Genomic DNA, 111,986 nt, shown 5'->3' on the forward strand with positions numbered 1-111,986 from the left:
TGCTGGATGAACCCACCGAAGGCATCCAGCCGTCGATCATCAAGGATATCGGCCGCGCCATCCGCTACTTGCGAGACCAGGCCGGCATCGCCGTGCTGCTGGTCGAACAGTACCTCGACTTCTGCCGCGAGCTTGCGGACGAGGTCAACATCATGGACCGCGGCCAGATCGTCCATACCGGCCCGGCCGAAGATCTGGACCGGGCCGATGTACGCAAGTTCCTTACCGTCTAGAGTCGGTTCTGGATTTCGGCCGACGATCCAAAGTTCCTGGCCAGCCCAATATTTCTTGCATCCAATGATCCGCATCTCTGGCGCGCCAAAGACTGCATGCTAGTCTTCTGTTGGCTTTGTGAGTCGGCCGCTTCCGTATCAGTCTGGTTATCGCAGATCGAGGGCGCGGCGAAGGCCGGGCAAGTTCCACGCAAGCAAGGCTTCCTAGCTTCCCTCCTGCGATCTTTGTCGTTCAAACGCGTTTGGGCACACAGGCTAAGGGACAGCCATGCAACGTTTCGTCGAGGACTACCAGAAGCGGCGGCTTACCGAACGGGTCGACATCATCGCCGCCATCAACATCCTGCGATCACAAGGCTGCGACTATGACGACCTGATCGAGGAGATCACCAAGGTCTTTTATGTCGACCTCGATACTTTCAATGAAATCGTGATGGCGGCTTAGAGCCGCCGGCATTGATGCGCGCGCTCAGCTCGCGCGCCGCAATGGTGAGGCGGTGACGCGGTTGCGGCCGCTGCGCTTGGCGTCGTAGAGCGCCTTGTCGGCGGCGCTGAGCACCTTGTCGAAGCTGAGGCCCTCTTTGCTGCCAAACGCAAAACCGGCGCTGACCGTGCACCTCAGGGACCCGGTTTCGGTCTCTATCAGGCGTGTCGCGAAGGCGGTCCGGATGCGCTCTGCGGCGTCCTCGACCGTCTCCGGCAGGGTGCGCTTCAACACCAGTGCGAATTCCTCGCCGCCCATGCGCGCGGCGACGTCGGTCTGGCGAAGATTGCCGGCGAGTTCTCCGGCAAACACTTTCAGCACCTCGTCGCCCGCCGCGTGGCCAAACTCGTCGTTGATGGCTTTGAAATTGTCGAGATCGAAGACGACCACGGCGGTGAAGGCACCGACCGGAACATGGCCATGCATGTCGAACAGCGCGCGCCGGTTGAGCAGGCCGGTCAAGGGATCGGTGAGAGCGTTTCGGCGGTGATGTCTCGCCAGACGCCCCTGGTTGAGCGCAAGCGAAAGCGCACCGATACCCGTCATGCTGGCGATCACGACGATGAGGCTCAGTTCCTCGGCCCAGTTGCTTGGTGCATGGCCTAGAACCATCTTGCCGTCCCTTGCCAGCACCGCGGCGCACAGCATGAAGGAAACGGCGGTGGCCGAGTAGAGCGTGGTGATGCCGATCGTCAGGGCGGGGGCTTCGTCGCGGCCCCGCCAGTATTCGAATGCCGTCGCGAACAACAGCAGGGCGGCGAAAAGGTTCTCGAACATGAAGCCGAGACCATCGTAGCCCAGAGCCATGGGAGGCAGCGTCATCGCCAGCGAAACACAACCCAACAGTGCTCGCGGCAGTGGGGAGCCGCCCGTCCTGAACTGGTAGGCCGCACCCAGCATGGTCGAGAAGCCGAGCAGCAACAGGGCCAGAGTGGCGATGCCGAGCAAGCGCCCGGGCATGTCGATATAGGCGTCATAGACAAAAATATCGCCGACCACGAACACCAGGCTGATCGCCCATGTCAGCAGGAACCGTTCCGTGCGGGCGGTCAGCCACATGCCGAACAATGTCAGGCTCAGGCAAGCGGCGGAGAAACCCACAGCCAGCAGAAGTGAAGTGTAGTCGAGCGACATGCCCCTCTTTCCCTGCCGGCGGCGGCTCCAGCTGTGCGGCTTGGCGTCGCCGCATTCATGCAGCAAGGAAGTGTCGATAAGGTTACGATCGTGGCGAAGATGCCACGAATAGGCGCGTTGCTACGCGCAAAACGCATAGATGATGCGCTTACAGCATGTAGCCGAACAACGATGGATGCCTTTCAGCCGGCTATACGCTTCATCAGCGCCATCGCCCCGAACGGTGCGCGCGCCTTGCCCTCCGTGATGAAGTAGACGAACACATCGCGCGGCTGCACCGGCGCGTCGGTGGCGGGATCGGCGCGCCGCAAATCGGCCGGCTGCTTACCCTCCGCCCATGTTCTTGCCCGCGCCGCCCATTCGTCGAGACCCTCCGGCGTGTAGCAATCGGGGTTGTCGTCCGAGCCGGTCTGCAGCCGTGCGTAGACGAAGTCACCGGTGACATCGGCAATATCAGGATATTTGGCATGGTCGGCATAAACGATCGCCGCCTTGTATTTGCGGGCGAGCGCCGCGAATTCCGGCACGATGAAACTGTCGTTGCGCACTTCCAGCGCGTGGCGCAGCGCGACGCCATCCTGTTTTTCCGGGAGCAGTTTCAAAAAGGCTTCGAAATCGTCCGGATCGAATTTTTTGGTCGGCGCGAACTGCCACAGGATCGGGCCGAGCTTGTCGCCGAGCGCGGCAACGCCGGAACCGAGGAAGCGCATCATCGATTCGCCGGCTTCGCCCAGCACGCGGCGGTTGGTGACGAAGCGGTTGCCCTTCAGCGAATAGACAAAACCGTCCGGCGCCTCGCTCGCCCATTTGACGAAGGTCGGCTCCTTGAAGCTGGAATAGTAGGTGCCGTTGACCTCGATGCTCGGCACCTGCCGGCTGGCAAATTGCAGTTGCTTGGCCTTCGACAATTTGTCCGGATAGAAGGACGTATCCCAGGGCTCGAAGGTCCAGCCGCCCATGCCGGAGCGGATTGTTCCCGATTTGCTCATCGACTTCTCCTCCAATGTGTTTTGCCGCTATAGGCGTGGCAACCGGCAATTTCGTTCAAGTGGGCGTTGACCCGTCCGGGGCAAAGATTGTCGGCGTTCCCAAGGGGTAGAGGTCCTTGCGCAACCGCATGACGCGAAACTGATTTCCGTCCTCGACGATATCGTAGAGAGCCTTGACCGGCTGATAGCGTGCGCGGCGATAGTCGTGCAGCATTACGATCGTCTCGGCATGACAAAGCAGCGTCGCCATGAACGCGCATTCCATGCGGCGCCGGCCGTCGATGAAGATGAAATCGAATTTGCGCTCCAGGCTCAGCGGCCAGGTCGAATAGTTGAGCTCCGGATCGCGGTCGCCAAGCTTGGGACCCTGGAGATCCAGGCAGACCGGATGGAAACCGCTCCACTGCGGCAGCTGCGGCAGAAGTTGATCGAGGAAGGGCTGGCTGTCGTCGATCGAAAAGAGATTGTCGATGGCCAGTCGCTCCCTCAACTGGAGGATCGCCAGCGTCGTGTGGCCCATCCCCCATTCCAGATAGGCGCGCGTAACGGGCTTCACATGCTGCAGCAGGATGCGCTGGAATTCGGGCAGATAGTCGGCGCCGTAAGCTTGCGACGAGCGGACCACGCCACCCAGGGTCAGCTTGTTCTCCATGGAGCTGCCGGCCTGCATTCACATTGCCTTCGCCATGTCGACGAGCACCCAGCCTGGCCGATAGGGATTGGGCCGGCGACCCGTTTCGCGATAGCCGTAAGCGAGATAGAGCGCGATGTTCCGCTCCATTTTCGCATTGGTGTAGAGCCTTATCTCCGGAAGGCCCCATTGGCGCGTCTGCTCGTCGGCGTGTCTCAGCAATGCGATACCGAATCCCTTGCCCTGGAAGGCGGGTGACACCGCTACGGAGAAGATCATGGCGTGATCCGCATGCCGCTCCAGTGTGAGCACTCCGGCAAGTTCGCCGCCGCTCTCCAGCAGCCAGACCTCGCCGCGCGCGATGCGCGGGGCATAGTCTTCGGTCACCGGGATCGGCGGCGCGTCGAGTATGGCTTTGTAGGGTGCGTAGGCGGCTTCCGTCAGCGCGACGATCCCGGCAAGATCTTCTGGGCGGGCAAGCCTCATGACGGATCCATTCCAGCGGCGGCAGCGATCACCTTCTCCATGCCGGCGGCAATCGCCGCGACCGCGGCGCGGCTGGCATCGCCTAGGCCGTGGCGCTCAGCGATCCAGTGCGGATCATTGTAGGACAGCCAGGCATTGCCTTGTACATCCTCCCAGCCCAGCGCCTTGACGGGCAGATCGATGCCGGCAAGCTGACTTTCCTGCATCAGTGGGGTGCCGCCTCTGGGGTTGCCGAAGATCAGCAGTTCGGTCGGCCGCAACGCAGCGCCGACTTCGCGCGCGCCGGCGGCATGATCGATGCGCGCGAAGACGAGCAGGCCCGAGCGCTTGACCACCTCGGCAAGGCGGTCGATGGTTTCGGTCACGCCAAAGCGGCTCTGAATCGTGATGAGACCATCCCCAGCCATCACTCCGCCGCTTCGCGCTTGCCTCCGGGGCGCCGCTCCAGCAGTTCCTTGAGGAACTGGCCGGTATAGCTGCGCTTCTCGCGCACAATGGCTTCCGGCGTGCCCTGGGCAACCAGTTCGCCGCCGCCGTCACCACCTTCGGGGCCGAGGTCGAGCACCCAGTCGGCGGTCTTGATCACTTCGAGATTGTGCTCGATGACCACCACCGTGTTGCCCTGGTCGACCAGTTCATGCAGCACTTCCAACAGCTTGGCGACGTCGTGGAAATGCAGGCCGGTGGTCGGCTCGTCGAGGATGTAGAGCGTCTTGCCGGTCGCCTTGCGCGACAGTTCCTTGGCCAGCTTTATCCGCTGCGCCTCGCCGCCCGAAAGCGTCGTCGCCTGCTGGCCGATATGGATGTAACCGAGGCCGACCTGCTTCAACGTGTCGAGCTTGTCGCGCACGCCGGGCACGGCGGCGAAGAAATCGACGCCTTCCTCGACCGTCATGTCGAGCACGTCGGCGATCGACTTGCCCTTGAACAGAACGTCGAGCGTTTCGCGGTTATAGCGCTTGCCGTGGCAGACGTCGCAGGTGACGTAGACGTCGGGCAGGAAGTGCATCTCGATCTTGATGACGCCGTCGCCCTGGCAGGCCTCGCAGCGGCCGCCCTTGACGTTGAAGGAGAAGCGTCCCGGCTGATAGCCGCGCGCCTTGGCTTCCGGCAGGCCGGCGAACCAGTCGCGGATCGGCGTGAAGGCGCCGGTATAGGTGGCGGGGTTCGAACGCGGGGTCCGTCCAATGGGCGACTGGTCGATGTCGATGACCTTGTCGAGGAATTCCAGGCCCTCGATGCGGTCGTGCTCGGCCGGATGTTCGCGCGAACCCATGATGCGGCGCGAGGCCGCCTTGAACAGCGTCTCGATCAGGAAGGTCGACTTGCCGCCGCCCGACACACCGGTGACTGCGGTGAAGGTGCCGAGCGGGATTTCGGCGGTGACGTTCTTCAAATTGTTGCCGCGCGCGCCGACGATCTTCAGGCGCCGGTTCTTCTTCGCCTCACGCCGCACACCAGGCGTCGCCACTTCGAGCGCGCCCGACAAATATTTGCCTGTGATCGAATTGGGGTTGGCCATCACCTGCTGCGGCGTGCCCTGGGCAATGATCTCGCCGCCATGGATGCCGGCGGCTGGACCCATGTCGACGACATAGTCGGCATGCAGGATGGCGTCCTCGTCATGCTCGACGACGATCACCGTGTTGCCGATGTCGCGCAGGTGCTTCAGCGTGTCGAGCAGCCGCGTGTTGTCGCGCTGGTGCAGGCCGATCGACGGCTCGTCCAGCACGTAAAGCACGCCGGTCAGGCCCGAGCCGATCTGCGACGCCAGCCGGATGCGCTGACTCTCGCCGCCCGACAGCGTGCCGGAGTTGCGCGACAGCGTCAGATAGTCGAGCCCGACATCGTTGAGGAAGCGCAGGCGCTCGCGGATTTCCTTGAGCACCCTGACGGCGATCTCGTTCTGCTTGTCGTTGAGCTGAGCGGGCAGGTCGGTGAACCACTGGTCGGCCTTGCGGATCGACTGTTCGGTGACTTCGCCAATGTGCTTGCCGCCGATCTTCACCGCGAGAGCCTCCGGCTTCAGCCGGTAGCCCTTGCAGACGGGGCAGGGCGTCGCCGACATGAAGCGCTCGATCTCCTCGCGCATCCAGGCGGATTCGGTCTCTTTCCAGCGCCGCTCGAGATTGGGGATGACGCCTTCGAAGGTCTTGGTCGTCTTGTAGGAGCGCAGCCCGTCATCATACTGGAAGGTGACTTCGCGCTCGCCGGTGCCGCGCAGGATCGCGTCCTGGGCCTCGGTGCTCAAATCCTTGAACTTGTCGCCGAGCTTGAAGTTGTAGGCCTTGCCCAAGGCCTCGAGCGTCTGCACGTAATAGGGCGAGGTCGATTTCGCCCAAGGGCTGACGGCGCCGTCGCGCAGCGACACGTTCTCGTCTGGCACGACGAGATTGGGGTCGATGGCGCGCTGGCTGCCGAGACCGTCGCAGGTCGGGCAGGCGCCGAATGGGTTGTTGAACGAGAACAGCCGCGGCTCGATCTCCGGAATGGTGAAGCCGGACACCGGGCAGGCGAATTTTTCCGAGAACAGGATGCGTTCATGCGTCTCGTTCTTCGACTTGTTGACCGAATCCTCGCCGGTCTGGCTGGAATCGAGCGGCCTGTCGGCGAACTCGGCCACCGCCAGCCCCTCCGCGAGCTTCAGCGCCGTCTCGATGGAGTCGGCAAGACGCGTGGCCAGATCGCCGCGTACGACGATGCGGTCGACGACGACATCGATGTCGTGCTTGTATTTCTTGTCCAGCGCCGGAACATCCGCGATCTCATAGAAGACGCCGTCGACCTTGACGCGCTGAAACCCCTTCTTCTGGAGCTCCAGCAGTTCCTTGCGGTACTCGCCCTTGCGGCCGCGCACGATCGGCGCCAGCAGGAACAGGCGCGTGCCTTCCTCCAGCGCCAGCACGCGGTCGACCATCTGGCTGACCGTCTGGCTCTCGATCGGCAGGCCGGTGGCCGGCGAATAGGGCACGCCGACACGGGCGAACAACAGGCGCATATAGTCGTAGATCTCGGTGACGGTGCCGACCGTCGAGCGCGGGTTCTTCGAGGTGGTCTTCTGCTCGATGGAGATGGCAGGCGACAGGCCGTCGATCTGGTCGACGTCGGGCTTCTGCATCATTTCGAGGAATTGCCGGGCATAGGCCGACAGGCTCTCGACATAGCGGCGCTGGCCTTCGGCGTAGATGGTGTCGAAGGCGAGCGACGATTTGCCGGAACCCGACAGGCCGGTCATGACGATCAGGCTGTCACGCGGCAAATCGAGATCGACGTTCTTCAGATTGTGTTCGCGCGCCCCGCGAATGGAAAGGAATTTATGGTCGGCCATCGCCGGTCGCCGCCTCAGATCTGGAATTTGTGGGATTGGCGGGATTGTCCCGGCCATCCCCTATGTAGGTGTTTTTGCCGCCACGTCGAGAGACGCCACAATTCCCGACAGAAATCGTTTAACCGCCTTTCGCGCGAAGGGGCAAGCAGAAAGAACAAAGGCCGAACACGCTCCTGACAAAGCTGTGTAAAAACCTGACCTGTACGTAACCTCCCGGCGATCACGTTTTTCGGTAACCGGCTATTGATGGTTGACGCGGCCGGCTCATGGGAGCAGTCTCCAGAAGTCAGCGAAGCCGGCCGTCTTTCGATGGCCTCGCCGCCCAAAGGCGGCCTGCGAGACGCCGCAGGTTTTTGCGATTTGCGCTTCGCGACGACAATGTCGCAACGGACACAGGAGCGGAGCATGACGCCACCGGATAGTCCCCAAGGGCTCCACGCCTCGTTGGAGCCGCGGCAGGCATAAGTGCCAGGGTTTAGCGTTTGCGCCACCCGACAAACCGTGACTTGCCGTATCCCCCAACAATCAGAGACTGCTAGTCGGATCGTCGGCTGACGCCGCGTGGCATCCGAAATCAAACGCCGGCAGTACACTCCCGGCAAAATATGGATTTTAGATCCAGAAAAGCCCCGTCCGTTTGCCCTAGGGCACGGCGGGGCTGTTCTTTTGCGGCGAAGCCTGGCCGGCAATGGCGCTGGCTATCTCGGCGGCTTGATCCCGCCCGTAGCCATATCGACGGTGATGCTGCCGGAAATCCTGACATCGGTATCGCCGATCTTGAACGTGCCGTTGCCGTTGCTGGGGAATGCGTCGTCAGGTTCCGGCTGAGGAGCGGGCTTAGCGATGCGATAGTCACCGCTCACGCCGGGCAGGGCGCCTTTCTGTGCCTGCCCCGAACTGTCGTCGGCGAGTGCCAAACTGCTCATAAGGCTGGCGAAAGCGAGCGCTGCGGCGGCGATGACGCGATGCGACGTCCTGGGCGAATAAGTGTCGATCATCCCAAGACTATAGTGACGTGCCGCCGATGCGGCCAGACCGGCATCGTCAAATCTTCGACAACCGCCGAGAATCCGACCTGGTCCTGGCTTCACGCCGCCTTTTTGCGGGTGTCGAAGACGTGGTCGACGATGCCCCAGGCCTGGGCCTCGGGGGCGGTCATGAAATGGTCGCGGTCGAGCGTGCGTTCGACCTCCTCGTAGCTGCGGCCGCAATGCTGGGCATAGAGTTCGGCCATGCGCCGTTTGGTCTTGCCGATCCGTTCGGCATGGCGCTGGATGTCGGAGGCTTGGCCCTGGAAGCCGCCCAGCGGCTGATGCAGCAGGACGGTGGCGTTCGGCAGCGCGATGCGGCGCCCCGGCGTGCCCGCCATCAGCAGGAAGGAGCCCATCGAGGCGGCAAACCCCATGCACACGGTCGATACCGGGCAGCTGACATACTGCATCGTGTCGTAGATGGCGAAGCCGCTGGTCACCACGCCACCGGGTGAGTTGACGTAGAGCGAGATCTCCTTGTCGGGATTGTCCGACTCCAGCGACAGGAGCTGCGCACAGACCAGCGCCGAGACGTCATCATTGATCTCGCCATTGATGAAGATGATGCGCTCGCGCAGCAGCCGCGAGAAAATGTCAAAGGCGCGTTCGCCGCGGCTCGATTGCTCGATCACCATCGGCACCAGACTGGCAAGACCGCTCATTTTTCGTCTCCGATTTCCGTGTTCAGGCTGCGAGCAGCAGCGGTGTGTTCGCGGCGATGAGCTTTCCGGCCCCGCGCGATCCGAGCCAAAGCCGGCAGCCGCCGCCCGCCATGGCAACAGCAGGGATAGCCTTCCCGGCAAAACCGTCATGGACGATGCGCAGATGCGTGCCGCCGGAAACGGTGCGGACGAGTGTGAAGGTGACGACGCTGTCGAGCGGATCCTGGCGCGCGGCGTCGCTTGGCTGCTCCCGCCAGGAGTAGCGCAGCAGGCGCTCGGGCTCGGCGTCGAGGATTTCGCATTCGATCGCGGCGTCCGGCCCGGCAAAGGTAAAATTGCTGCCGGTCTGCGCCCTGATGTCGTTCGGCATCATCCAGGCGGCGAGCAGTTCCGGCACGGTCAGCGCCCGCCACACCTTTTCCGGCGGCTCGGCAAGGTCGTATTCGAACTCCAGCGCATCCGGGGCAACTTCATCTTGGGTCTTGGCGTTCATCGATCCCAAATCCTTCACTGGTCCATATCCTTCAAAACCGTCTTCAGCCTTTCGATGCGCTCCGGCCAGAAGGTCCGGTAGCGTTCGATCCAGGAGAGCAGGGGGGCGAGCCCCTGCGGATCGGCACGATAGTAGGCGTTGCGGCCAGCCCGCCGCTCGACCACGAGGCCGGCGCCACGCAGCACCGCCAGATGCTGGGATACCGCCGGCTGCGATACCGTCAGGCAGCTGCGCAATTCCGACACGCTCATCTCGGCCGCGGCGAGACGCTCGAAGACGGCGCGTCGCGTCGGGTCGGCCAGGGCGCGGAAAATCTCTGCTTCGATCATGGCAAAAGCATAAGTCGATACTTATCGATTTGGCAAGCGCTGTTTTGAGGCCCATATGAAGGGTTCGGGCATTGCTGCCATTCCTTGACAATCAGCAGCGGTGCATATAGGAACGAAAAGGGAACAAAAACCTTGTGGGAAAAGCCAGCCTTAGCAGGCGGCTGGCGTGCGCAGCCTGTAAGGTGCTGCGACAAAAATTTGTTTCGGATGAGCGCGGAGAAAAATCATGGCGGGTAGCGTCAATAAGGTCATTCTGGTCGGCAATCTCGGCGCGGACCCTGAAATCCGCCGCCTGAACTCGGGCGAGCCGGTCGTCAACATCCGTATCGCCACGTCGGAAAGCTGGCGCGACAAGAATTCCGGCGAGCGCAAGGAAAAGACCGAGTGGCACAATGTCGTCATCTTCAATGAGGGCATCGCCAAGGTGGCCGAGCAGTATCTGAAGAAGGGCATGAAGGTCTATGTCGAGGGCCAGCTGCAGACGCGCAAATGGCAGGACCAGACCGGCGCGGACAAGTATACGACGGAAGTCGTGCTGCAGAGATTCCGCGGCGAGCTGCAGATGCTCGACGCGCGCGCCCCGGGTGAAGGCGGCCAGGTCGGCGGCTATTCCGGAGGCGGCAGCAGCCGCGGTTCCGATTTCGGCCAGTCCAGCCCGAACGAGAGCTTCAACCGCGGCGGCGGCGCTCCCAGGGGCGGCGGTGGCGGCGGTTCGTCGCGCGAGCTGGACGACGAGATCCCGTTCTGATCGAAAAGCAATATCAAACGGCTGACGTCGCCAAGATGACTGACGTTGCGTGATCGATATGCCCCGAGGGTCCTGCATGGACTTTCGGGGTTTTGCGTTGTTGATTTGGGATCAGGGACTGAAAGGACAAAGCGGTGAAGGCACGGATAAAATGGGTCGAAGAGCGCACCTTCGTGGGCGAGTCCGGCAGCGGCCACAAACTGGTGCTGGGAACGGCAGCGGGCCCCGAAGGCAAGACGCCGGGCCCGAGCCCGATGGAACTGGTGCTGATCGGCACCGGCGGCTGTTCGGCCTACGATGTCGTGCATATCCTGGAAAAAGGTCGCGAGGCGGTCGAGGACTGCGTGGTCGAGCTCGATGCCGACCGGGCCGAAACCGACCCAAAGGTGTTTACCCGCATCCATATGCATTTCATCGTCAAGGGCAGGGCGTTGTCGACGGACAAGGTTCAACGCGCGATTAATCTGTCGATCGAAAAATACTGCTCGGCCTCCGCCATGATGGCCAAGACGGCCACGATCACGCATGATTTTGAAGTCATCGACACGACGGCCAAGTAGGGCAGTAGGGCAGTAGGGCAGTCGGGACTGCCGTTCACCCGGCCATCAGTGCCTTGATGCCGTCGGCCACGAATTGCACGGCCAGTGCGGCCAGGATGACGCCGAGCAGGCGGGTCAGGATGGAGCGCCCGGTCTGGCCGAGGATGCGGTCGATGCGTTCCGACAGCACGAACACCAGATAGGTGATGGCGAGGCAGACGAAGATGATGCCGACGAGCGCGGCCTGCGCGGCAAAGCCCTGAAACGAGCCGGAAAGCAGCACTGTCGCCGAAATCGCGCCGGGACCGGCGATCAGCGGGATCGCCAGCGGGAAGGCGGCGATGTTGTGGATCATGTCCTTGGTGATGGCGACGTCGCCGATCTTCTCCTTGCGGTCCTGCCGCCGCTCGAACACCATTTCGAAGGCGATGAAGAACAGCAGGAAACCGCCGGCGACGCGGAAGGCCGGCAGGGTGATGCCGAACACCGACAGGATCGAGGCGCCGGCCACCGCGAACAGCGCCATCACCAGGAAGCCGATGACCGAGGCGCGCACCGACACCTGCTGACGCTCCTCGCGGTTCATGCCGCGTGTCACGGCGAGGAACAGCGGCGCCAGGCCGGGCGGGTCGATGGTCACGAGAATGGTGACGAAGGCATTGAACAGGCTGTCGAAACTCGGCATCGCTGACCCTCCCGCCGGGCCGAGCCCGCCCCGCATTGGTAGAGCAAAGCCCGGTCGGTGGGAACTGTCTTGGGTGCGAAACTACGCCCTCGACAGGGTTAGCCGGCAGCACCGCAATAGGCCTCGAGGCGATAGCCGTCCGGGTCGATGACGAAGGCGGCGTAATAGTTCTCGCTGTAGTCGGCGCGCAGGCCAGGCGCGCCATTGTCGCCGCCGCCTTGCCGCAAGGCGGCGGCATGAAATGCATCGACGCTATCCCGTGTCGGGGCGGCAAAGCAGAAGTGCAGCCCGGATTTTTCGTCCGCCGGAACCGGCCGCGCCGCTTCGTTGACCCACAGCGCCACGCTCTGCGCGCCATAGCCGAGCGAACCCGGCGATTGGCTGAGGCAGGAATAGCCGAGCGGCGCCAGCGCCGCGTCGTAGAAGCGCCTCGAGGCGTTGGCGTCGCGGACGCCGACCGAAACATGATCGAACATGGTTTTCTCCGTTGTTACAGAGGGTTGTGATGTCATCTTGCAGATTGACGGCGCGCCAGGAACTCGACTTCGAGGTGCCAGGCCGCGCCGTCGTGCGAGCGCTCGCCGAGCCAGCGGAAGGAATCTTCGGTGATCCGCGAAAAGCTCCAGCGCACCGACGAACCGGTGCCGTCGGCGCCGACCTGCACGATCGTGTCGTGTTCCGCGCGGCCGAGCTGGCGGCTGAAATACTGGTTGCGCGGGTCGCTCCAGAAAATGTGCCAGGCGTCCGCGCCGGGATCATAGACGCGCAGCGTCGTGCCGTAGAACGTCCATTTGCCAAGAGACGGCGAGGGGCCGGCGTCGCGCGCGGGCAGGATCCAGACGTCCTGGATGGCGCGGCCTTCCAGCACCCAGCCGAAATGCACCTCGCCACGCCCGGTGAGCACGGTGCCGTCCTCGAGGCGGCGTGAGGCGTCGAACGTCCAGGCGCCGACGAAGCGGCCGTAAAGATTCAGTTTTTCGGCAAGCCCGTCGATCGGTCCGGGACTGTGCAGGGCTTCGGCAAAAGGGTCGAACATGGCTGCGGTCTCTTTCTGTCAGGAGACCGCGAGGAGTAGGCGCCGGCGGGGTTCTGGGCTTGGGAAAAATTGCTATATTTCGATCATGACAGCGACGACGCGCACTCTGGCATCCGGACCCGGCTGGCACGTGGCGGATGTGATCTGCACGGCCGGCACCGGCGACCGGCCGTTCGAGGAGGCGCATCGGGATTTCTGCATCGCGGCGGTGACCAGCGGCACCTTCCGCTACCGCACGCGGCAGGGCACGGCGATGCTGGCGCCGGGTGCGCTGCTGCTCGGCAATTCCGGCACATGCTATGAATGCGGCCACGAGCATGGCAGCGGCGACCGCTGTCTCTCGTTTCATTTCAAACCGGCCTACATGGAGCGGATCGTCGCCGGCGTGCCGGGCGCCCGAACACTCCCCTTCGAGACGCCGCGCCTGCCGCCCTTGGCGGCCCTGGCGTCGCTGCTGGCCGAAGCGGAAGCGGCGCGAGAAACAGCTGACACTGATGCCTTCGAGGAACTTTCCCTGCGCATTGCGGGCGCGGCCGTGACCGCAGCCTCCGGCACCGCGCCTGTCATGCACGCGCCGAGCCGGCGTGATCAGAAACGGGTGGCGGAAGCCGTGCAGCGGATCGAACTGGATGCCGACAGCCCCGTTTCGCTGTCGGCGCTGGCGGACGAGACGGCGACCAGCCCCTATCATTTCCTGCGTATCTTCCGGCAGGTCGCCGGCATGACGCCTTACCAGTTCCTGCTGAGGACGAGGCTGCACCGGGCAGCGGTGCGGCTGCGCCTGTCGGACGATGCGATCTCGGCGATCGCCTTCGACGCGGGCTTCAACGATCTGTCGACGTTCAACCGCCGGTTCCGGCGCGTCATGGGCGAGACGCCGGGCGATTATCGCGCCCGCCGGTCAAGCAGCATCGACATGGGCGCGCCTCGCCGGAGGCAGGCTCAGTCCGTCGTCGGGCCGCACCAGCCCGGCAGATAGTCCGCGTCCTTGCCCTTGGCTAGGCTGAGGGCCTCTTTCATCGCCTTGTCGAAGTTCTTCGCAATCGCATTGCGATCGATGCGCCGACGCAGAAAATCCGCCCAGATGAATTCGCTGAACGGCGTGGTGTCCTTGGCGAAGCCGCCTTGCCGGCGCAGTTCGCCGGCCATGCTCCTGTAAGGATCATCGATCAGCTCGCCGATTGTCTTCGGAATTGCCGAATAGTCGCGGCGCCGGCCGTTCTCGTCGAACGGATGCATCCAGCCTCTGTTGTCGAGCACGAAAAGAAAGGCGTCCTTGTCGAGCGCGGACAGGTCGCTGATCACGGTCACAAGCACGTCCTTGACGCCTTCCTCGAGCAAAGCGCGAGCGAGGTGATGATGATCGGTGACGTAGTTGCGATTTTTAGGCCCCAATACGACCGGCACCATGTGTTTACCGAGAAAAGCGCCGGTCTTCTTCTTGGCGTCCTGTTCCCGGATCATCTGGCGCTTCAACGCAACTTCCCGCATGCCGACCGTTATCTGCGTCGGCCTCAATTCCTCGACGGGAACCGGCGTGACAATGGGCACTCGGGGGTCAATCATGGCACTCCATCCTGTTCTTGCTGCAGCTGTTTCCCCGGACCCAGTGACTTGATCGCCGCGTCGACGCTGTGGAATATGCGCTGCGTGCCGACCATTTCAGCGATGCCGAACCGCTTCAGCGCCGCCTGGGCGCGCAGCGATTCCAGCCGCGCTATGGCAAAGACCGCGCCCGCCTTGCGGCAATGCAGGATGGTGTCGATCAGCGCCTGCGCGGCGGTGTAGTCGATTTCGACGATGTTGCTGGCCTCCAGCACGACCAGCTTCACGGTTTCGTCCCTGGCATCGATGAGACCGCAAAGGCCGCGCTTGAAGCGGTCGGCGTTGACGAAGGACAGCGGCGCCTGGAAAGCCGCGACCAGCACGCCTGGGATTTGTTCGCCGGAACTGGGTTTGCCTGGCGGCCACCAGACGGACGTGCCCGGCACCTGTTCGAGTTCGATCGGCTCCGTGCGTGTCGCACTCCAGATGCCATGCAGCAGCGACAGGCCGATGCCCACCGCCACGCCGGTTGCGATCGGCAGCACGACGATGGCGGCCATGGTGACCAGGATCAGCACGAATTCGACCGGAGCCTGCCGGTAGACGCTGGCGAACACCTTCCAGCGCAATATGTGCTGGCCAACGAACATCAGGACACCGGCAAGGGCGGCCTGCGGAACGTTGGCGAGCAGGCCGCCACCGAAGGCTCCGAGCGCCAGCACGATGGCCGCGGCAATGAGGCCGGACAATTGCGAGCGGCCGCCCGACTGGGAGATGATGGCCGTGCGCGGCGGGCTGGCATTGACCGCAAAGGCGCCGAACAGGCCCGACGCGATGCTGCCGGCGCCGACGCCGATGAAATCGCGGTTGACGTCAGGGGCGCCCCGCTGCGGTACGAAGGAACGCGAGGTCGCCGCCGTCTGCACCATGACGACGATGGCGATCAGCAGCGCCAATGGAACCAGCGCCTGCACATCGTCAAGGCTGGCAAGCGGCAGACCCGGCCGGGGCAGGCCATTGGGCAAGGCGCCGAGCAGATCGACGCCACGATCCTTGAGGCCGAAGACGATGACCGCAAGCGTGGCGAGCACCATGCCGATCAAGGCGCCGGGGATGCGGGCGCTGATGTGTTCGGCGCCGAGCACGATCGCGAACACGCCAAGGCCGAGCCCAAGGCTCCAGGGATTGGTGAGATGGAGACTGCCGGCGATCTCGCCGACACGACGCAAGGTTTCGCCGCTCTGGGCTGGCAGGCCGAGCAGTCCGGGCATTTGCGAGACGATGATGTGGACGGCGATGCCGGCCAAAAACCCTGTCGTGACCGGCACCGACAGGAGGTCGGCGATCCAGCCGAGGCGAAAGATGCCGCTGAGCGCCACGATCAGCCCGACCATCAGTGCCAGCATGGCTGCCAGTGCCAAATAGTGCGGCGAGCCGGATGTGGCGAGCAGCGCCAGGCTGCCGGCAAACAGCGGCGTGATGGTCGAATCCGCGCCGGCCGAGAGGTGACGATTGGCGCCGAACAGGGCGAATGCCACCGAACCGGCGACAAAAGCGAAAAACCCGATCTCGGGAGCAAAGCCGCCGAGCCGCGCCGTCGCCATCTGCTCGGGAATGGCGATCGCGGCCAATGTCAGGCCGGCGATCAGGTCACCATTGAGATCCCGGAATTGCCAGCCGCCAAGCGCCTGCAAAGGCAACCACCTGCGCCAACTCATGGCGCTCGTCGCTTTCGCTTGGGAAAGTTGGTCCATTGCCGGCTTTTGCCTTGTGGCGGCGAAAAGCGTTGTGGCCATATCGTCGCAATGTGCGGTATCCTTTTGAAATTACCACCAAAAATGACACTGGAAAAGTGCCGCGAACATTGGAGTTTCGGCCTTGCTTCCTATATATACGGTCAGTGATTCCTGATTAGATTGTGATCCGATTTGACCGACCAAAAGACACCGCGCGGCGCCGACGGCGGCCCCACCGGCATCGAGCCGATCTCCATCATCGAGGAGATGCAGAGCTCGTATCTCTCTTATGCCATGAGCGTTATCGTCAGCCGTGCGCTGCCCGATGTGCGCGATGGTCTCAAGCCCGTGCATCGCCGCATTCTCTATGCCGCGCATGAGAGCGGCTACCACTGGAACCGCAAATATGTGAAGTCGGCCCGCCCGGTCGCCGACGTGATGGGTAAATACCATCCGCATGGCGACGCCTCGATCTATGACGCCTTGGTGCGCATGGCGCAGGACTGGTCGCTGCGCGTGCCGCTGATCGACGGGCAAGGCAATTTCGGCTCGATCGACGGCGATCCGCCGGCGGCGATGCGCTACACCGAATCGCGGCTGACCAAGGTTGCGCATGAGCTTCTGGAGGACATCGACAAGGACACGGTCGATTTCCAGGATACTTATGATGCCTCGGACACCGAGCCGAAGGTTCTGCCGGCGCGCTTTCCCAATCTGCTGGTCAATGGTTCCGGCGGCATCGCCGTCGGCATGGCCACCAACATCCCGCCGCACAATCTGGGCGAAGTCTGCAACGGTGCCATCGCCGTCATCGACAATCCGGCGATCGACCTGCCGGCGCTGATGGAGATCATTCCAGGCCCCGATTTCCCGACCGGCGGCATCGTGCTTGGCCGCTCCGGCATCTACAGCGCCTATTCGACCGGCCGTGGCTCGATCGTCATGCGCGGCAAGGTCAACATCGAACAGCGCGGCAACGACCGTGAATCGATCATCATCACCGAGGTTCCCTACCAGGTGAACAAGGCCTCGATGATCGAGAAGATGGCCGAACTGGTGCGCGACAAGCGCATCGAGGGCATTTCCGACATCCGCGACGAAAGCGACCGGCAGGGCTATCGCGTCGTCATCGAGCTGAAGCGCGACGCCGTCGCCGACGTCATCCTCAACCAGCTCTACCGCTTCACGCCGCTGCAGACCTCCTTTGGCGCCAACATGGTGGCGCTGAATGGCGGCAAGCCGGAACTGCTGACGCTGACCGACATGCTGAAGGCGTTCGTGTCCTTCCGCGAAGAGGTCATCACCAGGCGGACGAAATTCCTGCTGCGCAAGGCGCGCGACCGCGCGCACGTGTTGGTGGGTCTGGCGATTGCCGTCGCCAATATCGACGAGGTCATCAAGCTGATCCGCACCGCGCCCGATCCGCAGACGGCGCGCGAGCAGTTGATGGAGCGGCGCTGGCCGGCAGGCGACGTCGAATCGCTGATCCTGTTGATCGACGATCCGCGCCATCGCATCAATGAGGACGGCACCTACAATCTTTCCGAGGAACAGGCGCGCGCCATCCTCGAACTGCGCCTGCAGCGCCTGACCGCGCTCGGCCGCGACGAGATCGCCGACGAGTTGAACACGATCGGCGACGAGATCAAGGACTACCTCGACATCCTGTCTTCCCGCGCGCGCGTCCAGCAGATCGTCAAGGATGAGCTTGCCGCCGTGCGCGACGAGTTCGGCACGCCACGCCGCACCGAGCTGACCGATGGTGGCGCGGACATGGAAGACGAGGACCTGATCCAGCGCGAGGACATGGTCGTGACGGTGAGCCATTCCGGCTACATCAAGCGCGTGCCGCTGTCGCTCTACCGGGCGCAGCGCCGTGGCGGCAAGGGCCGCTCCGGCATGTCGACCAAGGAAGAGGATTTCGTCACCCGGTTGTTCGTGGCCAACACGCACACGCCGGTGCTGTTCTTCTCCTCGCGCGGCATCGTCTACAAGGAAAAGGTCTGGCGGCTGCCGATCGGCAATCCGCAGTCACGCGGCAAGGCGCTGATCAACATGCTGCCGCTCGAGCAGGGCGAGCGCATCACCACGATCATGCCGCTGCCCGAGGACGAGACCAGCTGGGGCGAGCTCGACGTGATGTTCGCCACCACGCGCGGCACCGTGCGCCGCAACAAGCTGTCCGACTTCGTCCAGGTCAACCGCAACGGCAAGATCGCCATGAAGCTGGAGGAGGAAGGCGACGAGATTCTCGGCGTCGAGACCTGCACCGACAATGACGACGTGCTTTTGACCGCCAGCTCCGGCCAGTGCATCCGCTTCTCGGTCGGCGACGTGCGCGTCTTCCAGAGCCGCAATTCCGTCGGCGTGCGCGGCATCACCATGGCCGAGACCGACCGCATCATCTCCATGTCGGTGATCGAGAATGTCGATGCGCCGCCGGCCGAACGCGCCGCCTATCTCAAGCGGGCCGCGGCCGAACGGCGGGCTGCCGCCGGTATTGCCGCCGGCGAAGAGGAAGAAATCGCGCTGACCAACGAAGAGGTCGGCGAGGAGACGGAGCTTTCCGACGAGCGCTACGAGTTCCTCAAGGCGCATGAGCAGTATGTGCTGACGGTCACCGAATATGGCTACGGCAAGCGTTCGTCGTCCTATGATTTCCGCCTGACCGGGCGCGGCGGCAAGGGCATCCGAGCCACCGACGTGTCGAAGACGGCAGAGATCGGCCGGCTGGTGGCGACCTTCCCGGTCGGCAATGACGACCAGATCATGCTGGTTTCGGATGGCGGCACCGTCATCCGGGTGCCGGTCAACGGCATCCGTTTCGCCAGCCGCGCCACCAAGGGCGTGACCATCTTCAATACGGCTGAAGGTGAGAAGGTGGTTTCGGTCGAGCGGATTTCCGAGCCGCAATCGGACGAGGAAAGCGAAGAGACCATCGAGAGCGGCGCTGAGTCTTCTCCAGAGACTGATGCTGGCCCGGGCAGCGCTGAATAGGTCCAGACATAGCAACGCCGGCCCCTTGGCCGGCGCGGCAGCAAGTCTGGACTGAATTAGTAGTGACGATACGGCTTGCGGGGGCCGAAGCCTTCGAAGCGCTTGGTGTTTGCCTTGACGCGGATGCGTTGTGCCTCCTGATGCAGCCCGAATACGGTGGCGATCAGCATGGCGACTGTCATTGCGGTGGCGAGCATGTAGATCAGCATGTGCGTGTTCTCCTGCGCCTTACAACGGATAGATGGGATTTTGGTTTCATCTTATTAAGGTGCAACCTAGTGAACGCTGCGTGAAGGCTTGGTGATCAGCGTGTTCATCTGTCGTTCATGTGCCGGAAAACGTTCATAGGCTTCGCGCCGATCGGATTTGCCTTTGCGAGAGAGGCTCGCTAGAAGCACCTGCCATGACTGAACGCACCGCCCTTTACGCTGGCTCCTTCGACCCGCTGACCAACGGCCATCTCGATGTGCTGAAGGCGTCGCTGGCCGTGGCCGACATCGTCTATGCCGCGATCGGCATTCATCCGGGCAAGAAGCCATTGTTTTCCTTCGAGGAGCGGGTGCAACTCATCGAAGCCGCCACGAAGGCCGAATTCGGCCGCGATGGCGCGCGCATTAAGGTCGTCGCCTTCGACGGACTGGTGATCGATGCCGCCAGGAAGCAGGGTGCTTCGATCATGATCCGCGGCCTGCGCGACGGCACCGATCTCGACTACGAGATGCAGATGGCCGGCATGAACGAAACCATGGCGCCCGAGCTGCAGACGGTTTTTCTGCCCGCCAGCCCGTCGGTGCGCACCATTACCGCCACACTTGTGCGCCAGATAGCCTCGATGGGCGGCGACATACGCCCCTTCGTGCCGGCGGCTGTCGCTGGCGCACTCAACGCAAAATTCGCGAAATAAGCCCGGAGAAAATCCTCATGCAGCTCAAAAGGCTCGCCTCGTTCCTTGTCGTGCTTGCCGGCCTTGTGACCGCCTCGGTCTCGGCCTATGCCGCCGATCCCGAAAACACCATGATCATCACTCTGAAGGACGGCGACGTCACCATCGCGCTGCGACCCGATCTGGCGCCCAAGCATGTCGCGCAGATCAAGAAGCTCGTGCGTGACCATGCCTATGACAATGTCGCTTTCCACCGCGTCATCGACGGCTTCATGGCGCAGACCGGCGACGTCAAGTTCGGCAACATGAAGAAGGGCTTCAACTCCCAGGCCGTCGGCACCGGCGGTTCGGACCTGCCCGACCTGCCGGCCGAATTCTCGCAGACCGAGCACTACAAGCGTGGCGTGGTCGGCATGGCCCGCTCGCAGGACCCGAACTCCGCCAATTCGCAGTTCTTCATCATGTTCGCGCCGGCGCCGCCGCTCGACGGCCAGTACACCATCGTCGGCAATGTCGTCAGCGGCATGGAGCTGGTGGACCACATCAAGAAGGGTGACGAGGCGGACAACGGTACGGTCTCCGACCCCGACCGGATGATCAAAGTGCGCATCGCCGCCGACAAGTAATATTGTTTTCTCAAAAGGATATCTGACATGGCCGACATCAAGGACCGCGAGAACGCGCTCATCATGGAAACGACCAAGGGCAAGGTCGTCATCGAACTTTTCCCCGACCTGGCCCCCGGCCATGTCGCCCGCATCAAGGAACTGGCCAGGGAAGGCGCCTATGACGGCGTGGTTTTCCACCGCGTCATCGAAGGCTTCATGGCGCAGACCGGCGACGTCAAGTTCGGCAATTCGAGCAAGTCGACCTTTGCGCCATCGCGTGCCGGCATGGGCGGCTCGGACAAGCCCGACCTGAAGGCTGAATTCTCCAACGCCAACCATGGTCGCGGCACCTGCTCGATGGCCCGTTCACAGAACCCGAATTCGGCCAATTCGCAGTTCTTCATCTGCTTCGACGATGCCGCCTTCCTCAACCGCCAGTACACGGTCTGGGGCCAGGTCATCGAAGGCATGGACAATGTCGACAAGATCAAGCGCGGCGAGCCGGTGGTCGATCCCGACAAGATCGTGTCGCTGAAGGTCGCGGCCGACGTCAAGTAAGGCAAAAAGACAATGATGGGCGTCGTCTGGTCGCTTCTCGGCATCCTGTCCGGCGCCTTCATTGCCATTCAGGCCCCGATCAATTCGCAGCTGGCGCGCGGCCTGGGTCTCCCGGTCGCGGCGGCCGCGTTTTCGTTCCTGTCGGGCGCCGTCGTGCTCGGCATCATCTCCGTCACGGTGGTGAAGCTGCAAGGCATTTCGCTCGACTGGAAGGCGCCGGCGCCCTGGCTGTTCGTTGCCGGTGGCATGCTCGGCGGCTTCTACGTCACGCTCTCCACCATCCTCACGCCGCGCATCGGCGCCGCCGCGCTGATGGCGTTCCTGGTGGCCGGCCAGTTGCTGGCCGGCATGCTCATCGACCGCGTCGGCTTCCTTGGCGTCGCTGTGCGTGAAATCTCGCTCGGCCGCGTCGCTGGCGCGGTGCTGCTCTTGGCCGGGGCGCTGCTTATCCGGCTCTACTGATGCGCGTCGATCTCTTCGACTTCGACCTGCCGGAGGAGCGCATCGCGCTTCGCCCCGCGGAGCCGCGCGACAGCGCCAAAATGCTGGTGGTCAAGCCGGGCGAGGCGCTTGACGACCGCGCGGTCGGCGACCTGCCATCCCTGCTTAGGGCCGGCGACGTGCTGGTGTTCAACGACACCAAGGTCATTCCGGCGCAGCTCAAGGGCATAAGGCGGCGCGGCGAAGCACAGGCGCAAGTCGAGGCCACGCTGCATATGCGCGTCGCGCCGGACCGCTGGCTGGCCTTCATGCGGCCGGGCAAGCGCATTGCCGCCGGCGACCGCATCCATTTCGGCCATGACGGCAATTCCTGTTTCCTCGGCCAGCTCGACGCCACGGTGATCGAAAAAGGCGAGGGCGGCGAGGCGCTGCTTGGCTTCGACCTGTCGGGGCCTTTCCTCGACGAGGCGCTGCACACGGTCGGCCACATTCCGCTGCCCCCTTACATCGCCTCGAAGCGCGACGATGACGAGCGCGACCGGGCCGACTACCAGACCATCTATGCAAGGGAGGACGGGGCGGTTGCCGCGCCCACTGCCGGCCTGCATTTCACGCCGGAGCTGTTTGCGAGGCTCGACGCCAAGGGGGTCGAGCGCCGCTTCGTCACCTTGCATGTCGGTGCCGGCACGTTCCTGCCGGTCAAGGCGGACGACACTGCCGACCACAAGATGCATGCCGAGATCGGTTCGGTCAGCCGGGAAACGGCCGACGCTCTGAACGCGGCCAAGGCGAGGGGCGGGCGCATCATCGCCGTCGGCACGACCTCGCTGCGGCTGCTGGAGAGTGCAGCGCGTGAAGACGGCACGGTGCCTGCGTGGTCCGGGCCGACCGATATCTTCATCACGCCTGGCTACCGCTTTCGCACCGCCGACATGCTGATGACCAATTTCCATCTGCCGCGTTCGACGCTGTTCATGCTGGTCTCCGCCTTCAGCGGCCTCGACACGATGCGCGCGGCCTATGCGCATGCCATTGCGAACCGCTACCGGTTCTATTCCTATGGAGACGCAAGCCTGCTTTACCGAGCGGAGACGAGCGATGGATGATGACCTGCAAACCCTTGATCGTGACGCCCTGATCGCCGAGGTGAAGAAACTGCGCGCCGGCATTCGCGCGCATCGCGACACGTCGGGCCATGATCTCTGCTGGCATCACCCCGATCTGTGGGATCTGTTGCCGGAAAAGACCGAGCCGTCGATCGCCGTGCCGCCCTGGCCGAAATTCATGCGCGGCTGCATCCAGTACCGCCAGTCGCTCGAGAGGCAAGCGCCTGACGCGCCGATCCATGACAAGGAATTCAATGGCTAAGCCGTTCAGCTTCAAGGTCCTCGCCACCGACGGCAAGGCGCGGCGCGGTGTCATCGACATGCCGCGCGGCGAGATCCGTACGCCCGCCTTCATGCCGGTCGGCACCGGCGGCACCGTCAAGGCGATGTACATGGACCAGGTGCGCGGCGTCGGCGCCGACATAATCCTGGGCAACACCTATCACCTGATGCTGCGGCCCGGCGCGGAGCGCGTGGCGCGGCTTGGCGGATTGCACGAATTCGCGCGCTGGCCGCATCCGATCCTGACCGACAGCGGCGGTTTTCAGGTGATGTCGCTGTCGAAGCTCAGGAAATTGACGGAAAAGGGCGTCACCTTCCGCTCGCATATTGATGGCGCGCCTTACGAAATGTCGCCGGAGCGCTCGATCGAGATCCAGGGCCTGCTCGATTCCGACATCCAGATGCAGCTCGACGAATGCACGGCGCTGCCGGCCGAGTTGAAGGAGATCGAACGTGCCATGGAACTGTCGCTGCGCTGGGCCGAGCGCTGCAAGACGGCGTTCGGCGACCAGCCGGGCAAGGCGATGTTCGGCATCGTGCAGGGCGGCGACAACGCAGCGCTCAGGGTGCGTTCGGCGCAGGCGCTGAGCGCGATGGGCCTGAAGGGCTATGCGGTCGGCGGGCTGGCCGTCGGCGAGCCGCAGGCGGTGATGCTCGAAATGCTCGACATCACCTGTCCGGAACTGCCCGCGGACAAGCCGCGCTATCTCATGGGCGTCGGCACACCGGACGATATCCTGAAATCGGTGGCACGCGGCATCGATATGTTCGACTGCGTGATGCCGACGCGGGCTGGCCGGCACGGCTTGGCCTACACCAGGCGCGGCAAGGTCAATCTGCGCAATGCCCGTCATGCCGACGATCCGCGTCCGCTCGACGAGGAAAGCGATTGCCCGGCGGCGCGGGATTATTCGCGCGCCTATCTGCACCATCTGGTGCGCTCGCAGGAGGCGCTTGGCGCCATGCTGCTGACTTGGAACAATCTTTCCTACTACCAGAAGCTGATGCAGGACATCCGCGCCGCTATCGAGACGCAAACTTTCGACGCGCGCGGCGCCGAGATTACAGAAGGCTGGGCGAGGGGCGATATTCCCGTCCTTTAAACCTCAGGTGCTCAGCGAATTCGATGCGCGCAGGCTGCAGCCGGTGATCTGGAACGTGCCGTCGGGTTGCTGCTGCAGCGTATAGACCGCCTCGTAGTCCTTGCCGTCGGGGCCGACGATCAGAACCTGCTGGATGATCGAGCCCGGGCCTGTCTGCTCGACCTTGCCGAAGGCATAGGACTGCGGCTTGCGCACCGGCGGGTAGCCATTGGTCACCATGTTCATGAAGGCGTCGACGGTCGGAAACACCTGTTTCACGTTCGGGGCGGCGAAGCTGTAGGCCTTGGCGCCGTCATCGGCCAGCAGCGCCTTCAACTGGCCGTCGATGACAGCCTGGCCAGCCTTGACCTCGGCATCGCCGGCAAATGCCGAGGACGCCAGCATGACGAATGCGAATGCGAAAAAGGCGCGGCGCATGGCCTGTCTCCATTGTCCCTCGAAAGATGCCTCCGGAAAGCTGTTCCAGGACACATCCTAACATACGCGCGACGGCGCTTCACGGTTTCAGCGGCCGTGAATATTCGTCTCATTGTGACATGCCGGTAAGGAGCCGCGTGAGACCGTCGTCCGGTCCGTCGCCGGCTAAGCGCGGATTCCAGTGCTTGAAAGGCCGCCTCCAGTCTGCCAGAAGGGCCGCTTGGACTTGGACGTATAGCGGGACGAAGCCATGAAGGCGTTTTTCGTGCAGATCAAATGCGAACTGGGCAAATCCTATGAGGTTGCCAGCGCGCTTGCCGATGCCGAGATCGCCTCGGAGATCTATTCGACTGCCGGCAATTACGACCTGCTCGCCAAATTCTATGTCGATGACGAGGAAGACGTCGGCCATTTCGTCAACGAGAAGGTGCAGATTCTCCCCGGCATCAAGGACACGTTCACGGTCGTCACCTTCCGCGCCTTCTAGGTGGGAAGGCATCTGCCCGGGCACGAGGCAAAGCCTGATCAAGGTCATATTTCGGCTGCCTCAATTTTAGGCAGCTGCAACATACTGATCGCCCGGATCCCCCAAATCACCGATTGCGCTTGATTTTCTCCGGCGACGCCAGTGAAATGGCGTCACAGGGGAGTATGCGATTGGCAGCGTTCGATGAAATGCTTCCGGAAGTCTCCGGATTGAGAAGACCGTATTCGGCTTATGATCACTGGCTGAAGGAGCAGGATCCAGCCAGACTTACCGAGAAGATGCAGGACGCCGAACGCGTCTTCCGCAAGACCGGCATCACCTTCGCCGTCTATGGCGAGCAGGAGGCGTCCGAACGGCTGATCCCGTTCGATATCGTCCCGCGCATCATTTCAGGCAATGAGTGGCGGCGCCTGACGCAAGGCATCGAGCAGCGTGTGCAGGCGCTGAACGCCTTCCTCGACGATATCTATCACCGCCAGGAGATTCTGCGCGCGGGCCGGGTTCCCAGGGACCTGATCGCCAAGAACGAGGCGTTCCTGCCGGAGATGATCGGGGTGCGGCCGCCGGCCGGCGTCTACACCCATATTATCGGCGTCGATATCGTGCGGATCAGCGAGGACGAGTTCTACGTTCTGGAGGACAATGCGCGCACCCCGTCCGGTGTCTCCTACATGCTGGAGAACCGCGAGACGATGATGCAGCTGTTCCCCGAACTGTTCCAGAAGATCAAGGTGCGGCCGGTGGAGAACTACCCGCAGCTGCTGCGCCAGTCGCTGGCGGCGGTGCGGCCGCAGAGCACCAAGGGCGCGCCGACCATCGCGGTGCTGACGCCCGGCAGTTTCAATTCCGCCTATTTCGAACACGCCTTCCTTGCCGACCAGATGGGCGTGCAACTGGTCGAGGGCCAGGATCTGCGCGTCGTCGACGGCCATGTGGCGATGCGCACGACCGAAGGCTACAAGCAGATCGACGTGCTCTACCGCCGCGTCGACGATTCCTTCCTCGACCCGTTGACCTTCCGGCCGGATTCGGCGCTTGGCATACCCGGCATCATGGATGTCTACCGGGCCGGCAACATCACCATCGCCAATGCGCCGGGAACCGGCATCGCCGACGACAAGGCGATCTATTCCTACATGCCCGAGATCGTCGAATTCTATACCGGCCGCAAGGCGATCCTCGGCAACATCCCGACCTGGCGCTGTTCGGAGCCGGACAGCCTGAAATATGTGCTCGAGCACATCCATGAACTGGTGATCAAGGAAGTGCACGGCTCCGGCGGCTACGGCATGCTGGTCGGCCCGGCGGCGACCAAGAAGGAATGCCAGGAGTTCGCCAAGAAGCTGGCGGCGAAGCCTTCGAACTATATCGCGCAGCCGACACTGGCGTTGTCGACCTGCCCGATCCTGACCGACAAGGGCCTGGCGCCGCGCCATGTCGATCTCAGGCCATATGTGCTGGTCTCCGACCGCATCCAGATCGTGCCCGGTGGCCTGACGCGCGTTGCGCTGAAGGAAGGCTCGCTGGTGGTCAATTCCTCGCAAGGCGGCGGCACCAAGGATACTTGGGTGCTGGATGATTGATTTTCATGTGAAGGTTTTTGGATGCTTTTAGGCCGCACCGCCAACGGGCTCTACTGGATGAACCGCTATATCGAGCGGGCGGAAAACATGGCGCGGCTGGTCGATGCCGGGCTGCGCATGGCGCTGACCCGCACGCAAAGCGCGTCGGAGGAATGGAATTCGGTGCTGCTCAGCGCTGGCTCCGACATCGCCTTCAAGCAGAAGTATTCGGATTATACGGCGGCCGATGTCGCCGATTTCCTTTTGCGCGACACGTCGAACCCGTCAAGCACGATGTCGTCGATCGAGACGGCCCGCAACAATGCCCGCATGGTGCGCACCGCGCTGACGCGCGAGACCTGGGAAAGCATCAACGAAGCCTGGATGGCGCTGAAACGGATGCTTGCGAAGCCGATCGATGAGCGCGACCTGCCAAGCGTGCTCGACGCCATCAAGCGCGAGACGGCGCTGATCCGCGGCTCGTTTTACGGCACCATGCTGCGCAACGAGATTTTCGACTTCTCGCAGCTCGGCACCTATGTCGAGCGCGCCGACAACACGGCGCGGATCCTCGACGTGAAGTATTACGTGCTGTTGCCGTCGATCTCCTGGGTCGGCTCGACGCTCGACAACTATCAGTGGGAATCGATCCTGCGGTCGGTCTCGGCGCATCGCTCCTACCGCTGGGTCTATGACGCGGACTACAAGCCGACCAACATCGCCGATTACCTGATCCTCAATGTGCGCATGCCGCGTTCATTGACCTTCTGCTATCGCTTCCTGTCCGAACACCTGAAATTCCTCGGTGACGATTACGGCGAGCGCCACGCGTGCCACGCGACGGCGGAAAAAACGCAAGCGATGCTGAGGGCAGGGTCGATCAAGGATATATTCGATGCCGGCCTGCACGAGTTCCTCGCCGGGTTCATTCGCGACAACACCCGGCTCGGCGACGAGATCGCACAGGATTACCGGTTTTATTGAGCATGATCCCAAAAAGTGGCAACCGGTTTTTGGGTAAGATCATGCACACAAACGGAAGATAGCCATGCGGCTCAAGATCACGCACCGGACCGAATACCGCTACGATGCTCCGGTGCAATATCTGCTCCAGCGGTTGCGGCTGCTTCCGGTGAGCGGGCAGACTCAGACGGTGCTGTCCTGGGTGCTGAAGGTCGAAGGCGCGCGCGAGGAAGTGCGGTTTACCGACCATTACGGCAACGACACAAGACTGCTGAGCGTCGAGGGCGACCACGATTTCATCACGGTCGAGGCGTCCGGCGAGGTGGTGACGCGCGACACAACGGGTGTCTGCGGGCCACATCAGGGTTTTGCGCCGCTGTGGTTGTTCGCGCAGGAGACACCGTTGACCGCCACCGGCGGCGGTATCCGTGCTCTTGCCGAAGCGGTTGGCCCGGGCACCGATATCGAAAGGCTGCACCGGCTGATGGCCATGATCGGCGAGCGTGTCGCCTATACGCCGGGCACCACTAACGCGACGACGCCCGCCGAAGAGGCGCTGGCGCTGAAAACCGGGGTTTGCCAGGACCATAGCCATATCTTTGCCGCCGCCGCGCGCGCCATGGGATTTCCGTCGCGCTACGTCAGCGGCTACCTGATGATGGATGCTGTCGAGCAGGCGGCAAGCCACGCCTGGGCTGAAGCGCATGTTCCGGGCCTCGGTTGGGTTGCCTTCGACGCTGCCAACGGTATTTCACCCGACGAGCGTTATGTGAAGGTGGCCACCGGCCGCGACTACCGCGACGCCTCGCCGGTGTCGGGAATTCGACTGGGACAGGCGGAAGAACGGCTTGCGGTCACGGTCACGGTAGAGCAGTAATCCCGCAAGGATTAGTGCCAGAAGAGATTCCATGACCTATTGCGTCGGCCTGAAGATCGATCGCGGGCTCGTGTTCATGTCGGACACGCGCACCAATGCCGGCATGGATTCGATCTCGACCTTCAAGAAAATGCATGTCTGGGAACAGCCGGGCGAGCGTGTCATCGTCTTGATGTCGGCCGGCAATCTGGCGACGACACAGGCCGTGGTCAGCCTGCTCGACGAGCGCACCAAGGCAGTGACCGACCGCCACGAGAAACTGCTCGAAACACCATCCATGTACCAGACGGTGCGGCTGGTGGGCGACACGGTGAAAGAGGTGATCGCGCAATCATCTCCCGCCGGCGAGAAGGCAGATTCCTACTTCAATGCCTCCTTCATCCTGGGCGGGCAGATCAAGGGCAGCCCGCCGCGGCTGTTCATGATCTATCCCGAGGGCAATTTCATCGAATCGACCGACGACACGCCGTTCTTCCAGATCGGCGAGACCAAGTACGGCAAGCCGATTATCATCCGCGCTTATGAGCGCACGATGAGCCTGGCCGAGACGGTGAAGCTTTTGCTGGTGTCGTTCGATTCGACGCTCAAGTCGAACCTGTCGGTCGGCCTGCCGCTCGATCTGCTGTTCCTGGAGAAGGATTCTTTCAAGGTTGGCTTGAAGAAGCGGATCGGCCAGGACGATCAATATTATCGCACGATCTCCGACGGCTGGTCCAACGCGCTGAAGACCGCCTTTGCCAGTCTGCCCGATTTCCCAGGGTAGGGCGCGCGAGCGGTTATCGCCAGTGCTTGCGTATATTTCACATGTTAATTAATAGTCGAATTTGAGAGCCGGGCGAAGCGTGCCGGCATCGCGGTCGTGTCGGGAGGACAGGATGAACAATGATGAATTCCGGCAGTGGTCGCGGCGTGCCGCCGACTGGGGCGTCGACTATCGCGAGAATCTGCGCGAACGGCCGGTGCGGCCGTTGGTCGAGCCCGGCGACATTTTCAGGAGCATAGAAGCCTCGCCGCCCGAAGACGCCGAACCGATGGACAGGATTTTCGCCGACTTCGAGGAGAAGATCGTGCCGGGAATGACGCATTGGCAGCATCCACGCTTCTTCGCCTATTTCCCTGCCAATGCGGCGCCAGTCTCGGTGGTGGCGGAGTATCTCGTCTCCGCAATGGCCGCGCAATGCATGCTTTGGCAGACGTCGCCGGCGGCGACCGAACTCGAAACGCGCACCGTCGACTGGATGCGGCAGGCGCTTGGCCTGCCCGAGGGATTTTCCGGCGTTATCCAGGATTCGGCCTCGTCGGCGACGCTCAATGCCGTGCTGACGATGCGCGAGCGGGCGCTGGACTGGCAAGGCAACAAAAAGGGGCTGGCAGGGCAGGGGCAGTTACGCATCTATTCCTCGGATCAGGTGCACACATCAATCGACCGGGCGATCTGGGTCTCGGGCATCGGCGAGGACAATCTGGTGCGCATCCCGGTCTCGGGCCGTTTTCGCGCCATGGACACCGCCGCCCTGGAAGAAGCCATCGTGGCCGACCGGCAAGCCGGATTTCTGCCCGCGGGCATCATCGCTTGCGTCGGCGGCACCAGCACGGGCGGCACGGACGACATCGCGGCGGTCGCCGCGGTCGCCAGGCGGCATGGGCTCTACCTTCATGTTGATGCGGCCTGGGCCGGATCGGCGATGATCTGCCCGGAATACAGGCATTTCTGGGCCGGTGTCGAAGGCGCCGATTCGATCGTCTTCAATCCGCACAAATGGCTTGGCGCACAGTTCGACTGCTCGATCCAGTTCCTGCGCGATCCCGAAAGCCATGTCCGGACGCTGGCCATCAAGCCGGACTATCTGAAAACCCATGGTCATGACGGCATCATCAATTATTCGGAATGGTCGGTGCCGCTCGGCCGGCGTTTTCGCGCCCTAAAGCTGTGGTTCCTGTTGCGGGCTCATGGGCTGGAAAACCTGCGGGCGATGATCCGCAACCATGTCGCCTGGAGCGAGGGCCTTGCCGAGCGGCTGGCAAGGGAGCCGGATTTCGAGATCGTCAGCGAACCCATGCTGTCGCTGTTTTCGTTCCGGCACAAGACAGCCTTAAGCACCGATGCGGACGCGCACAATCTGCGGCTGGTCAATGCGATCAACGACGATGGCCGCATCTACCTGACGCAAACCAGAGTCGACGGGCAGGTGGCGATAAGGTTCCAGGTCGGCCAGTTCGAAGCGACCGCCGGCGATGTCGATGCGGCGTTTGCCGTCATCACCGGGATCGCGCGCGGCATCGTCCGAAAGAGCGCAATCTAGATTGCGCCGGAGTTTGCCTTTGCAATCAGCTGATTTCCTTTAGCCGGCTTATGCCTTTTCATTGCTTTCGTTTTCGGCTATAGACAAGAAAAACGAAAACGGGAGCTTGCAATGTATCTGTCGCCGCGTCATGCCGAGATCATCCAGATGGCCAAGGACCATGGCCGCGTGCTGGTCGACGATCTGGCCACGCATTTCAACGTGACGCCCCAGACCATACGCAAGGATCTCAACGATCTCTGCGACCAGCGCCTGCTTTCGCGCATCCATGGCGGCGCCCTGTTCCCGTCCGGCATCGAGAACATGGAGTACGAGGCGAGGCGCAAGATCGCCGCGGACGAGAAGGAAGCGATCGGCCGCGCGGCGGCCAGGCTGATCCCCGACAACGCCTCGCTGTTCATCAACATCGGCACCACGACGGAAGCGGTCAGCAAGGCGTTGCTCGACCATAACGGCCTGATGGTGATCACTAATAATATCAATGTTGCCAATAGGATGCGCATATATCCTTCGATAGAGGTGGTGATCGCCGGCGGCGTGGTTCGCGGTTCGGATGGTGGCGTCGTCGGTGAAGCGGCGGTCGACTTCATCAGGCAGTTCAAGGTCGACTACGCCGTTATTGGCGCCTCGGCCATCGACCATGACGGGGCCTTGCTCGACTTCGATTTTCGCGAGGTGAAAGTGGCGCAAGCGATCATTGCCAATGCAAGGCATGTGATTTTGGTCTCCGACCAGACCAAGTTCGAGCGCACGGCGCCGGTGCGCATCGGCCACCTGTCGCAGGTCAACACCTTCATCACGGACCGCTGCGATATTCCGTCGGTACGCAAGATCTGCCAGGAGGCAGAGGTTCAGTTGATCGAGACGTCGCTTGGGTAGGGCGTTTTTACGGCCATCTCACGGGTCTGTGATATTTCGTTTGACATTCGTTATGAGTTCGAAATAATTCCGCCACGGTTTCGCAAAAGACCAAAAATGGTGCAATGCGAAATCGTGGAGGAGTTAAGTGGACACGTCTTCAGTCCGGGACATTTTCGTCATAGGTGGCGGTATCAACGGTTGCGGCATCGCCCGCGATGCCGTTGGGCGCGGGTTCTCGGTTTTTCTCGCCGAGATGAACGACCTCGCCAGCGGAACTTCTTCCGGTTCGACCAAGCTGATCCATGGCGGCCTGCGCTATCTTGAATTCTACGAGTTTCGCCTGGTGCGCGAGGCGCTGATGGAGCGCGAGGTTCTGTGGAAGAACGCGCCGCACATCATCTGGCCGATGCGCTTCGTGCTGCCCTATGCCAAGGGCCTGCGCCCGGCCTGGCTGATCCGGCTCGGCCTGTTCCTGTACGATCACATTGGCGGGCGCAAACTGCTGCCGGCGACCAGGACGCTCGACATGGCAAGCGATCCGGCCGGCAAGCCTTTGAAACCATTGTTCAAAAAGGCGTTCGAATATTCCGACGGCTGGGTCAACGATGCACGGCTGGTGGCGCTCAACGCACGCGATGCCGCCGACCGGGGTGCAACGATCCGCACCCGCACGAAGGTGGTCGGCGCACGCCGCGAAAACGGCCTCTGGACAATCAAGATCGAGAATCTGCGGAGCGGCGAGCCCGAAGAGGTCAAGGCGCGCCTGCTGGTGAATGCCGCCGGACCATGGGTCGATCATGTGCTCTCCGGTGTCGTCGGCCTCAACGAGGTGCACAATGTACGCCTGGTGCAAGGCAGCCATATCGTCATCGCCAAGAAGTTCGACGATCCGCGCGCCTATTTCTTCCAGAACAAGGACGGCCGCATCATCTTCGCCATTCCTTACGAGGACGAGTTCACGCTGATCGGCACCACCGACCAGGATTATCCCGGCGATCCGCACGATGTGAAGATCAGCGAAATCGAGATCGATTATCTCTGCGCCGCGGCCAGCGAGTATTTCGCCCAACCCGTCAAGCGCTCCGACATCGTCTGGACCTATTCTGCCGTTCGCCCGCTCTATGATGACGGCGCCTCCAAGGCGCAGGAAGCGACGCGCGACTATGTGCTGAAGGCCGATGGCGGCGAGGGTGCCGCCCCGATGGTCAATGCCTTCGGCGGCAAGATCACCACTTACCGCCGGCTGTCGGAATCGATGCTGGAGAAGATCGAAGGTTTTCTCGGCAAGCGCGGCAAGCCGTGGACGTCGGACGCGCCGCTGCCCGGAGGCGATTTCCCGGCGACCGGTTTCGACGCGCAGGTGGCGAAGCTGAAGACAGCCTATCCGTTCCTCGATGCGCGTCTCGCCCGCCGGCTGACCCGGCTCTACGGGACGCGCGCCCAGGCCCTGCTTGGTCTTGCCAAGTCGAATGCCGAGCTCGGTCGCAATTTCGGCGGCGACCTCTACGAGGTCGAAGTGCGCTATCTCGTTGAAAACGAATGGGCTCTCACGGCGGAAGATGTGCTGTGGCGGCGCACGAAGCGCGGCCTGCATCTCGGCCGCGAACAGGTCGCGGCACTCGATGAATTCATGCACGGCATAAGCCGGCGGCACGTCGCGGCCGCCGAATGAAGAGGGTCTTGAGCTGATGCTGCAAGCCTGGGAGGAGGCGTCATGCTGGAACTGAGGAACGTCACCAAGACGGTCGGCGCGGTCGAGCATATTCGCGACGTGTCGCTGACGCTTCAGCATGGCTCGCTCAACGTTCTGCTCGGGCCGACGCTTTCCGGCAAGACCAGCCTGATGCGGCTGATGGCAGGCCTTGATGTGCCGACCTCCGGCTCGGTCTGGTTCGATGGCCAGAACGTCACCGGCACGCCGGTGCAGAAGCGCAAGATCGCCATGGTCTACCAGCAGTTCATCAACTATCCGGCGATGACCGTCTATGAGAACATCGCCTCGCCACTCAGGGTGGCCGGCGTCGACCAGGCCAAGATCGACAGCCAGGTGCGCGAGGCCGCGGCGCTGCTGAAGCTGACGCCCTATCTCGACCGCACGCCGCTCAGCCTTTCGGGCGGCCAGCAGCAGCGCACCGCGCTGGCGCGCGCCATCGTCAAGAATGCCAGCCTGGTGCTGCTCGACGAGCCACTGGCCAATCTCGACTACAAGCTGCGCGAGGAACTGCGGGCCGAACTGCCGAGGATTTTTGCCGCCGCCGGCACCATTTTCGTCTACGCCACGACCGAACCGCATGAGGCGCTGCTGCTCGGCGGCAACACGGCAACGCTGTCGGAAGGCCGCATCACGCAGTTCGGGCCGACCATCGACGTCTTCCGCAGGCCGGTCGATCTGGTCACGGCGAGGACCTTCGCCGATCCGCCGCTCAACACCATCGTGCTGGCCAAGAAGGGCGCCGACTTTCTGCTCGAAGGCGGGGTGAAGCTGCCGGTGCCGCCGGAACTCGTCGGCATTGCCGACGGCAATTACACGATCGGCTTCCAGCCGCACCATCTTTCGCTCGAGCGGCCCAATGCCGGCGCCGTGCCGGTACGGGCTAAGGTGACCATCACGGAAATCACCGGGTCCGAGAGCTTCATCCACCTCGATTTCGCCGATGTGCGTTGGGTCATGCTGACCCACGGCATCAGGGATTTCGAGACCGACGAAGTGGTCGAGGTGTTCATCGATCCGCGCAACATCATGGTCTTCGACGAGCACGGCCGCGCCGTGACCGCGCCGAAGCTGGCAGCCTGAGGAGGGCGATATGGCGCGCATCGACGTCAACCATGTCAGGCATTCCTACCTGCCGAACCCGCAGAAGGATGCCGATTTCGCGCTGCGGGAAGTGCACCACACATTCGAGGATGGCGGCGCCTATGCGTTGCTCGGGCCGTCGGGCTGCGGCAAGACCACGCTGCTCAACATCATTTCGGGACTGCTGCACCCCTCGCACGGCCAGTTGCTGTTCAACGGCAGGGACGTGACCAATCTGTCGACGCAGGAACGCAACATCGCGCAGGTGTTCCAGTTCCCGGTCATCTACGACACCATGACCGTCTACGACAATCTGGCCTTCCCGCTGCGCAACCGCGGCGTGCCGGAGGCCGATGTCGACCGCAAGGTGCGCGAGACACTGGAGATGATCGATCTCGCGTCCTGGGCGAAAAAGAAGGCGAGGGGCCTGACCGCCGACCAGAAACAGAAGATTTCACTCGGCCGCGGCCTGGTGCGCTCCGATGTCAACGCCATCCTGTTCGACGAGCCGCTGACCGTCATCGACCCGCACATGAAGTGGGTGCTGCGTTCGCAGCTCAAGCAGCTGCACCGCCGCTTCGGCTACACCATGGTGTACGTCACCCACGACCAGACCGAGGCGCTGACCTTCGCCGACCAGGTCGTGGTCATGTATGATGGCGGCATCGTCCAGATCGGCACGCCGGCGGAACTGTTCGAGCGGCCGCGCCATACCTTCGTCGGCTATTTCATCGGCTCGCCGGGCATGAATGTCATGCCGGTGGCGATCGACGGCAGGACGGCAACGCTCGGCTCGCAGCGCATCGAATTGCCTGGCGCACCCAAAGCAGCCGGCGGCGCCGTCGAACTCGGCATCCGTCCTGAATATGTGCGGCTCGGCCGCGACGGCATGGCCGTCTCGATCAGCAAGGTCGAGGATCTCGGCCGCCACAAGGTGGTGCGCGCCAAGCTGGAGGGTCGCGACATCGCGGCGGTCATTGGCGAGGACGAGACGGTTCCAGCCGAGCCGAAGGTGCGGTTCGATCCGGCCGGCATCAACATCTATGCCGATTCCTGGCGCGTCGAGATGGGGGCATAGATGGACAAGACCTGGAACAACAAGGCCTGGTTCCTCGTGCTGCCGGTGCTGGTGCTGGTGGCATTCTCGGCCGTCATCCCGCTGATGACCGTGGTCAACTATTCGGTGCAGGACACGTTCGGCAACAACGTCTTCTTCTGGGCCGGCACCGAGTGGTTCGAGGAACTGCTCTCGTCGAGCCGTTTTTGGGAGGCGATGACCCGCAACCTGATCTTCTCCTTCATCATCCTGGCCATCGAAGTGCCGCTCGGCATCTTCATCGCGCTCAACATGCCGAAGAAGGGCTGGGGCGTGCCGGTCTGCCTGGTGCTGATGGCGCTGCCGCTGCTGATCCCGTGGAACGTCGTCGGCACCATCTGGCAGGTGTTCGGGCGCAACGACATCGGCCTGCTCGGCTACTACGTCAACGCGCTCGGCATCGACTACAACTATGTGCAGGATCCGTACGACGCCTGGGTGACGATCATCGTCATGGACGTCTGGCACTGGACCAGCCTCGTCGTTCTGCTCTGCTATGCCGGCCTGGTCTCGATCCCGGACGCCTTCTACCAGGCGGCCAAGATCGACGGCGCGTCGCGCTGGGCGGTGTTCCGCTACATCCAGCTGCCGAAGATGCAGCGCGTGCTTCTGATCGCCGTGCTGCTGCGCTTCATGGACAGTTTCATGATCTATACCGAACCCTTCGTCGTCACCGGCGGCGGTCCGGGCAACTCGACGACGTTCCTGTCGATCGATCTCGTCAAGACGGCGCTCGGCCAGTTCGACCTTGGTCCGGCGGCGGCCATGTCGCTGGTCTACTTCCTCATCATCCTGTTGTTGTCGTGGGTGTTCTACACGGTGATGACCAATTACGACGCGGAGCGCTGAGATGGCGGGCGCCAATGAACGAACCGAGCGCAATGCGATGAACGGGACAGCCGCAGCCGAAGGCCTGGCCAGTTCGCTGTCGCAAAGCGAACTCGACCGGCGCATGCGCCGGCGCGGCGAGGAATCGCGCTGGTGGTGGATCGTGCCGACGCTCTACATCATCGTGCTGTTGCTGCCGATCTACTGGCTCATCAATATGAGCTTCAAGACCAATGCCGAGATCGTCTCGTCGCTGACGCTCTACCCGCACGCGCCGACGCTCGCCAATTACGTCACCATCTTCACCGATGCGTCCTGGTACTCCGGCTACATCAATTCGATCACCTATGTGGTGATGAACATGGTGATTTCGGTGGCGGCGGCATTGCCGGCGGCCTACGCCTTCTCACGCTACCGCTTCCTTGGCGACAAGCATCTGTTCTTCTGGCTGCTGACCAACCGCATGGCGCCGCCGGCGGTGTTCGCGCTGCCGTTCTTCCAGCTCTACTCGGCCTTCGGGCTGATCGACACGCATATCGCTGTGGCGCTGGCGCACTGCCTGTTCAACGTGCCGCTGGCGGTGTGGATCCTCGAAGGCTTCATGTCGGGCGTGCCGAAGGAAATCGACGAGACCGCCTATATCGACGGCTATTCCTTCCCGCGCTTCTTCGTAAAGATCTTCATGCCTCTGATCGCCAGCGGCATCGGTGTGGCCTGCTTCTTCTGCTTCATGTTCTCGTGGGTCGAATTGCTGATCGCACGCACGCTGACCACCACCGATGCCAAGCCGATCGCCGCCACCATGACGCGCACGGTTTCGGCCGCCGGCATGGATTGGGGGCTGCTCGCCGCCGCCGGCGTGCTGACGCTGATCCCCGGCGCGCTCGTCATCTGGTTTGTCCGAAACTATATCGCCAAGGGCTTTGCCCTGGGGAGGGTGTGATGGCGGAAGCGGTTATCAAAATCTCCGAACTGCGCGATCTCGCGGACAGCTTGTTCGAACGTCTCAAAGGCCAAGGCTTCGACCATGTCGAGGTAAAGCAAAGTCAGTACTGGAAGGTTTATTTCGCTAACGCATTCGATGTCAGCGCACCAAGCCTGGTAATGGGAGATATTTACGACGACCTCAACGACGTGCGGGCGGAGGTCAAAGGCTCGGACGATGGCGACGCCGTATGGCACGCATTCATGCATTTCTCCGGCCTGGTGAATTTTGTCGCTTACGCTGCCGAAAGCGGCGGTCTGGTCAAGCGCACGGCGATGGAGAACCCGCAATGAACCTCGACCTCTCCTGGATGGCGTGGACGTGGCCGACGGCGGCGTTCTTCGGCACCGTTCTGCTGCTGCTGTGCGGCATGGCGGCGTGGGAATACGCCTCGCCGGGCGGCAATCCGCGCGTTGGCATCCTGCGCTTCGAGACGACGCGCGGCGATCGTCTTTTCCTGTCGCTGCTTGGCAGCGCCTTTATCCATCTCGCTTGGCTGGGTCTCGTTGGATCGAACCTGTGGTGGGCTCTCGCTCTCTCCGTGGTCTACGCCATTGGCGTGTTCCGCTACGTATAGAGGGGGAAACTGTTGGAGCGGCAGCGTGCCGGCCACCGCTCCAGATCGCACTTAAAACCTGAAACAAGTGGAGGAAACTAATGCGACGGCAATTTTTAACATCAACAACTGCCCTGGTCCTATTGCTCGGCGTGGGCAACGCCTACGCCGGGATGGACGAAGCAAAAGCCTTTCTGGACAAGGAAATAGGCCCGCTTTCGACGCTCGACCGCGCCGGCCAGGAAGCCGAAATGCAGTGGTTCATCGATGCCGCCAAGCCGTTTGCCGGCATGGACATCAAGGTGGTTTCCGAAACCATCGCCACGCACCAGTATGAATCGCAGGTGCTGGCCCCGGCCTTTACAGCCATCACCGGCATCAAGGTCACGCATGACGTCATCCAGGAAGGCGATGTCGTCGAGAAGATCCAGACCCAGATGCAGACCGGCCAGAACCTCTATGACGGTTGGGTCAACGATTCCGACCTGATCGGCACCCACTGGCGCTACCAGCAGGTGCGCAATCTGACCGATTGGATGGCGGGCGACGGCAAGGACGTCACCAACCCGAACCTCGACCTCAAGGATTTTATCGGCACCTCGTTCACGACGGCTCCGGACAAGAAGCTCTACCAGCTTCCCGACCAGCAGTTCGCGAACCTCTACTGGTTCCGTTACGACTGGTTCAACGACGAGAAGAACAAGGCGGATTTCAAGGCCAAGTACGGCTACGACCTCGGTGTCCCGGTCAACTGGTCGGCCTATGAGGACATCGCCGAGTTCTTCACCGGCCGTGAGATCGACGGCAAGAAGGTCTATGGCCACATGGATTACGGCAAGAAGGACCCGTCGCTCGGCTGGCGGTTCACCGATGCCTGGCTGTCCATGGCCGGCAATGGCGACAAGGGCCTGCCGAACGGCCTGCCGGTCGACGAATGGGGCATCAAGGTCGACGAGAATTCGCGTCCGGTCGGCTCCTGCACGGCGCGCGGCGGCGACACCAATGGCCCGGCAGCCGTCTACTCGATCCAGAAGTACCTCGACTGGCTGAAGGCCTACGCTCCGGCCGAAGCCCAGGGCATGACCTTCTCCGAATCGGGACCGGTTCCGGCGCAGGGCGCGGTTGCCCAGCAGATCTTCTGGTACACCGCCTTCACCGCTTCGATGGTCGATGCCGGCGCCAAGGCGGTGCTGAACGACGACGGCACGCCGAAGTGGCGCATGGCCCCGTCGCCGCACGGCGTCTACTGGAAGGACGGCATGAAGCTCGGCTATCAGGACGTCGGTTCCTGGACGCTGATGAAGTCGACGCCGACCGACCGCGCCAAGGCCGCCTGGCTTTACGCGCAGTTCGTCACCTCGAAGACCGTGGACGTGAAGAAGAGCCATGTCGGCCTGACCTTCATCCGCGAGAGCACGATCCACGACAAGAGCTTCACCGAACGCGCGCCCAAGCTCGGCGGTCTGATCGAGTTCTACCGCTCGCCGGCCCGCGTGCAGTGGTCGCCGACCGGCACCAACGTGCCTGACTATCCGAAGCTGGCACAGCTCTGGTGGCAGGCGATTGGTGACGCGTCGTCGGGCGCCAAGACGGCGCAGGAAGCGATGGACTCGCTCTGCGGCGAACAGGAAAAGGTCATGAGCCGCATCGAGAAGTCGGGCGTCCAGGGCGATATCGGCCCGAAGATGGCCGAAGAGCACGACCTTGCCTACTGGAACGCCGACGCGGTCAAGAAGGGCAATCTCGCGCCTCAGCTCAAGATCGAGAAAGAGAAGGAAAAGCCGATCACCATCAACTATGACGAGCTGGTGAAGAGCTGGCAGAAGTAAGACTGTCTATGCGGGCGTTCGCGCCCGTGTGAAATTGAGGGAGGCGGCGCGTTGCCGTCTCCCTTCTTTGTATCAAGTCGGAGGATATGGAATGAGCGGTTTTGTGCTGGCCATCGACCAGGGCACGACATCGACCCGGGCGATCCTGTTCGACGGTGAGATGAAAGTCGCCGGCAGTGGGCAGAAGGAATTCACCCAGCACTATCCGGCCTCCGGCTGGGTGGAGCATAATCCCGAAGAGATCTGGGGAAGCGTCGTCGCCACGGTGAAGGCCGCGCTGAAGAATGCCGACCGCGAAGCGTCCGATGTCGCGGCCATCGGCATCACCAACCAGCGCGAGACTGTCGTCATCTGGGACAAGGCGACCGGCAAGCCGATCCACAACGCCATCGTCTGGCAGGATCGCCGCACCGCACCGCTCTGCCAGAAGCTGAAGAAGCAGGGCCTGGAGAAGAAATTCACCCGCAAGACAGGGCTGCTGCTCGATCCCTATTTCTCCGGCACCAAGATCGCCTGGATGCTCGACAAGGTGAAGGGCGCCAGGAAACGGGCCGCGAAAGGCGAATTGCTGGCCGGCACCATTGACAGTTTTCTGATCTGGCGGCTGACCGGCGGCAACATCCACGCCACAGACGCCACCAACGCGTCGCGCACACTGATCTACAACATCGCGGAAAATGCCTGGGACGACGAGCTTTTGGCCATTCTCGACATCCCGGCAAAAATGCTGCCGGAGGTTAAGGACTGCGCCGATGACTATGGAGTGACCGAGAAGAACCTGTTCGGCGCCGAAATAAGAATCCTAGGTGTTGCCGGCGACCAGCACGCCGCGACCATCGGCCAGGCCTGTTTCGAGCCGGGCATGATGAAATCCACCTATGGCACCGGCTGTTTTGCGCTGCTCAACACCGGCAGCGATCTGGTGCGTTCGAAGAACCGGCTCTTGACCACCATAGCCTATCGGCTGAACGGCAAGACCACCTATGCGCTGGAAGGCTCGATCTTCATCGCTGGCGCGGCCGTGCAATGGCTGCGCGACGGCATCAAGGTGATCGGCAAGGCCGAGCATAGCGGGCAACTCGCTGCCGAGGCCGATCCCACGCAAAACGTCTATCTGGTGCCGGCCTTTGTCGGACTGGGCGCGCCGCATTGGGACGCTGAAGCGCGGGGCGCGATCTTCGGGCTGACCCGCAATTCCGGACCGGCGGAATTTGCCCGCGCGGCACTCGAATCTGTCGCCTACCAGACCCGTGACCTGCTCGACGCCATGCGCAAGGACTGGAGGGGGACATCGGCAAAAACCGTGCTCAGGGTCGATGGCGGCATGGTGGCGTCGGACTGGACCATGCAGCGGCTGGCCGACATTCTCGATGCGCCGGTGGACCGCCCGACCATTTTGGAGACGACCGCGCTGGGCGCGGCCTGGCTCGCGGGTTCGAAGGCAGGGGTTTGGCCGAAGGCGAAGGAATTCGCCAAAAGCTGGGCGCTCGAGCGGCGGTTCAAGCCGGTGATGGACACTGCCACCCGATCCGCCAAGCTGGCGGGCTGGCGCGATGCTGTGCGTAGGACGCTGAGCGCGTCATAAGGGTCGCCATGGATCGGACCTGAGAGCGGGGGACATGCAGCCGGATTGGTATCCTGTTTGGCGCGACGAGGCTTTTGAGCAACTGATCGCCAAGAACGCTGGTTTGGAGAATGAGTTCCGCCTCGGCCACTGGCCGCGCTATGACTATGACCTGACGACCGGCAGGCTTCTGTTTTCGGACAATGGTACCGTCAAGGTCGTTGCCGAGATTCAGATTGCTGGTTCGACAAGCGCCAAGGCTGGCAACTGGCTTTGGGCATGGTCGAATTCCAACTTGCCCAACGAGCTTCTTGCCGACGCCAAACGGGTTCGTTCCTTCGGCGAGGAGAATGACGTTGCCGAACTTCGGCAGGCTTATGTGACCGGCACGAAAGATGACCTGGAAACACTCGGCTGGGAACTGACCGCAACAATGGTGCGAGTCTGCGGCGCACTCGGAGCCTATCGTTCTCCGCGCGGGGAAGGCGGAGGCCTTTATCTGATGCTCAAAAGCGCAGGCTGGGCCAACTGACAGGACACCTCGGTCTGTTGATCGGGAGGCTGAAAGTCTCAACGAAAAAGGCCCGCGCCGTTTCCGACGCGAGCCCTTTACTCACACTCAACTACTGACACTCACTCTTGGATCAGTAAGGCTGGATCAGTAAGGCGAGCGGCACTCCTGCCGCGGGCCGTAATTCGGCTGGAAGGTGTTGTCCGAAGCACGATAGCTGCGATAGCGGTCGTAGCACCACTGCACGTGCGAGTTGCCTGCGTAAACGCGGTTGTTCTCGCTGTTGACGATGGCACCCGTGATCAGCGCGCCGGTCGCGAAAGCTGCCAGCGGGAACCAATAGTCTCCGTGGCGGCGGTAGCCGCGATGGTATTCGCGATAGCCGCGATGGCCATTCCAATAGCCGTCGCCGTTTCGCGCAAAGTTGCGATTGCCGTTAAAATTGCGGTTGCCGAAATTGCGGTTGAAGTGGCGGTTCTTCATCCACGGCTTGTAATCGACCGTCTGCACATCGCTCGAAGCCGATGCCGCCTGCGGCACGAACATCTGCGTCGCATTGGCAGGCACCGCAGTCGCGGCAAACGAAGCCGACAGGGTGGTCGCCAGTATACCCGATACGATCTTATTCATTGTCTTCTCCTTCGAAAGGGTGATTGACGTCCCTTGTGGCGAGACAACGGGTGGTATGGGGGAAGGTTCCTCGCTAAATCTCAAGTTGCTGATTTGTAATGTCTCTCCGGTCCCCCAGCAGTGCCGGCGAGAGGTGGTGCCATCGCTTCGCAGGGGGCGTTCCCACTTTGATCGAAGCGGGCAGGGTGCCACGGTGAAGATGCTTGAGAAGTCTGGCTTGCGAATGCTCTTTTTCCGGTTGACCGGTCGAAGCACTCTCCCTATGTTCCGCGCAATTTCGAGGGCCGCCCTTTCGCGCCCGCGGGAGCGCGTAGCTCAGCCGGTAGAGCAACTGACTTTTAATCAGTAGGTCATGGGTTCGAATCCCATCGCGCTCACCATTGTTTCACGGGAACTTCTTCGGGTTTCAGTTGGCGGACCGCATGCGCCGGCGCCAAGTCCGCCGGCAGGTGGTTTACATCCCAGCGCGCGTTGTTCGGTCTTTGGAAATTATGGACTCGATCTCTGACACGAAGTCCTCCACCAGGAGCGAATTGGCATAGGCGGTGACATGATCGCCGTCGAAGAACAACGGGTGCCCGTTCCTGAATGCCGAGCATGTCACTTGCGGGCAGAGCGTAGGCAAAGGATCCCAGACATGAATGTTCGGCAGAGCCGCCGATATCTCGGCGTAGCCCTTCAAAATTGGGGATCGAAGATTTTCTATCAACGTTCGATCGATGTCGAATCCGCCGGTACAGGACGGGTTCATTGAATTGAACCAATCACTGCATCGAAAGGCCGGGGCCCTGAAGATTGGCTTTGGGCCTTCGAATACAATCGACAGTCCCGCCTTGGAGAGGTGGGCAAGTTGATCGATGGCGTTCTTGACGGCTTGCTCCCTCTGCTGCTCGCTGCCCTGCGCGCTGCTGTCGGGGCGAGCAGCCTCTTGAAGGCTAAGTCGGGCCAGCCGGAGCGAGGGCAGGAACAGCAGGTCGCCAGGCTTGGCAATCCTGGCTATGTAAGCTGCACTTGCACTAGTGGCATGAGCGCACGTCGGCTCAGTATCGCGGTCGAGATTCAAGCTGATAACCGGGCAACCGACGGTCGACAGCACCACTGTTCGAATGCCGGTTTCGAGCGTGAAGCGCTTCAGGAGAGGAATATAGGCTCCCGCGTGAGAGTCGCCCAGCACGAACAAGGTCTCACTGCGCCCTTCGCCCGGGCACCCGTGTTTGGTGAAGAACAGCGCTTCATCCACAGTTTGTGTGACGACGGCGCAGCCAGGAGATTGGGGAGGGGTGTCCGGTGAGGTCGCATACCATTCGCCCCGATTTCTCATGACCGTGCTCAAGGCGATTTCATATCGGTTGTCGCGCATCAGTTTGAAGCCGCAAAACGCGACAGCGATGGCGGCCAAAAAGACGGCGACAACGGCTATGTCGGAGCTGGTTCTCAGAAGCCGCAATCGACGCGTCGGTGTTTCAATCCAGAAATACGAGCCGAGGCTGAACGCCACCGCGACCAGCAACGCCGCCAATTTTGTCGCAGTGGTTTCGCTACCTATCGTCCATCGTGCGATCACGAAGACTGGCCAATGCCATAGGTAGATAGAGTATGAGATCCACCCGACGAACCTGACCGGTTTTATCTCCAAAACCGCAAGGTGCGGCGCACGATTGCTTCCCAGATGGTAGAGGCATCCGATCAAGACAGTTGTGCAGGCAACTGCGGTGATGTTCTCAAGACCATGGGAATCCTTGCCAATGTCGAGCGCGAAGGTCGCCACGAGCCCTATCAGCGCGATCGTGGCTGCAACATTGCAATGCCTTTGGAATCCCGTCCGTTCCCCGATCCGGCTGACAAGCTGAAAGCACAATATGCCGCATGCCAGCTGCCAGAAGCGAGCATAGGGCATGTAGAAGGCGTGAAGCGGGTTCGCAGCCAGAAGATGAAGCCATATTGCCACCGACGCGGCGGCGAGCGCCCCATAGACAAGCGCCGAGAATCTCTTCCCGCGCGGTCCCATAACCCAAGGAAAAAACAGCAGCGGGAAAACAACGTAGAATTGTTCCTCAACCCCAAGAGACCACGTGTGGGTGAATGGGTTGAACTCGGTCACGGGTGAAAAATAGTCGGTTCCCTTGGCCAGGAAGATGTTGCTCAGGCCGACGAAGGCGGAAGAGGCGGTTCTGCTGATTGATGTGCTGAGCCAAGCGTCGGGAACAAACAGAAACGTGGCGAGCGCGCTGAACAGCAAGCACACCAACAGCGCCGGCATGATTCTCGTGAATCGCCGCGCATAGAATTCCAGGACAAAATGAAAAGCGGACTGGCCCCGGTAGCGCCTCGACACCGTATAGCTGACGACGAAACCGGAAATGACGAAGAAAACATCAACCCCCAAAAAGCCATTGGGGAGGCGCTCGCCATACAGATGGTAGAAGACGACCGACAGGATCGCGATGGCCCGGAGCCCATCAAGGAAAGCCAGGTAGTCCTTCGACGAGCGTTCCGAGGTCGAACCAAAGCTATCGGCCATTGGACGAAACATGCGTTCCTGTAGCTAAGAAATCCAATCGGACAACGTTCTGGTTCAGGCCAGCCTACAGTTGACGCGCCGCAGCCCTGACCTGCGGGCAATTACAGGATGTGCCGATCATGGGAAAGGCCGGGGACAGGATTTGTTTCGTTCGGGAGCTCTGTGAAGCTGATCCGTGGCTTGCAGTTGCAAGCCGAGGGTCGCGAGCGAGGGCATCCGCTCGCTCGCAAGCCTCCGCGGCGCGCCGCGATCGGCCGTTTCAACCGCTCCGTGACATATGCACGTCCAGAACCGCGGCCTTCTTGGCTATGAGGCCCTCCAGGTCTGCGTCCGACCGCTTGGTGCCTGATCTTGTTGCCCGACTGCGGGATGGGCAGAACTTTTACGATAGTATCCGGGTCCGTTTCGGACCCCTGGCTACAGAGCCTTCGAACCCTACAACCGCTGCCCGGTCTTGGCGTCGAACAGATGCGCACAGGCACGGTCCACCTCGATGCGCACTGGCTCGCCTTGTTTGAGCGCAAGCCGCTCGCGGAACAGGCAGGAGATTTCCTCGCCGCCGCAATCCACCTTGGCGAAGATTTCCGATCCTGTCGCCTCCAGCAGCGTGACCTTGCCGGGGATGCCCTGGGCCGTCGCGCGGATATGTTCGGGGCGGATGCCGTAGACGAGGTCGCCGCCTGAAGCGTGCGCCGGGTGGATGCCTTCCGGCAGCGGCAGGGTCAGTCCGCCGGTGCTGCGGAAAATGCCTTCCTCGATGCGGCCGGCGATGAAGTTCATGGCGGGTGAGCCGATGAAGCCGGCGACGAAGAGATTGGCCGGGCGGTCGTAAAGGTCGAGCGGCGCGCCGATCTGCTCGACGAGGCCGTCATGCAACACGACGATCTTGTCGGCCATGGTCATCGCCTCGATCTGGTCGTGCGTGACATAGATGGTGGTTGTGCCCAGCCGCTGGTGCAGCGCCTTGATCTCGCCGCGCATCTGGACGCGCAATTTGGCGTCGAGATTGCTGAGCGGTTCGTCGAACAGGAAGACCTGCGGATCGCGCACGATGGCGCGGCCCATGGCGACGCGCTGGCGCTGGCCGCCGGATAGCTGGCGCGGGTAGCGGTCGAGCAGCTTTTCCAGGCCGAGAATGCTGGCGGCCCTGCCGACGCGGCTGGCGGTGTCGGCGGCATCGGCCTTCTTGATCTTCAGGGCGAAGCCCATATTGTCGGCCACCGTCATGTGCGGGTAGAGCGCGTAGTTCTGGAACACCATGGCGATGTTGCGGTCGCGCGCCCGCAGATTGTTGACGACGCGATCGCCGATTGCGATCCTGCCGCCCGAAATGGTTTCGAGCCCGGCGATCATGCGCAGCAGCGTCGACTTTCCGCAGCCCGACGGCCCGACCAGGATGACGAACTCCCCATCGGCGATGTCGACGCTGACATCGTGAATGATCTTGGCGGATCCGAAAGCCTTCTGCACGTTGTTGATTGTCACCGATGCCATTGGGTTTTCCTCGAAAAGAGTGTGATGCCGGATCGTGCCTTCAGCCGCCCTTGACGGCGCCGGCGGTCAATCCCGCGACGATCTGCCTTTGTGCAAACAGGGTCAGGACCAGCACCGGCAGCGTCACCACCAGTGCGGCGGCGGCCAGCGGTCCCCAGCTCACCTGCTCGTAGGAGAGCATGTTGTAGACGGCCACCGGCAGCGTGCGCGTCTCGCGGCTGGCGAGCACCACGCCGAAGACGAAGTTGTTCCAGGAGAAGATGACCGACAGGATGAAGGCGACAACGATGCCCGGCTTGGCGATGGGCAAGGCGACCAGCCGGAACACCTGCCAGGAACTGGCGCCGTCGATGTTGGCGGCCTCTTCCAGTTCCATCGGTGTAGTCTCGAAATAGCCGATCATCACCCAGACCACGATCGGCACCGTCACCACCAGATGGATGATGATCTGCGGCCACAGCGTGCCAAGAATGCCGACCCATTGGAACAGTAGGAACAGCGGGATGAGGTAGGAGAGCCCCGGCGTCATGCGGGCGATCATGATCACGACCGCCGACCGTTCGGCCTTGAGGCGGGCAATGCCATAGCCGGCCGGTACGCCGATCAGCAGCGCCAGCAGCGTGGCGGTGCCGGTCACAAGGACCGAATTCCAGAGATAGAGCAGGAAATTGTTCTCCTCGAACACTTTTGCATAGTTCGACCAGGCAAGATGTTCAGGGATCAGGATTGGCGGATAGGCGCCGTTGTCGATCTCGAATTTCAGCGACAGTGAGATCATCCAGAGGAAGAACAGGATCGCCGGCGAGACGAACATCAGGGCCGCGAAAATCAGCCCGATCTGGTTGAGCAGCCGTGAACGCATCTATTTGCCCTCCACACCGATCCACCGGGAGCGCTGGCGCAACATCAGGAGGATGAAGGACAGGGCGACGATGACGATGAAGAACACCACGGCCATGGCCGAGCCATAGCCGATGTCGTAGTAGGAAAAGGCGGTGTTGTAGAGATAGATGTTGATGGTCTCCGAGGCCGTGCCCGGTCCGCCCTGGGTCATGGCGTAGATGATGTCGAAGCTCTTCAGCGCGTCGATGGTGCGGATGATCACCGCAATCATCAGGAACGGCGCGATCATCGGCAAAGTGAGATAGCGGAATTGCTGCCAGGCATTGGCGCCATCGATCTCGGCGCTTTCGAACGGCTCGCGCGGCACCGAGGCCAGCCCGCCCAGCACGATCAGCATCACCAGCGGCGTCCACTGCCAGGTCTCGACGGCGACCAGCGACGGGATGACCGTGCTGGCGTTGAAGATCCATTCCTGTGCCGGGATGCCGACCAGCGACAAGAGGTAATTGAGGACGCCGAGCTGGGGATGGAACATCATCGTCCAGACCAGCGCCACGGCAACCGGCGTCGCCATCATCGGCATCACGAAGACGCCGCGCAACAGGCCGCGCAGCGGGAATTTGGCGTCGAAAATCAATGCGGCAATGGTGCCGAGCACCATCGGCGCCGCAACCGACAGGAAGGTGTAGGTCAGCGTGTGCCACAGAGATTCCCAGAACCGCGGATCGCCCGCCAGCCGCAGATAATTCTCCAGGCCGGCAAAGCTCCGCGCCTGGCCGAGCGTCCAGCGGTTGACGCTCATCCACAGCGTAAAGGCCCAGGGGAAGACGATCACGGCGCCGACGACGACGAGGGCCGGGACGACGAAAGGCCAGTAATTGGGAGCCAGCCGGATCGTCTGGCTCCCTTCGATGGCCTGCGTCGTCACCCCGGTGCGTTCTGGGGTGGTGGCGGACATCAGCCTTGCTCGCTCCTGTCGAGGACGGGCTGGAACTGTTCGGTGGCCTTCTTCAGCTCTTCGGCCGGGTCGGCGCCGGCAATGAGATTGGTCAGCGCCACGCCATAGATGTCACGGAACTCGGTGACCGGGATGATGACCGGGAGCGACAGCCGGCTGACATTGCCGGAACCAACCACCGCGTCGAGCCAGCTGGCCGGCATGGTGACGCCTTCACGCACCTTAGGGTCTTCCAGAACCGACTTGCGGAACGGCACGCCTGCGCCTGCCTGCAGCAGGCGTGCACCCATGGCAGGTGAGATCGCCCATTGGCAGAAGAGATAGGCGGCCTCCTTCTTCTCGCTGGCGGACGTGACGCCGATGCCGTCGCCAAAAGTGCCCGCCGCGTGCGCCTTGGGTCCCTTGGGCATGACGCCGTAGCCGACCTTACCGACCACCCTCGACTTTTCAGGATTTTCCATCGGCGGCGCAAAGCCGACGCCGTCGAACCACATGCCGATCTTGCCTTGCAGGAAGGCGGACTGCGCCTCGGCCCAATTGAAGCCGGTGACGCCTGGAGGGGCGGATTTGGTCATCAGCCTCTGGTAGAGAGCGGCGGCCTCGACCGCTTCGGGCGACGTCGTGCGCAGCTTTCCCTTGTTGTCGAGCGGCGTCATGTCGTAGCCGAGCATGAGCGATGTCCACACCGGGGTGTTGGCGTTCTTGAGGCCGCGGGCGACGAAGCCGTAAGTGTTGGTCGACGGGTCGGTCAGCGCTTCGGCGGCGGCGACCAGTTGCTCGAGCGTTTCGGGATATTTGAGGCCCTTGGCCGCGAACAACTCGGTGTTCCAGTAGACGATCCAGTAGTCGACCGAGAACGGCAGCGAGCGCAGCACGCCCTGGCCATCCTTGGCGAACAGCATGCCGGCATCGGCGAAATCGCTCTCGACCAGCCCTGGATCGGTCAGTGTCGGGTCGGTGATATAGCTGGAAATGTCGGCCAGCCAGCCGCCCTTTTCGAACTGCCGCTTCTGCACGTGGTAGCTCAGATGCACGACGTCGAAACTCGGCTTGCCGGAGCTCAGCTCGATCACCGTCTTCTGACGCTGCTGCTGTTCAGGCGTCGCCTCGGCATTGACCTTGATCCCGGTCAGCTCCTCGAACTCGGCGAGGTATTTTATCAGCGTGTCGCTGCGCGGACTCTTGATCAGATTGACGTCCAGCGTCGTGCCGGCAAAGCGCTTCCAGTCGACGGCGGCGGCGAAGCCCGGGCGGATGCCGGCAATGCCGGCGGCGGCAAGTGCCGCGGATGCCTGCAGGAGCTGTCTCCTGGTGGGGTTGAACAGATTGGACGACATTTCTTCCTCCCGATTGCTGTCGTTGTCGATTACGCCGCGACCGCGGCGCGGCTCACGCTTCCTCAGATTTGCAGCGCCAGCCGGCGCGCCTTGTCGATATGCAGGCTGATCGCCTCGACCGCCCTCTGCGGGTCGCGGCTTTCCAGGGCTTCGATGACCGCCAGATGCTCACGCATGACCGGCACGACGCGCCCGTCGATGCGGAAACGCTCCTGGTGGATCAGCCGGATCTTCACCGAGTTGACCAGATAGGCCTTGGCGATGATCTCGTTGCCCAGCGCGTTGATGAAGGTGTCGTGCATTGCCCAGTCGATGGTCTGGGCCCTGGCTTCCATTTCCGGCGTTGGCGTCTGCGACAGGGCCTGCGCCAGCATTTCTTCGTGTTCGCGCCGCAGCCGCGCAAGTTCGTCATCGGAAGCGCTGGTGGTGAACAGCGCCACCGCCTCACGCTCCATGAACAGGCGGAACTGAAAGGCCTCGCGGATAAGGCTGATGTCGATATGGGCGATCTGCATGCCGCGCTGCGGGATCGTCGTCAGCAGCCCTTCGGCCTCGAGACGCGGGACGATTTCGCGAATGGCGCCGAGCGGCAGGCCGGTGAAGGCCACCAGTTCGCGCTGCGATACGAACTGGCCCGGTAGCAGGTCGCGAGCCAGCAAATGCCGCGTGAAGCTGGCATAGGCCTTTTCCCTGAGGGTGGTCGGTTCGCTGCCGTCTTCCATGTCGAGGCGTGTCCCTTTGCCGGTCAGGCCGGTTCCCTGGCGAACAAGCTGTCAAAGGCGGCGCCAAGCAGTTGCTGGCCCTGCGCAGCGATCGGCTCCAGCGGTGGGCGAACCGCCAGCCAGCGGTCGTCTCCGGTCCGGCGCGCCACCATGACCTTGACCGCTGGCGTGACCGGATATTTCAGCAATTCGAGCACGAAGGTCTCGACGCGCGCATCGTCGCGTCCATCCTCGGCCATGGCGCGGACTTCGCCGGTGACGAAATTGGCCATGCCGGAGATCGCGCCTTGAGCCCCCATCCGCACCGCTCGCGCCAAATGCCGCTCGTCGCCGATCAGGATCACAAGATCGCCATGGGCGCCAAGCAGCGCCTCGCTGTAGTTCCAGTCCCCGCCGGAATCCTTGACGCCGGCAACGACGTTGGGAAATGCGGTGCGCAACCGGCCGATCAGGTCGAGCGATAGCTGAACCATGGTGACCGAGGGTATGTTGTAGAGCAGCACGTCACGGGCGAGGGGGCCGAGTGCTGCAAAGACGGCGGAAAACCAGCCGAAAAGACCGTCTTCGCCGACATTCTTGAAGTAGCTCGGCGGCGCAAGCAGAATGTTGCGGGCGCCGCGCTGCAAGGCATGTCGTGCCTGTTCGGCGGCGTCTTCGGCGGCATCGACCAGCACGCCGGCAACGAATTGATGCGGCAGAATGCCGGCGGCCAGCATGGCATCAGTGACCGAACGGCGTTCCAGGGCGCCGACCGACGCACCTTCACCCGTGGTGCCGAACAGCGTGACGCTGCCGCATCCCTCGGCCAGACAACGCCTGGCCTGGGCGAGCATCGGGGATATGGCGATCTGCCCCGAAGCATCGAAAGGCGTGGCGAGAGCGGCTGAAAGGCCAAAGCGTGAGGTCACCGGGACGTCTCCAGAAGAAGCATGCACGCAGTGATAACTCACTAACATGTTAGTTGTAAACCGGCTTGTTGCATTTTTTCCAACCCATCGCCCGGCGATGCAAATCTCGGCCCAAATCGAGGCCTTGTTCCTCGACAACGGCGATCCTGCGAAATGCGAGAACGCGGCGCGCCGCAGTGAGGCGTCGCTGGTGTTCAACACTGATGTCTCAAAGCAGGTTGAAGGACCTTCCGAGCACCGACAAGACATTCGCGCCCGCTGACCCATGCCAAGCGATTGGCCGCTCAGCCGTTCCGCGACAGATGCACGTCTAGAACGGCCGCCTTCTTGGCGATCAGGCCTTCCAGATCCGCGTCCGACCGCTTGGTGCCGGTCCGTTCGCGCAGCAGCGAGATCACCGCGCTCATGGAAAGCGGGGTCATTTGGGAAAGCGGCGTGGTCTGGGTGTCCAGAATGGCGTCCACCGCGCCGGCAACATCGGGTACCGCCGTTGGTGCTCGCGTGGTCGGCTCCTTCCTGCTCCGGTCGGCCTCGGCGGTGTCGGCCGGTCCTCGGGCGCCGCGATCGAAGACGACCGCCAGGCCGTTCTTCACGGCCAGCGCTGCAACCATATCGTCGAGCTTGCGGTCGGAGAGGGCCGGGTCCGCGGGTTTCGGGATGCCGCGGATCACCCTGGCGGCCTGCTCCATCGATACGAAGTCATAACGCCGTTTTCTGGCCTCGACATATTGTTCGATGATCATGCTCAACCGGCGGGCCGCAACATCCCTGGGGTCCTGCATGCTTGGGTTCCACCGGAGCCTCCCTGGGCTGCCGTGCGTGCGAATTCGGCAGCCAAAAGGACATAGAGCGACCCCGTCGAACATCAAACTTCATTCGATCATTTCGTCGCACCCGCCAGTGGGCCGGAACGATCCTGCGGCTGAAGCATTTCGCCCTCATGACCAGCGCATTGAGGGAAGGCCGGGCCATGAAGATCGCTCATGTCGCGCCGCTGTACGAATCCGTGCCGCCAAGACTCTATGGCGGCACAGAGCGCATCATTTCCTACCTGACCGAAGCTCTCGTCGACCTCGGCCACGACGTAACGCTGTTCGCCAGCGGCGACACGAAGACATCAGCCAGGCTCGTGCCATGCCGCGAGCGGGCGCTTCGTCTCGATCCACGCCCACTGAAGTCCGAGATCGCGGCGCATCTGTCGATGCTGGACGAGGTGAGGAAACGCGCCGACGATTTTGACGTCATTCATTTCCACCTCAGCCATTTCCTGCATTTCCCGTTTTTCCGCGACATGCCGCAGCGCACTGTGACAACGCCGCATGGCAGGCTGGATTACGCGGATCTCGCGCAAGCCTATGACCGGTTCCCGCGCTTCCCGATGATTTCCATATCGCGCAGCCAGCGGGCGCGGTTCGCATCCGCGAACTGGCTGGCGACGATCCATCACGGCCTGCCCGTCGATCTCTACGAACCTGATTTCGAGGCGGGCTCGGATGGCGGCTATCTTGCCTTTCTCGGCAGGATGTCGCGCGACAAGCGTCCGGACCGGGCGATCGAGATCGCTCGCCGCACCGGCCTGAAGCTCAAGCTCGCGGCCAAGATCGGCGACGACGATCGCGCCTATTTCGAGGAAGTCGTCCAACCGATGATCGATGGCGACCGGGTCGAATATGTCGGCGAAATCGGCGAGGACCAGAAGAGCAGGTTCCTTGGCAACGCAGCCGCCCTGCTGTTCCCAATCGATTGGCCTGAGCCTTTCGGCCTTGCCGTGATCGAGGCGATGGCCTGCGGAACCCCGGTCATGGCCTGGAGTTGCGGCGCCATGCCCGAGATCGTCGACTATGGCGTTACCGGCTTCGTCGTCGAAACCATCGAGGATGCGGTCGCCACGATGCCGGCTCTCCTGCAACTGGACCGGCGGCGCATAAGATCAGTGTTCAAAAGGCGGTTTTCAGCTGACAGGATGGCCAAGGACTACGTCGCGGCCTATTCCCGGCTGCGCGACGGTCATGAGCAAAGCAGAGCCTCGTAGGCCTTCACCCGACCGAAAAACCAGCACGGGACAGTCCTGTTGACCATCACCCAACTCGACGAGCGCACACTTGATCCTGCCATAGCGCTGGCTTCCCTGGACGAAACCGCGCCCAGGGAACCGCATCGGCTGTTTGCCCTCAAGCATGGCGACTGCTTTGCCGTCGCCGATGCCTATGGCGACATACGCGGTGTCGGCGACGGGTTTTTCCGCGACGATACGCGCGTGCTCTCCGAATTTCGCCTGACCGTCGGCGGCCGGTCGACCTCGTTGCTCGGCGCGTCGCTCAGCCAGGACAATGTGCTCTTCACCACCAACCTGACCAATCTGCCGATCGAGAGCGCCGCGGGCCGCCAGATTCCGCAAGGCGCTATCCACATCGAGCGCGTCCGGCTGTTGTGGGAGGAAAGGCTGTATGAGCGCATAACGCTCTCCAATTACAGCCGCGAGCATTCGACGATCCTGCTGTCGCTGCGTTTTGCCGCCGATTTCCGCGACATGTTCGAGGTCCGCGGCTCTACCCGCTCGAAGCGTGGGACCGCTCATACGGCCGAGATTGCAGGCAATACGGTCGTGCTTCGCTACGAAGGCCTGGACAGAGTGGTGCGGACATCGGCGATTTCATTCTCACAGACGCCCGATGAACTGACCTCCGAGCGCGCGGATTTCGTCATCGCCGTCACCAAGCGCAGCAGCCAGACGCTTTACGTGGAAGTGGGCAACGCGACAGACGATCGCCCCGAAAGCGGCCGGTTTCGCGCCGCCGCCGCCCGCGCCCGCTTCGGCATGCGCGCCAAGCGCCGGCACGGCGCGACGCTGCACAGTTCGGGTCGCGTCTTCAACGACTGGATGGAGCGGGCGCGCGCCGATGTCGCGCTGCTCACCACGGAACTGGCGACCGGACCCTATCCCTATGCCGGCATTCCCTGGTTCTCCACGGCCTTCGGCCGGGACGGCGTGATCTCGGCCTTGCAGATGCTTTGGCTCAATCCCGGTCTGGCGCGCGGCGTCCTGGCGTTTCTGGCGCAGCACCAGGCGACCGAAACCTCGCCTTTCAGCGATTCCGAACCCGGCAAGATCATGCACGAGACCCGCAAGGGCGAGATGGTGGCGCTGAGCGAACTGCCGTTCGGCCGCTACTATGGCGGTGTCGACACGACGCCGCTCTATATCCATCTTGCCTGCGCCTATGCGGACCGCACGGGGGACACGGCCTTCATCGACACGCTGTGGCCATCGCTTTGCGCCGCGGCCGAATGGATCGAAACGGCGAGCCGTTCGACGGGATTCCTTACGTACCAACGCGCCGCAGAGTCCGGTCTTGCCAACCAGGGATGGAAGGACAGTTTCGATTCCGTCTTTCACGCCGATGGCCGCATTCCGAAAGGGCCGATCGCGCTGGTCGAGGTCCAAGGCTACGTCTTTGCCGCCTTCCAGGGCCTGGCGAAGCTGGCGCGGCTGCGTGGTGAAGCGGAGCGCGCGGAGAATTGGGAAATACGCGCCGCCGCCATTCGCGAAAGAGTCGAGCGCCATTTCTGGATCGAAGAGCTCGGCTATTATGCGCTGGCGCTGGATGGCGAGGGCCAACCCTGCAAGGTGCGCACGTCCAATGCCGGTCACTTGCTTTATGTCGGCCTTCCCGGTCCCGATCGCGCGCGCATGGTCGCCGACCAGCTTCTGTCGGCCTCGTTTCATTCCGGCTGGGGACTGCGAACGCTGGCGGACGATGCGATCTTCTTCAATCCGATGTCCTACCACAACGGCTCCATCTGGCCGCACGACACCGCGATCTGTGCCGCCGGACTGGCGCGATACGGCATCCGCGACAGCGTGGTGCGGCTGATGAGCGGCACCTTTGAATCCGCCGTTCATTTCAACATGCGGCTGCCAGAACTCTTTTGCGGCTTCACGCGCGCGGCCGGCGAAGCGCCGATCGCATACCCGGTGGCCTGCCTGCCGCAAGCCTGGTCCGCCGGTTCCGCCTTCATGCTTATGCAATCGTGTCTCGGCCTTCAGATCGATGGCTGGACAGGCGAAATCCACGTGACCCGGCCGCGCTTGCCGATCGGCATCGACAACCTCGTCATCCGCCATCTTTCGGTGGGGCAGGCGGCCGTGGATTTGACGTTCCAGCGTGTGGGAGATCGCGTCGGCGCTTTCCTTGCCGAACCGCATGAGGGACTGGTGCCGCTCGTGGTCAGGAGTTGAAAAATCGGAACCATCCCGCGCTGCGGGCGTTGGACCACCACGCCATGGGGTGCCGAAACTCCAGCCCATAAAGCCGCTGCGGTATCCCATTGAAAGGTCATCGATTTCAATGCCTGACAACAGTTCCTACCTGGTCGTTCCCGTATTTGCATTGTGGCTCTTTGTTCTTATTGCCGTCGTCGTCCTGGCCGTTGTGCTGGTGACGATGATGTTGCGCGCGCGAAAGGGCAGCCGGCTGGCCGCCGCGGAAGTTGAGCCTGCTCGCGGCCCATTGCCGGAATTCGAGAAGAATGGACAGTCGGCGGCCGCGGCACTGGTGCAATGGTCGCCCGAAACTCTGCGTCATATCCTGGCAACGGAACTGCCGGATGCCCAGGTGATCGTCGTCTCGAATCGCGAGCCATATATCCACAACCGCGAGGGCGACGACATCCAACTGGTCGTACCCGCAAGCGGTCTCGTGTCTGCCCTGGAGCCGATCACGCGTGCCTGTGCAGGCACGTGGATCGCCTATGGCGGCGGGTCGGCCGACGCGCTCGTGGTCGACAAGAACGATCGGATCGAGGTGCCGCCGGACAATCCTTCCTACACGCTGCGCCGTGTCTGGCTGAGCGAGGAAGAACAGCAAGGCTACTATCTCGGCTTTGCCAATGAAGGCCTCTGGCCGCTGTGCCATATCGCCTTTACCCGGCCGATATTCCGCGCCTCGGATTGGGAGGCCTACGAGGCGGTCAACCGCAAATTCGCTGACACCGTCGTCGCGGAAGCCCGCAACGAGCGGCCGATCGTGCTGGTCCAGGACTATCATTTCGCATTGCTGCCGCGAATGATCCGGGAGCGCCTGCCGGAGGCGATCATCATCACCTTCTGGCACATCCCGTGGCCGAATTCCGAGGTGTTCAGCATCTGCCCATGGCGCGAGAAGATTCTCGATGGGCTACTCGGCAGTTCGATCGTCGGTTTTCACACCCAGTTCCATTGCAACAACTTCATCGACAGCGTCGACCGGTTCCTGGAAAGCCGGATTGAGCGCGAGGATTCGGCCATTTCCTATGGCGGCGAGATCAGTCTGGTCCACGCCTATCCGATTTCGATCGAATGGCCGCCGGCGCAACTGGGCAACCTGCCCGACGTGGCGCAATGTCGCCGGCAGGTGCGCGAGAAATTCGGCCTGGCCGAACATGTCAAACTGTGCGTGGGCGTCGAACGTCTCGACTACACCAAGGGCATCCTCGATCGTTTCAACGCCCTCGACGAACTGCTGACGCTTCATCCGGAATGGATCGGCAAGGTGGCGTTCCTGCAGATCGCGGCGCCCAGCCGCGGCACCCTGCCTGCCTATCAGCAACTCTACGAGGAGTGCCTGCGCCATGCCGAGGATCTCAACCAACGTTTTGGTCGCGAAGGCTACAAGCCCGTCCTGATGGTGACGGAACATCACTCGCAGCAGCAGGTTTACGAAATCTACCGTGCCGCCGATGTTTGCATGGTCACCAGCCTGCATGACGGCATGAACCTGGTCGCCAAGGAGTTTGTCGCCGCGCGGGAGGACGAACAAGGTGTGCTCCTGCTCAGCATGTTCGCGGGCGCCTCCAAGGAGCTTTTGGAGGCGCTGATCGTCAACCCCTATGACGCGGCGATGATGGGCGATGCCCTGCTGCAGGCCTTGACCATGTCGCAGGAGGAGCAGAGCCAGCGCATGCGGCGCATGCGCGAGATCGTGCGCGACAACAATGTCTACCGGTGGGCGGGCAGCATGCTTCTCGATGCGGCGCGCTTGCGCAAACGCATAGCGGTCGATCGCGCCGTCAGCGCCGCTCCGGCGGCTCCTGGCAATGTGATATCGTTGCTCGATCGCAAACGCGTGGCGGTGCTGTGATGTCGATCTTGCCAAACCTGCCGGAACCCATCGTGCCGCAAGGGCCATGGAGCTTGTTCCTCGATATCGATGGCACGCTCCTCGAACATGCCGCGCATCCCGACGCGGTGGTCGTAAGTGACGAGCTGCGCACGCTGCTGGTCCGGCTCGAAGCACAATTGGATGGGGCGCTGGCGTTCATCACCGGACGGTCGATCGCCGCCGTCGACCATCTCTTCCAGCCTCTCAGATTGCGCGCCGCAGGCCTCTATGGCCTCGAGCACAGGCTGACGCGCGATGGTCCGGTCGAAGCGGCCGGCGAACCGGCTGATATTGCCGCACTTGCCAACGAAATCGCCACGGAACTGGACAATGCGGATGTCTATATCGAGCGCAAGGGGCCCATCCTGGCCATTCATACGCGCGCGGCACCGCATTTGCTGCGGCGGGCGACGGAGCTGGTTGAACAGGCGCTGGACAGATTGCCTGCGGGATACCGGGTCCTGGCCGGAAATGCCGGTGTGGAACTGATGCCGCTTGAGGCGGCCAAGGGGGCGGCCATCCGCCGCTTCATGCAACTTCCGGCTTTCAGAGGACGGCGCCCCGTGTTCCTCGGTGACGATACTTCGGACGAGAGCGGGTTCGAGACCGTCAACGAACTGGACGGTATTTCGGTTCGTATAAAGCCGCAGGGATCGACAGCGGCGCCTTTTGCGCTGGCCGGCGTAGATGCGGCCTTCGCCTGGCTGGACGGGATGAGCCGACGGGAGACTGCGAAAGCGGCGAAGCTAGCCGCAACGGCCAAATGAACCGGATTTGCCCCTAAGCCGCTCCCGGTTCACCTACATGGAAGGAGTTTGCCATGACACAACTGACCAGCCTCGTCCGGGAAATCATGCCCGCCTGGCTCCAGCGGCGCGAGGGGTCGCAAAGCGGGGATGCCAAGACGACAGCCGAGCCGCCGCCTCCCGAAGAAGCGGACGCAGTCTGGCGCAAGGCTGTCGAGAAGGATCTGTTTGGGGCCAACACGCCGGATTACGCCGAGACCGGGGAGAAGAAACCCAACCGCCATTGACTGCTGTGCTCAGCCTTCTCCGAAAACCAGTGAAACATTGCCGCCGGCATGGCGTTCGAGCCGCCCGGCGAGGTCGAGTTCCAGAAGAACCATGAAGACCTGGGCCGGGTGCAGCCCGGTATGGCGGATGATCTCGTCGACCGGCACCGGCGTCGGACCGAGCGCCTCGAGGACCTTGGCGCGATCGCTCTCGCCAGGCGGCGGTGTGGCCGAGAAATCCGGTGGGTCATCAAACGGCGGCACATCAGGCGCCCGCAGGCCGGTCAGCGGCGCGATCGCCCTGGAAATATCGGATGCCTCGGTGACCAGCGTGGCGCCGTCCTTGAGCAGGCCGTTGGTGCCGGCCGCGCGTGGGTCGAGCGGCGAGCCGGGCACCGCAAAAACAAGCCGGCCCATTTCGCCGGCAAGCCTGGCGCTGATTAGCGAGCCCGAACGCTGCGCCGCCTCGACCACCACCAGTCCAAGGGCCGCACCCGCGACAAGACGGTTGCGGCGTGGAAAATCCTGGGCGCGCGGCTGCCAGCCGAACGGCATTTCGGAGATGACGGCGCCACGCTCGGCGATTTCCGCGCACAGGCCGGCATTCTCGGGCGGGTAGGGCAGGTCGAGGCCCCCGGCCAGCACACCGACCGTGCCGGTAGAGAGACTCCCTTGGTGCGCCGCCGTGTCGATGCCGCGCGCCAGGCCGGAGACGATGCCATAGCCGTCGCCGCCAAGATCGGCCGCCAGCATGCGCGCCATCTTGATGCCGGCCAGCGATGCGTTGCGGGCCCCGACGATGGCAATGCCCGGCAGCCGGAAGACAGAGGCGCTGCCCTTGACCGCCAGCAGCGGCGGCGGATTGTCCATGTTTCTCAGCAGCGGTGGATAGTCGGGCTCGCCGATGCCGACAAAACGCGCGCCAGCCCGGCGGGCCGCCTCGAGTTCGGCCTCGGCCTCGGCGATTGACGGAATGCGGGCGATCCGGCTGGCGCCGCCCGAAATCATCAGTTCCGGCAGGATCTCCAGCGCCACCTCGGCGGAGCCGAAGCGGTTGATCAGGTCGCGAAAGGAAGCGGGGCCGACATTCTGGGTGCGGATCAGCCGCAGCCAGCTCAGCCGCTGCCGGTCGCTGAGGCGCGGCCCGGCGGCCGGCTCGCTCAACCCTTGGCTCCGATCTTGCCCTCGGTGCCGGCAAGCAGCCGCGAAATGTTCGCCCTGTGCTTGATGAAGACGATGATGCTCATCACCACGAACAGAATGGCAATCTGCGGTGCGCTCATGAAGTAGAGGGCGATCGGCACGATCACGGCCGCCGTCAGCGCCGCCAGCGAGGAGTAGCGAAACAGGAACGCCATCACCAGCCAGACGACGGCGAAGATCAGCGCCACCTGCCAGGCAAGGCCGATCAGCACACCGAGATAGGTGGCGACACCCTTGCCGCCCTTGAAGCCAAGCCAGACCGGGAAGAGATGACCGAGAAAGGCGCCGAGGCCGGCCCAGACCGCCGTTTCCGGCGCGACATGGCCTGCTATCAGCACGGCCGCCGTGCCCTTCAGCGCGTCGAGCAGCAAGGTCGCTGCGGCCAGGCCCTTGTTGCCGGTGCGCAGCACGTTGGTGGCGCCGATATTGCCGGAGCCGATCTTGCGCACGTCACCAAGGCCGGCGGCGCGGGTGAGCAGCAGCCCGAAGGGAATCGAGCCGAGCAGATAGCCGAAGACAAGTGCTGGGATGATGCCGTAATTCATTGTTCCCCCCGTATTTTCTTATGTCATCGCCTCGGCTTGCGTTCAAGCCAAGGCGCAGACAAACGAGTCCCCGATCAGGGGTCCTTCGCCTGGCGCTCTTTGGACGATCCGCCAGCCGCAGCCTTCCACCAGACGGGTAAGGAAATCGGGGTTGTAGAAGCACATGCCGCCGTTCTTGTCCGGGCTCCTGTCTTCGAACTCGGCGATCCCGGCATCCAGGAAGCAAGTGAAAAGGAGGCGGCCCTGGGTTGCAGTGTGCCGGCGCAGGAGGCTGAAGATGAATGCTGCGTCATCGGGGTTCTGGTGGGTGATCACAGAAAACAGCGAGATGACGTCAAAGGCGTGCAAGGGCAGCGGGAGTTCCGTCTCATTGGAGAGTGGGCGTCCCTTCGGGTTGTAGAGCGGGTGGTGCGCGTCCAGGAGGACATAGGAGAAGCGGGGATCGCGTACGGTGGAGCGCAGGAAGTCGATCATCTCCGCAAAGCAGTCGATACCGGTGTAGGAGCGGATCGGAATCCTGTGATTTAGAATGGCCTGGGTGAACCGGACGCCGCAGCCGAAGTCGAGGAGCCGGCTGGCCGCCAGTGTCTTCAATCCGATCCGCTGCCGCATCCTCTCCAGCAGCCAGGCACCGCTATCTTGCGGCGGCATCAGGGCGCTCACCTTCTGGGAATTCCGGTTGAACTGTTGCGGGACGATAAATTCCGGCGGCGAGGGACGCAGGCGATGCCAGATCGACTGCAACCAGGAAGGATGATGCGATCTCATGGCAAGGGCTCTTGGAAGAGGCAGCGGATGACAAGTTCACCGGATCGCTAAAGCAGAGTGCTGCGAAGATTGGCTGGCCGTCAGGGTTTAAACGGAAAATACTGTGCGGCCCGCGACCAGCGTTTGCAAGACCTTGCCTTGCAGGCGCGCGCCTTCGAAGCAGGTGTTTTTCGAGCGCGAGCGAATGCCGCTTTCACTGACGATCCAGGGCTCATCGAGGTCGACAAGCGCGAGGTCGGCGATTGAACCCGGCTTCAGCGTGCCGCCGGGCAGTCCGAACAGTTTTGCCGGCGCGGTGGACAGCGTTTCGACCAGCCGCAGCAGCGGCACGTCGCCATTGTGGTAGAGCCGCAAGGCGGCGCCCAGAAGCGTTTCGAGGCCGATGGCGCCGGCTGCCGCGTCGGCGAAGGGTAGGCGCTTGGTGTCCACATCCTGCGGATCATGCGAGGAGACGATGATGTCGACCGTGCCGTCCCTGACCGCCTCGATCATCGCCAGCCGGTCTTCCTCGGCGCGCAGCGGCGGCGTCAGGCGGAAGAAGGTGCGGTATTCGCCGACATCGTTTTCATTGAGCGACAGATTGTGGATCGACACGCCTGACGTGACGGCCGCGCCGTCAGCCTTGGCGCGCGTCACGGCGTTTGCGGCCATCGCCGTCGAGATTTTCGCCGCATGGTAGAAGCCGCGCGTCAGCCGCGCCAAAGCCAGATCGCGCTCCAGCGGGATCGATTCGGCCTCTCGCGGAATGCCGGAAAGGCCGAGCCAGCTGGCATACAGGCCTTCATTCATGACGCCGGATGAGCCGAGGTCGGCATCCTGCGTCTCGTGCACGATGGTAGCGCCGAAGTCGCGGGCATAGGTCAGGGCGCGGCGCATCACCAGCGAACTGGCGATGGTGTGGCGGCCGTCGGTGAAGGCGACCGCGCCTGCCTCGCGCAGCAGGCCGAACTCGGTCATCTCGCGACCATCGAGCCCCTTGGTGATCGCCGCCGCCGGAAAGACGTTGACGATCGCCGTGTCCTTGGCGGTGCGCAGCACGAACTCGACCAGCGCTACATTGTCGATCACCGGATCGGTGTCCGGCATCATGACGATTGAGGTCACGCCGCCGGCGGCCGCCGCGACGCTCGCCGAAGCGATGGTTTCGCGATGCTCGCCGCCCGGCTCGCCGATGAAGACGCGGCCATCGACAAGTCCGGGAATGATCGCCTTGCCTGCGCAATCAATTGTCGTGGCGCCATCGGGCGCGCCCTGGTTCAACGCCGCCTTGCCGGCGGCAACGATTTTCTTGCCATCGACGATGACGGAGCCGACTTCGTCGATGCCGCGCGAGGGGTCGACGACGCGGGCGCGTTCAAAGACCGTCGTGCTCATGCGCCGCGACCCTCTTGATTGCGACAGGGGTCGAGCAGCGCTTCCATCACCGCCATGCGCACGGCGACGCCCATCTCCACCTGTTCCTGGATGACGCTTTGCGGGCCGTCGGCGATTTCCGAGGCGATTTCGACGCCGCGGTTCATCGGGCCGGGATGCATCACCAGCGCGTCGTCCTTGGCGGCCTTCAGCTTTTCGGCGTCGAGGCCGAAATAGCGGAAATATTCGCGCACCGAAGGCACGAAGGCGCCTTCCATCCGTTCGCGCTGCAGGCGCAGCATCATGACCACGTCGGCGTCCTTGAGGCCTTCGGCCATCGAGCGCGTGACGATGACGCCCATCTTCTCGATGCCGGACGGCAGCAGAGTCGAAGGCGCAACCACGCGCACCTGCGCGCCAAGCGCGTTGAGCAGCATGATGTTGGAGCGTGCCACGCGCGAATGCAGGATGTCGCCGCAGATCGCCACGATCAGTTTTGACAGCGGACCCTTGGCGCGGCGGATGGTCAGCGCGTCGAGCAGCGCCTGGGTCGGGTGTTCATGCGCTCCGTCGCCGGCATTGACGACGGAGCAGCCGACTTTCTGCGCCAGAAGGGCGGCGGCGCCCGCCGACTGGTGGCGGATGATCAAGATGTCGGGCCGCATGGCGTTCAGCGTCATCGCCGTGTCGATGAGCGTTTCGCCCTTCTTCACCGACGAACTCGCCACCGACATGTTCATGACATCGGCGCCGAGCCGCTTTCCGGCCAGCTCGAAAGAGGACTGCGTGCGGGTCGAGGCCTCGTAGAAGAGATTGATCTGGGTGCGGCCGCGCAGCGTCGAGGTCTTCTTTTCGGACTGCCGCGAAATCGCGACGGCCCGATCCGCCCGGTCGAGCAACAGCTCGATGTCGGCGGGCGAAAGATCGCTGATGCCCAGAAGATGGCGGTGAGGGTAGAGTGGCAGGGACGAAGCGTCGGTCATCTCAAGGCGCTGCTATAGGGTGCGGATTTTGCGCCTGCAAGCACGAGCTTTGGATTGGCGCCGTTCTCCCCGGTATTTTCGTCGCGCGGGCTGCATAGCTTGGGCTATATCTAGCCGATGGCTTCGGATTCGAAGTCTTCTTGTGACAAGGACAGAGCGTGACCGACGACGTGACGAACCAGCCGCCGCCGCTGACGGGCGGCAACGCCTGGCGGGGCGATCCGTTGCTGATCCAGCTTGCCGAGCGCTTTTCCGACCCGGTGCGCAAGGACCTCGACGGGCTCGGCCGGTTTGTCCTGACGCAGGAGGCGCAGGAGCTGGCGCGCCTGGCCAATGTCGAGACGCCGAAGCTCAGGACACATGATCGCCAGGGACGGCGCATCGATCTCGTCGAGTTCCATCCCGCCTACCACGCCTTGATGCGCCGCTCGGTGGCCAACGGGCTGCATTCCTCGGTCTGGGAAAATGGCGACGCCGAGATCGGCCGCCGCCACCAGGTGCGCGCCGCCCGATTCTATCTGACCGCCGAGCTCGAGACAGGACATCTGTGCCCCATCACCATGACCAGCGCCTCGCTGGCGGCGTTGATGGCCAGCCCGAAACTGTTCCGCGAATGGGCGCCGCGGGTGACGACGCGCAAATACGACCAGAGCCAGAAGCCGCCGGTCGAGAAGACCGGGCTGACCCTCGGCATGGGCATGACCGAAAAACAGGGCGGCACCGATGTGCGCGCCAATGTGACCAGGGCCGAACGCGCCGGCAGCGGCTTCTATCGCCTGACCGGCCACAAATGGTTCATGTCGGCGCCGATGTCGGATGCCTTCCTGGTTCTGGCGCAGGCGCCGGAGGGGCTTTCGTGCTTCCTCGTGCCGCGCGTTCTCGGCGACGGATCAGGCAATGGTTTCCGCTTCCAGCGGCTGAAGGACAAGCTCGGCAACCGCTCCAACGCGTCTTCCGAGGTGGAATTCGTCAACGCCATTGGCGAGATGGTCGGCGAGCCCGGCGCCGGCGTGAAGACGATCATGGACATGGTCACCTTGACCCGGCTTGACTGCGCCGTGGCGTCCTCGGCGATCATGCGGGCAGGGCTGGCGGAAGCGGTTCACCATGCCCGTCATCGCCAGGTGTTCGGCTCGACCTTGATCGAGCAGCCGATGATGCAGCGCGTGCTGGCCGACATGGCGCTGGATGTTGCCGCCGCCACCGCGCTGTCGTTCCGGCTGGCGCGCTCCTTCGACGAAGCTGCGAGCGATCGCGGCGAGGCGGCGTTTGCGCGCGCCATGACGCCGGTCGTCAAATACTGGGTATGCAAGATCGCGCCGCCGCTGCTTTACGAGGCGATGGAGTGTCTCGGCGGCAATGGCTATGTCGAGGAGGCGCCGCTCGCCCGCTACTACCGCGAAGCGCCGGTCAACGCGATCTGGGAAGGGTCGGGCAATGTCATGGCGCTCGATGTGTTGCGCGTGCTCGGTCGCGCGCCCGGCCTGTTCGAAGAGGTGCTGGCCGGCATCGACCGCGACCTCGGCGCCGGCGGGCGTGGCACGATCGGCGTGCTGAAGGCGGCAATGCAGGTGGCTTCGACCGATGAGGGCTCGGCCCGGCTGCTGACCGAACAGCTGGCGTTGTCGGCCGCCGCGGCGGAGCTGCGCCGGCTGGGGGCAGGGCGGATCGCCGATGCCTTCGTCGAGACCCGCCTGGCCGGCCAATGGCGCAACACCTACGGCATGATCGATTCGCGCCACGACGCGCGCATGATCATCGACACGCTCTATCCGCCGGTGAATTGAGCCGAGACCGCTCGATTCTTCGACCGGTTGAACGCATCCGGGAGCATCCTGGTGCGTTCTGTGGATCGCCGTTAACCTTAACAAATGGTTTCCATTGCGGCGGCGGGCGGCAAAGCCCACTGTCATTCCTGCCGAAGCAGGAACCACGATGCGACACGTACTGACCTCTTTTCTGTCTGTGCACTGGGCGATTGTCTTCGCCCTGCTGGCGCTGATCTGCATCGATGGAGACCGCGGTGTGGCGGCAGCCCTTGGCGTGCTCGGAGTGACGGTGGAGAGCGCCCGGTTCGTCGATCTGCAGAACGTCGTCGTGGTCGCGCCGCTGGCGATCGCCTTGCTGGTCGTGTCGGTGCTGTTCTTCTGGGCTTTTGTCGATTCCTTGATCAACGATGTGGCCAGCCCGGGCGCCGACAGCGTCGTTCGCATCGCCTTCATTTCCGCGTCCGGCGTGCTGTCGATGATCCTGATCGGCGGCGCGGCCCAAGGCATCAACGGACTTTTCATGGTGGTGGCCGTGCAATTGGCGGCGCTTCTGGCCTCCTATGTCGCCATGCTCGCCGAGCGGCGCTCCGCGGCCGCGTCGGATGACGCCGATTTTCGCGCCACGGCGCACAGCATGGCGAAGGCCGCTGCCCACAATTCGCTGCTCTCGCTGATATCGGGCCGGACCGGACCGAACGGGAAGGGAGGCCGCTGATGCGCTATATCTTCGCATTGTGGGCGGCCCCGATGGCGCTGTTCTGGGGCTGGTTCTACCTCTCCCTCAACGACATGAACTTCGGCTATGTCATGCTGACCCGGCAACTGCACGATTTCGTGTTCCAGCTTTATGGCCAGATGCTCGGCATCGATCCGGCCATCATCCCGGGGATGGTGGCAAAGGCCTGTATCCTCGACGGGTTTCTGCTGATGGCGATATGGGCGTTTCGCCGCCGCCGCGAAATTCTGGACTGGGTCAGGCGGCGTCGGTCGGGTCCGGTTCCGCACGATCGCCCAATTCCGTTCGATCGCTTGAATCGAGCGACCGAAGCCGGTCCAACACTCCCTGCAGAATAAAGGCCGCGGCCGCCGAATCGATCTTGCCGGCGCGTTTGGCGCGCGAGAAATCCATTTCGATCAGCGTCCTTTCGGCCGCCACCGTCGACAGCCGTTCATCCCAGAACACGAAGGGCAGGTCGCTCAGCTGCGCCATGTTGCGCACGAAGGCGCGCGATTTCTGCGCGCGCGGACCTTCCGACCCATCCATGTTGATCGGCAGCCCGATCGCCACCGCGCCGACATTCTCCTTCTTCAGCAAGGCCAGAAGCACAGCGGCATCGAGCGAGAATTTCTTTCGCATGATGACCGGGCGCGGATGAGCGAAGGAGAATCCCCGGTCGGAAACCGCGACGCCGATCGTCTTGTCGCCGAGATCGAGCCCCGCCAGCGTCCTGCCGTCGGCGAGCCATGCAGGCAATTGCTCAATCGTGATGATAGCCAACGGTTTTCCTTCGTCTTTTTCAGCAGCATGCGTCCTTCCGGATGCGCGGCGGACACTATACCCTTTGATCTCGGGGTCATCGGCGTTCTATCCTCTGGCCCGGCAAAAATCGAGGAATGCATTTCATGAAACTGACCTGGTACGGCCATTCGGCCTTCCGTATCGAAACCGGCGACGCAAAGATCCTCATCGACCCCTATCTGATCGGCAACCCGTCGTGGACGGGCGGCTGGGAGGGGCCGGCCGAAGGGATCACGCATGTTCTGCTGACGCATGGGCACAACGACCATATAAGCGGCGCGCTGGAAGTGCTCGGCAAGAGCAGTGCCCAGCTGGTCGCCAATTTCGAGATCTGCATGTACCTGGTCGGCAAGGGCGCCGACGGCAGCAGGATCAATCCCGGCAATATCGGCGGCACGGTCGATTGCGGTGGCTTCACCACCACGTTCGTCCAGGCGCTGCACTCCTCCTCGTTTGGCGAAGACGGCGGCAAGAACGTCTATCTCGGCAATCCCGGCGGGCTGGTGCTGCATTTCCCGGAAGACCCGACACTCTACCACATGGGCGATACCGACATCTTTTCCGACATGGCGCTGATCAACGAATTGCATGAGCCGAAGATCGGCATCGTGCCGATCGGCGACCGCTTCACCATGGGCGGCGCGGTGGCCGCACTTGCCTGCCGGCGCTTCTTCAAGTTCGACACCGTCGTCCCTTGCCACTTCGGCACGTTTCCGATGATCGATCCGACGCCTGAGAAATTCGAGGCCGGCCTGGAAGGGTCCGGTGTGAAGGTCGCGTTGCCGAAAATCGGTGAAACGATTACGATCTAGAAACAGCCAAAGCGGAACAAATCCATGGCGTTGGGGCGATCTCTTTGCGTGTCGATGTTTGTCGCGGCGTCGCCCGCGCTCGCCGCGGATGATTTTATTGAAGGCGTCTACCTTCAATCCGAGGAGCTTTGTGCGCAGGCCAAAAAGGATACGCTGCAGACGCTGATTGACGCCGGCAACATCGTGTTGTCGGCGCATGGGCTGCAAGGCGTCGAATACAATTGTGAGTTCGTGCAGATCAGCAAGGCGACGGCTTCGCCAAGCTGGGCGGTGACGGCCATCTGCCAGGAGCCGGGCTACGTCTTTCCCGATGTTCTGTCGGTGACGCGGATCAGCCCGACGCAGCTCGATCTCGTCTCGGTCCGGCCGATCGACGACGAAAGCGAGGCGAGCGGCAACAGCGGCAGCTATTATCTGTGCGACGGCGTTGCCCTGCCATGACGATCGTGCAAAGCGTCAGGTCGAAGAGGCGATTGTTCGAGTTGCCAAACCCGCTTCGCCGCCCCAAGGTCAGCGCGGCAGCCTACTTCGATGCCTGTTGCGCTGCACGCGCGGCGCCGCTATAGCCCGGACAGGTTTTCCCGAGGCAAAATCCATGTCCGTTGATCTTCAGACTGTGAAGCGCGTCGCGCGTCTCGCCCGCATTGCGGTGAGCGCGGAAGATGCTGAACGCATGACCGGCGAACTGAACGCCATACTGGGCTTCGTCGAGCAATTGAACGAGGTCGATGTCTCCGGCGTCGAGCCGATGACCTCGGTGGCGCCGATGGAGATGAAGAAGCGCAGGGATGTCGTCACCGACGGCAACAAGGCGGCCGACATCGTCGCCAATGCGCCAGCGACCGAAGAGAATTTCTTCCTCGTGCCGAAGGTCGTGGAGTAGGGCGCCGATGGCAATCGAGATCGCCATCGAGACTCCGTTGCAGGATGATGTACGCGGCCTGGTCGCGGAGCTCAACGAGACCTTACTCGAATTGACGCCGCCGGAGCACTGCTATCATCTGACTGTCGAGCAGATGGCCGGCCAGGACACGACCGTTTTCATCGCCCGCGACAACGGCATGGCCATCGGTTGTGGCGCGCTGAAGCGCCATGGCGACGCTATCGGCGAGGTCAAGCGCATGTATACGCGGCCTTCGCATCGCGGCCAGAAAATCGGCGCGAGGATTGTGGAGCGCGTCGAGGCGCTGGCGAGGCAGGAAGGGCTGAAGCGGCTGGTGCTGGAGACGGGCGACCGCCATCCCGCCGCCTGGACCGTCTACGAACGTGCCGGGTTTTCGCGCTGTGGCCCGGTGCTGGATTATCCCGATTCCAAGTGGTCGGTGTTTTACGAAAAGAGCCTTTGATGAGCGACCTGACCAGACTGACGATTTCGCAGGCCCGCGCCAAGCTGCGCGGCAAGGAGATCACCGCGACCGAGATCACCGAGGCTTATCTCTCGGCGATCGATCGCGCCAATCCGGCGCTCAATGCTTATGTCGCGGTGACTGGCGACAAGGCACGCGACATGGCCAAGGCGTCCGACGCCAGGCTGGTCAAGGGCGAGGGCGGTGCGCTGGAAGGTATTCCGCTGGGGATCAAGGACCTGTTCGGCACCGAAGGCGTCCATACCCAGGCCTGCAGCCACGTGCTCGACGGCTTCAAGCCACGCTACGAATCGACCGTCACCGCCAATTTGTGGGCGGATGGCGCCGTCATGCTGGGCAAGCTCAACATGGATGAGTTCGCCATGGGCTCCTCCAACGAGACGTCCTATTACGGCCCGGTCATCAACCCGTGGCGCCGTTCGCGTATCGACACGGTGGTGATGCCGACGACGCATCAGGGCGACGGCGGCTTCGTGTCGGCCGGCGGCACGAAAACCCAGCGCAGCCTGGACAATGCGCAATTGGTGCCGGGCGGTTCTTCCGGCGGCTCGGCAACTGCCGTTTCGGCCTTCTTGTGCGCCGGCGCGACAGCCACCGACACCGGCGGCTCGATCCGCCAGCCGGCCGCTTTCACCGGCACGGTCGGCATCAAGCCGACCTATGGCCGTTGCTCGCGCTGGGGCATCGTCGCCTTCGCCTCGTCGCTCGACCAGGCCGGCCCGATTGCGCGCGACGTGCGCGACGCCGCGATCCTTCTGAAGTCGATGGCCTCGGTCGATCCGAAGGACACCACTTCCGTCGACCGGCCGGTGCCGGACTATGAGGCGGCGATCGGCAAGCCGATCAAGGGCATGAAGGTCGGCATTCCCAAGGAATACCGCGTCGACGGCATGCCGGCGGAGATCGAGGCGCTGTGGCAGAAGGGCATTGCCTGGCTCAGGGATGCCGGTGCTGAGATCGTCGACATTTCCCTGCCGCATACGAAGTACGCGCTGCCGGCCTACTACATCGTGGCGCCCGCCGAGGCTTCGTCCAACCTGGCGCGCTATGACGGCGTCCGCTACGGCCTGCGCGTGCCGGGCAAGGACATCGTCGAGATGTATGAGAAGACCCGCGCCGCCGGTTTCGGCCGCGAGGTCAAGCGCCGCATCATGATCGGCACCTATGTGCTGTCGGCTGGCTATTACGACGCCTATTATCTGCAGGCGCAGAAGGTGCGCAATCTGATCAAGCGCGACTTCGAGAATGTCTTTGCCGCCGGCGTCGACGTCATCCTGACCCCGGCCACGCCGTCCGCCGCCTTCGGCATCGCCGACGAGGACATGGCCGCCGATCCGGTGAAGATGTACCTCAACGACATTTTCACGGTCACCGTGAACATGGCCGGCCTGCCGGGCATCGCCGTGCCCGCCGGGCTCGACCCCAAGGGTCTGCCGCTCGGCCTGCAACTCATCGGCCGGCCGTTCGAGGAAGAAACGCTGTTCCAGACCGCCGCCATCATCGAGCAGGCGGCCGGCACATTTCAGCCTGAGAAGTGGTGGTAAGGGTATCGATCATCTGAAGGGGTGAGCGATGTTCTACCTTCTTTCCAAGATATTCTGGTTCTTCATCCAGCCGCTCAACCTGACGATCTTCCTGGTCCTGGCCGGGCTGGTCGCCGGGATGATCGGCCGGCGGCGGCTGGCCGTCACCGGCAGTGTGCTGGCGTTCCTGATTCTGGCGCTTTCGACCTGGACGTCGCTTGGCGCGATGATGCTCAACCCGCTGGAACAGCGCTTTCCACGGCCGCCGCTGCCGCAAAAGGTCGACGGCATCGTCGCGCTCGGCGGCGGCTTCGAGGGCGCCATCAACTTTGCGCGTGGCGGCTATGAATTGAGCAGCAGCGGCGACCGCATGGTCGAGACCGCAATCCTCGCCCGGCGCTTCCCGCAGGCCAAGGTTGTTGTATCCGGCGGGAACGGATCGTTTTTCATCGACGGCGAGGGAGACGCCGATACCGCGTCCCGCCTGCTCGTTCCGCTGGGTGTATCGGCCGATCGCCTTGTCCTCGAGGACAAGTCCCGCAACACCTATGAAAATGCCGTCTTCAGCCGCAAACTTGTCGAGCCGAAGCCGGGCGAGACCTGGTTGCTGGTGACCTCCGCCTTCCACATGCCCCGCGCCAAGGCGCTGTTCGACAAGGCTGGTTTTCCGACCGTTCCATGGCCTGTGGACTATCACACCTCCGGCAAGGAGGGTGTCGGACTGTTTCGCGACAATGCGATCGATTCCGTGCAGAACACCACCATCGCGCTCCGCGAATGGATCGGGCTTTTCGCCTATTGGCTTTCCGGACGCATTGATCAGCCGTTTCCGGCGCCTGGCGGCTGACCGATGACGGCGCGTCGCGCCGCCGAGAAGAACTGGCGCCGCACCAGCACGGCCAGCAGCAGAAGCGTCGACAGCACGAACACCACGGGGTCGACGAACCAGCCGAGATAGCCGATCGAAAAGAACACGCCGCGCAGGCCGGAGTTGAAATGCTTGCCGGCCAGCATGTTCATCTGTGCCGCGCGCCAGACGGCGGTTTCCGTGACCGGATTTCTCGAGGCTTCGCCATGCGGGATCGGCACCGCGCCGATCAGGATCGAGCAATAGTTGAACAGCCGGTAGGCCCAGCCGAATTTGAAGAAGGAAAAGGCCAGGATCAGCACCAGCCCCAGCACCTTGATCTGAAAGGCCGGGCGCGACGGTGCTCCGCCGAGCGGCAGGTTGCTCAGCACTTCGAGCACCCGGTCGGACGCGCCGAGCAGTGCAAAGCAGCCGCCGAGCGCGATCAGCGAGCTCGAGGCAAAGAAGGCGGTTCCTTGTTGCAGGCCGCTCATGATGGCGGTGTCGACGATGCGGATTTCGCGCTCGGCCATGGTGCGCATCCAGGCTTCGCGCTGCGCATTCATCGCCGTCGTGAGCGACATGCGGCTGACCAGCTTGCCGTCGGAGGCGAGCGTATGCAGCAGCCACGCGATCAGGAAGAAGGCCAGCGCCCCGAAATCAGCCATCGAAAGATAGAAGGAATCGCCCATGGGCTGAATTTATCACATCCAGCGCAATCGCTTCGATGCGGGCTCACGACAACAATGTCGCTGCCTGAGCAAACAAGGTCGGCAGGTGCTGCGCCGCGATCCTCAAAAGAGCGGAAACATCCGGGGAATTCCTATATGTAATCCTCGACGTGACTCCAGGAGACAGCGTGTTCCTTTCGGTTTTCGACCTGTTCAAGATCGGCATCGGCCCTTCGAGCTCGCACACGATGGGGCCGATGACGGCCGCGCGGCGGTTTCTCGACGAGGTCGCGGGCGACGACTGGCCGCGGCCCACCGGGGCCAAGGTTGCCCGCATCGGCGCCAGCCTGCATGGCTCGCTCGCCTATACCGGCATCGGCCATGGCAGCGACCGCGCCGTCATCCTCGGCCTTGCCGGCCAGACGCCGCAAACGGTCGATCCCGATCAGGCCGACGGCATCATCAGCCGCATCACCGCCGACAGGCTGATTTCACCGCCCGGTCACCCGTCCTACCAATTCGACCCGGCCACGGATCTGGTGCTCGACCGCAAGACGCCGCTCACCGGGCACGCCAACGGCATGGCGTTCCATGCCTACGATGCCGGCGGCCGTCTGCTGCTCAAGCGCATCTACTATTCGATCGGCGGCGGCTTCGTGGTCTCGGAGGAAGAGCTCCAGCGGATGAAGGCCAAGGGCTCGGTGACGACAGAAGGCAAGAAAGTGCCTTATCCCTTCAGGAATGCCGTCGAGATGCTGAAGATGGCGGGCAAGAGCGGCCTTTCCATCGCCGAGATGAAGCGCGTCAACGAGGAAACGCAGATGTCGCGCGACGAGCTCGACACCGGTCTCGACGCCATCTGGGGGGCGATGAAGAGCTGCATCGACCGTGGCCTGTCGCAGGACGGCATCATGCCGGGCGGGCTGAAGGTGCGGCGCCGTGCTAGGCAGCTGCACGACAAGCTGCAGGAACAGTGGCAACAGAACCGGCCAAACCCGTTGCTCGCAAATGACTGGCTGTCGATCTACGCGATGGCGGTCAACGAGGAGAACGCCGCCGGCGGGCGCGTCGTCACCGCGCCGACCAACGGGGCGGCCGGCACGCTGCCGGCGGTGCTGCGCTACTGGCTGCATTTCCACCCCGAGGCCGACCAGCCGAGCATCCGCGATTTTCTGCTGACGGCCGCTGCTGTCGGCGGCATCATCAAGACCAATGCGTCGATCTCGGGCGCCGAAGTCGGCTGCCAGGGCGAGGTGGGATCCGCCTCGGCCATGGCCGCGGCCGGCCTTTGCGCCGTCATGGGCGGCACGCCCGAACAGGTCGAGAATGCCGCCGAAATCGCGCTCGAACACCATCTCGGCATGACCTGCGATCCCGTAGGCGGGCTGGTGCAAGTGCCGTGCATCGAGCGCAACGCGCTCGGCGCCGTCAAGGCGGTGACCGCCGCATCGCTGGCGATCAAGGGCGACGGCGTCCACTTCGTGCCGCTCGACGCGGCGATCGAAACCATGCGCCAGACCGGCCTCGACATGAACGAGAAATACAAGGAAACCAGCCTCGGCGGCCTCGCCGTCAATGTCGTGGAGTGCTGAGCTCAGGCATTTTTCCATTGAATTCTTGTGCGTTGATACCATTTTATGGTACTAAATTGGCATGAAGCGGAAGCATCAGGCAACGCTGCTACAGATTTTTGCGCGCCCCGTAAGCGGCACAATCCGATGGTCGGAAATTGAAGCCTTGTTTGTGGCCTTGGGCGCCGAGGTAAGCGAGCGCGAAGGATCACGCGTCGGTGTCTTCCTGTTCGGGGAGGTTCGTGTCTTTCATAGACCACATCCGACGCCGGACACGGATAAAGGTGCGGTGTCGAGCATCAGGAAATGGCTGGAAAGCCATGGAGTGAGACCATGAAGAATATCATCGAGATCGACGGTCACAAGGCGCTGGTGTCTTTCGATCCGGAGATCGAAATGCTGAGGGGCGAATTTCTGGGGTTGGCCGGGGGCGCAGATTTCTACGCGAAGGACGTTGAGCAACTCCATGTGGAGGGTGCGAAATCCCTCGCGGTTTTCCTTGCCATGTGCCGGGAGAAGAACATCGAGCCTTTCCGTGAATTCTCCGGTCGCTTCAATCTGCGGCTTGAACCGAGTGTGCATGAAGCGGCTGCGACAGCGGCGGCGGCTGAGAACAAGAGCCTCAACGAGTGGGTTGCGGAAGCCATCAAAACGGCTGCGCAGGCCTCGTAAGCTGATCGGCTCTGCCTGTGCAAAACCTTCCGAAGCGTTGAAGGCTTGTCTTGCAGCCGCTAGATTGCTGCCATGGCTCTCAATCTCCTAAAACTGTGCGTCGGCTGCGACAGCGTCGAGGATCTCGAGGAATGGATCGAGTTCCGTCTCGACGAACGGCGCCGGGCCGGCGAGCCGACCGAACACTGGCACACCACGCGCATGGTGCCGACGCGCGGCGCCGAGATCACCGATGGCGGTTCGCTCTATTGGGTGATCAAGGGCAGCGTACAATGCCGCCAGTTGATCACCGAGATCCGGCCCTTCACCGACGATGAGGGCATTGGCCGCTGTCATTTGGTGCTCGACCCGCAAGTCGTGCGGACCGACTGGCAGCCGCGCCGGGCTTTCCAGGGCTGGCGCTATCTAAAGCCGTCCGATGCGCCGGCCGATATCGGCAAGGGCAAGGCCGGGCTGGTCGAGATGCCGCCGAAACTGCGGCGCGAGCTTGCCGATCTCGGCTTGCTGTAGGCCCATCGCGCGGAAAGCGTTGCCCGTTCTGGCGCGGGATTTTTCTGGCCCTCCATCTTGCTACGCACTGGACTTGCAAGCGGCGCGACAACGCCACATCTTGAACTCCATGCGCACTGAAAAGCTGTCGAAGCCGGCAAGAGCCACAGGTTTGGAAGGCCATCCCGCGTGGCGGTCCTCTTCCCGTCCAGGCGAAGGCCATCATTCCGGCGCAGAAAAAGTGTTGGATCACATACGCGGCTGTCCAGGCTGACAGGGTATCCGCGGGGCGGTGGGAAATGTTAGGCGCAATTATCGGTCTGGTCGCATTGCTGCTTGTGCTGCTCGGCGTGGCCTCGGCCTTCCTGCGCGCCGATCCGGCGCGGCTGGCGAGCGGCATGAGAACACTGGGACCGATCCTGCTGGCGCTGGTGGGCGCCGCAGTGCTTCTGGTCGGCCGAAGCGGAATCGGCGGCGTCATGCTGTTCGTGGCGATCGGCTGGTATGCCGCCACGCGCGCCAACCGGCCCGATGTGAAGCCGGCGCCGGGAAAACGCTCGACGGTGCGGACGGCAGCGCTCGAAATGGAGCTGGATCACAATACCGGCGGCCTCGAAGGGCTGGTCCTGGCCGGCCGCCATGATGGCAAGATGCTCGGCGCGATGGGCCTTGCGGAGCTGCAGCATCTCTACCGCGAACTCTCCGCCGACGCGGAGAGCCGCCAGTTGCTAGAGACGTATCTTGACGGCAGATTTCCCGTCTGGCGCAAAAACACTGAGACGAACGGTGGCGAAGGGCTGGGTGTTGCGCCAGGTCCGGGCGCCATGACTAAGGAGGAGGCCTACAAGGTCCTTGGTCTTGAAGCGGGGGCCGCCGCGGCGGATGTCCGCAAGGCGCACCGCCGCCTGATGCAGCGCCTGCACCCCGATATCGGCGGCACGTCTTTCCTGGCGGCGCGAATCAACGAAGCCAAGGACGTCTTGCTCTCCAATCACAACTAAGTCTCCTTCGACGCAAAAAATTTCCGGGAGATTGCTTCCACGCCGTCCTATTGCTGGACGGCGTAGCACTCGATTTTCTTCTTCTTCAAAGCCGTGCAAGCCTTCCAGGCGGCGTCCTTCGAACCAAAGCCGCCGAAACGGGCGCGGTAGTAGGTGACGCCGTCCTTGTCGAAGGCGACGGTGAAGCCGGCGGCATCCGCCAGCACCTTCGGTGCCTGCTTGGTGGTCTTGTCGAGGACAGCCTGGGCTTCCGACTGTTTTGGCGACGAGGCGACCTGGATAGCCCAGCCCGACGGCACCGAAGCGGTTTTGACCGGATCGACGGCCGGCGTCGGCGCGGCAGCTGGCGCCGGCTCGGCATAGGCGGCCACGACCTGTGCGGTGGTGACCTTGGGCGCGGCGACGATGACCGTCTTCACCTTCTTTGCCGGAACAACCAGTTTGGGTGTTTCGGCTTCGGCGCTCTCTTCGTCATCACCCTGCGCAACGGTCGCGTCTTCGGCAACGGATGTGTCGTCGGCGCTGGCCATCGCGACCGGCTTGTCGTCCGGGGTCGGCGCGTCGTGCTTGGGCAGCAGAACCTTGGCAAGCGCCTTGACCGGGTTGCTGTCGTCGGCCTTGGCGACCAGGTCGCCGCCGCCGCGGGTCGAGGCCCTCGGCATGTAAGTGTTTATCAGCGACGCCATCTGGTTGTCGCGGCTGCCGCCGGAGGTGCCGCCCATGACAACGGCGACAAGGCGGCGGTTGCCGTCGGAAACCGACGAAACGAGATTGAAGCCGGAGGCGCGGGTGTAGCCGGTCTTGATGCCGTCGACGCCCTTGATGCGCCCGAGCAGACGGTTGTGGCCATTGATGCGCTGGCGGCCATAGAGAAACGAGCGCTGCGAGAAATAGCCGTAATACTGCGGGAAATGCTCCCTGAGCGCGATGCCGAGCGTGGCCATGTCGCGCGCGGTGGTGAACTGGCCGGGATCGGGCAGGCCGTTGGCGTTGCGGAAGACGGTGCCGTTCATGCCGAGAGCCCGCGCCTTGGCGGTCATCATGCGGGCAAAGGTGCTTTCATCGCCGCCAAGCATCTCGCCGAGCGCAGTGGCCGAGTCGTTCGCGGACTTGGTGACGATCGACAGGATGGCGGTTTCGACGGTGACCGAGCCGCCTGGCTTCACGCCGAGTTTCGTCGGCGCCTCGCCGGAGGCCTTGGCGGAAAACACGACAGGCGTGTTCCGGCTGATCCTGCCCTTCGCCATCGCTTCGAAGGTCAGGTAAAGCGTCATCATCTTGGTCAGCGACGCCGGATAGCGCCTGCCATTGGCATCCGCGGAATACAGCACCTTGCCCGTCTTGGCGTCGACGACGATGGCCGCCTGCCGCGCCGCCAGCGAGGCGGCAGCGTCGGCGCAAACGAACGTCATCGCCAGGGCGAGGACCATGATCGCTTTGAGGGGGGAGGTGGATTTGGAAACGATGCCCAACAACGCCTGACGCACTGATATTTCCCTTGAATTCTTCGTTGCGTTGGAGGCGGCAAAGGGTCCTGCCTCACTTCCAGCCAAGCTAGCCGGGCAGCGTTACCAATCCGTTTATGGTAACCGCCGCGTTCACCATTTTCTTCGGGCTTGAAACGCACTTTATTCGATTTTTAGCCATTGCCTGCGCAGGCGGGGCCCGCACGCCGGCGAAATATTGACTTTTGTGCGACGCACAATATACTCTAGTGCATTGCACAACGGCGCCCCGAAGAAGGACGCCTCAACCGTCAAGGGAATCGTGAAATGACCCAGACCTATGAGGACTTCAGCAAATACGGCAAGGAATTCGCAGACACCGGCTTGAAGAGCTTCGCTTCGCTCTCCAAGGGCGCTCAGGCGATCGCCACCGAGGCCGGTGAATACACCAAGAAGAGCTTCGAGGCGGGCAGCGCGGCTGTCGAGAAGCTGCTTTCGGCCAAGTCGCTGGACAAGGCCATCGAGATCCAGTCCGACTACGCCAAGCAGTCCTACGAGGCGTTCGTCGCCGAGGCCACCAAGATCGGCGACCTCTATGCCGAACTCGCCAAGGAAGCCTACAAGCCGTTCGAATCGATCGTTGCCAAGGCGAAGTAATTTCGCCCGGGCGAAGTAATTTTCGCCCCGACAGTTTCAGATCCGGCCCCTTGGGCCCGGGAAGAAGCCCGGTCGCGGAGACGCGGCCGGGTTTTTTCATGCTAATTTCCAGTTCGCGGCGGCGCAGCGCTTCACGATTGCGAAAATCCGCCAAGTTTGGTCACCTAGCCATATTGTCAGCTAACCAGAAGGGCTTAAAATCGTCCATCGAACACCTACATGTCGAACTCGCATGGGGATTCGAAAGAGGCAGGATTACGTGACGATCGGTTTGACTGCCACGAGACAAGTGGCGCGGATGCAAAACGGCGGCGGCGACGGCAATGAGGCCGGCCGCGGGACGGCCGTCATCACGCGCACCAAAACCAAGACCAAGAAGCCCAGCCTTTACCGGGTCCTCATCCTCAACGACGACTACACTCCCATGGAGTTCGTGGTTCACGTGCTGGAGCGTTTTTTCCAGAAGGACCGCGAAGCCGCCACACGCATCATGCTTCATGTTCACAATCATGGAGTGGGCGAGTGCGGGGTCTATACATTCGAGGTGGCCGAGACCAAAGTGTCTCAGGTCATGGATTTCGCCCGACAGAATCAGCATCCGCTGCAATGCGTGATGGAGAAGAAGTGAGGTAACATGCCGGCTTTCTCCCAAGGCCTGGAAAAGGCGCTTCACCAGGCGCTGACGCTCGCCAATGAGCGGCACCATGAATACGCAACCCTTGAACATCTGCTGCTCGCGTTGATCGACGACACCGAGGCGGCCGCCGTCATGCGCGCCTGCAACGTCGATCTCGACGAGCTGAAGCACACTGTTCTGACCTATATCGACACCGAACTCGACAATCTGGTCACCGGCTACGACGAGGATTCCAAGCCGACCGCCGGCTTCCAGCGCGTCATCCAGCGCGCGGTGATCCACGTGCAGTCGTCGGGCCGCGAGGAAGTGTCGGGCGCCAACGTGCTCGTCGCCATCTTCGCCGAGCGCGAGAGCCACGCCGCCTATTTCCTGCAGGAACAGCAGATGACCCGCTACGACGCGGTCAACTACATCTCGCACGGCATCGCCAAGCGCCCCGGCGCATCGGAAACGCGCTCGCCGCGCGGCGCCGATGACGAACAGGGCGGCCAGAACGGCGCCGAGCCGCAAGAGGAAGGCGGCAAGAAGAAGCAGCAGCAGGACGCGCTGACGGCTTATTGCGTCAACCTCAACAACAAGGCCAAGGCCGGCAAGATCGATCCGCTGATCGGCCGCGAGTCCGAAATCAACCGCACCATCCAGGTGCTGTGCCGCCGCTCCAAGAACAACCCGCTCTATGTAGGCGACCCCGGCGTCGGCAAGACGGCGATCGCCGAAGGCCTCGCCAAGCGCATCGTCGAGGGCGACGTTCCCGAAGTGCTGCACAACGCCACCATCTTCGCGCTCGACATGGGCACGCTGCTGGCCGGCACGCGCTACCGCGGTGATTTCGAGGAGCGGCTGAAGCAGGTCGTGAAGGAGCTCGAGGATTATCCGGGCGCGGTGCTGTTCATTGATGAGATCCATACGGTGATCGGCGCAGGTGCCACCTCGGGCGGCGCCATGGACGCATCGAACCTGTTGAAGCCGGCTCTGTCGTCGGGTGCGATCCGCTGCATCGGCTCGACCACCTACAAGGAGTTCCGGCAGTTCTTCGAGAAGGACCGCGCTCTGGTGCGGCGCTTCCAGAAGATCGACGTCAACGAACCGACCATCGAGGACGCCATCGAGATCATGAAGGGCCTCAAGCCCTATTTCGAGGAGTTCCACAAGGTCCGCTACACGAGCGAAGCCATCAAGGCCTCGGTCGAGCTGTCGGCGCGCTACATCAACGACCGCAAGCTGCCGGACAAGGCGATCGACGTGATCGACGAGACCGGCGCCTCGCAGATGCTGGTGCCGGAAGCCAAGCGCAAGAAGACCATCGGCATCAAGGAGATCGAAGCCACGATCGCCACCATGGCGCGTATTCCGCCGAAGACGGTTTCGGCCGACGACGAGAAGGTGCTGCAGGGCCTCGACATCGAGCTGAAGCGGGTCGTCTATGGCCAGGACACCGCCATCACCGCGCTGACCTCGGCGATCAAGCTGGCCCGTGCCGGCCTGCGCGAACCGGAAAAGCCGATCGGCTCGTATCTTTTCTCGGGCCCGACCGGCGTCGGCAAGACGGAAGTGGCCAAGCAACTCGCCGCCTCGCTCGGCGTCGAGCTGATCCGCTTCGACATGTCGGAATATATGGAACGCCACACCGTTTCGCGGCTGATCGGCGCGCCTCCCGGCTATGTCGGTTTCGACCAGGGCGGCCTGTTGACCGACGGTGTCGACCAGCATCCGCACTGCGTGCTGCTGCTCGACGAGGTCGAAAAGGCCCATCCGGATCTGTTCAACATCCTGTTGCAGGTCATGGATCACGGCAAGCTGACCGACCACAACGGTAAGCAGATCGACTTCCGCAATGTCATCCTGATCATGACCACCAATGCGGGCGCATCCGATGCGCAGCGCGCGGCGATCGGTTTCGGGTCGACCAAGCGCGAAGGCGATGATGTCGAGGCGATCAACCGGCTGTTCACGCCGGAGTTCCGCAACCGTCTCGATGCGATCATCCCGTTCGGCTCGCTGCCGGTGCCGGTCATCCATCAGGTGGTGCAGAAGTTCGTCATGCAGCTCGAGGCGCAGTTGTCCGAGCGTGGCGTTACCTTCGACCTGTCGCCGGATGCGATCGCCTGGCTCGCCGACAAGGGCTATGACGAGCGCATGGGCGCGCGGCCGCTCGGCCGTGTGATCCAGGAGCACATCAAGAAGCCGCTGGCCGACGAGGTGCTGTTCGGCAAGCTCAAGAAGGGCGGCACGGTGCGCGTCACCGTCGAGAAGAAGGAAACCGGCGAGACCGGCCTGAAACTCGAATCGCTGGCCGACGAGGCGCCGGTGAAGCCGAAGAAGGAAGAGCCGGAAGAAGCGCCGAAGCCGCCCAAGGCGGTGGCCAAGAAACCGGCCGCCAAGAAGGTGGTGGCGCAGAAGCCGGAGCCCAAGGGCAAGGATGGCGGCAAGCGCAGCCTGGTCCCGCAACTGCCCCGCAAGGGCTGATCCACACGCACTCGAAAAAGCCCCGGCAACGGGGCTTTTTCATTTTGAGCAATGGGGTGGCTATGCCAGGCCAGGTCATCATCCTCAACGGCGCGCCGCGGTCAGGAAAATCGAGCATCGCCCGAGCCATTCAGGAAAGTTTCGATGGCGCATGGATGAACCTGGGCGTCGACACCTATGAGCGGATCACACCGCCGCCACTTCGCCCGGGTATAGGGTTGCGCCCCGGGGGCGAACGCCCCGACCTCGAAGTCTTCGTGCCGCGCCTGTATGCCGCCCTCTACGAATCGATCGCGGCGCATAGCCGGCTGGGGCTGAACGTCGTGACGGATGTCGGCCATCACGATGCCTATTCGAAGCCGCTTGGCTGCCTGGCCGATTGCGCGCGTCGTCTCGCCGGCCTGCCGGTGCTGTTTGTCGGCGTTCGCTGTCCGATTGAAACGATCATGGAAAGGCGGGCCGCCAGCGAGCCGGGCAGGGGCTATGTCACCGGCTCGTCAGACGATCCTGCGCCTTTGCCGGTGCGTCTGTGGCAGGAAGCGGTGCACCGGCCGGGCGTATACGATCTTGAGGTCGATACCTCGGTCCTCAGCCCAGGACAGTGCGCGGAGGCGATCCGCCAGCGCTTGCATGACGGCGTGCAGCCCGGCGCGATCGAACGCTTGGCTCAAGCCGCCAACCAGACTTTCTCCTGACGCGACACGCGGTGCGGTTCAGCTTGTCAGCGCCGCGCGTATTTTTTCGGCATTCCCGGCCAGTACTTCGGGTTTTTCCATCGTCCCCGAGTGTGGCTTCAACGGGATGCCATCGAAGCGCGGGATGACATGGACATGCAGGTGATAGACGGTCTGGCCGGAAGCCGGCTCGTTGAATTGAAGGATGGTGACGCCGTCAGCATCGAGCGCCTTCTTCACTGCCAGCGCCACTTTCTGAACGACCGCGAACAGCGGACCGAAGGTCGACGGGTTGGCGTCGAGCAGATTGCGCGACGGGGCCTTTGGCACAACCAGCGTATGGCCCGGTCCTTGCGGCATCACATCCATGAAGGCGACGACGGCCTCGTCTTCGTAGACGCGGTGCGAAGGGATTTCGCCGCGCAGGATCTTGGCGAAGATGTTGCTGGTGTCGTAGGGGGCCTCAGTCATGGCGAACGCTCCGGATTGTGCCTTGTGTCTCGTGTAGCGAAGCTCTTCCGCAGCGACAAGACGATGAGGCAGGCGACCAGGCGAGATCGACCAGGCCCAAAACCTGCTATTCCTCGAGATCCTTGCGGAACGGCGTGTGCTCTTCCAGATATTCGCTCATCCGCTCCACCTCGCGCCGCTCGCGCTTGAGGTAGTCGGCCACTGCATTGCGCAGGCCGGGGTGCGAAATGTAATGCGCGGAATGCATCGTCACCGGCCGGTAGCCGCGCGCCAGCTTGTGCTCTCCCTGTGCGCCCGCCTCGACCACCTTCAGCTTGCGTTCGATGGCGAAATCGATGGCCTGGTGGTAGCAGACCTCGAAATGCAGGAAGGGGTGGTCTTCGATGCAGCCCCAGTTGCGGCCGTAGAGCGCGTCGGAGCCGATGAAATTGATGGCGCCGGCAATGTAGCGTCCGTTGCGCCTGGCCATCACCAGCAGGATATCATCCGCCATGCGTTCGCCGATCAGCGAGAAGAACTGGCGGTTCAGGTAGGGGCGGCCCCATTTGCGGCTGCCCGTATCCATGTAGAAGGCGAAGAAGTCGTCCCAGGCTTTTTCCGTCAGATCCTTCCCGGTCAGCCAGTCGATGGTGATGCCATCGGCAAGCGCCTCGCGCCGTTCCTTCTTCATCGCCTTGCGCTTGCGCGAGGCAAGCGTGGCGAGGAAGTCGTCATAGGTCGAAAAGCCTTCGTTGAAGAAGTGGAACTGCTGGTCGGTGCGATGCAGGAACCCGGCGGCCTCGAGCGTCGCGACATCGCTCTCCTGCGCGAAGGTGACATGCGCCGAGGACACCCCGAGCTTATCGGTCACCATCTTGAGGCCGGCGGCAAGCCCGGCCTTCACCGCATCCGGATCCTCGCCCTTGCCGACCAGCAGGCGAGGGCCGGTGACCGGCGTGAACGGCACGGCGCATTGCAGTTTCGGATAATAGCGGCCGCCGGCGCGCTCGAAGGCATCCGACCAGCCGTGGTCGAACACATATTCGCCCTGGCTGTGCGATTTGAGATAGCAGGGGACCGCGCCCAGCAGCCGGCCTTGCGCAGTCTCCAGCCGCAAATGATGGCCCTGCCAGCCGGTGCGCCGCACGGCGCAGCCGGAATCTTCCAGCGCGCTTAAAAAAGCGAACGAAACGAGCGGGTTATAGCCATTCTCCGCGTCGCCGCGCGTGGTGCCGGCAAAGGCGTCCCATTCATCGCGTGTGAACGCGCCGATGCCCGCGGCGATACGGATCGAATAGTCCGCATTTGCAGTTTGCCCGTCGCCGTCATCGCCCTGATCCATGAGGCTTATTTAAGCTCCATCGGGGCCGCTACAAGTCACGTTTCAGGCAACCCCGCTCAGGCGACCTTGACCAGGTCGGGCTCGAAACCTTCGAATGTCATCTGATCGGCATATTTGAAGGTCAGGTCGATCGCCGGCTGATCATGCACCGTCCAGGTGATGACAGGCATTTTGAGCTTTTCGCGCACGAAGCTGACGAACGGGTTCGGCAGGTCGCCGGCAGCGTAAGAGGTGAAGGACAGCTCGTGCGCCAGCATGGAAAAATGCGCTTCGATGAGCTTGAGGTCCTTGCCGTAGGCGGTCAATCCAGCCGGAATGCCGGGCGCATGTTTCGGGAAATCACGGATCAGCCAGTGATCGAACGACATGATCGCCGCCTTGCCCTTGTAGCGCTTGAGCATCTTGCCGACGCGCGCCACCAGGCCTTCGTCGCGGCCGGGAATGCCTTTCAGCTCGACGACCATGGGCACGCGGCCGTCGACAAGATCGAGCGCTTCCTGCAGCGTCGGCACGTGGTCGGATGTGCCGCCGACCTTGAGCGTGGTCAGTTCGGCCGCGCTGCGCTGCCAGACGAAGCCGTCCTGTCCGGTCAGCCGTTTCAGGTCGTCGTCATGGATGATGATGGGAACGCCATCCGACGACAGATGCACGTCGCATTCGATGGCATAGCCCCGTTCGGCCGCGGCTGCGAAGGCGGAAAGCGTGTTTTCCCAGCGCGTCTTGTTCATGTCGTGGAAGCCCCGATGGGCGACGGGCCGGGCAGTCAGCCAGGATAGGTCGGTCATGTCAGGCCTTCGCTCATTCAACTTCGAAGATGGCTTCGATTTCCACTGCGGCATTAAGCGGCAGGGAGGCGGTGCCGACAGCGGAGCGGGCGTGCTTGCCGCGCTCGCCAAGGGCGGCGACGAGGAAATCGGAGGCGCCGTTGGCAACCAGATGCTGCTCGACGAAGTCGGGGGCGGAGGCGACGAAGACGGTGATCTTCACCAGCCGGCTGATCTTCTCCAGATCGCCGAGTGCTGCCTTGGCTTGCGCCAGAATGTTGATCGCGCAGTATTTTGCCGCGTCCTTGCCGCCTGCCGTGTCGACGTCGCGGCCGAGCAGGCCGCTCGCCTGCAGCTTGCCGTCCTTGAGCGGCAATTGTCCGGCCGTGAACAGGAGGCTTCCGGTTCGGCAGTAGGGAACGTAGTTGGCGGCAGGTGCGGCGGCGACAGGGAGCGTCACGCCGAGATCACTTAGCCGCTTTTCGATTGTTTCACTCATTGCTTTTCCCTATTGCTGGAAGGCGCCGCGCTGGCGGGGCCGAAATTGCTATTTTTGCCTCGCTTCCGCCACGACTTTTTTTAAGCTGGACCATCTTTCCCTGCGGCCTGCCATCAGCCGCGACGATCGGAGTACCTCATGCGCGCTGCGCGCCTTGCATTTCATGCCGTTCTGTTGTCGGCGGTGATCCCGATAGTCCCCGCCTTCGCCGTACCGGCGCTGCAGGCCCATCGCGCTGTGTACGACCTCACCCTCAAAAAAGCCTCCGACCGCTCCGGCATAACAGGCATATCCGGCCGCATGGTCTACGAATTCAACGGCTCGGCCTGCGAAGGCTATACGGTGAAATTCCGTTTCGTCACCCAGATCGTCACCAACGACAATACGCGGCTGACCGACCAGCAGACGACGACTTTCGAGGACGCCGAAGGCAAGACCTTCTCGTTCGTGACCAAATCCTTTGTCGACCAGAACCTCGACAAGGAGGTGAAGGGCATCGCCACGAAAGACCAGAAGGGGCTCAAGGTCGATATCGACAAGCCCGAGAAGAACAGCCTGGAACTCGCCGCTACCCAGTTTCCGACCCAGCACCTGGTCGAGCTGATCGGCAAGGCCGAGAAAGGCGAGAATTTCTACCAGACCAACCTGTTCGACGGTTCGGAGGATGCCAACAAGGTGATGGCGACCACCGTCGTCGTCGGCAAGAAGACCGAAGCCGACAAGGCCGATCCGGAGGCTCCGGCGCTGGCCAAGCTCGCCACGGACAAATACTGGCCGGTCGACATCGCCTATTTCGACGACAGCGCCAAGAACGGCGAGGAAGTGCCGGAATACCGGATCAGCTTCAAGCTGCATGAGAACGGCATCACCCGCGACCTCACCATGGACTATGGCGACTTCTCGATGACCGGCAAGCTGGTCAACCTGTCGCTGTTCGATCAGACCAAGCCGTGTCCGGTCTCGAAGTAGCAGGGTTGCGCAATTGAGCTGGCCGCGGCGGGCTTGATGGCAGTCTACGTCGATGCGGCGATCTGGAAGTGGGCCGGCCATCGCTGGTGCCACCTGATGGCCGACGACACCGACGAACTGCATCGCTTCGCCGCAGCACTCGGCGTCAAGCGTTCGTCCTACCAGGGACCGCCCAAGACATCGGCTCCGCATTATGACATAACCGGCTTCGAGCGCGACCGCGCGGTGCGGCTCGGCGCCGTCGAATGCAGCCGCGAGGAGATCGTCGCGATCTTTCGGCGCGTGCGGGTGCCCAATGGAAAGGCCAAGCGATGACACCAACGGCGTTTCTCGCCTATTGCGCCGCGGTCACGCTTGCCGCCGCCACACCGGGACCGGCGATGTTCGCGGTCATCACCAATGGCGTGTCGCGCGGGTTCCTTCGCGCCTTCATGGCTGGCGTCGGGGTCGCCGCCGGCGATGCGGTGCTGGTCACCCTGGCGCTGCTCGGGCTGGTGGCGCTGGCGCAAACCTTCGAATGGATCTTTCTCCTGCTGAAATATGCAGGTGCTGTCTATCTGATCTTTCTCGGCATCAGGATGTGGCGCGCCGCGGCCACGCAATCGAATGAGTCGAGGACGGGCGAGGCGAGATTGTCGAGATCCTTCTTCCTTGGCGCATCCATTGCGCTGGGCAACCCCAAGGCGATCCTGTTCCACGCCTCGATCATGCCGCTGATCCTCAACCTCGACACGCTGACATTTGTCGATGGCCTGCTGGTGGTGGCCACCGTCATCAGCGTCAACATTCTGACCATGGGGGTCTATGCCGCTCTCGCGGGCCGGGCTTCGGGCTGGTTCAGGACGCCGAAGCGCATGCGGCTGATGAACCGGTTTGCCGGCAGCGCCATGATCGGCACCGGAGCGCTGATTGCCGCACGCTGAGCGGTAAAACGCTGGCCCGCTTGCGTTTGTCGCGCTTCCCCTCTATATGCGCGCTCATTCCACACACGGACTTTGGTGTCTGCCCGGGAGAAATCCGGCTGAAACCTCCGGTGGCGTTCGAGGACTTCGTCCAAAAATGCCTGTGTCCGTGGAGGCTAACCGGAAAGGAAAATGAGAATGGCACTGCCTGATTTCAGCATGCGCCAGCTTTTGGAAGCTGGCATTCACTTCGGCCACCAGACCCACCGCTGGAACCCGAAGATGGCGCCCTACATCTATGGCGCCCGCAACAACATCCACATCATCGACCTCTCGCAGACGGTGCCTTTGCTGCACCAGGCGCTGAAGCAAGTTTCCGACACTGTCGCCAAGGGCGGCCGCGTGCTGTTCGTCGGCACCAAGCGCCAGGCATCCGACATCGTCGCCGATGCCGCGCAGCGTTCGGCTCAGTACTATGTCAATTCGCGTTGGCTCGGCGGCATGCTGACCAACTGGAAGACGATCTCGAATTCGATCCAGCGCCTGCGCAAGCTCGACGAGATGCTGGCCGGCGAGGCCCAGGGCCTCACCAAGAAGGAGCGCCTGAACCTCGACCGCGAGCGCGAGAAGCTCGACAAGGCGCTGGGCGGCATCAAGGACATGGGCTCGACGCCCGACCTGATGTTCGTGATCGACACCAACAAGGAAGCGATCGCCATCCTCGAGGCCAAGCGTCTCGGCATCCCGGTCGTCGCCATCATCGATTCGAACTGCGATCCGGACAAGATCGACTTCCCGATCCCCGGCAATGACGACGCGGCCCGCGCCATCCAGCTTTATTGCGACCTGATCGCCAAGGCTGCGATCGACGGCATCGCCCGTCAGCAGGGCGCGCTCGGCGTCGACATCGGCGCTTCGGTTGAAGCTCCGGTCGAGCCGGCGCTCGATCCGGCTCCGGCATCGGAAGCCCCCGAGGCTTGATAATCGAAGGCCGGTCCACGGCCTTCATCTTTCTCATATTTTGGCACGCTAAACAGACGCACCATCGAATGCCGATGGTGCGTCGGTGCATTTAAAAACAAAGAGGCGACAATGAGCATTTCGGCTGCACAGGTCAAAGAACTCCGCGACTTGACCGGCGCGGGCATGATGGACTGCAAGGCGGCGTTGAACGAGACCAACGGCAACATGGAAGAGGCCGTCGACTGGCTGCGCAAGAAGGGTATCTCCAAGGCTGACAAGAAGGCCGGCCGCACCGCGGCTGAAGGTCTGATCGGCGTCGATGCCGGCGTGCGCGAAGCTGCCGTCGTCGAGGTCAATTCCGAGACCGACTTCGTTGCCCGCAACGCCGCGTTCCAGGAAATCGTCGCCAACGTCGCCAAGGTTGCTCTCGCCTATGGCACGACGGAAGCCGTGGCTGCCGCGAAGTATCCGGGTTCGGACAAGTCGGTCACCGACACCATCAAGGACGCTGTCGGCACCATTGGCGAGAATCTGGGCTTCCGCCGTTCGGCCAAGCTGACCGTTCCGCATGGCGCGGTCGCGACCTATGTCCACAACGCTGTCGCTGACGGCCTCGGCAAGCTCGGCGTGCTGGTCGCGATCGAAACCACGGGCAATGAGCATGCCGCCAACGCCTTTGGCCGTCAGGTCGCCATGCATGTCGCCGCCACCAACCCGCTGGCGCTGACGGCGGAGCAGATCGATCCGGCAGCGGTCGAGCGTGAGAAGGCGATCTTCGCCGACCAGGCGCGTCAGACCGGCAAGCCGGAAGCGATCATCGAAAAGATGGTCGAAGGCCGCCTGCGCAAGTTCTACGAGGAAGTCGTGCTCCTGAAGCAGGCTTTCGTGCTCAATCCCGACATCACTGTCGAGAAGGCGCTGCAGGATGCCGAGAAGGAAATCGGCGCGCCGGCCAAGATCACCGCCTACCTCCGCTTCGCGCTCGGCGAAGGCATCGAAAAGGAAGAGACCGATTTCGCGGCGGAAGTCGCGGCGGCGGTCAAGAAGTAAACTTCCTACCGCTTTATTCCGAAAGCATTTTTCGGCCGGATGTCCGCAGGGATGTCCGGCCGATTTCTTGTGCGGTGTCGATAAAGGCCCGCAGTTTCGGCGCCATCGCCGCCCGGCGCGGGAAGTAGAGGAAAAGGCCAGGCTCCTCGATTGCTGATTGCGGCAGGACCTGCACCAGGCGGCCGGCTGCAAGATCGTCGCGCGCCAGCGGCTCGAACAGATAGGCAAGGCCAACGCCTGCAAGCGCCAGGTCGATCGCCGCGAGCGAATCCGTGACGATGACTGTACCGCCGGTCTCCATGACGACGTCCTTGCCGTCCTCGGTCAAATCCCAGCGGTAGAGCGCACCGGAGCGGACAAGCCGGTAGCCGATGCAATTGTGGTTGGCGAGATCGGCCACCCTGCGCGGACGGCCATGGCGCCCGATATAGGTGGGAGAGGCGACGATGACGGCCTTGAACGGGGGCGTGAGCCGCACCGCCACCATGTCCTGCGCGATCATCTCGCCCAGCCGGATGCCGGCGTCAAAGCCTTCGCCGACAATGTCGACCAGCCCCTGGTCGGCGAAAATCTCCACGGTGATGTCCGGATAGCGCTCCGCCATCGCCGCCACCACAGGCGTCACCGCCAGGGGGATCGCGATGTTGGAGGCGTTGATCCTGAGCAGGCCGGAGGGCCTGCCCTTGACGCTGCGGATTCGATCGATCCGCTCGCCAATATCCTGAAGGGCAGGGGCCGCGGTTTCCACCAGCGCCTTTCCGGCCTCGGTCAGCGAAACGCTGCGCGTCGTGCGCGCGAACAAGGGCTGGCCGATACGCTCCTCAACGAGGCGCACCGCATGGCTGACCGCTGACGGGCTCATGCCGAGTTCGGCCGCGGCGAGCGCGAAGCCGCCACGCCGGGCAACGGCAACGATGACAGGCAAATGTGTGAGGAGATCGCGGTCCATTCATGAATGATATCGCATAGTCTTTGCGAACAATGCAACCTTATCGATGCCAAGGCAGCGGTCCACATTGTCGCCAACTCATCGGCAATCTGCCGATGGCATCGAGGAGAAGAGACATGAACGCATTGAAGCACGTAACGTTCGCGGCAGGCATGGCGCTGGCACCCATAGATGCCGGCGGGGCCGACCCGTCCGGCTGGCAGACGCTCGTGGACGAGCGCGCCGTCATCCGCATTGCCGACGCCATCGACCGCGCCGTCGACGTGCAGGACTGGAAACTGGCGCGCAGCCATTTCGCGGATCGGGTCACCGCCGATTTCAGCAGCCTGTCCGGCCAGCCAGCCGCCAACATCGCTTCGGACGACCTGATCGGCGCCTGGGCCGGCAACCTCAAGGGCTCGAAGACGAGCCTGCATCTGCGCACAAATCACCAGGTCGTTCTCGAGGCGGACGGGGCGACCGTCCGTTCGAACGGCTATGCCTGGAACCGCATGGAAGGCAATGGCGACCCGCTTTGGGAAGTCTGGGGCACTTATGAGCATCATCTGACGCGCTCGGCCGCCGGCTGGAAGGTGGATGGCTTCGCGTTCCACATGACGCATGAGCGCGGCAATCCTTGGGTCAAGGCAACGCCGGGCAATGCCACCGCGGGCCAGTGACGCCACGGCATTCACCAGCAAGCATTGGAAGACGATCATGACCATGACCTACTACACGCTCGGCAATAGCGGCCTCAGGGTCAGCCGGCTGGCGCTCGGCACCATGACTTTCGGCAAGGAATGGGGTTGGGGCGCCGACAGGGACACGGCCCGCGCCATGTTCGACGCCTATGTCGAGGCGGGCGGCAATTTCTTCGACACGGCGGATCTCTACACCAGCGGCACGGCCGAAGCCTGGCTTGGTGAATTCATCGCCGAGCGGGGCTTGCGCGACACCGCGGTGATCGCCAGCAAGTTCACCATGAACATGCAGCCGGGCAATCCGAATGCCGGCGGCAACGGCCGCAAGAACATCATGCGGGCGGTCGATGCTTCGCTGAAGCGGTTGGGCACCGACTATATCGATCTCTATCTCATGCATGTGTGGGACAGGCTGACACCGGCCGAAGAGGTCATGCGCACGCTGGATGACCTGGTACGGATGGGCAAGATACGCCATGTCGGCCTGTCCGACGTGCCGGCCTGGTATGCGGGGCGGGCGCAGGCGATTGCCGAGCTGCGCGGATACGAGCCGATTTCGGCCTTGCAGCTCGAATATTCCCTGGCCGAGCGTTCGATCGAGAATGAGTTCGTGCCTTTCGGCACGCGCCATGGCGCCGGCATCATGGTCTGGAGCCCGCTCGCCAGCGGGCTGCTCAGCGGCAAGTATCGGCCGGCCCAGGCCGGAAATGCCGGACGGCTCGACGGCTTCCGCAATTCGACACATCCGGGATTCCAGAAGTTCACGGAGCGCAATTGGGCCATCGTGGCCGAACTCGAGAAGGTCGCATCCGAGCTCGGCCGCAGCATGCCGCAGGTCGCGCTCAACTGGGTGGCGACGCAGCCTGGGATCGCCACCGTCATCCTTGGCGCGACGACGCTTGGCCAGATCAAGGACAATCTTGGCGCGCTGGATTTCGAGATTCCGGCAGAGCTTCGCGACCGGCTGGATATGGCCAGCAAAACGCCGGCGCCGTTCCCCTATTCCTATTTCGGATCGCAGATACAGGCGCGCGTCACCGGTGGCGCTGCAACCGGCGACAAGCCCTCCGGCTACGTGTCGCCGGTGCTTGTCGAGGGCGAGCCAGCCAGCGTGTCCACCGACTGATCGATCCGGCAGGTTGCCACCAATTTGCCGGTCGGGCGCCGCGTGACATCGCGGCGCCCTTCGTGTATCGGAACTCGGCATCGTGCCAATGTTCGGGCTCGGCGCCTGCGCGAGGGCGGCCAGCCCAGGCGCGACCACATGAAAAATGACGAGGACCAGATGACGGTGAAGCCCCTCTACCGACGTGTCTTGCTGAAAGCATCCGGCGAAGCGTTGATGGGGGAACAACATTTCGGCATCGACGTCTCGGTCGTGGATCGCATCGCCGCCGACATTGCCGAGGCCCGCGCGCTGGGCATCGAGGTCGGCGTCGTCATCGGCGGCGGCAATATCTTTCGCGGCGTGGCTGTCGCCTCCAAGGGCGGAGACCGCGTCACCGGCGACCACATGGGCATGCTTGCCACGGTCATCAACTCGCTGGCGCTGCGCACCTCGCTGCACAAGATCGACGTCGATGCCGTGGTGCTGTCGGCGATCGCCATGCCAGAACTCTGCGAGAGTTTTTCGCAACGCCAGGCAGACGCTTACATGAACCAGGGCAGGGTGGTGATCTTTGCCGGCGGCACCGGCAACCCGTTCTTCACCACTGATTCGGCCGCAGCGCTGCGCGCGGCCGAAATCGGCGCCGATGCACTGTTCAAGGGCACGCAGGTCGACGGCGTCTATTCGGCCGACCCGAAAAAGGATCCGAATGCGACGCGTTTCGAGCGCATCAGCCATGCCGAAGTGATAAATCGTGGCCTTTCCATCATGGATACCGCTGCGATTGCACTTGCGCGCGAAAACAACATTCCGATAATCGTCTATTCGATCCACGAAAAAGGTGGTTTCGGCGATATTCTGAGGGGCGGCGGCCGCTGCACGGTCGTCGCGGACGATTGATCCGGGGCCTGATCCCTAGAAAAGGGATACCGACTTTCGAAATTCAGGCTCGAACGGGGCCGTGCCCCGAGGCAGTGAACCCGCGGCAGACGGGTCGAGGAGACTAAGATGAGTGGTGAGTACGACGATCTCAAGCGGCGCATGGATGGGGCAATCGCCGCGTTCAAGCATGACCTGGCTTCGCTGCGGACCGGCCGCGCCTCCAGCAATCTGCTCGATGCCATCCAGGTGCAGGCCTATGGCACCACCATGCCGATCAATCAGGTGGCCAACGTCACGGTGCCGGAACCGCGCATGATCTCGGTGTCGATCTGGGACAAGTCGATGGTCGGCGCCGTTGACCGCGCTATCCGCGAATCCAATCTGGGCTTCAACCCGATCGTCGACGGCACCAATCTGAGGATTCCGCTGCCGGAACTCAACGAGCAGCGCCGCAAGGAACTGGTCAAGATCTCGCACGGCTATGCCGAGAACGCCCGCGTCGCCGCGCGCCATGTGCGCCGCGACGGCATGGACTTCCTGAAGAAGGCCGAGAAGGACGGCGCGATCAGCGAGGACGATCAGCGCAAGCGTTCGGACCAGGTCCAGAAGCTTACAGACGAAACGATCAGCACCATCGATCATCTGCTTTCCGACAAGGAAGCTGAAATCATGCAGGTTTAGGGTTGGCCGCCGGCTGACCCGAAAGCGAGATCATGACAACGCCCGCGCATGTCGCGATCATCATGGATGGAAATGGACGCTGGGCCAAAGCGCGCGGCATGCCGAGGCTTGCCGGTCATCGCGCCGGCGTCGAGGCGCTGCGCAAGACCGTGCGCGCGGCGCCTGATCTCGGCATCTCCTTCCTGACCGTCTATGCTTTCTCGTCGGAGAACTGGTCGCGGCCGAAGTCCGAGGTCAGCGACCTGATGGGGCTTTTGAAGCTGTTCATCCGCCGTGATCTCGCCGAACTGCACCAGAGCGGCGTGCGGGTCAGGATCATCGGCGACAGGGCAGGGCTGCAGGCCGACATCCGAGGTCTGCTCGAAGAGGCCGAATCGCTGACCGCCCGCAACGAGTCTCTGACGCTGGTGATTGCCTTCAACTATGGCGGGCGCGACGAGATCGTCCGCACGGCGCGCAAGCTTGCCTTGGCCGCGGCGCGCGGCGAAATCGATGCCGAATCGATATCAGCCGAAAGCTTTGCCGGCGCTCTCGACACGCAAGGCATACCCGATCCGGAACTGGTCATACGCACCAGCGGCGAGCTGCGCCTGTCCAACTTCCTCTTGTGGCAGGCCGCCTACAGCGAGCTCGTCTTCCTGCCTTGCTATTGGCCTGACTTCAGCCGCGAACACCTTGCCGAGGCGTTGCGCGAATTTGCCGGCCGCGAGCGCCGTTTCGGCGGAGTGGGCCCGCAAGACGTCGCTTCGCGACCGGCCGCGGGATGAGCAACCTTCAACTCCGCGTCATTTCAGCGGTCGTGCTTGCCGTCATCGCCCTTGGCCTGACCTGGCTTGGCGGCCTGCCTTTTCGACTGCTGTGCGCAGCCATGTCGGCGATGATTTTTTACGAATGGACCCGCATGTCGCGGCCGGTCGCGGCCAAGGGGCTGGGCTTCTTGCCCGAGGCGCTGGTCGTCGTTTTCATCGGCGCCTTGATTGCCGGGCTTGCCGCGTCCTGGCTGCTGCTGCTTGTGGTGATTCTGATTGCCGCAACGGCGATTGCCGCCCTGGTTCGCAAGACCGGGCAGTGGGAAGCGAGCGGTCTTGCCTATGCCAGCGTGTCCGGCCTGTCGCTTGCCCTGCTGCGTGATGGCGACCATTCGGGCCTCGTCGCCATCCTGTTCCTGTTCGCGGTCGTCTGGGCGACCGACATTTTTGCCTATTTCGTCGGGCGAGCCGTCGGGGGTCCCAAACTGGCGCCATCTATTTCGCCCGGCAAGACGCGTAGCGGCGCGCTCGGTGGCGCTGTCGGTGGCGTTGTCGCCGGGGTCATGCTGGCAGCGGTCGCCGGTGCCGGAAACCTGGCCTTGCTCGGCCTTGTGGCCCTTGTGCTTTCGATTGTCGCGCAGGCTGGAGATCTGTTCGAGTCCTGGGTCAAACGGCGGCATGGCCGCAAGGATTCGGGCGTGCTCATTCCGGGTCATGGCGGCGTCATGGACCGTGTCGACGGACTTGTCGCGGCGGCTCTCGCCCTATACGTCATTGGCTGGATTTCGGCGGGCGCCGATCATCCGGCGCAGGGGCTGTTTCCGATTTGAACGGTGTCGTTTCACGATCTGGCGCGGGCGTGCCTTGGATTCGCCTGGATTGATGTCACAGTCACGGCGGCAGCGGAAGAATTTGAGGGCATGAGTTGAACGGAATTCTTCACGCGATTTTCGGCACGGAAGGCTTGTTCCTCGGCACGCTTGTGCCGTTTCTGTTCGTGCTGACCGTGGTGGTGTTCGTCCATGAGATGGGCCACTACCTCGTTGGCCGCTGGTGCGGCATCGGGGTCAGGGCCTTCTCGATCGGCTTCGGTCCCGAACTCATCGGCTTTAACGACCGGCATGGCACGCGCTGGAAGCTCTGCGCCATACCGCTTGGCGGCTATGTCAAATTTGTCGGCGATATGAACGCGACCTCCAGCCAGCCCACGTCGGAAGAGCTCGAAACGCTGACCGATGAGGAGCGCAAGGTCGCCTTCCACACGCAGGCCATCTGGAAGCGTGCGGCGACCGTGGTGGCCGGCCCCCTGTTCAATTTCCTCCTGACGATCGTCGTCTTTTCAGTGCTGTTTGCGTCCCATGGGCGTTATGTCGCAGAGCCCATGGTGGCGGAAGTCACGGCAGACAGTCCGGCGGCAAAAGCCGGCATCCAGCCGGGAGATCGATTCGTCAGTGTCGACGGCAGCAAGGTCGAAACTTTTGGCGATGTGCAGCGGCTGGTCTCGGGCCGCGCCGGCGATATCATCACTTTTGTCATGCTGCGTGACGGTAAAGAAGTAACGGTGACCGCGACGCCACAGCTGATGGAGCAGCAGGACGCGCTCGGCAACAAGGTCAAGGTCGCGGTGATCGGCGTCGTCAATAACAAGGAACTCGGCCAGCCCCGTCTCATCACCTACACACCAGTTGGGGCGGTTGCGGCTGCAGTCGAGGAAACAGGCCACGTCATCGAGCGCACCGGGCAGTTCCTGCAGCGCTTCGCCGTCGGCCGCGAGGACAAGTGCCAGTTGGGCGGTCCCGTCAAGATCGCGGACATGGCCGGCAAGGCGGCGAAACTCGGTTTCGAATGGCTGGTGCAGCTCGTCGCGCTGCTCTCCGTCGGCATAGGTATTCTAAACCTTTTGCCGATTCCCCCCCTCGACGGCGGCCATCTGTTGTTCTACGGGGTGGAGGCCGTCATTCGCCGTCCGGTGTCGGAACGGATGATGGAAATGGCCTATCGGGCCGGTCTGCTTCTGGTCTTGTGCTTCATGGGGTTCGTGTTCTGGAACGATCTGTTTGGATGCTGAAATCATGAAGAAATTTGGCTTTGTCATGGTCGATGTTGAGACGCCGTTTACCATGCACGGGGATATGAGTGACGCGAAAGCCACGCACCAGGGTTAAGTAAATACAAATTAACCAGAAGCCTTGCGTGTAGGGAAAATCCGGTTAATACGGTAGGGGAAATTACCGCACGTCCGGTTTTCTCGCCGTGGGGACTACGAGAAAAGGTTATTAAGCCCGATGAAGGCAGCATCCAAGTTTCTGAGCGCCGCGTCAGCGGCGGCACTGTCCGCCGCTCTGGTCGTGCCAGGTGCGCTCGCAGTACAATTCGTTGCCACATCGGCGGCTGAAGCCGCTGTCGTCAGCAGGGTGGAGGTGAGCGGCAACCAGCGTGTCGACGCCGATACCATCCGCAATTACATCACTATCAAGCCGGGCAAAGCCTTCTCCAGCGCCGACGTCGACGCGGCCGTCAAGGCGCTGTTCGGCACCGGCCTGTTCTCGGACGTCCAGATCAACCAGGTCGGCTCAACGCTGGTGGTCAAGGTTGCAGAATACAAAGTCGTCAACCAGGTGCTGTTCCAGGGCAACAAGAAGCTCAAGGACAATGCGCTTGAAGCTGCGGTTCAACTGAAGCCGCGCGGCACATTCTCGCAGGCGACGCTCGATTCCGACGTCGAGGCGGTCAAGGCCGCCTACAGGCGCATCGGCCGCGACGATGCCGGCGTGACCACGCAGGTCATGGAACTCGGCGACAACCGCGTGAATGTGGTGTTCCACATCACGGAAGGCGACCGCACGCAGATCGCGGCGATCAATTTCGTCGGCAACAGCGCCTATTCGAGCCGCCGTCTGTCTGATGTGATCAACACCAAGCGTTCGTCCTGGGTGTCGTTCATCCTGCGCGACGACGTCTATGACGAGGACAAGCTGCGCGCCGACCAGGAGCTGCTGCGCCGCTTCTACTACAATCACGGCTATGCCGATTTCCAGGTCGTGTCGGCTGTCGGCGAACTCGACAACGCGACGAACAAATACACGGTCACCATTACCGTCCAGGAAGGCGAGCGTTACAATTTCGGCGATATCAGCGTCGAAAGCACGATCCCGGAAGTCGACTCCAAGTCGCTGGAAGCGGTGGTCGAGACGCGCAAGGGCGATGTCTACAACGCCAAGGATGTCGAAGACTCCATCATCGCCCTTACCGAGAAGGTGGCTGGTTCGGGCTATGCCTTCGCGCAGGTGACGCCGCGCGGCGACCGCAACTTCGAAAACCACACGATTTCGGTGGTGTATACGGTTGACCAGGGCACCAAGGCCTATATCGAGCGCATCGAGATCCGCGGCAACGACCGTACGCGTGACTACGTCATCCGCCGCGAGTTCGATGTCAGCGAAGGCGACGCGTTCAACCAGGTGCTCATCCAGCGCGCGAAGAAGCGCCTGGAAGACCTGAATTATTTTGACAAAGTCGAAATCTCGACCGTGCCCGGCTCGCAGCCCGACCAAGTCGTGCTGGTGGTGGACGTGGTCGAGAAGTCGACCGGTGAATTCTCCGTTGGCGCCGGCTATTCGACCGGTGGCGATTCGGCAGGCCCGTCTGTCGAGGGATCAATCACCGAGCGCAACTTCCTTGGCCGCGGCCAGTTCATCAAGATTTCAGCCGGTGGCGGCAAGAATTCGCGCGACTACAGCCTGTCGTTCACCGAGCCGTATTTCCTCGGACGGCGCATTGCCGCCGGCTTCGATATCTACAAGTCGACGCGGGAATACAACAACAACTACGACAGCGATACCACGGGCGCGACGATCCGCTTCGGTTTGCCGATCACCAACAGCATTACGACCCAGCTGGCGTACAATATCGCTCAGGAAAAATACAAGGTCGACGATAGTTGCGGTCCTACCAGCCCCGGAGATCCAGACGGCACCTGTACGATTTCGCCGGCTATCTTGGATGGCATCGCTCAAAGTCCATGGATCAAGTCGTCTGTCAGCCTTGGTTTGGTCTACAACACCATCGACGACATGAAGAACCCGCATGAGGGTATCTATGCCAACACGACCGTCGAGGTCGCGGGTCTCGGCGGCGATGCCAAATTCGTGAAGATCACGGGACGCGGCAGCGTCTATCAGACGCTGTCCGAGCAGCTTGACCTTGTTGGCCTCATCTCGGCCGGCGCTGGGCACGTCGAGGGATACGGCAACGAGGGCGGCCTGCGCATCTTCGATCAGTTCCAAAGCACCGACCGCATGATCCGCGGCTTTGCCTATGGCGGCATCGGTCCAGTCGACTCGGCCGGCGTCGGCGACCATCTTGGCGGCACGACCTATTTCAACGCTTCGGCCGAGGCCCAGTTCCCGCTGCCGGTCGTTCCCGAGAGCTTCGGCCTGCGTGGCGCGGTGTTTGCCGACGCGGCGACGCTCTACGGCAACAAGATCAGCAATCAGGCTTTGGTCGATCAGTCGTCGGTTGGAATGAAATTGCGCGCTTCGGTCGGTGTCGGCCTGATGTGGGCCTCGCCGTTTGGGCCGATCCGTATCGACTATGCGATCCCGGTCAAGAAGGAAGCGAGCGACGACGTGCAGGAATTCAACTTCGGCATATCGACCCGCTTCTGATCGGCGGCCAACGATGCTCCCGGGTTTTTTGGATCCGGGAGAAATGTTCCGACCTAGCTGGATATAGCTTCTGGAATGACCGATCCGGTGTTCTTCGCGCCATCACGCCGGTATACGGCGGCCGAAGTCGCGAATCTGACCGGCTCGGTGCTTGTCGATTCCGGCCAATCCGACGTTTCGATCGAGGCGCTCGCGCCGGCCAACGAAGGCGGCGCCAATGCGCTCGTCTTCGTCGACGGGAGGCGCAATTCCGCGTTGATGCCGTCACTGCGTGCGGCCGCGGTCCTGTGCCCGGCGGAATTTGCCAACAAGGCGCCGTCCGGCGTTGCCGTTTTGACTCATCCGCGTCCGCAACAGGCATTCGCGCTGGTCGGCCGGCTGCTGTTTCCGACAGCCGCGACGCCGGGTCCAATGACCGGTGAAACCGGTGTTTCGCCGCATGCCCATATCGATCCGACCGCGCATGTCGAGGCTGGCGCCATCATCGAGGCCGGTGTGGTCATCGGGCCAGGCGTCTCAATCGGCCGCGGCACTGTCATCGCGCCAAACGCGGTCATCGGACAATCCTGCCAGATCGGCCGCGACGGCTATGTCGGCCCGGGCGCCAGCATCCAGTATGCGCTGATCGGCAATCGGGTCATCATCCATGGCGGCGCCAGGATCGGTCAGGACGGCTTTGGTTTTGTCGGCGGTGCCAAGGGTCCCGAACGCGTTCCCCAGATCGGACGGGTCATCATCCAGGACGATGTCGAGATCGGTTCCAATTCCACCGTCGATCGCGGCGCCATGTCCGACACGATCATCGGTCAGGGCACCAAGATCGACAATCTCGTGCAGATCGCCCATAACGTCCGCATCGGTCGCAATTGCATAGTGGCCGGACTTTCAGGTATCTCCGGTTCCGTGGTCGTGGGTGACAACGTTACGATGGGCGGCGGCGTCGGGCTTGCGGATCACTTGACCATCGGCTCAGGAGCCAAGCTTGCCGCCAGAAGTGGATTTATGAGCAATGTTCCCGCCGGCGAGATCTGGGGCGGTTATCCGGCACAGCCGATGGCGGAAGCCATGCGGGAGATAGCCATGTTGCGCACGATGGCCAGGGCACGCAAGCAGGGCAAGGACAATGGCTGATATGGTGGCGGCGACGACGCTGGAAGCGGTCGACATAATGGGGCTGATGAAGCTCCTGCCGCACCGCTATCCCTTCCTGATGATCGACCGCATCGTCGACATCGATGGCGACGATTCCGCCATTGGCATCAAGAATGTCACCATCAACGAGCCGCATTTTCAGGGGCATTTCCCGGAGCAGCCGGTGATGCCGGGCGTGCTGATCGTCGAGGCCATGGCGCAGACGGCGGGCGCCATCTGCATCCGCAGCCTTGGAGCGTCAAAGCCGTCGCTGGTGTATTTCCTGACCATCGACAACGCCAAATTCCGCAAACCGGTCGTTCCCGGCGACCAGTTGAAGATCCATGTCAAGAAAATCAAGAAGCGCGGCAACCTGCTCAAATTCGCCTGCGAAGCCCTGGTCGATGGCACCAAGGCGGCCGAGGCCGAGATTTCAGCCATGATGGTCACCGGCGACTGACGATCGAGTGCTTATGAAAATCGAGACTTCAATCCATCCCTCCTCCGTCGTGGAAGAGGGCGCTCAAATCGGCCAGGGTGTGCGCATAGGGCCGTTCTGCCATGTCAGCGCCGATGCCGTGATCGGCGATGGTGTCGAACTGGTCAGCCATGTCTCGGTCATGGGCGCGACGTCAATCGGCGCCTCGACCAAGGTCTATCCGATGGCGACATTGGGCGCACCGCCGCAGAACACCAAGCACAAGGGCGGTCGCACGACGCTGGTCATCGGCGCCAACTGCACCATCCGTGAAGGCGTGACCATGCATGTCGGCACCGACACCAGCCGCGGCGAAACGACAGTGGGCGACAATGGCAATTTCCTTGCCTACGCCCACATCGCCCATGATTGCGTTGTCGGCAAGAATGCCACCTTTGCCAATGGCGCGACGCTGGGCGGCCATTGCGAGATTGGCGACAACGTTTATATCGGCGGCCTCAGTGCCGTTCATCAATTCGTGCGCGTCGGCGACAACGCCTTTCTTGGCGGGTGCTCGGCTTTCGTTGGCGACGTCATTCCCTATGCCATTGCCGTCGGCAACCGCGCCAGCCTGCGCGGTTTGAACATCATCGGCCTCAAGCGCGCCGGTCTGCCGCGCTCTGAAATCTATCTGCTGCGCAAAGCCTACCGGACGATTTTCGACCGCTCCCGCACCGTCGGCGAGAACATCGAGTTCGCCAAGGCCGAGTTCGCCTCTTCGCCGACCGCCATGAAGATCATCGACTTCATCAGCAGTCGCGGCAAGCGGCACTATGCGGTGCCGTCGCTCAAGGGCGGCGATGGCGACGATACCGATGATGAAGACTGAGACCGCTTCTGCCGGTCTTGATCTCCCGGCAGATGCCAGGGTCGGCATCATCGCCGGCGGCGGCAGTCTTCCGGTCGAAGTCGCGGCCGGCTCGGCCGGGCAGGGTTATCCGCCCTTCATCGTCCTCATGGAAGGCGAGGCCGACCGTCTGTCGGAATTGTGCCGTTATGAGCATGAAACGCTTGCCCTGGAGGCGATCGGCTCGCTTGTTCCACTGCTCAAACGCCACCGGATCACCCATCTGGTGCTTGCCGGCGAGATCAAGCGCCGGCCAAGACTGACGCATCTGCGCCCAAGCCTAAGCCTGCTCGCTGTGATACCGATTGTCGTCATGGCGCTGGCGCGCGGCGACGACGGCCTGTTGAAGGTGGTGGCGCGGGGTCTCGAAGCCCGAGGGATAAAGGTCATGGGCGCCCACGAAATCGTGCCGAAGCTGGTCGCCGCCGAAGGGGCCTTGACCAAAGCGGTACCGCAGAAGTCGGACTGGCGCGACATCGAGGCAGGCTTTGCAGCGGCGAAGGCCATCGGTGCGCTGGATATCGGCCAGGCGGCTATCGCGGTCGGCGGCCGGGCCATTGCGCTCGAGGGTATCGAGGGAACGGCCGGATTGCTCGACCGTACAAGGCTGCTGCGCGGCCATGGCCGTATCGCAGGCAAGACGCGCGGCGTCCTGGTCAAATGCGCCAAGCCTGGTCAGGAACTGCGCGCTGATCTTCCATCCATAGGGCCACAGACGGTCGACGCGGCCCATGCGGCGGGGCTCGCCGGCATTGCCGTCGAGGCGGGGCGATCGCTGATCCTCGAAGGTCCCGCAACCCTGTCGCGCGCCAATGAACTTGGCCTGTTCATCGTCGGTGTGGCCGCAGCGGAGCCGGCGCATGGCTGACAGGGCGTTGAAGGTCGCGATCGTCGCCGGCGAGGAATCGGGCGATCTGCTCGGTGCCGATATCGTGCGTTCGCTGCGCCAGGCAACTGGCCGCGAGGTAAAGCTCGTCGGCCTCGGCGGCCGGCATCTCGGGGAATTGGGCCTGGAGTCGCCCTTCGACGCGGGCGAGATCGCGCTGATGGGTTTCAGCGCCGTCCTGCGCGATCTGCCGCGCCTTGTCAGGCGGATCGGCCAACTGGCCAAGACCGTTGCCGAGGAAACGCCGGACTGCCTGATCACCATCGACAGTCCGGACTTTTCCTTGCGCGTCGCCAGGAAGGTGCGGGCGTCCAATCCATCGATACCGATCATCCATTATGTCTGCCCGAGCGTCTGGGCCTGGCGGCCGGGCAGGGCTGTGGCGATGAAGCCCTATGTCGACCATATCCTCTGCATCCTGCCGTTCGAGGTGAAGGAGCTTGACCGGCTGGGCGGCCCGCCCGGCACCTATGTCGGGCACCGCCTTACGCATGATGCTGGCGTGCTTGCCGCCCAGATGGCGCAGGCCCTGCCACGCGATCTTGCCCAGGACCGCATCAAGACATTGCTGGTCCTGCCCGGCTCGCGGCGCGGTGAGGTGCGACGGCTGATCGACACGTTCGGCGAGACCGTGTCGATGCTGCGCGCGCGCGGACATCGTCTGCGTCTGCTGTTGCCGACGGTCCCGCATGTCGCCGACCTCGTCAAAGCCTCGGTCAACCGTTGGGACGAGAAACCCGAAATCATCGTTGATCCGCAGCGCAAATGGCAGGCTTTCGGCAAGGCCGATGCCGCGCTGATCGCGTCGGGAACCGTATCGCTGGAACTGGCTTTGGCCGGCGTGCCGATGGTGTCGTCCTACAGGCTCGATCCCATCGCACGCACCGTGGCGCCCTATTTCGTTTCCGTCTGGTCGGCGCTGTTGCCCAATCTGATCGCGGATCGCGCGCTCATCCCGGAGTTCTACAACGAGTACGTCAAGGCGAACAATCTGGCTCGCCAACTGGAAGCATTGTTCGCCGACAGCGGCATGCGCGCCTGGCAGAAGGACGGTTTTGCCGAAATCGCGCGGCGCATGGCGACGGACAAGCCGTCAGGCGAGATCGCGGCGGGCGTTGTGCTTCGTCATATAAAAAAGGCGCCCTGAGAGGCGCCTTTTTCGATTCAAGCCTTTTCGATCAGCGCTTGGCGATCGGCACGTAGTCGCGTTCCGGCGCACCGGTGTAGAGCTGGCGCGGCCGGCCGATCTTCTGGCGCGGATCCTCGATCATCTCCTTCCACTGCGCGATCCAGCCGACGGTGCGGGCGACCGCGAACAGCACGGTGAACATGGTGGTGGGGAAGCCCAGCGCCTTCAGCGTGATGCCGGAATAGAAGTCGACATTCGGATAGAGTTTCTTCTCGATGAAATAGGGATCGGTCAGCGCGATCTTTTCCAGTTCCATGGCGATGTCGAGCAGCGGATCGTCCTTGATGCCGAGTTCGCCCAGAACCTCGTGCGCAGTCTTCTGCATGATTTTCGCACGCGGATCGTAGTTCTTGTAGACGCGGTGGCCAAAGCCCATCAGCCGGAACGGGTCGTTCTTGTCCTTGGCGCGGGCGATGAATTCCGGGATATGATCGACATGGCCGATCTCGCCCAGCATGTTGAGCGCCGCTTCATTGGCGCCGCCATGGGCCGGACCCCACAGGCAGGCGATCCCGGCGGCGATGCAGGCGAACGGGTTGGCGCCCGACGAGCCGGCGAGGCGAACCGTCGAGGTCGAGGCATTCTGCTCGTGGTCGGCGTGCAGGATGAAGATGCGTTCCATGGCGCGTGCCAGCACCGGGTTGATCTTGTACTCCTCGCACGGCACCGCGAAGCACATATGCAGGAAGTTTGCCGCGAATCCGAGATCGTTCTTCGGGTAAATGAAGGGCTGGCCGATGTGGTACTTGTAGGCCATGGCCGCGATCGTCGGCATCTTGGCGATCAGCCGCATGGAGGCGACCATGCGCTGGTACGGGTCGGAGATGTCGGTGGAGTCGTGATAGAAGGCCGACAGCGCGCCGACCACGCCGCACATCACCGCCATCGGGTGCGCGTCGCGGCGGAAGCCGGTGAAGAAGCGCGACATCTGCTCGTGCACCATGGTGTGGCGCGTCACGCGGTAGTCGAAATCGTCCTTTTGCGCCTTGGTCGGCAGCTCGCCGTAGAGCAGGAGATAGCAGACTTCGAGGAAGTCGCCGTGCTCGGCCAGTTGGTCGATCGGATAGCCGCGGTGGAGAAGAATACCGGCGTCGCCGTCGATGAAGGTAATCTCGGATTCGCAGCTTGCGGTCGAGGTGAAGCCGGGATCGTAGGTGAAGGCGCCGGTCGTGCTGTAGAGCGAGGCGATGTCGATCACGTCGGGTCCGACGGAGCCGCTTCTCACCTTGAATTCATGGGTCTTGCCGGCGAATTGAAGCGTTGCGGTTGCCTCTTGGTTCGCGCCGCCCACATCCAGTTTTTTCGCAGCTTCGGTCATTGCAAACTCCTTGTTGTTTCCTCATGCCGGCAAAGGCAAATTCTGCAGAGCGACACGTCGAAATCACCGCAATGCGCGTATTCGCCACCGCATTTTAGGAGGTGCGTGCCAGATTGGGCCAAGGCCTAATGTTGCACTGCGAAACGCGCCTTTCAATGCCAATCTTCTTGGGCCAGTTTGCTCCTAATCGATTTGATCCGCTACGCGCGCCAGGCTTTCCTCGCGCCCAAGCACGGCAAGCACGTCGAACACGCCGGGGGAGGTGCTTTTGCCGGTCAGCGCGGCCCGCAATGGTTGGGCCACGGCACCAAGCTTGTGGCCACCGGCCAGCGCATAATCGCGGATCGCGGCCTCTGCAGCGGCAGCCGTCCAGTCACTTGCAAGCGCGGTCAAAGCTTCGTGAGCGCCGCGCAGGATCTTGCGGGCATCGTCATTGAGCAGAAGGGCCGCCTTCTCGTCGACCGGCAGCGGGCGCGTGGCAAACAGGAAAGCGGCGCCATCGACAAGCTCGACCAGCGTCTTGGCGCGCTCCTTGAGGCCTGGAAGGGCCTCCAGCAACTGCGCCTTGTTCGTGTCGTTAAGGCGTGCGGCCATCTCCGGACCACCCTCGAGATAAGGCAGAGTGGCGATGAAGATGTCCAAAAGCTCCGCGTCGGCCATGCGTCGCATATGCGCGCCGTTGATCGCTTCCAGCTTGGCGAAGTCGAAGCGGGCCGCACCCTTGTTGACGTCGCCGATATCGAACCAGGAGATCATGTCCTTGATCGACATGATCTCGTCGTCGCCATGGCTCCAGCCCAGGCGCGCCAGATAGTTGAGCAGCGCCTGCGGCAGGTAGCCCATGGCCCGATAGGCCTCGACGCCGAGCGCGCCATGGCGCTTCGACAGCTTGGCGCCGTCGGCGCCATGGATCAGCGGGATGTGCGACATCGACGGCACGTCCCAGCCCATGGCGTTGTAGATGACGGTCTGGCGGGCGGCGTTGGTCAGGTGGTCGTCGCCGCGAATGATGTGCGTGACACCCATGTCGTGGTCGTCGACGACGACGGCATGCATGTAGGTCGGGTTGCCGTCCGAACGCAGGATGATGAAGTCGTCGAGATCCTTGTTGGGGAAGCGCACTTCGCCCTGGACACGGTCGTGGACGATCGTCTCGCCCTCGGTCGGCGCCTTGATGCGGATGGCGCCCTTGACGCCCGCAGGCGCCTCGGAGGGGGCGCGGTCGCGCCACTGGCCGTTGTAGCGCGGCGGCAGGCCCTTGGCCCGCGCTGCCTCGCGCATTGCCTCCAGCTCGGCTGGTGTCTCGTAGCTGTAATAGGCCTTGCCCAGACGCACGAGTTCCTCCGCGACCTCGCGGTGGCGCGGCGCGCGCTCGAATTGCGAGACCGCGTCGCCGTCCCAGCCAAGGCCGAGCCAGGTGAGACCGTCCAGGATGGCGGCCGTTGCGGCGTCGGTCGAACGCTCGCGATCGGTGTCCTCGATGCGCAGCAGCATCGTGCCGCCTGTGTGTTTGGCATAGAGCCAGTTGAACAACGCCGTGCGCGCGCCGCCGATGTGCAGATAGCCGGTGGGCGAGGGGGCAAAACGGGTGACGACCTTGTCGGACATGAAACTCTCGGAAACCATCTGAAGCGGGGTGCGGCTGCGCGGGCTTTCGCGCGCCCGGCGTTCATGTAGCATAGGGCGTCAGGGGTGCAAGGGGCAGACCCGATGGCTGGACGAGGCCGGGGCTCGGAACAGGGCGAGGACGCCAACGTTGGCGTCAGCGAACGGTCCCTGTTTGCGATCCCTCCGCCAGCCTCATTGCCGCCATCGCCCCTTGTGCCCACGCCGGGCAGTCAGCCGTCGCAGGCGGATATCCAGGCGCCACTTCCGGCACCTGCCTCGGGCCGGATTGTGCGTGTGCGCCGGCAACTCGGGCGGGTTTCCTTGCCTCGCCTGCGCCATAGCGTGGCGATGGCGGCGGAGCTGGAGCTGGACCGAGGCATCGCCTTCCTGCTGGTGCCGGTCTGTCTGGCCGCTGGCGCGATCGGCTACTATTCGCTCGCAGTGGAGCCTGATTTTGCAAGACCTGTCGCCGTGGTCTTGCTGATGGCGATCTGTGCGCTGGTTTCGCGCTCCTGGCCGAAAACTCATCTGGGCTTCATGGCGGCATTGCTGTGCGCGCTTGGCCTGCTTGCCGCCAAGGCCGAGACATGGCGGGCGGGCACGCAGATGCTGGGTTCGGAAATCTCGACGCAGGTGACCGGACGCGTGGTCTCGATCGACCGCATGGAGACCGGCCGCATCCGGCTGACCATCGACATGACGTCGACCGCCCGGCCGACACTGCGCTACGCGCCGGCAAGGGTCCGGCTTTCGGCGCGCAATATCCCGGCCGAAATGACCGCGGGCTCCTTGGTCACGGGCTACGCCAAACTGCTGCCGCCGACCGGTCCGGTGCGGCCGGACAGCTACGATTTCTCCTTCGACAGCTATTTCGCCGGCATTGGCGGCAGCGGCTTCTTTCTCGGCAATCCAAAGCTGGTTTCCGCCGACGACGAGATGCCGCTCTCGGCCCGGCTTTTCTCAGGGATCGAAAATGCTCGCGAAGCCATTGCCGACCACATCAGGGCCACGGTCGGCGGTGCCGAAGGCGAGATAGCGGCGGCGCTCATCGTTGGTGTCCGCGCGGGCATTCCCGATGAAATCAACGAGGCGATGCGGCGCACCGGCATCTATCACATCATCTCGATCTCCGGACTGCATATGGCGCTGGTTGCCGGCACCATCATGGGTCTGCTGCGCGGCGCCTTCGCGCTGTTTCCGGATTTTTCCGCGCGTCGGCCGGTGAAGAAATACGCCGCCGCCGCGGCCCTTTTCTCGATCGCGGCCTATCTCGTCATTTCCGGCGTCGTCGTTGCCGCCGAGCGCAGCTTTATCATGCTGGCGGTAATGCTCATTGCTGTCCTGTTCGATCGCGCGGCGCTGACTATGCGCAATCTGGCGATCTCGGCGATCGCCGTCATTCTGGTGTCGCCGCACGAAGTCGTCGGCCCGAGCTTCCAGATGTCGTTCGCCGCGACCGCGGCGCTGGTTGGTGCCTATGCCGGCTGGGCGGATCACCATGCGGGAAAGACAAGACCGCCACCGCCAAAGCGATCCCTTCCGGGCTTTCTCACACGAAAATTCCTGCTGGCGACGGGCGGGCTGGCCATGACCTCCATCATTGCCGGCTGCGCCACGGCGCTGTTTGCCATCTGGCATTTCCAGCGCGTGTCGCCGCTCAGCCTGTTCGCCAACCTGGCCGTCATGCCGATCGTGTCGCTGATTGTCATGCCTTTCGCTGTTCTCAGTTCTCTTGCGATGCCCTTTGGCGCCGATGGCCCCTTTCTCTACGTGATGGGCAAGGGCCTGACGGCGATGATCGCCATATCGGCTTGGATATCGGAACGCTCGCCGATCGATGCCGTCGGGCTGATTTCCCAGCACTCCGTGCTGCTGGTGACCATCGCACTGGTCATCGCGACAATGGCGACGACCTGGCTGCGGCTCGCGGCCGTGCCATTCGCGCTTGCCGGCCTGCTGACGGTGTCGGATACGCGCACGCCGGATGTGCTGATCTCGGAAGATGCGCGGCTGGTTGCGCTGCCAATCGGCGGCGGCGAACTCGCTGTCAGCCGGGCTCGTCCGAACGAATTCACCGTCGACAACTGGAAACGCGCGCTGACATCCGAAACCATCGTCGTGCCGGAAATGTTCAGCAAGGCGGACGGGCAATTCGACATTGCCGATGCGGTCAACCTGCCGCCGGGAGCGCCATTCTATTGCACTGACGGTGTCTGTCTTGCCCGGCATCCGTCCGGCGCGATCATTGCGCATGTCGAAGACCGCAAGGACACCTGGAAGGCCTGCGGTTTTGCCGATCTGATCGTCGTCAATGACGCGACGGGCTATGATGCCTGCCACAATCCGCTGGTTCTTGTCGTCACCAAACGGCAACTGGCCCGCAAGGGCAGTGCCGCCGTCTTCTTCGACCGCCAATCGGCGACCGGTCCGCCAATTGTCAGCTTCGCGGTGGACGGCCCGTACCGGCCCTGGCACGAGCAGCGAAAATTTTCACGCGAGGCGAGGGGGCTGCCGCCCTATCAAAAACCCGAAAAGCCGTCCGCTCCTGCTCAGTAACGCCGGATCAGCCCGACCAGCTTGCCTTGCACCTTGACCCTGTCCGGTCCGAAGATACGCGTCTCGTAGGCTGGGTTGGCGGCTTCAAGGGCGATCGAGGCGCCCTTGCGGCGGAACCGCTTCAAGGTTGCTTCCTCCTCGTCGACCAGCGCCACGACGATCTCGCCCGGGCTTGCCGTGTTGGCATTGCGGATAATGACCGTGTCGCCATCGAAGATGCCGGCCTCGATCATCGAGTCGCCCTTGACTTCCAGCGCATAGTGCTCGCCGCCCATGATCATGTCCGGCGGCACCGAGATCGAATGCGTCTGGTGCTGGATGGCATCGATCGGCACACCGGCGGCGATGCGGCCCATCACCGGGATCGAAACGGCGGATACCGCGTCGTCGTCATTGCCGGCCGCCGGCAAGCGCGACGGCGCCGGCTTGATCTGGCGGCCGAGGCCGCCCTGACCGAGACTACCCTGGATGACGCTCGGCGAGAATTTCTTTGCCGCGTTGAGACCCGGCGCGATCGAATCCGGCAGCCGCAGCACCTCCAGCGCCCGCGCCCGGTTGGGCAGCCGGCGAATGAAGCCGCGTTCCTCCAGTGCCGTGATCAGGCGATGGATGCCTGACTTGGAGGCGAGATCGAGCGCTTCCTTCATCTCGTCGAAGGAAGGCGGAATGCCACTTTCCTTGAGCCGTTCATGAATGAACATCAGCAGTTCATGTTGCTTGCGTGTCAGCATGGCGGCCCCCAAGGCATTGAACGAAGGGTGTGAACCAGAATCGAAAAACAAACCCAGAACAAACACTATCTGTTCCAGTTGTGTTCCGCAACTGTTTAAAGTTTAATGAATTTGTTAAGGCCTCAGAAATTATCTGGCCCCCGGCAGCAGGGGGCAAGCGACCACGGCGCCATCGGCACATGCATTGAAATTATTTTGGTTAATGGCCTGTGGCCTACCCCAGGGTGCGCTTTGGCATCAGGCGTTTGAGAGGCGTCCGCGGGGCGAATTTGAACGGTGTATCGATCCATTTCCAGCGGAACGAAACGAAACCAAAACGCCAACCATCGCTGGCTATCCGGGAATAGAACGCATTCAGGCTTCCGGCACCGCGCCGGCCAATACCTGCGCATAGGCGCCGGCATCGATATTGCCGCCGGAGATAACGCAGACAACATTGCCCGTTGCGTGCTCGCTGCGCAGAGCGGCGGCGAGCGAGGCGGCACCGGCACCTTCGGCCACGATCTTTGCCTTCGAGAACAACAGGCGCATCGCTTCCGTGACCTGCTCGAGACTGACGGCAATGGCGCCGTCGATCAGCTGATTTGCCAATGGCCAAAGGCCGGGCACCAACGATGGGCCGCCGATGCTCTTGATGAAGGAGGGACGCGTCTTAATCTCGACAATGCGTCCGGCCGCCAACGCCGCCGTGACCGGAGCCGCGTTTTCGTCCTCGACCGCAAACACCTTGGCCTGGCCTCGCATCGCCTTGACCGCACTGGCGACGCCTGACGTCATGCTTCCCCCGCCATAGGGTGTCAGGACGCAATCGACATCGGGCAGATCTTCGACAATCTCCAGGCCAATGGTTCCGTTGCCGGCAAGCACCGCCTGATCGGTGACCGGGTTCACGAGAAGCTCGGCGCCATCGGGCCGTTCGGTTCCGACTATGTAGCGCCACCATGTCTCGTGCGAGACGAAACGCACGTCGCCACCAAGGCGGCGGACCCCGTCGATCTTGGTCCGGGGTGCGTCGGCATACATGTAGGCGGCCATCGGAACGCCAAGCGCTCTTGCCGCCCAGGCCATTCCATAGGCCATGTTGCCGGAACTGATGGTCGACACGCCGTGCCTGAGTTCATCGGCGTCGCGGCAAAGCAAGGCGTTGAGCGCCGGCCTGATCTTGAAGGCGCCGATGGGCGACAATGTCTCGAGCTTGAGAAATATAAGCTGATCGGGCCGGCCGAGATCAGTGCGCAGCAGCGGCGTGCGCGGCAGCCAGGCGCGCAGCCGGTCACGGGCCGCGACGATCTCGTCAAGTGTCGGACGCCGCGGCAGCGTCATCCGGAAACCGCTTTCAGACTGCCAGCGCGTGCGGCGTAGGTGTTGGCGCCGTTGTCTTCGCTGTGGACATAGACATGAAGCGTGTAGCCGATATGCGCCGTCATCAGCGCCTTTGCCCGCTCGACGTCGCGATCGAGCGCCGCTTCCATGATCGCGGTGTGATGCTCGATCGCGATCGCCTCGCGCAAGGCGTCCATTGCCTCGCCATAGCCATCCTTGAGGCCGGCCGCCGCCCGCAATGTCGGCGCCAGGCCGAGAAACCGATGATGCCGCCGCAACTGATCGGCGATCGTCGAGCGGAAGCGCAAAAGCCAGTTGGATGTCGCCGCGCTGAGCAGCGCCGCGTGGAAGGCCTCGTGGCTCTCGTCCCATTTGTCGACGGCCGCATCGGAAGGGTCGTCGACCGCGGTCTTGCAACGGGAGAGCCGGTAGTGGGCGGTGACGACCGCGTCCTCCCATTCCCTGCCGCCATTCGCGATCGATTCCAGGAACAGCGGCATTTCGACAACCATCCGCGCGCGCGCCAGGTCCTCGAGCTCGGTGCGCGACACGGGGGCGACGGTAAAGCCGCGATTGCTGATGGCGGTGACCAGGCGCTCGGCTTCTAGGCGGGACAGGGCTTCCCGCAGAGGCGTCCAGCCGACGCCGTATGTGCCGCGCAGCGCGCTCAGCTTGAGGGGCGCCCCCGGCATGAGACGGGTGGTGAGGATATCGCGCCGCAGCAACTGATAGGCCGCCTCGGTCTTCGTGGAACTGTTCTGATCCTGCATCGCCGTCCGTCCATCACCAGGCTTGCAAAAATTATATATCATGGGGAGGCATGGCAAGAATTATATATAATGTTTGACACATGGCGAGGTACTGACCATGATCGCCGCAGTTGCCGCCTGTGAGCGGCGCTGATCAAATCTGGGAGGAAATGATGTTGAAGTCGAAGTCCGCTTGGCTGTCGGGATTGGCCCTGGCAGGCGCATTGATGGTCAGCGCCGGCAGCGCCGCGGCTGATCAGATACGCATCGGCATCGCCAATTTCGGCGAGCATCCGCAGCTCAACGCCGCCATAGCCGGCTTCAAGAAGGCATTGACGGACTACGGTTTTGCCGAGGGCAAGGACGTCGTATATACCGAAAGCCACACCAATTTCGATGCATCGCTGGTGCCGCAAATGATCGCCAAGCTGCAGGCCGAGCAGCCCAAGCTGATCTACACCATCACTACGCCCGTCTCGCAGATCGCCAAGAAGGCGCTCGCTGGTTCCGGCATTCCAATCGTTTTCGCCGCGGTCACCGATCCGGTGGCGGCCAAGTTGGTGCCGTCATGGGACGCCGGCGACGACGGCATGACCGGCGCCAGCGATCTGCAGGATGTCGCCGCGGTGATGGCCTTCACCAAGAAGCTGCTGCCGAACGCCAAGCGCTTGGGCGTGCCTTACAATCCAGGCGAGGCCAATGACGTTGCCCTGATCGAAAAGATCAAGGCAGCGGCGCCCGCCGCCGGCTTCGAAGTCGTGGAAGTCGGCGTCGACAACGTCAATGACATCCAGCAGCGCATCGCTTCGCTCGCCGGCAAGGTCGACGTGATCTACGGCCCGGCTTCGAACCTGATCCAGCCAGCGATCGCTGCCGTCTCCGCGGCTGCCCGCCAGGCCGGTATCCCGGTCGTCAACTCCGACGACAGCGCGGTCCGCAACGGCACCGTGCCGGCAAGCTTCGCGGTCAACTACACGCAGGTCGGCATCAACGCCGGCAACATCGCCGCCGAGATCCTCAAGGGCAAGGATCCCAAGACGATCGCGCCGTCGCGCCCGGCCTACAAGGATCATATGGCAACGATTTCCCGCAAGGCGATGGCCGCGTTCGGCATCGAGATACCGGCTTCGATGGCCGATTGCGGCTGCATCGTCGACTGATATCGGGCTAAGGGGTGACGGCGTTGGCGCCGTCACCCTTCAGCCAGGGAGGAACGATGCTCGATATCCGCTCCGCGCGCAAAGTATTCTACAAGGGCCAGGCCGACGAGAAGGTCGC

119 protein-coding genes and 1 tRNA gene (2 of these 120 running past the window's edge) are annotated in these 111,986 nt (G+C 62.8%); 76 read left to right on the forward strand and 44 right to left on the reverse strand.

Annotation, left to right across the window (positions count from 1 at the left end; translation table 11 throughout):
• Positions 1–233: the 3' portion of an urea ABC transporter ATP-binding subunit UrtE gene (gene urtE / locus JG746_RS19370; protein ID WP_013895283.1), read on the forward strand. Its footprint begins 463 nt before the window's first position; 233 of the gene's 696 nt are visible here — the last part of the coding sequence; its start codon lies beyond the left edge, outside the window; its stop codon occupies positions 231–233.
• A gap of 268 nt (positions 234–501) precedes the next feature.
• Complete coding sequence (locus JG746_RS19375; protein ID WP_202354259.1) at positions 502–678, forward strand: hypothetical protein; 177 nt, start codon at positions 502–504, stop codon at positions 676–678.
• Between the two features lie 24 nt (positions 679–702).
• On the opposite strand, the gene JG746_RS19380 is transcribed toward JG746_RS19375, so the two are convergent.
• The 10 genes from JG746_RS19380 to JG746_RS19425 form a co-directional block, all read right to left on the reverse strand.
• Positions 703–1,851, reverse strand: coding sequence for a GGDEF domain-containing protein (locus JG746_RS19380; protein WP_202354260.1), 1,149 nt, complete (start codon positions 1,849–1,851; stop codon positions 703–705).
• Between the two features lie 182 nt (positions 1,852–2,033).
• On the reverse strand, positions 2,034–2,840 hold the full coding sequence (locus tag JG746_RS19385; protein WP_202354261.1) for a DUF72 domain-containing protein: 807 nt from the start codon (positions 2,838–2,840) through the stop codon (positions 2,034–2,036).
• 55 nt (positions 2,841–2,895) lie between these two features.
• Positions 2,896–3,510, reverse strand: a complete 615-nt coding sequence (locus tag JG746_RS19390; protein ID WP_202354262.1) for a hypothetical protein — start codon at positions 3,508–3,510, stop codon at positions 2,896–2,898.
• Entirely contained in the window at positions 3,511–3,957 is a 447-nt protein-coding gene (locus tag JG746_RS19395) for a GNAT family N-acetyltransferase (protein WP_202354263.1), read from the reverse strand.
• A complete protein-coding gene (locus tag JG746_RS19400; protein WP_202354264.1) occupies positions 3,954–4,364 on the reverse strand; it encodes a DUF302 domain-containing protein in 411 nt (136 codons plus the stop codon). The genes JG746_RS19395 and JG746_RS19400 overlap by 4 nt, the downstream gene beginning before the upstream one ends.
• Positions 4,364–7,285 (reverse strand): excinuclease ABC subunit UvrA, encoded by a 2,922-nt coding sequence (gene uvrA, locus JG746_RS19405; protein ID WP_202354265.1) that lies wholly within the window; start codon positions 7,283–7,285, stop codon positions 4,364–4,366. The genes JG746_RS19400 and uvrA overlap by 1 nt, the downstream gene beginning before the upstream one ends.
• Positions 7,286–7,983: 698 nt before the next feature.
• On the reverse strand, positions 7,984–8,283 hold the full coding sequence (locus JG746_RS19410; protein ID WP_202354266.1) for a hypothetical protein: 300 nt from the start codon (positions 8,281–8,283) through the stop codon (positions 7,984–7,986).
• 89 nt (positions 8,284–8,372) lie between these two features.
• The gene (locus JG746_RS19415) at positions 8,373–8,978 is read right to left on the reverse strand and encodes an ATP-dependent Clp protease proteolytic subunit (RefSeq protein ID WP_202354267.1); all 606 of its coding nucleotides are present in this window, start codon (positions 8,976–8,978) and stop codon (positions 8,373–8,375) included.
• Positions 8,979–9,000: 22 nt separating this feature from the next.
• Positions 9,001–9,471 (reverse strand): SRPBCC family protein, encoded by a 471-nt coding sequence (locus tag JG746_RS19420; RefSeq protein ID WP_202354268.1) that lies wholly within the window; start codon positions 9,469–9,471, stop codon positions 9,001–9,003.
• 14 nt (positions 9,472–9,485) lie between these two features.
• Positions 9,486–9,800, reverse strand: a complete 315-nt coding sequence (locus JG746_RS19425) for an ArsR/SmtB family transcription factor (RefSeq protein WP_202354269.1) — start codon at positions 9,798–9,800, stop codon at positions 9,486–9,488.
• A 226-nt stretch (positions 9,801–10,026) separates the two neighbouring features.
• Here JG746_RS19425 and JG746_RS19430 point away from each other — a divergent pair, with 226 nt between their 5' ends.
• Together JG746_RS19430 and JG746_RS19435 are read left to right on the forward strand one after the other, a co-directional pair.
• Positions 10,027–10,548, forward strand: a complete 522-nt coding sequence (locus JG746_RS19430) for a single-stranded DNA-binding protein (RefSeq protein ID WP_202354270.1) — start codon at positions 10,027–10,029, stop codon at positions 10,546–10,548.
• Between the two features lie 134 nt (positions 10,549–10,682).
• On the forward strand, positions 10,683–11,108 hold the full coding sequence (locus JG746_RS19435; RefSeq protein WP_202354271.1) for an OsmC family protein: 426 nt from the start codon (positions 10,683–10,685) through the stop codon (positions 11,106–11,108).
• A gap of 34 nt (positions 11,109–11,142) precedes the next feature.
• Here JG746_RS19435 and JG746_RS19440 read toward each other — a convergent pair whose 3' ends face one another.
• The 3 genes from JG746_RS19440 to JG746_RS19450 form a co-directional block, all read right to left on the reverse strand.
• Positions 11,143–11,772, reverse strand: a complete 630-nt coding sequence (locus JG746_RS19440; protein ID WP_010909625.1) for a MarC family protein — start codon at positions 11,770–11,772, stop codon at positions 11,143–11,145.
• Positions 11,773–11,870: 98 nt separating this feature from the next.
• Positions 11,871–12,248: a VOC family protein gene (locus JG746_RS19445; protein WP_202354272.1), complete on the reverse strand. Its 378-nt coding sequence runs from the start codon at positions 12,246–12,248 to the stop codon at positions 11,871–11,873.
• A gap of 32 nt (positions 12,249–12,280) precedes the next feature.
• Entirely contained in the window at positions 12,281–12,808 is a 528-nt protein-coding gene (locus JG746_RS19450; RefSeq protein WP_202354273.1) for a hypothetical protein, read from the reverse strand.
• A gap of 85 nt (positions 12,809–12,893) precedes the next feature.
• Between JG746_RS19450 and JG746_RS19455 the strand changes: the two genes are divergently transcribed.
• Entirely contained in the window at positions 12,894–13,787 is an 894-nt protein-coding gene (locus JG746_RS19455) for a helix-turn-helix transcriptional regulator (protein ID WP_202354274.1), read from the forward strand.
• Here the strand turns inward: JG746_RS19455 and JG746_RS19460 are convergent.
• Together JG746_RS19460 and JG746_RS19465 are read right to left on the reverse strand one after the other, a co-directional pair.
• On the reverse strand, positions 13,751–14,374 hold the full coding sequence (locus tag JG746_RS19460) for a ParB-like protein (protein ID WP_202354275.1): 624 nt from the start codon (positions 14,372–14,374) through the stop codon (positions 13,751–13,753). The two genes, JG746_RS19455 and JG746_RS19460, sit on opposite strands and share 37 nt — an antisense overlap.
• A complete protein-coding gene (locus tag JG746_RS19465; protein ID WP_202354276.1) occupies positions 14,371–16,071 on the reverse strand; it encodes a SulP family inorganic anion transporter in 1,701 nt (566 codons plus the stop codon). Before JG746_RS19465 ends, JG746_RS19460 begins: the two co-directional genes overlap by 4 nt.
• 210 nt (positions 16,072–16,281) lie before the next feature.
• Here JG746_RS19465 and gyrA point away from each other — a divergent pair, with 210 nt between their 5' ends.
• Positions 16,282–19,086 (forward strand): DNA gyrase subunit A, encoded by a 2,805-nt coding sequence (gyrA, locus tag JG746_RS19470; protein ID WP_202354277.1) that lies wholly within the window; start codon positions 16,282–16,284, stop codon positions 19,084–19,086.
• A gap of 56 nt (positions 19,087–19,142) precedes the next feature.
• On the opposite strand, the gene JG746_RS19475 is transcribed toward gyrA, so the two are convergent.
• Positions 19,143–19,295: a hypothetical protein gene (locus tag JG746_RS19475; protein ID WP_081714296.1), complete on the reverse strand. Its 153-nt coding sequence runs from the start codon at positions 19,293–19,295 to the stop codon at positions 19,143–19,145.
• Between the two features lie 194 nt (positions 19,296–19,489).
• Between JG746_RS19475 and coaD the strand changes: the two genes are divergently transcribed.
• The 7 genes from coaD to tgt all read left to right on the forward strand — a co-directional run bounded on the left by coaD (position 19,490) and on the right by tgt (position 24,067).
• Positions 19,490–19,990: a pantetheine-phosphate adenylyltransferase gene (coaD, locus tag JG746_RS19480; RefSeq protein WP_199644278.1), complete on the forward strand. Its 501-nt coding sequence runs from the start codon at positions 19,490–19,492 to the stop codon at positions 19,988–19,990.
• 110 nt (positions 19,991–20,100) lie between these two features.
• Entirely contained in the window at positions 20,101–20,595 is a 495-nt protein-coding gene (locus JG746_RS19485; protein ID WP_010909616.1) for a peptidylprolyl isomerase, read from the forward strand.
• A gap of 27 nt (positions 20,596–20,622) precedes the next feature.
• A complete protein-coding gene (locus JG746_RS19490) occupies positions 20,623–21,135 on the forward strand; it encodes a peptidylprolyl isomerase (protein WP_202354278.1) in 513 nt (170 codons plus the stop codon).
• A 12-nt stretch (positions 21,136–21,147) separates the two neighbouring features.
• A complete protein-coding gene (locus JG746_RS19495; protein WP_202354279.1) occupies positions 21,148–21,597 on the forward strand; it encodes a DMT family transporter in 450 nt (149 codons plus the stop codon).
• A complete protein-coding gene (gene queA / locus JG746_RS19500) occupies positions 21,597–22,682 on the forward strand; it encodes a tRNA preQ1(34) S-adenosylmethionine ribosyltransferase-isomerase QueA (protein ID WP_202354280.1) in 1,086 nt (361 codons plus the stop codon). The genes JG746_RS19495 and queA overlap by 1 nt, the downstream gene beginning before the upstream one ends.
• Positions 22,675–22,944: a hypothetical protein gene (locus JG746_RS19505; RefSeq protein ID WP_202354281.1), complete on the forward strand. Its 270-nt coding sequence runs from the start codon at positions 22,675–22,677 to the stop codon at positions 22,942–22,944. Before queA ends, JG746_RS19505 begins: the two co-directional genes overlap by 8 nt.
• Complete coding sequence (tgt, locus tag JG746_RS19510) at positions 22,937–24,067, forward strand: tRNA guanosine(34) transglycosylase Tgt (protein ID WP_202354282.1); 1,131 nt, start codon at positions 22,937–22,939, stop codon at positions 24,065–24,067. The genes JG746_RS19505 and tgt overlap by 8 nt, the downstream gene beginning before the upstream one ends.
• A gap of 3 nt (positions 24,068–24,070) precedes the next feature.
• Here tgt and JG746_RS19515 read toward each other — a convergent pair whose 3' ends face one another.
• Entirely contained in the window at positions 24,071–24,484 is a 414-nt protein-coding gene (locus JG746_RS19515; protein ID WP_202354283.1) for a DUF4864 domain-containing protein, read from the reverse strand.
• A gap of 250 nt (positions 24,485–24,734) precedes the next feature.
• Between JG746_RS19515 and JG746_RS19520 the strand changes: the two genes are divergently transcribed.
• The 17 genes from JG746_RS19520 to JG746_RS19600 all read left to right on the forward strand — a co-directional run bounded on the left by JG746_RS19520 (position 24,735) and on the right by JG746_RS19600 (position 41,721).
• Positions 24,735–24,971, forward strand: coding sequence for an Lrp/AsnC family transcriptional regulator (locus JG746_RS19520; protein WP_010909609.1), 237 nt, complete (start codon positions 24,735–24,737; stop codon positions 24,969–24,971).
• A gap of 170 nt (positions 24,972–25,141) precedes the next feature.
• Complete coding sequence (locus JG746_RS19525) at positions 25,142–26,554, forward strand: circularly permuted type 2 ATP-grasp protein (protein ID WP_202354284.1); 1,413 nt, start codon at positions 25,142–25,144, stop codon at positions 26,552–26,554.
• A 21-nt stretch (positions 26,555–26,575) separates the two neighbouring features.
• The gene (locus JG746_RS19530; RefSeq protein ID WP_202354285.1) at positions 26,576–27,517 is read left to right on the forward strand and encodes an alpha-E domain-containing protein; all 942 of its coding nucleotides are present in this window, start codon (positions 26,576–26,578) and stop codon (positions 27,515–27,517) included.
• 64 nt (positions 27,518–27,581) lie between these two features.
• A complete protein-coding gene (locus JG746_RS19535; protein ID WP_202354286.1) occupies positions 27,582–28,373 on the forward strand; it encodes a transglutaminase family protein in 792 nt (263 codons plus the stop codon).
• 31 nt (positions 28,374–28,404) lie between these two features.
• Positions 28,405–29,136: a peptidase gene (locus JG746_RS19540; protein ID WP_202354287.1), complete on the forward strand. Its 732-nt coding sequence runs from the start codon at positions 28,405–28,407 to the stop codon at positions 29,134–29,136.
• 112 nt (positions 29,137–29,248) lie between these two features.
• Positions 29,249–30,676 (forward strand): pyridoxal phosphate-dependent decarboxylase family protein, encoded by a 1,428-nt coding sequence (locus JG746_RS19545; RefSeq protein WP_202354288.1) that lies wholly within the window; start codon positions 29,249–29,251, stop codon positions 30,674–30,676.
• Between the two features lie 111 nt (positions 30,677–30,787).
• The gene (locus JG746_RS19550; RefSeq protein ID WP_010909603.1) at positions 30,788–31,555 is read left to right on the forward strand and encodes a DeoR/GlpR family DNA-binding transcription regulator; all 768 of its coding nucleotides are present in this window, start codon (positions 30,788–30,790) and stop codon (positions 31,553–31,555) included.
• A 127-nt stretch (positions 31,556–31,682) separates the two neighbouring features.
• Positions 31,683–33,209 (forward strand): glycerol-3-phosphate dehydrogenase, encoded by a 1,527-nt coding sequence (glpD, locus tag JG746_RS19555; RefSeq protein ID WP_202354289.1) that lies wholly within the window; start codon positions 31,683–31,685, stop codon positions 33,207–33,209.
• Positions 33,210–33,251: 42 nt separating this feature from the next.
• On the forward strand, positions 33,252–34,331 hold the full coding sequence (locus JG746_RS19560) for an ABC transporter ATP-binding protein (protein WP_202354290.1): 1,080 nt from the start codon (positions 33,252–33,254) through the stop codon (positions 34,329–34,331).
• A 10-nt stretch (positions 34,332–34,341) separates the two neighbouring features.
• Positions 34,342–35,409 carry an ABC transporter ATP-binding protein gene (locus JG746_RS19565; protein ID WP_140891108.1) on the forward strand — a complete coding sequence of 356 codons (1,068 nt, stop codon included), beginning with the start codon at positions 34,342–34,344 and terminating at the stop codon, positions 35,407–35,409.
• Positions 35,410–36,276 (forward strand): carbohydrate ABC transporter permease, encoded by an 867-nt coding sequence (locus tag JG746_RS19570; RefSeq protein WP_115143425.1) that lies wholly within the window; start codon positions 35,410–35,412, stop codon positions 36,274–36,276.
• A 1-nt stretch (position 36,277) separates the two neighbouring features.
• Complete coding sequence (locus JG746_RS19575) at positions 36,278–37,198, forward strand: carbohydrate ABC transporter permease (protein WP_202354291.1); 921 nt, start codon at positions 36,278–36,280, stop codon at positions 37,196–37,198.
• Positions 37,198–37,533, forward strand: coding sequence for a hypothetical protein (locus JG746_RS19580; protein ID WP_202354292.1), 336 nt, complete (start codon positions 37,198–37,200; stop codon positions 37,531–37,533). The genes JG746_RS19575 and JG746_RS19580 overlap by 1 nt, the downstream gene beginning before the upstream one ends.
• Positions 37,530–37,817: a DUF2160 domain-containing protein gene (locus JG746_RS19585; protein ID WP_202354293.1), complete on the forward strand. Its 288-nt coding sequence runs from the start codon at positions 37,530–37,532 to the stop codon at positions 37,815–37,817. Before JG746_RS19580 ends, JG746_RS19585 begins: the two co-directional genes overlap by 4 nt.
• 80 nt (positions 37,818–37,897) lie before the next feature.
• Entirely contained in the window at positions 37,898–39,625 is a 1,728-nt protein-coding gene (locus tag JG746_RS19590) for an ABC transporter substrate-binding protein (RefSeq protein ID WP_202354294.1), read from the forward strand.
• Positions 39,626–39,716: 91 nt separating this feature from the next.
• Positions 39,717–41,210: a glycerol kinase GlpK gene (glpK, locus tag JG746_RS19595; protein ID WP_202354295.1), complete on the forward strand. Its 1,494-nt coding sequence runs from the start codon at positions 39,717–39,719 to the stop codon at positions 41,208–41,210.
• 34 nt (positions 41,211–41,244) lie between these two features.
• Positions 41,245–41,721, forward strand: a complete 477-nt coding sequence (locus JG746_RS19600; RefSeq protein WP_202354296.1) for a DUF6882 domain-containing protein — start codon at positions 41,245–41,247, stop codon at positions 41,719–41,721.
• 126 nt (positions 41,722–41,847) lie between these two features.
• Here the strand turns inward: JG746_RS19600 and JG746_RS19605 are convergent, their stop codons facing one another.
• Positions 41,848–42,330 carry a BA14K family protein gene (locus tag JG746_RS19605; protein WP_202354297.1) on the reverse strand — a complete coding sequence of 161 codons (483 nt, stop codon included), beginning with the start codon at positions 42,328–42,330 and terminating at the stop codon, positions 41,848–41,850.
• A gap of 304 nt (positions 42,331–42,634) precedes the next feature.
• Between JG746_RS19605 and JG746_RS19610 the strand changes: the two genes are divergently transcribed.
• Positions 42,635–42,710 (forward strand) — tRNA-Lys (locus JG746_RS19610).
• 74 nt (positions 42,711–42,784) lie between these two features.
• Here JG746_RS19610 and JG746_RS19615 read toward each other — a convergent pair.
• The 7 genes from JG746_RS19615 to JG746_RS19645 form a co-directional block, all read right to left on the reverse strand.
• The gene (locus JG746_RS19615) at positions 42,785–44,851 is read right to left on the reverse strand and encodes an acyltransferase family protein (RefSeq protein ID WP_202354298.1); all 2,067 of its coding nucleotides are present in this window, start codon (positions 44,849–44,851) and stop codon (positions 42,785–42,787) included.
• Positions 44,852–45,286: 435 nt separating this feature from the next.
• The gene (locus tag JG746_RS19620; RefSeq protein WP_202354299.1) at positions 45,287–46,345 is read right to left on the reverse strand and encodes an ABC transporter ATP-binding protein; all 1,059 of its coding nucleotides are present in this window, start codon (positions 46,343–46,345) and stop codon (positions 45,287–45,289) included.
• Between the two features lie 40 nt (positions 46,346–46,385).
• The gene (locus tag JG746_RS19625) at positions 46,386–47,207 is read right to left on the reverse strand and encodes a carbohydrate ABC transporter permease (protein ID WP_202354300.1); all 822 of its coding nucleotides are present in this window, start codon (positions 47,205–47,207) and stop codon (positions 46,386–46,388) included.
• Positions 47,208–48,146 (reverse strand): carbohydrate ABC transporter permease, encoded by a 939-nt coding sequence (locus tag JG746_RS19630; protein WP_202354301.1) that lies wholly within the window; start codon positions 48,144–48,146, stop codon positions 47,208–47,210. It abuts the gene before it with no gap.
• On the reverse strand, positions 48,146–49,483 hold the full coding sequence (locus tag JG746_RS19635) for an ABC transporter substrate-binding protein (RefSeq protein ID WP_202354302.1): 1,338 nt from the start codon (positions 49,481–49,483) through the stop codon (positions 48,146–48,148). Before JG746_RS19635 ends, JG746_RS19630 begins: the two co-directional genes overlap by 1 nt.
• Before the next feature lie 62 nt (positions 49,484–49,545).
• Positions 49,546–50,205, reverse strand: coding sequence for a GntR family transcriptional regulator (locus JG746_RS19640; RefSeq protein WP_202354303.1), 660 nt, complete (start codon positions 50,203–50,205; stop codon positions 49,546–49,548).
• A 23-nt stretch (positions 50,206–50,228) separates the two neighbouring features.
• Positions 50,229–51,113, reverse strand: coding sequence for a dihydrodipicolinate synthase family protein (locus JG746_RS19645; RefSeq protein ID WP_202354304.1), 885 nt, complete (start codon positions 51,111–51,113; stop codon positions 50,229–50,231).
• A gap of 46 nt (positions 51,114–51,159) precedes the next feature.
• Here JG746_RS19645 and JG746_RS19650 point away from each other — a divergent pair, with 46 nt between their 5' ends.
• The gene (locus JG746_RS19650) at positions 51,160–51,375 is read left to right on the forward strand and encodes a hypothetical protein (RefSeq protein WP_202354305.1); all 216 of its coding nucleotides are present in this window, start codon (positions 51,160–51,162) and stop codon (positions 51,373–51,375) included.
• 22 nt (positions 51,376–51,397) lie between these two features.
• Here the strand turns inward: JG746_RS19650 and JG746_RS19655 are convergent, their stop codons facing one another.
• Positions 51,398–51,895, reverse strand: coding sequence for a hypothetical protein (locus tag JG746_RS19655; RefSeq protein WP_202354306.1), 498 nt, complete (start codon positions 51,893–51,895; stop codon positions 51,398–51,400).
• Between the two features lie 188 nt (positions 51,896–52,083).
• Between JG746_RS19655 and JG746_RS19660 the strand changes: the two genes are divergently transcribed.
• The 5 genes from JG746_RS19660 to JG746_RS19680 all read left to right on the forward strand — a co-directional run bounded on the left by JG746_RS19660 (position 52,084) and on the right by JG746_RS19680 (position 58,286).
• Positions 52,084–53,145 (forward strand): glycosyltransferase family 4 protein, encoded by a 1,062-nt coding sequence (locus JG746_RS19660; RefSeq protein ID WP_202354307.1) that lies wholly within the window; start codon positions 52,084–52,086, stop codon positions 53,143–53,145.
• A 45-nt stretch (positions 53,146–53,190) separates the two neighbouring features.
• On the forward strand, positions 53,191–55,353 hold the full coding sequence (locus JG746_RS19665) for an amylo-alpha-1,6-glucosidase (protein WP_202359407.1): 2,163 nt from the start codon (positions 53,191–53,193) through the stop codon (positions 55,351–55,353).
• 109 nt (positions 55,354–55,462) lie between these two features.
• Entirely contained in the window at positions 55,463–57,232 is a 1,770-nt protein-coding gene (locus JG746_RS19670) for an alpha,alpha-trehalose-phosphate synthase (UDP-forming) (RefSeq protein ID WP_202354308.1), read from the forward strand.
• The gene (otsB, locus tag JG746_RS19675) at positions 57,232–58,020 is read left to right on the forward strand and encodes a trehalose-phosphatase (RefSeq protein ID WP_202354309.1); all 789 of its coding nucleotides are present in this window, start codon (positions 57,232–57,234) and stop codon (positions 58,018–58,020) included. Before JG746_RS19670 ends, otsB begins: the two co-directional genes overlap by 1 nt.
• 53 nt (positions 58,021–58,073) lie before the next feature.
• The gene (locus tag JG746_RS19680; protein WP_202354310.1) at positions 58,074–58,286 is read left to right on the forward strand and encodes a hypothetical protein; all 213 of its coding nucleotides are present in this window, start codon (positions 58,074–58,076) and stop codon (positions 58,284–58,286) included.
• 9 nt (positions 58,287–58,295) lie between these two features.
• Here JG746_RS19680 and dprA read toward each other — a convergent pair whose 3' ends face one another.
• From dprA to JG746_RS19705, 5 genes are all read right to left on the reverse strand, one after another.
• Complete coding sequence (gene dprA, locus JG746_RS19685; protein WP_202354311.1) at positions 58,296–59,429, reverse strand: DNA-processing protein DprA; 1,134 nt, start codon at positions 59,427–59,429, stop codon at positions 58,296–58,298.
• Complete coding sequence (gene plsY, locus JG746_RS19690) at positions 59,426–60,013, reverse strand: glycerol-3-phosphate 1-O-acyltransferase PlsY (RefSeq protein WP_202354312.1); 588 nt, start codon at positions 60,011–60,013, stop codon at positions 59,426–59,428. The genes dprA and plsY overlap by 4 nt, the downstream gene beginning before the upstream one ends.
• Positions 60,014–60,055: 42 nt before the next feature.
• Positions 60,056–60,781: a class I SAM-dependent methyltransferase gene (locus JG746_RS19695; RefSeq protein ID WP_202354313.1), complete on the reverse strand. Its 726-nt coding sequence runs from the start codon at positions 60,779–60,781 to the stop codon at positions 60,056–60,058.
• A gap of 87 nt (positions 60,782–60,868) precedes the next feature.
• The gene (locus JG746_RS19700; protein ID WP_202354314.1) at positions 60,869–62,155 is read right to left on the reverse strand and encodes a dihydroorotase; all 1,287 of its coding nucleotides are present in this window, start codon (positions 62,153–62,155) and stop codon (positions 60,869–60,871) included.
• On the reverse strand, positions 62,152–63,117 hold the full coding sequence (locus JG746_RS19705) for an aspartate carbamoyltransferase catalytic subunit (protein WP_202354315.1): 966 nt from the start codon (positions 63,115–63,117) through the stop codon (positions 62,152–62,154). Before JG746_RS19705 ends, JG746_RS19700 begins: the two co-directional genes overlap by 4 nt.
• A gap of 158 nt (positions 63,118–63,275) precedes the next feature.
• On the opposite strand from JG746_RS19705, the gene JG746_RS19710 reads away from it, so the two are divergent.
• From JG746_RS19710 to JG746_RS19720, 3 genes are all read left to right on the forward strand, one after another.
• On the forward strand, positions 63,276–64,904 hold the full coding sequence (locus JG746_RS19710) for a DNA alkylation response protein (protein ID WP_202354316.1): 1,629 nt from the start codon (positions 63,276–63,278) through the stop codon (positions 64,902–64,904).
• Between the two features lie 148 nt (positions 64,905–65,052).
• Positions 65,053–65,601 carry a hypothetical protein gene (locus JG746_RS19715; protein WP_202354317.1) on the forward strand — a complete coding sequence of 183 codons (549 nt, stop codon included), beginning with the start codon at positions 65,053–65,055 and terminating at the stop codon, positions 65,599–65,601.
• Positions 65,601–65,960, forward strand: coding sequence for a DUF6105 family protein (locus JG746_RS19720; RefSeq protein WP_202354318.1), 360 nt, complete (start codon positions 65,601–65,603; stop codon positions 65,958–65,960). Before JG746_RS19715 ends, JG746_RS19720 begins: the two co-directional genes overlap by 1 nt.
• Here the strand turns inward: JG746_RS19720 and ruvX are convergent.
• Complete coding sequence (gene ruvX, locus JG746_RS19725; RefSeq protein WP_202354319.1) at positions 65,860–66,384, reverse strand: Holliday junction resolvase RuvX; 525 nt, start codon at positions 66,382–66,384, stop codon at positions 65,860–65,862. The genes JG746_RS19720 and ruvX overlap by 101 nt on opposite strands.
• A 125-nt stretch (positions 66,385–66,509) precedes the next feature.
• On the opposite strand from ruvX, the gene JG746_RS19730 reads away from it, so the two are divergent.
• The 6 genes from JG746_RS19730 to JG746_RS19755 all read left to right on the forward strand — a co-directional run bounded on the left by JG746_RS19730 (position 66,510) and on the right by JG746_RS19755 (position 70,954).
• Entirely contained in the window at positions 66,510–67,217 is a 708-nt protein-coding gene (locus JG746_RS19730) for a metal-dependent hydrolase (RefSeq protein WP_202354320.1), read from the forward strand.
• A gap of 24 nt (positions 67,218–67,241) precedes the next feature.
• Entirely contained in the window at positions 67,242–67,658 is a 417-nt protein-coding gene (locus JG746_RS19735; RefSeq protein ID WP_202354321.1) for a hypothetical protein, read from the forward strand.
• 154 nt (positions 67,659–67,812) lie between these two features.
• Complete coding sequence (gene gatC, locus JG746_RS19740; RefSeq protein ID WP_202354322.1) at positions 67,813–68,100, forward strand: Asp-tRNA(Asn)/Glu-tRNA(Gln) amidotransferase subunit GatC; 288 nt, start codon at positions 67,813–67,815, stop codon at positions 68,098–68,100.
• A 7-nt stretch (positions 68,101–68,107) separates the two neighbouring features.
• On the forward strand, positions 68,108–68,563 hold the full coding sequence (locus tag JG746_RS19745; RefSeq protein WP_202354323.1) for a GNAT family N-acetyltransferase: 456 nt from the start codon (positions 68,108–68,110) through the stop codon (positions 68,561–68,563).
• Positions 68,563–70,128 carry an amidase gene (locus tag JG746_RS19750; protein WP_202354324.1) on the forward strand — a complete coding sequence of 522 codons (1,566 nt, stop codon included), beginning with the start codon at positions 68,563–68,565 and terminating at the stop codon, positions 70,126–70,128. The genes JG746_RS19745 and JG746_RS19750 overlap by 1 nt, the downstream gene beginning before the upstream one ends.
• A 28-nt stretch (positions 70,129–70,156) precedes the next feature.
• Positions 70,157–70,954 carry a YdcF family protein gene (locus JG746_RS19755; protein ID WP_202354325.1) on the forward strand — a complete coding sequence of 266 codons (798 nt, stop codon included), beginning with the start codon at positions 70,157–70,159 and terminating at the stop codon, positions 70,952–70,954.
• On the opposite strand, the gene JG746_RS19760 is transcribed toward JG746_RS19755, so the two are convergent.
• A complete protein-coding gene (locus tag JG746_RS19760; RefSeq protein ID WP_140773509.1) occupies positions 70,927–71,646 on the reverse strand; it encodes a DUF599 domain-containing protein in 720 nt (239 codons plus the stop codon). The genes JG746_RS19755 and JG746_RS19760 overlap by 28 nt on opposite strands.
• Before the next feature lie 167 nt (positions 71,647–71,813).
• Here JG746_RS19760 and JG746_RS19765 point away from each other — a divergent pair, with 167 nt between their 5' ends.
• The 5 genes from JG746_RS19765 to JG746_RS19785 all read left to right on the forward strand — a co-directional run bounded on the left by JG746_RS19765 (position 71,814) and on the right by JG746_RS19785 (position 75,358).
• On the forward strand, positions 71,814–73,217 hold the full coding sequence (locus JG746_RS19765; protein WP_202354326.1) for an L-serine ammonia-lyase: 1,404 nt from the start codon (positions 71,814–71,816) through the stop codon (positions 73,215–73,217).
• 61 nt (positions 73,218–73,278) lie between these two features.
• Complete coding sequence (locus JG746_RS19770; protein WP_115143573.1) at positions 73,279–73,533, forward strand: type II toxin-antitoxin system HicA family toxin; 255 nt, start codon at positions 73,279–73,281, stop codon at positions 73,531–73,533.
• A complete protein-coding gene (locus JG746_RS37180) occupies positions 73,530–73,868 on the forward strand; it encodes a type II toxin-antitoxin system HicB family antitoxin (RefSeq protein WP_115143393.1) in 339 nt (112 codons plus the stop codon). Before JG746_RS19770 ends, JG746_RS37180 begins: the two co-directional genes overlap by 4 nt.
• A 72-nt stretch (positions 73,869–73,940) precedes the next feature.
• Entirely contained in the window at positions 73,941–74,378 is a 438-nt protein-coding gene (locus JG746_RS19780) for a DUF1489 family protein (protein ID WP_202354327.1), read from the forward strand.
• 278 nt (positions 74,379–74,656) lie between these two features.
• On the forward strand, positions 74,657–75,358 hold the full coding sequence (locus tag JG746_RS19785; RefSeq protein WP_202354328.1) for a DnaJ domain-containing protein: 702 nt from the start codon (positions 74,657–74,659) through the stop codon (positions 75,356–75,358).
• 47 nt (positions 75,359–75,405) lie between these two features.
• Here the strand turns inward: JG746_RS19785 and JG746_RS19790 are convergent, their stop codons facing one another.
• A complete protein-coding gene (locus JG746_RS19790; RefSeq protein ID WP_202354329.1) occupies positions 75,406–76,845 on the reverse strand; it encodes a D-alanyl-D-alanine carboxypeptidase in 1,440 nt (479 codons plus the stop codon).
• Between the two features lie 285 nt (positions 76,846–77,130).
• On the opposite strand from JG746_RS19790, the gene JG746_RS19795 reads away from it, so the two are divergent.
• The 4 genes from JG746_RS19795 (at position 77,131) to JG746_RS19810 (ending at position 81,258) form a co-directional block, all read left to right on the forward strand.
• Positions 77,131–77,460: a phasin family protein gene (locus tag JG746_RS19795; RefSeq protein WP_202354330.1), complete on the forward strand. Its 330-nt coding sequence runs from the start codon at positions 77,131–77,133 to the stop codon at positions 77,458–77,460.
• A 298-nt stretch (positions 77,461–77,758) separates the two neighbouring features.
• Complete coding sequence (gene clpS / locus JG746_RS19800; RefSeq protein WP_010909565.1) at positions 77,759–78,088, forward strand: ATP-dependent Clp protease adapter ClpS; 330 nt, start codon at positions 77,759–77,761, stop codon at positions 78,086–78,088.
• Positions 78,089–78,094: 6 nt separating this feature from the next.
• Positions 78,095–80,563 (forward strand): ATP-dependent Clp protease ATP-binding subunit ClpA, encoded by a 2,469-nt coding sequence (gene clpA, locus JG746_RS19805; RefSeq protein ID WP_202354331.1) that lies wholly within the window; start codon positions 78,095–78,097, stop codon positions 80,561–80,563.
• 62 nt (positions 80,564–80,625) lie between these two features.
• Complete coding sequence (locus JG746_RS19810) at positions 80,626–81,258, forward strand: chloramphenicol phosphotransferase CPT family protein (RefSeq protein ID WP_202354332.1); 633 nt, start codon at positions 80,626–80,628, stop codon at positions 81,256–81,258.
• Between the two features lie 18 nt (positions 81,259–81,276).
• Here JG746_RS19810 and JG746_RS19815 read toward each other — a convergent pair whose 3' ends face one another.
• The 4 genes from JG746_RS19815 to JG746_RS19830 all read right to left on the reverse strand — a co-directional run bounded on the left by JG746_RS19815 (position 81,277) and on the right by JG746_RS19830 (position 84,292).
• A complete protein-coding gene (locus JG746_RS19815) occupies positions 81,277–81,708 on the reverse strand; it encodes an HIT family protein (protein ID WP_202354333.1) in 432 nt (143 codons plus the stop codon).
• A gap of 106 nt (positions 81,709–81,814) precedes the next feature.
• Entirely contained in the window at positions 81,815–83,029 is a 1,215-nt protein-coding gene (locus JG746_RS19820; RefSeq protein ID WP_202354334.1) for a GNAT family N-acetyltransferase, read from the reverse strand.
• Positions 83,030–83,085: 56 nt separating this feature from the next.
• Positions 83,086–83,814 carry a glycerophosphodiester phosphodiesterase gene (locus JG746_RS19825; RefSeq protein ID WP_202354335.1) on the reverse strand — a complete coding sequence of 243 codons (729 nt, stop codon included), beginning with the start codon at positions 83,812–83,814 and terminating at the stop codon, positions 83,086–83,088.
• A gap of 13 nt (positions 83,815–83,827) precedes the next feature.
• Positions 83,828–84,292 (reverse strand): RidA family protein, encoded by a 465-nt coding sequence (locus JG746_RS19830; protein ID WP_202354336.1) that lies wholly within the window; start codon positions 84,290–84,292, stop codon positions 83,828–83,830.
• Positions 84,293–84,430: 138 nt separating this feature from the next.
• On the opposite strand from JG746_RS19830, the gene JG746_RS19835 reads away from it, so the two are divergent.
• From JG746_RS19835 to tsf, 5 genes are all read left to right on the forward strand, one after another.
• Positions 84,431–85,261 (forward strand): cell envelope integrity EipB family protein, encoded by an 831-nt coding sequence (locus JG746_RS19835; protein ID WP_202354337.1) that lies wholly within the window; start codon positions 84,431–84,433, stop codon positions 85,259–85,261.
• A 36-nt stretch (positions 85,262–85,297) separates the two neighbouring features.
• Complete coding sequence (locus tag JG746_RS19840; RefSeq protein ID WP_202354338.1) at positions 85,298–85,576, forward strand: DUF4031 domain-containing protein; 279 nt, start codon at positions 85,298–85,300, stop codon at positions 85,574–85,576.
• The gene (locus JG746_RS19845; RefSeq protein ID WP_202354339.1) at positions 85,573–86,184 is read left to right on the forward strand and encodes a LysE family translocator; all 612 of its coding nucleotides are present in this window, start codon (positions 85,573–85,575) and stop codon (positions 86,182–86,184) included. The genes JG746_RS19840 and JG746_RS19845 overlap by 4 nt, the downstream gene beginning before the upstream one ends.
• 177 nt (positions 86,185–86,361) lie before the next feature.
• Entirely contained in the window at positions 86,362–87,144 is a 783-nt protein-coding gene (gene rpsB / locus JG746_RS19850; protein WP_023777441.1) for a 30S ribosomal protein S2, read from the forward strand.
• Between the two features lie 111 nt (positions 87,145–87,255).
• Positions 87,256–88,176 carry a translation elongation factor Ts gene (gene tsf, locus JG746_RS19855; RefSeq protein WP_202354340.1) on the forward strand — a complete coding sequence of 307 codons (921 nt, stop codon included), beginning with the start codon at positions 87,256–87,258 and terminating at the stop codon, positions 88,174–88,176.
• A gap of 13 nt (positions 88,177–88,189) precedes the next feature.
• Here tsf and JG746_RS19860 read toward each other — a convergent pair whose 3' ends face one another.
• Positions 88,190–89,125 (reverse strand): LysR family transcriptional regulator, encoded by a 936-nt coding sequence (locus tag JG746_RS19860; RefSeq protein WP_202354341.1) that lies wholly within the window; start codon positions 89,123–89,125, stop codon positions 88,190–88,192.
• A 116-nt stretch (positions 89,126–89,241) separates the two neighbouring features.
• Between JG746_RS19860 and JG746_RS19865 the strand changes: the two genes are divergently transcribed.
• From JG746_RS19865 to lpxB, 13 genes are all read left to right on the forward strand, one after another.
• A complete protein-coding gene (locus JG746_RS19865; protein ID WP_202354342.1) occupies positions 89,242–89,784 on the forward strand; it encodes a nuclear transport factor 2 family protein in 543 nt (180 codons plus the stop codon).
• Between the two features lie 37 nt (positions 89,785–89,821).
• A complete protein-coding gene (locus JG746_RS19870; RefSeq protein ID WP_202354343.1) occupies positions 89,822–90,931 on the forward strand; it encodes an aldo/keto reductase in 1,110 nt (369 codons plus the stop codon).
• 159 nt (positions 90,932–91,090) lie between these two features.
• The gene (pyrH, locus tag JG746_RS19875) at positions 91,091–91,813 is read left to right on the forward strand and encodes a UMP kinase (protein WP_202359409.1); all 723 of its coding nucleotides are present in this window, start codon (positions 91,091–91,093) and stop codon (positions 91,811–91,813) included.
• Between the two features lie 108 nt (positions 91,814–91,921).
• Complete coding sequence (frr, locus tag JG746_RS19880) at positions 91,922–92,476, forward strand: ribosome recycling factor (protein WP_095200157.1); 555 nt, start codon at positions 91,922–91,924, stop codon at positions 92,474–92,476.
• A gap of 32 nt (positions 92,477–92,508) precedes the next feature.
• Entirely contained in the window at positions 92,509–93,243 is a 735-nt protein-coding gene (locus JG746_RS19885) for an isoprenyl transferase (protein ID WP_202354344.1), read from the forward strand.
• Positions 93,240–94,055: a phosphatidate cytidylyltransferase gene (locus JG746_RS19890; protein WP_202354345.1), complete on the forward strand. Its 816-nt coding sequence runs from the start codon at positions 93,240–93,242 to the stop codon at positions 94,053–94,055. The genes JG746_RS19885 and JG746_RS19890 overlap by 4 nt, the downstream gene beginning before the upstream one ends.
• A gap of 95 nt (positions 94,056–94,150) precedes the next feature.
• A complete protein-coding gene (rseP, locus tag JG746_RS19895; protein ID WP_202354346.1) occupies positions 94,151–95,293 on the forward strand; it encodes an RIP metalloprotease RseP in 1,143 nt (380 codons plus the stop codon).
• A 217-nt stretch (positions 95,294–95,510) separates the two neighbouring features.
• Entirely contained in the window at positions 95,511–97,892 is a 2,382-nt protein-coding gene (gene bamA / locus JG746_RS19900; protein ID WP_202354347.1) for an outer membrane protein assembly factor BamA, read from the forward strand.
• A gap of 75 nt (positions 97,893–97,967) precedes the next feature.
• On the forward strand, positions 97,968–99,023 hold the full coding sequence (gene lpxD / locus JG746_RS19905; RefSeq protein WP_202354348.1) for a UDP-3-O-(3-hydroxymyristoyl)glucosamine N-acyltransferase: 1,056 nt from the start codon (positions 97,968–97,970) through the stop codon (positions 99,021–99,023).
• Positions 99,016–99,483, forward strand: coding sequence for a 3-hydroxyacyl-ACP dehydratase FabZ (gene fabZ / locus JG746_RS19910; protein WP_202354349.1), 468 nt, complete (start codon positions 99,016–99,018; stop codon positions 99,481–99,483). Before lpxD ends, fabZ begins: the two co-directional genes overlap by 8 nt.
• Positions 99,484–99,496: 13 nt before the next feature.
• Positions 99,497–100,330: an acyl-ACP--UDP-N-acetylglucosamine O-acyltransferase gene (lpxA, locus tag JG746_RS19915; RefSeq protein WP_202354350.1), complete on the forward strand. Its 834-nt coding sequence runs from the start codon at positions 99,497–99,499 to the stop codon at positions 100,328–100,330.
• On the forward strand, positions 100,302–101,216 hold the full coding sequence (locus JG746_RS19920) for an LpxI family protein (protein ID WP_202354351.1): 915 nt from the start codon (positions 100,302–100,304) through the stop codon (positions 101,214–101,216). The genes lpxA and JG746_RS19920 overlap by 29 nt, the downstream gene beginning before the upstream one ends.
• The gene (lpxB, locus tag JG746_RS19925; RefSeq protein WP_202354352.1) at positions 101,209–102,381 is read left to right on the forward strand and encodes a lipid-A-disaccharide synthase; all 1,173 of its coding nucleotides are present in this window, start codon (positions 101,209–101,211) and stop codon (positions 102,379–102,381) included. Before JG746_RS19920 ends, lpxB begins: the two co-directional genes overlap by 8 nt.
• A gap of 31 nt (positions 102,382–102,412) precedes the next feature.
• On the opposite strand, the gene gltA is transcribed toward lpxB, so the two are convergent.
• Together gltA and gltX are read right to left on the reverse strand one after the other, a co-directional pair.
• Positions 102,413–103,741 carry a citrate synthase gene (gltA, locus tag JG746_RS19930; protein ID WP_019858188.1) on the reverse strand — a complete coding sequence of 443 codons (1,329 nt, stop codon included), beginning with the start codon at positions 103,739–103,741 and terminating at the stop codon, positions 102,413–102,415.
• Between the two features lie 183 nt (positions 103,742–103,924).
• Positions 103,925–105,349, reverse strand: a complete 1,425-nt coding sequence (gene gltX, locus JG746_RS19935; protein WP_202354353.1) for a glutamate--tRNA ligase — start codon at positions 105,347–105,349, stop codon at positions 103,925–103,927.
• Positions 105,350–105,451: 102 nt separating this feature from the next.
• On the opposite strand from gltX, the gene JG746_RS19940 reads away from it, so the two are divergent.
• Complete coding sequence (locus JG746_RS19940; protein WP_202354354.1) at positions 105,452–107,905, forward strand: ComEC/Rec2 family competence protein; 2,454 nt, start codon at positions 105,452–105,454, stop codon at positions 107,903–107,905.
• On the opposite strand, the gene lexA is transcribed toward JG746_RS19940, so the two are convergent.
• The 3 genes from lexA to JG746_RS19955 all read right to left on the reverse strand — a co-directional run bounded on the left by lexA (position 107,899) and on the right by JG746_RS19955 (position 110,729).
• Positions 107,899–108,636, reverse strand: coding sequence for a transcriptional repressor LexA (lexA, locus tag JG746_RS19945; RefSeq protein ID WP_202354355.1), 738 nt, complete (start codon positions 108,634–108,636; stop codon positions 107,899–107,901). The genes JG746_RS19940 and lexA overlap by 7 nt on opposite strands.
• 354 nt (positions 108,637–108,990) lie before the next feature.
• Positions 108,991–109,959 (reverse strand): pyridoxal-phosphate dependent enzyme, encoded by a 969-nt coding sequence (locus JG746_RS19950; RefSeq protein WP_202354356.1) that lies wholly within the window; start codon positions 109,957–109,959, stop codon positions 108,991–108,993.
• On the reverse strand, positions 109,956–110,729 hold the full coding sequence (locus tag JG746_RS19955; RefSeq protein ID WP_202354357.1) for a GntR family transcriptional regulator: 774 nt from the start codon (positions 110,727–110,729) through the stop codon (positions 109,956–109,958). Before JG746_RS19955 ends, JG746_RS19950 begins: the two co-directional genes overlap by 4 nt.
• A gap of 152 nt (positions 110,730–110,881) precedes the next feature.
• On the opposite strand from JG746_RS19955, the gene JG746_RS19960 reads away from it, so the two are divergent.
• Positions 110,882–111,868, forward strand: coding sequence for an ABC transporter substrate-binding protein (locus JG746_RS19960; RefSeq protein WP_202354358.1), 987 nt, complete (start codon positions 110,882–110,884; stop codon positions 111,866–111,868).
• Positions 111,869–111,924: 56 nt separating this feature from the next.
• Positions 111,925–111,986, forward strand: the 5' portion of a protein-coding gene (locus tag JG746_RS19965) for an ABC transporter ATP-binding protein (RefSeq protein WP_202354359.1). Its footprint extends 718 nt past the window's final position; only the first 62 of its 780 coding nucleotides appear in the window; the start codon lies at positions 111,925–111,927; its stop codon lies off the right edge, out of view.

It is taken from the genome of Mesorhizobium sp. 113-3-3, from assembly GCF_016756495.1.
In the GTDB taxonomy this organism is placed as follows: domain Bacteria; phylum Pseudomonadota; class Alphaproteobacteria; order Rhizobiales; family Rhizobiaceae; genus Mesorhizobium.

Bases quoted from the DNA above. Each gene is read 5' to 3' on its own strand.
- JG746_RS19375 (WP_202354259.1), top strand. From the start codon at position 502: ATGCAACGTTTCGTCGAGGACTACCAGAAGCGGCGGCTTACCGAACGG.
- JG746_RS19380 (WP_202354260.1), bottom strand. From the start codon at position 1,851: ATGTCGCTCGACTACACTTCACTTCTGCTGGCTGTGGGTTTCTCCGCC.
- JG746_RS19385 (WP_202354261.1), bottom strand. From the start codon at position 2,840: ATGAGCAAATCGGGAACAATCCGCTCCGGCATGGGCGGCTGGACCTTC.
- JG746_RS19390 (WP_202354262.1), bottom strand. From the start codon at position 3,510: ATGCAGGCCGGCAGCTCCATGGAGAACAAGCTGACCCTGGGTGGCGTG.
- JG746_RS19395 (WP_202354263.1), bottom strand. From the start codon at position 3,957: ATGAGGCTTGCCCGCCCAGAAGATCTTGCCGGGATCGTCGCGCTGACG.
- JG746_RS19400 (WP_202354264.1), bottom strand. From the start codon at position 4,364: ATGGCTGGGGATGGTCTCATCACGATTCAGAGCCGCTTTGGCGTGACC.
- uvrA (WP_202354265.1), bottom strand. From the start codon at position 7,285: ATGGCCGACCATAAATTCCTTTCCATTCGCGGGGCGCGCGAACACAAT.
- JG746_RS19410 (WP_202354266.1), bottom strand. From the start codon at position 8,283: ATGATCGACACTTATTCGCCCAGGACGTCGCATCGCGTCATCGCCGCC.
- JG746_RS19415 (WP_202354267.1), bottom strand. From the start codon at position 8,978: ATGAGCGGTCTTGCCAGTCTGGTGCCGATGGTGATCGAGCAATCGAGC.
- JG746_RS19420 (WP_202354268.1), bottom strand. From the start codon at position 9,471: ATGAACGCCAAGACCCAAGATGAAGTTGCCCCGGATGCGCTGGAGTTC.
- JG746_RS19425 (WP_202354269.1), bottom strand. From the start codon at position 9,800: ATGATCGAAGCAGAGATTTTCCGCGCCCTGGCCGACCCGACGCGACGC.
- JG746_RS19430 (WP_202354270.1), top strand. From the start codon at position 10,027: ATGGCGGGTAGCGTCAATAAGGTCATTCTGGTCGGCAATCTCGGCGCG.
- JG746_RS19440 (WP_010909625.1), bottom strand. From the start codon at position 11,772: ATGCCGAGTTTCGACAGCCTGTTCAATGCCTTCGTCACCATTCTCGTG.
- JG746_RS19445 (WP_202354272.1), bottom strand. From the start codon at position 12,248: ATGTTCGATCATGTTTCGGTCGGCGTCCGCGACGCCAACGCCTCGAGG.
- JG746_RS19450 (WP_202354273.1), bottom strand. From the start codon at position 12,808: ATGTTCGACCCTTTTGCCGAAGCCCTGCACAGTCCCGGACCGATCGAC.
- JG746_RS19455 (WP_202354274.1), top strand. From the start codon at position 12,894: ATGACAGCGACGACGCGCACTCTGGCATCCGGACCCGGCTGGCACGTG.
- JG746_RS19460 (WP_202354275.1), bottom strand. From the start codon at position 14,374: ATGATTGACCCCCGAGTGCCCATTGTCACGCCGGTTCCCGTCGAGGAA.
- JG746_RS19465 (WP_202354276.1), bottom strand. From the start codon at position 16,071: ATGAGTTGGCGCAGGTGGTTGCCTTTGCAGGCGCTTGGCGGCTGGCAA.
- JG746_RS19475 (WP_081714296.1), bottom strand. From the start codon at position 19,295: ATGCTGATCTACATGCTCGCCACCGCAATGACAGTCGCCATGCTGATC.
- coaD (WP_199644278.1), top strand. From the start codon at position 19,490: ATGACTGAACGCACCGCCCTTTACGCTGGCTCCTTCGACCCGCTGACC.
- JG746_RS19485 (WP_010909616.1), top strand. From the start codon at position 20,101: ATGATCATCACTCTGAAGGACGGCGACGTCACCATCGCGCTGCGACCC.
- JG746_RS19490 (WP_202354278.1), top strand. From the start codon at position 20,623: ATGGCCGACATCAAGGACCGCGAGAACGCGCTCATCATGGAAACGACC.
- JG746_RS19495 (WP_202354279.1), top strand. From the start codon at position 21,148: ATGATGGGCGTCGTCTGGTCGCTTCTCGGCATCCTGTCCGGCGCCTTC.
- queA (WP_202354280.1), top strand. From the start codon at position 21,597: ATGCGCGTCGATCTCTTCGACTTCGACCTGCCGGAGGAGCGCATCGCG.
- JG746_RS19505 (WP_202354281.1), top strand. From the start codon at position 22,675: ATGGATGATGACCTGCAAACCCTTGATCGTGACGCCCTGATCGCCGAG.
- tgt (WP_202354282.1), top strand. From the start codon at position 22,937: ATGGCTAAGCCGTTCAGCTTCAAGGTCCTCGCCACCGACGGCAAGGCG.
- JG746_RS19515 (WP_202354283.1), bottom strand. From the start codon at position 24,484: ATGCGCCGCGCCTTTTTCGCATTCGCATTCGTCATGCTGGCGTCCTCG.
- JG746_RS19520 (WP_010909609.1), top strand. From the start codon at position 24,735: ATGAAGGCGTTTTTCGTGCAGATCAAATGCGAACTGGGCAAATCCTAT.
- JG746_RS19530 (WP_202354285.1), top strand. From the start codon at position 26,576: ATGCTTTTAGGCCGCACCGCCAACGGGCTCTACTGGATGAACCGCTAT.
- JG746_RS19535 (WP_202354286.1), top strand. From the start codon at position 27,582: ATGCGGCTCAAGATCACGCACCGGACCGAATACCGCTACGATGCTCCG.
- JG746_RS19540 (WP_202354287.1), top strand. From the start codon at position 28,405: ATGACCTATTGCGTCGGCCTGAAGATCGATCGCGGGCTCGTGTTCATG.
- JG746_RS19545 (WP_202354288.1), top strand. From the start codon at position 29,249: ATGAACAATGATGAATTCCGGCAGTGGTCGCGGCGTGCCGCCGACTGG.
- JG746_RS19550 (WP_010909603.1), top strand. From the start codon at position 30,788: ATGTATCTGTCGCCGCGTCATGCCGAGATCATCCAGATGGCCAAGGAC.
- JG746_RS19560 (WP_202354290.1), top strand. From the start codon at position 33,252: ATGCTGGAACTGAGGAACGTCACCAAGACGGTCGGCGCGGTCGAGCAT.
- JG746_RS19565 (WP_140891108.1), top strand. From the start codon at position 34,342: ATGGCGCGCATCGACGTCAACCATGTCAGGCATTCCTACCTGCCGAAC.
- JG746_RS19570 (WP_115143425.1), top strand. From the start codon at position 35,410: ATGGACAAGACCTGGAACAACAAGGCCTGGTTCCTCGTGCTGCCGGTG.
- JG746_RS19575 (WP_202354291.1), top strand. From the start codon at position 36,278: ATGGCGGGCGCCAATGAACGAACCGAGCGCAATGCGATGAACGGGACA.
- JG746_RS19580 (WP_202354292.1), top strand. From the start codon at position 37,198: ATGGCGGAAGCGGTTATCAAAATCTCCGAACTGCGCGATCTCGCGGAC.
- JG746_RS19585 (WP_202354293.1), top strand. From the start codon at position 37,530: ATGAACCTCGACCTCTCCTGGATGGCGTGGACGTGGCCGACGGCGGCG.
- JG746_RS19590 (WP_202354294.1), top strand. From the start codon at position 37,898: ATGCGACGGCAATTTTTAACATCAACAACTGCCCTGGTCCTATTGCTC.
- glpK (WP_202354295.1), top strand. From the start codon at position 39,717: ATGAGCGGTTTTGTGCTGGCCATCGACCAGGGCACGACATCGACCCGG.
- JG746_RS19600 (WP_202354296.1), top strand. From the start codon at position 41,245: ATGCAGCCGGATTGGTATCCTGTTTGGCGCGACGAGGCTTTTGAGCAA.
- JG746_RS19605 (WP_202354297.1), bottom strand. From the start codon at position 42,330: ATGAATAAGATCGTATCGGGTATACTGGCGACCACCCTGTCGGCTTCG.
- JG746_RS19615 (WP_202354298.1), bottom strand. From the start codon at position 44,851: ATGGCCGATAGCTTTGGTTCGACCTCGGAACGCTCGTCGAAGGACTAC.
- JG746_RS19620 (WP_202354299.1), bottom strand. From the start codon at position 46,345: ATGGCATCGGTGACAATCAACAACGTGCAGAAGGCTTTCGGATCCGCC.
- JG746_RS19625 (WP_202354300.1), bottom strand. From the start codon at position 47,207: ATGCGTTCACGGCTGCTCAACCAGATCGGGCTGATTTTCGCGGCCCTG.
- JG746_RS19630 (WP_202354301.1), bottom strand. From the start codon at position 48,146: ATGTCCGCCACCACCCCAGAACGCACCGGGGTGACGACGCAGGCCATC.
- JG746_RS19635 (WP_202354302.1), bottom strand. From the start codon at position 49,483: ATGTCGTCCAATCTGTTCAACCCCACCAGGAGACAGCTCCTGCAGGCA.
- JG746_RS19640 (WP_202354303.1), bottom strand. From the start codon at position 50,205: ATGGAAGACGGCAGCGAACCGACCACCCTCAGGGAAAAGGCCTATGCC.
- JG746_RS19650 (WP_202354305.1), top strand. From the start codon at position 51,160: ATGTTAGTTGTAAACCGGCTTGTTGCATTTTTTCCAACCCATCGCCCG.
- JG746_RS19655 (WP_202354306.1), bottom strand. From the start codon at position 51,895: ATGCAGGACCCCAGGGATGTTGCGGCCCGCCGGTTGAGCATGATCATC.
- JG746_RS19660 (WP_202354307.1), top strand. From the start codon at position 52,084: ATGAAGATCGCTCATGTCGCGCCGCTGTACGAATCCGTGCCGCCAAGA.
- JG746_RS19670 (WP_202354308.1), top strand. From the start codon at position 55,463: ATGCCTGACAACAGTTCCTACCTGGTCGTTCCCGTATTTGCATTGTGG.
- otsB (WP_202354309.1), top strand. From the start codon at position 57,232: ATGTCGATCTTGCCAAACCTGCCGGAACCCATCGTGCCGCAAGGGCCA.
- JG746_RS19680 (WP_202354310.1), top strand. From the start codon at position 58,074: ATGACACAACTGACCAGCCTCGTCCGGGAAATCATGCCCGCCTGGCTC.
- plsY (WP_202354312.1), bottom strand. From the start codon at position 60,013: ATGAATTACGGCATCATCCCAGCACTTGTCTTCGGCTATCTGCTCGGC.
- JG746_RS19695 (WP_202354313.1), bottom strand. From the start codon at position 60,781: ATGAGATCGCATCATCCTTCCTGGTTGCAGTCGATCTGGCATCGCCTG.
- JG746_RS19700 (WP_202354314.1), bottom strand. From the start codon at position 62,155: ATGAGCACGACGGTCTTTGAACGCGCCCGCGTCGTCGACCCCTCGCGC.
- JG746_RS19705 (WP_202354315.1), bottom strand. From the start codon at position 63,117: ATGACCGACGCTTCGTCCCTGCCACTCTACCCTCACCGCCATCTTCTG.
- JG746_RS19715 (WP_202354317.1), top strand. From the start codon at position 65,053: ATGCGACACGTACTGACCTCTTTTCTGTCTGTGCACTGGGCGATTGTC.
- JG746_RS19720 (WP_202354318.1), top strand. From the start codon at position 65,601: ATGCGCTATATCTTCGCATTGTGGGCGGCCCCGATGGCGCTGTTCTGG.
- JG746_RS19730 (WP_202354320.1), top strand. From the start codon at position 66,510: ATGAAACTGACCTGGTACGGCCATTCGGCCTTCCGTATCGAAACCGGC.
- JG746_RS19735 (WP_202354321.1), top strand. From the start codon at position 67,242: ATGGCGTTGGGGCGATCTCTTTGCGTGTCGATGTTTGTCGCGGCGTCG.
- gatC (WP_202354322.1), top strand. From the start codon at position 67,813: ATGTCCGTTGATCTTCAGACTGTGAAGCGCGTCGCGCGTCTCGCCCGC.
- JG746_RS19745 (WP_202354323.1), top strand. From the start codon at position 68,108: ATGGCAATCGAGATCGCCATCGAGACTCCGTTGCAGGATGATGTACGC.
- JG746_RS19750 (WP_202354324.1), top strand. From the start codon at position 68,563: ATGAGCGACCTGACCAGACTGACGATTTCGCAGGCCCGCGCCAAGCTG.
- JG746_RS19755 (WP_202354325.1), top strand. From the start codon at position 70,157: ATGTTCTACCTTCTTTCCAAGATATTCTGGTTCTTCATCCAGCCGCTC.
- JG746_RS19760 (WP_140773509.1), bottom strand. From the start codon at position 71,646: ATGGGCGATTCCTTCTATCTTTCGATGGCTGATTTCGGGGCGCTGGCC.
- JG746_RS19770 (WP_115143573.1), top strand. From the start codon at position 73,279: ATGAAGCGGAAGCATCAGGCAACGCTGCTACAGATTTTTGCGCGCCCC.
- JG746_RS37180 (WP_115143393.1), top strand. From the start codon at position 73,530: ATGAAGAATATCATCGAGATCGACGGTCACAAGGCGCTGGTGTCTTTC.
- JG746_RS19780 (WP_202354327.1), top strand. From the start codon at position 73,941: ATGGCTCTCAATCTCCTAAAACTGTGCGTCGGCTGCGACAGCGTCGAG.
- JG746_RS19785 (WP_202354328.1), top strand. From the start codon at position 74,657: ATGTTAGGCGCAATTATCGGTCTGGTCGCATTGCTGCTTGTGCTGCTC.
- JG746_RS19795 (WP_202354330.1), top strand. From the start codon at position 77,131: ATGACCCAGACCTATGAGGACTTCAGCAAATACGGCAAGGAATTCGCA.
- clpS (WP_010909565.1), top strand. From the start codon at position 77,759: ATGCAAAACGGCGGCGGCGACGGCAATGAGGCCGGCCGCGGGACGGCC.
- clpA (WP_202354331.1), top strand. From the start codon at position 78,095: ATGCCGGCTTTCTCCCAAGGCCTGGAAAAGGCGCTTCACCAGGCGCTG.
- JG746_RS19810 (WP_202354332.1), top strand. From the start codon at position 80,626: ATGCCAGGCCAGGTCATCATCCTCAACGGCGCGCCGCGGTCAGGAAAA.
- JG746_RS19815 (WP_202354333.1), bottom strand. From the start codon at position 81,708: ATGACTGAGGCCCCCTACGACACCAGCAACATCTTCGCCAAGATCCTG.
- JG746_RS19820 (WP_202354334.1), bottom strand. From the start codon at position 83,029: ATGGATCAGGGCGATGACGGCGACGGGCAAACTGCAAATGCGGACTAT.
- JG746_RS19825 (WP_202354335.1), bottom strand. From the start codon at position 83,814: ATGACCGACCTATCCTGGCTGACTGCCCGGCCCGTCGCCCATCGGGGC.
- JG746_RS19830 (WP_202354336.1), bottom strand. From the start codon at position 84,292: ATGAGTGAAACAATCGAAAAGCGGCTAAGTGATCTCGGCGTGACGCTC.
- JG746_RS19835 (WP_202354337.1), top strand. From the start codon at position 84,431: ATGCGCGCTGCGCGCCTTGCATTTCATGCCGTTCTGTTGTCGGCGGTG.
- JG746_RS19840 (WP_202354338.1), top strand. From the start codon at position 85,298: ATGGCAGTCTACGTCGATGCGGCGATCTGGAAGTGGGCCGGCCATCGC.
- JG746_RS19845 (WP_202354339.1), top strand. From the start codon at position 85,573: ATGACACCAACGGCGTTTCTCGCCTATTGCGCCGCGGTCACGCTTGCC.
- rpsB (WP_023777441.1), top strand. From the start codon at position 86,362: ATGGCACTGCCTGATTTCAGCATGCGCCAGCTTTTGGAAGCTGGCATT.
- tsf (WP_202354340.1), top strand. From the start codon at position 87,256: ATGAGCATTTCGGCTGCACAGGTCAAAGAACTCCGCGACTTGACCGGC.
- JG746_RS19860 (WP_202354341.1), bottom strand. From the start codon at position 89,125: ATGGACCGCGATCTCCTCACACATTTGCCTGTCATCGTTGCCGTTGCC.
- JG746_RS19865 (WP_202354342.1), top strand. From the start codon at position 89,242: ATGAACGCATTGAAGCACGTAACGTTCGCGGCAGGCATGGCGCTGGCA.
- JG746_RS19870 (WP_202354343.1), top strand. From the start codon at position 89,822: ATGACCATGACCTACTACACGCTCGGCAATAGCGGCCTCAGGGTCAGC.
- pyrH (WP_202359409.1), top strand. From the start codon at position 91,091: ATGACGGTGAAGCCCCTCTACCGACGTGTCTTGCTGAAAGCATCCGGC.
- frr (WP_095200157.1), top strand. From the start codon at position 91,922: ATGAGTGGTGAGTACGACGATCTCAAGCGGCGCATGGATGGGGCAATC.
- JG746_RS19885 (WP_202354344.1), top strand. From the start codon at position 92,509: ATGACAACGCCCGCGCATGTCGCGATCATCATGGATGGAAATGGACGC.
- JG746_RS19890 (WP_202354345.1), top strand. From the start codon at position 93,240: ATGAGCAACCTTCAACTCCGCGTCATTTCAGCGGTCGTGCTTGCCGTC.
- bamA (WP_202354347.1), top strand. From the start codon at position 95,511: ATGAAGGCAGCATCCAAGTTTCTGAGCGCCGCGTCAGCGGCGGCACTG.
- lpxD (WP_202354348.1), top strand. From the start codon at position 97,968: ATGACCGATCCGGTGTTCTTCGCGCCATCACGCCGGTATACGGCGGCC.
- fabZ (WP_202354349.1), top strand. From the start codon at position 99,016: ATGGCTGATATGGTGGCGGCGACGACGCTGGAAGCGGTCGACATAATG.
- lpxA (WP_202354350.1), top strand. From the start codon at position 99,497: ATGAAAATCGAGACTTCAATCCATCCCTCCTCCGTCGTGGAAGAGGGC.
- JG746_RS19920 (WP_202354351.1), top strand. From the start codon at position 100,302: ATGGCGACGATACCGATGATGAAGACTGAGACCGCTTCTGCCGGTCTT.
- lpxB (WP_202354352.1), top strand. From the start codon at position 101,209: ATGGCTGACAGGGCGTTGAAGGTCGCGATCGTCGCCGGCGAGGAATCG.
- gltA (WP_019858188.1), bottom strand. From the start codon at position 103,741: ATGACCGAAGCTGCGAAAAAACTGGATGTGGGCGGCGCGAACCAAGAG.
- gltX (WP_202354353.1), bottom strand. From the start codon at position 105,349: ATGTCCGACAAGGTCGTCACCCGTTTTGCCCCCTCGCCCACCGGCTAT.
- JG746_RS19940 (WP_202354354.1), top strand. From the start codon at position 105,452: ATGGCTGGACGAGGCCGGGGCTCGGAACAGGGCGAGGACGCCAACGTT.
- lexA (WP_202354355.1), bottom strand. From the start codon at position 108,636: ATGCTGACACGCAAGCAACATGAACTGCTGATGTTCATTCATGAACGG.
- JG746_RS19950 (WP_202354356.1), bottom strand. From the start codon at position 109,959: ATGACGCTGCCGCGGCGTCCGACACTTGACGAGATCGTCGCGGCCCGT.
- JG746_RS19955 (WP_202354357.1), bottom strand. From the start codon at position 110,729: ATGCAGGATCAGAACAGTTCCACGAAGACCGAGGCGGCCTATCAGTTG.
- JG746_RS19960 (WP_202354358.1), top strand. From the start codon at position 110,882: ATGTTGAAGTCGAAGTCCGCTTGGCTGTCGGGATTGGCCCTGGCAGGC.